Origin of the sequence: Bacillus sp. PK3_68 (genome assembly GCF_003600835.1) — a bacterium.
Taxonomy (GTDB): domain Bacteria; phylum Bacillota; class Bacilli; order Bacillales; family Domibacillaceae; genus Pseudobacillus.
Genome location: NZ_NQYC01000001.1, coordinates 2,887,924 through 3,003,266, shown reverse-complemented (window position 1 = coordinate 3,003,266; position 115,343 = coordinate 2,887,924). Strand labels below are relative to the sequence as shown.

Sequence of the window (115,343 nt, the reverse complement as noted above, 5' to 3'; positions counted from 1 at the left end):
AATGATCACTCCATACTTGGTGTCAACTTCTGCGGTGATTGTTAATGTATCAAACACACTCTTCGCTGCCATCCCTTGTGGCAGACGTGCGTGCCCTGCAATAAACATTACTTTTGAGTTAATCATAAAAAATTCCCCTTTCCGCTTACGAACTAATTGCGCTTGTTAAATGATGTTGTTCAGTAATCTGGCTGACAATCTCTTTGCCAATTTCAATCGAAGCTGTGGCAGCCGGTGATGGCGCATTGCAAACATGGATGCTATTTTCTCCGTTAATCATATGGAAATCGTCGACAAAGCCGCCGTCCGTTTTAACCGCTTGGGCTCGAACACCTGCTGGTCCTGGTACTAAGTCCTCTGCTTGAATTTCTGGAATGAGCTCTTGAAGGCTCGCTACAAATTTTGCCTTGCTGACAGAGCGCGCCATTTCTTCCAGCCCTTCACCCATGAACTTGCTTGCCAGCTTCCAGAAGCCCGGATAACCCATGACTTCAGCAAAGTCTTTTAAATTAAAGTCGGATAATTTATATCCTTCGCGTTTAAAACTAAGAACAGCATTCGGACCTGCATCTACCTCTCCGCCAATCATCCGTGTAAAGTGAACACCAAGGAAAGGGAATTTTGGATTGGGTACAGGGTAAATTAAATTTTTTACCAAGTGTCTTTTTTCAGGGATCAGCTTATAGTACTCTCCACGGAATGGAATAATTTTTACATCCGTTTTGTAACCAGCAAGCTTCGTCACCCGATCGCTGTGAAGACCAGCACAGTTAATTAAAAATCTCGCTCTGAATGTGCCTTTATTCGTTTCGATCGTAATGCCATCATTGGATTCACCAATGTTTTCAACCTTCGTATTTAAACGGATGTCGGCACCTTGTTCGCGAACAATCTCCGCAAATTTTTCTGTTACTTGCTTATAGTTCACAATACCAGCCGCCGCTACTTTAATGGCAGCCTTTCCGTTTACATGAGGCTCGATTTCTTTCAGCTCTTCTTTGCTAATCTTTTTTACATCCAGTTGATTTTGCAGGCCACGTTCATACAGATTATCCAAAAGAGGCAGCTCTTCGTCCTTCGTTGCCACGATTACTTTTCCGCAAATGTCATGTTCGATATCATACTTCTTACAAAATTCAGTCATGGATTTGCTTCCTTGACGAGCAAAGCGCGCCTTGTAGCTTCCCGGTTTATAATAAATGCCCGAGTGGATTACTCCGCTGTTATGGCCCGTTTGGTGGGCTGCCAGCTCGGCTTCTTTTTCAACTAAAAGCACCTTTGCATTTGGATACCGTTCATATAGCGCTTTTGCGGTAGACAATCCAACGATCCCACCGCCAACAATAGCGAAGTCGTACATGTTATCTTCTCCTTCATCGTTTCTCTATTTTATAGATTTTATTGTTTGGATAGATGTTCATCAGCCGACTCTAAGTCAGCCATATAAGAAATTAAATTATTTTTTGTTCGCAAAAGGTGATACTCTACTGCAGCTCGCAGCTCGGCAGGATCATTTCTGACAGCTGCTTCATAGATAAACCGGTGCTCTTTCTGCGTTTCCGAGTAATAATCTGCCAGCAGACTCGGAGCAATCGGAGAAATCCCCAAATTCTCTACAGCCTTTGTTAGCCTTGGCCAAGGGCAGCCCTTTTGCAGCAACTTATGGAAGCTTTCATTTAAAGCAATATAGGTATCATTTGTTTCATCTGACAATTGCAGCGCTTCCATTTTTTCTACTATTTCTTTTAACTCCTGTTTATCTTCCTCCGTTAAAAAAGGAAGAGATTTCTCAACAGCAAGCCCTTCTAAATAAGATCTTAAATGATAAATTTCTTCAATATCTTCTTTTGTAATCGGAGTGACGATTGCCCCTTTATGTGGAACAAGCTTTACCAGACCTTCGGTTTGAAGCTGGGCTAGCGCTTCTCGGATCGGCATCCGGCTAACATTCAAAGTATTTGCCCAGTCTTCCTGGATCAGCCTCTCTCCCTTCTCGAATGTTCCATTTAAAATCGCCTGTCTTAAGTTTTTAGTTACATAACTGACGACAGTCGTTTTGTCCTTCGAGGGCTGAAAACTCATAGATAGACCCCCTGATAAGAAAGATTAACCTCATCCGTATTGGATATTGGATACAAAAAATTTATCATAAAAAATATAGAATTGCAAGAATATTTTTATAAACGCTATTAAAACAACATTAAAAGGACACAAATAATAGTCACCCCTTAAACAGGAGTGACTACTTCAAATCATATTGGATACAATTATTTAGACTCACTTTTTAAAACAGCTAGTTTCTTTTGTGCATTTCTTTCTTGGACAGCAGCTAACATTGGACAGTTTTTACATTTTCCACAACCAGTTTTTTTACACATGTTTCTTTTCCTCCTCGTATTTTTATGATGGAAAGTGAAACGAAAAAAGCCAGCAATATCCCCATAGCAGAAGATATCACTGGCTTAATCTGCGCCCTTGTCTCCTTTTCTTGAGACTAGAACAGATTTGACAGTTTCTACGTATATTACAGCAGAATGGCCATTTCACTTGATCATAAAGAGGAAGTCTTTATAGAAGTGACTTTCCATGCCCGCTTACTATTCATTCAATACCCTTATCTTACAGGTGATTAACTTTTCTGTCAATTAATTTTTTATTCGCCGGAAGAAGCAGCAGCGGCCGCCCCAGCTGACATAACAGCAATCATCGCTGCTTGCTGGGCCTGCAGTACTGCTTCAATGGAAACTGCGAAACTTGTAAAGGCCGCTTGATCCTCGGAGATTTTTTCCCGCACGACGATTTGGCCGGCAATCAGAAGCCCCATGTCTCTGTACCATTTAAAGAGCTTTTCCTGATTAAGCGTCTCCGCTAATATCAATACTTCTTCTATCAATTCCTGAGGAGAAGCTGTCAAAGCCAGCAGGCCGATCAATGGGTAATGAAGACCTTTCACTTTTAATCCGCGGCTACGAAATTCTTCAAACCAGCGAAATGTTCTTTCAACAAGCGATTCCCAGTCATTGCTGTTGCTTTGTGCAAGAATGTGGGACAGCAGCTGCAAATCATTTCCCTTCCAGAACGGTCCTTCGCTTAATTTGGAATAGTAAAATTCAATCTTATCTATCAATTCACCCTGATCTTGCCGGGCCAGGAGAATAGAGAGCGGATAATCATCCTGAGAAGTTAAGAAATAATGGTTCTTTCTCATTTTTTTATGAATTTGTTTTGCCTGTACGGCAGTCCGTGTTCTTTCCTCTGTATCTTCTGTAATAGAAACTAACGTAATGGCTGCAATGTATGTAAATGCTGTTTTCCGAAAGCCATGATCCACGAGCAACTGATAGCTGTGCTGCATCTTTTCAAACCCACTATATGGGTCATCAAAACCGGTCGATAATAAAGCAGTCATTGAATAGTTAAAAGAACCTTTCAATCCGGACAACCATCCTGAGTTTGCTTTAATATGATCAGAAAGCTGCAAAAACTCCTTCGCTGAAAATGTCCGTCCGGCGGCTGCATATTGGGCAACAATGGACAGTAGCTGGCGTTTATCGACTCCCCAACTAACTGCCTTCACCAGCTGCTCATAATCCGCAGCAAACCGGCTCGCTATTTGTTTCGCTTTTTCTTTATCCATAATCCCCCTCCGTTCTGTTTATTTTCTTTACGAAAAAAAGAGCAAAAAGTTTCAATAAGCTTCCTGCTCAACCTGTTGCTCCCTCCTCTAATAAACTAATACTTTTTATCCATTTGAAGAGACGCAGAGGCCAAGATCTCTTCAAAAGCTTTAGCTAATTCCTCGCCAGGCATAGTGCGTTGACCGCCACCTTGAATAAAGTGAGGCTGGCCGCCGCCTTTCCCCTCAATAAGCGGGAAAATGAAAGAAGCCGCTTTTTTTAAATCAATATTCGTCGTTTCATTCCCACTAGCCGCGGTAAGCTGGAGCTTGTTTTCATTTTCTGCTACAAAGGCTGCGACAACTCCCGCATCCTTTTCAATTGCTAGCCGCGCCATTTTTTGAAGCTCCTGTATTGTGCGGTTCCGAAATACTTGAACGAGCAGCTTATATCCTTCCTTATGTATTGCTTTTTGCAGCAACACCTTTACTTCATGCTCAAGCAGTTGATCCTTCGCTTCGTCAAGTGCGGCTTGTAATGCCTTTTTCTCTTCAAGCAACTGACGGGCTGCCCCAGTCATCTTGTCCTGAGGGCTGTTCAACAGACGGGAAAGCTCTCGGATCACTGCTTGCTTTTCTCCAAGCTGCTTTAGCACCCGCCCGCCGCAAACAAATTCCAAACGAACGTGCTTGCGCTGCCTTTCCCATTTTAACAGCTTAATCGCCACCACCTCACCTGTGCTGTGTGGATGTGTTCCCCCGCAGCCATTATAATCAAAGTCCGGAATGATAACGAGTCGAATATTCCCCGTTACAGCTAATTCCTTTCTTAACGGATAGCGAGAAGCCTCCCCAAAGGTTATCCACTTCGTTTCAATTGCACGGTTTTCTAAAATAATTTCATTAGCTTTCTTTTCCGCCTTCTTAAGCACTTCCTCTGTCAAAGAGTCCGTATCTAAATCTATCGTTACTGTTTTTTCCCCCAGATGAAAACTTGTTGTTCGAATTCCAAATAATTCCTCAAACGCAGCCGATAAAATATGCTGGCCCGCATGCTGCTGCATATGATCGTAACGGCGTTCCCAATTGATTTCTCCATTTACCTTCTCGTGCGACATCCCAAGCTCCTCTTCAAGATAATGGCGAATGACTCCGTTAACAGATTGAACGTCCGTTACCCTTATGCCATTTATCTTTCCTGTATCGCACGGCTGGCCGCCACCCTCCGGATAAAAAGCTGTGCTGTCCAGAACAGCAAATCTTCGGCCTGCTTCATCTACGCCCTCCTCTAGAACATTTGCAGTAAAAGACTGAATATACGCATCTTCATAAAATAGTTTTTCTGTCATTTTCCCACCTCATTGTCACGCTTTTCTGCTTCTACTATAGCAAAAGAGAGACAAAAAAAGCCATTTGCTAGTCAAACTAGCAAATGGCTTTTCTATCAATTGAAGCAATGGTGTTAACGTTTTAGTTAACGCCTTTCATCATCGTATGAATTTTCTTGGATATGAGATAAAGAATCAATCCAAGAACGATAGAAGCAGCACCGATGGCACCAAAATAGATAATTTCTGTTTCTGGTTTATATAAACGAACGATTTGTGCATTGATTGCTTGGGCAGATGCACTTGTTAAGAACCATAAACTCATTGTTTGGGCTGAGAAAGCAGCTGGCGCCAGTTTAGTTGTTGCCGAAAGCCCAACAGGCGATAAGCAAAGCTCGCCAATAACAACAAGGAAGAAACTAAGTACAAGCCACATTGGATGAACTAGTGTTTCTGTTCCATTTACATAGGCCGGTATGATCATTACAAGGAATGATAACCCAGCAAACAGCAGACCAAGCGAGAATTTCTTTGGTGTAGACGGCTGGCGTTTGCCTAGCTTGACCCACAGCCAAGCAAAAACAGGTGCAAATGCAACGATAAATAATGGGTTTAATGTTTGGAACCAAGAAGATTGTAAATGCATTCCTGCAAAGTCCAACTGCGTCCGTTCATCGGCATATCTTGCCAGGATAATAGATCCTTGTTCCTGGATCGCCCAAAACATAGTAGCCGCTATGAATAAAGGAATGTAAGCAAGAAGACGAGAACGCTCTATTTCTGATGTTTTCGGACTGCGGTACATCATAATGAAATAAGCAGCCGGAATAATAATTCCTAAAATACTAACAAGCAAAATAAAACGGTCAATAGTTAATAAGCCAGTTGTCATTCCAATTGCACCTAAAATAACGATCACTAAGGTGCCAATACCGATTTGAATAAAGACTTTCTTTTTTTCTTCTCCCGTCAGCGGGTTAGGTACATAAGTACCGGCCAAACCAAGTCTGGTCTTTTTTGTTACAGCGAATACAACCAAGCCTAAGAACATTCCGATAGCTGCAAGGCTAAAGCCCAAATGAAAATTATACTCCTGACCAACTGTACCAACGATTAATGGAGCGATCAGCGCTCCAGCGTTAATTCCCATGTAGAAAATGCTAAAACCAGAATCACGGCGCGCACCTTCATCAGCATAAATATCTCCGACAATGCTTGATACATTAGGTTTCAAAAGGCCCGTACCAATAACAATCAATCCCATAGAAATGAATAAAGCGGTTACACCACCCGGGAAAGCAAGGGCAATGTGTCCAAGCATGATAAGCACACCGCCATAAAAGACGGTTTTCGATGTACCGAGCAGGCGGTCAGCAAGCCATCCTCCGATAATTCCAGACATATAAACGAGTGAGCCATAAACTGCCATAACAGCGGCCGCCGTGCCTTGATCAAGACCTAACCCGCCTTTAGAAACTTCGTAATACATATAATAAAGCAGAATCGCTTTCATTCCATAATATGAAAAACGCTCCCAAAACTCCGTAAAGAACAAAGTGGATAAACCTTTAGGATGACCAAAAAAGCCAGTCTGAGGTACACTTTCGGCAATCTTCTTCTTTTGATTGCTATCCAATTTAAGATCTCCTTCCTTCTCATGCCCAGTTTATATTTGCAGTATTATCAAAAAATTTAATAGGCATAAATTATTTCGAAAAAGTGAAACTACTTAATCATATTGCGTTTAACTTAAGTTGTCAATCCAATTTTATTATTTCTAAATAATTTTAATCTTCTATCTAATTTTTCTTTTCAAAAAAAGCATGACACAAGCCTCAGCTCGGTCATGCTTCTGTCTTTATTATTTTGTCATACCCTGAAAAATATCCGTTAAAACTGGAATAATTTGTTTTTTTCGTGATACCACACCTTCAAGGATGATCGTTCTGTCATCAGAAATCGGTGTGTTGTATGCTTTTTCCACAACTGCTGCCTCTTTACCCGCTACAATTGCGACGGAGTTGCTGTTTAAAATATCTGTGATCACGAATAAAAATAAATCGAGGCCTTTTTCTGCAATTGTGCGCTCTAAAGCCGCTTCGATGTCTTCTTTGCGTGCCAATACATCCAATACATCAATAGCATTTACCTGTGCAACTTCTACTTGATAGTCTCCCATCGCAAATACTTTGGAATCAAGTGAGACCAACTCTTCTGTTGACTTGCTTCTTAAATCAGCACCTGCCTTTAACATAGCAAGCCCATACTCCTCAGCATCAACACCTGCAATGCTTGCCAGTTCTTGAGCAGCTTTTACATCTTCCTCTGTGCATGTCGGAGATTTGAATAAAAGCGAGTCGGAAATAATCGCAGATAGCATCAAGCCCGCGATGTCTTTTTGAACAGCGACGCCGTTTTCTTTATACATTTTATTTAAAATAGTAGCTGTACAGCCTACTGGTTCAGCGCGATAGTACAACGGGTCACTCGTTTCGAAATTCGCGATTCGATGATGGTCGATTACTTCGAGTATACGCACATCATTAATATCGTCTACACTTTGCTGTCGCTCATTATGGTCTACTAAAATAACGTGCGCTGCTTCTGGAGCTGCTTTGTCAATTAGTCTTGGAAGCTCGGCATTAAATTGATTTAATGCATATTCTGTTTCGCCATTCAGTTCACCAAGACGAACAGGCTCTGCCTCTACTCCTAATTCTTTTTTCAAAGCCGCATACGCAATCGCAGAACAAATAGAATCTGTGTCCGGATTTTTGTGTCCGAAAATAAGCACTTTACTCATTATTTAACTCCTCACTTATATAAATAATAGGGAGCAGCACCTTTAGGTCCTGCTTTCACTTCACGCTCCTATTTTAACGCAAATCAACTGAAATTTCTCGTTAACTTTCTAAATTTAATTAAATTGATTGGCTTACTGAGTTTATTCTTTATTGTCTTCCTCTTCGTTGCAAGCAAAAAAGCTGTCCAAGACAGCTTTTTCTGTTTTACTTTCTCATGTTTTCTTGGTCTTTTAAACGATTTTGCTGATCGGGATAGCGTGCTTGATTTCTAAATTCATTTTCCTGCTGCTGTTCTTCCTGCTTCTTTCTTTCTTTTTCGTTGAGATGGTTATGGTCATTATTGGCCATCGATTTCCCTCCTCTCATGTATATAAAACTCTTTTCCCTCATTATTTTTAATAAAACTCTTTTTGTATTCGACAAAGTTCTTGCTATTTTTGGATAAGCTTCAACTACAATAAAGGAAACTGTAAAAAAGAGGGTGGGATGATGGCTCAAATAGAACGAAGTGAAACAGCAACAAAACGGCCATTATGGGGATTGTACTTTTCCCTGCCGATTTTATCATGGGCACTTTATGATTTTGCCAATACGATTTTTTCTTCCAATATCATTACGATCTTCTTTCCTTTTTACCTTCAGGAAACCATCGGCGGCAACGATCAGCTTAACCAGATAGCCAGCACTTTTATTTCTTATGCGAACGCAGCGGCCAGCTTGCTGCTCGTGTTATTTTCTCCGCTTTTTGGTGTCCTCATTGACCGGACAGGAAAGAAAAAACGTTATATTATCCCGTTCACACTCATTTGCGTAGCCTGCACGATAGGTATGGGGCTTGCGGCTTCCACTCATTCACAACAGGAATTATTCGGCCTGCCGGCGGCCCTCATTTTTGTTGTTCTTTTGTTTGTAGCAGCAAAGTTTTTTTATCACTCCAGCTTGATCTTTTATGACACAATGCTGGCCGACTTGGGAACGAAAGAAGAGATCCCACTGTTATCGGGCTTCGGAGTAGCTGTTGGCTATATCGGCACCCTGGCCGGACTTGCTATTTATCCATTCATTGGTGATGGCCATTTTCACCGAGCGTTTATTCCAACAGCGATTTTATTTCTTCTCTTTTCCCTGCCGCTTATGCTCGCCGGACGGGAAACAAGACTGCCGACTTCCACAGAAAAAAAGTCATTTATTAGCGGCTATCAGGAAGTAATGTCTACATTTAAAGAAATGAAAGCTCACCGAATCATCTTTCTATTTATGATTGTCTATTTTTTCTTGAATGATGCCATCGCTACAGCGATTGCCATGATGGCTGTTTATGCCAAAGCGATTGTTGGCTTTTCTTCAGGTCAATTCATTCTGCTCTATCTCGTTTCCACCATTGCGAGCATTATTGGTTCTTTTCTATTTGGCTATATTACGAAAGCCCTTGGAGCAAAAAAAGCCGTAAACGTCGTTGGGATAATTTTGCTCGCCGCTTTGTTCATTGGCACATTTGCTGTCAATGAAGCGATGTTCTGGGCTGCTGGCAGTCTGTTTGGCGTATCTCTCGGAGCCGTTTGGGTAACATCAAGAACATTCATTATTGAACACACCCCAGAAGAAAAAAGAGGACAATTTTTTGGCTTGTTTGCTTTTTCCGGCAAGATTTCCGCTATGGTCGGTCCATTTCTATACGGCACAATTACACTTGTCCTTGCCGACTACGGAAATATAGCCAGTCGTACAGCTCTAGGCTCTTTAATGGTTCTTGTTCTCATCGGCCTTGTCGTTCACCGTCGCATTCGTATATAAAAGGGAGTCATTGCCAAGGTTTTTCAGGTATCCTCCGAGCTTGTCCATATCTTCATGTATAAGCTCTAGCAGACGACGGTTGTAGAAGATGGAAGCTGGATGGAATGTTGGAAAAATAACATATTCCTTTTCTGTCCATTCATATTCATTGCTTTCCACGTTCTTCAGCCGTCTGACAGGCTGCTTAATGAACCGGCCGTGCGCTTCGGTTACTTTTACATCAGGTCCGCATAACCGTTTCAAACCGATGTTGCCGAGAGCCACAATGACAGGCGACTTGACATGTTCAATTTCATAATCAAGCAAAGGCGCATGAGCTAAAATCTCTGCGGAGGTTGGCGCACGATTATACTTTCTCCTAACTATTTCACCTGTTCGTGTTCGCTTCTCCCCCACTTGTATGGACGGCTTCTAACTGCACTAGTTATGTACACTTCTTCTCTGGAGACTCCCGCCCTCTCCAAGAACTTCATTAATTCCTTGCCGGCCCTGCCGCTGAAAGGAATGCCGTTATGGATTTCTGTCTCTCCCGGCGCCTCTCCGACAAGCATTAGCTTCGGTTTTTCAGGGCCCTTGCCGTAAACGAATCCTTCAACAGGATAAGGGTAAATTCTCTTTTTCCCGAGCTCCGCAAGCCACTCCGGTATTTGCATGATGCATTTCTCCTTTCCAGCTTATACTTATCATTAGACCCTCAACCAGCAGCGAGTGGCTGAGCACCTGCTAAGCGATCATGCATCCTCTTCCTTTTATGATTAATATATACCCATCCGCTGCCTGCCTACTCAAGAATTCTTTAAGACTTCCTTTGCTTGGTTACTTTAAATCAATCTGAAAGGTTTTTCCATGACTTATCAACTCATGAGTTTCCCCATCCAGCACATCATCTGTTGAAAATTGTATGGTTTCCATCTGCTTAGGCAGTTTTCTCAGCAGCAGACCAATTTTCCCCTCTCTTTTTTCCCCCTTGCGGTAGTCGACCCTTGAAAAGCTGCTTTCGCCTACAAATGTATCATCACTCGCGATAAAGTTTCTCCTTGGCACGAAAAATGTTTCTCCACCAAACCGCACATCCAGAAAGCTGAAAAATTGGACCTCCTTTCCATACTGATTAGTCACGTTATAAGAAATCTCCATGTAATACACCTTTTCTTTAACTTTCCACCCAGACTGCTTCACTGCTTCATTAAGCTCGTCCCAGTCTGCATACTTGTTTCCTTCTCTTAGCAAATCATTCCTTGTTTTATTATTAAAATAGCCTAAATACTCTTTTTCCTCGTCTTCCATATCCATCATTTTAATCAGCTTAACTTCCTTAACGTAAATGTGCATACGGTCAACAACATATTCTTTTTTTACATTGAAATAATCTCTTAATTCAAGGGTCGCCCAATCTTTCTCCCTCACTTTTTGACCGGGTTTTTTCAAAAGATCGCTCCCCCCGCTTTCCACCGTCTTCACCTTTTCAGCTTTCTGTGAAGTTACCTTTGCCGTCTCTTTTTTAGAACTTGGTAAATGAAATGACAGCAACATCGCACCTATGAATAGAGACACTCCTAAAATGAACATGATCCAATACTTTTTTTTCTTATTCAATAGCTGAACTCCTATCTAAAAAAATAAAAACTGCTTTTAGCATAGCTGAAAAGCTCAGACTTTTTAACCCTCAACTTGTATCCATAATAAAACCGCTGTAAGTATTCCTTACAGCGGTTTTATTATCGATACATTCTATTGTTTGGCGGGCGGAATATCTTTAAATAATTTTGGAAGTTGGTATATCGGAACGAATTTTGGAACGGGCGATGAACTGCTGAATCAGCACAAGGGCCAGTATGCCTAGTCCAACCACATCCGTCCAGATGCCTGGAATAATCAAAGTGATCGAGCCGATAAAGCATAAAGCAGCAAGTGGCAGCGGCAAGTCCGCGATTAAATATCTTTCCAATGCGGCACTCAACCCGAGAATACCGATGATTGCTGTCACAGTTACCCAAATAACTTCAAGCGGGCTGGTGACATCCTGCATAAGGATAACAGGTGAAAATACAAAGATATAAGGAATGATAAACCCTGACAAGGCAAGCCGCAGTGCTTCAAAACCTGTCTTATTCGGGCTGGCACCAGCGATACCTGCTCCCGCAAATGCCGCAAGAGCAACCGGTGGCGTTACGTTAGCTAAAATACCGAAATAAAAGACGAACATATGAGTAACGAATGGTGCAACACCCAGTTCAAGCAAGGCCGGTGCAGCCATTGTAGCTGTAATAATATATGTCGGAATAGATGGGAGCCCCATTCCCATAACAATACAGGCAATCATTGTGAAAATGAGTGTCAGGAACATTTCTCCTTGACCAAGAACAAGGATGGATTGGGTCAGCTTCGGTCCTAGTCCAGTCAGCGTGCTTACGCCAACGATTAAACCAACCATGGCACACGACATTGCCACACCAAGCGCCGACCGGACACCGTCCTCCATCGCTCCTAGAATTTCCTTTATCCCCATCCGTGTTTCTTTATTAAACCAGCTGACAACGATCGAAAGAACAATCGCATAAAAAGCAGCATATAGCGGGGTTTTTCCGGCAATCAACATCCCGATCAGCACAATAATCGGAATGAGCAGATGGCCGCCTTTTTTGAATACTTGCCATAGGTTCGGGAGTTCTTCTTTAGACATGCCGCGAAGGCCCAATTTTTTTGCCCGGAAATGAACGATGCAAATAATGCCAAGATAATAGAGAAAAGCCGGCAAAATGGCAGCAAGGGCAATCTGGTTGTACGGCATACCCAGCGTTTCTGCCATAATAAACGCGGTCGCTCCCATGACCGGTGGAATAATTTGCCCACCGACAGAAGCAGTGGCTTCCACCGCACCAGCAAATTCCGGCTTATAGCCAACGCGTTTCATGAGCGGAATTGTAAAAGCTCCTGTCGTTACTACATTTGCCAGTGCACTACCATTAATTGAGCCAAGTAGCCCGCTTGAAACAACGGCTACCTTTGCCGGGCCGCCGGATGTGTGCCCCGCTACACTAAGCGAAATATCAGTGAAAAACTGCCCCATTCCTGAACGGTTTAAAAAAGCCCCGAACAAAATAAAGAGAATAATATAAGACGCAGATACAGAAATAGCAATGCCATAAATTCCTTCTGTTGACAGATACATATAGGTCACGATATCTTCTAGATCTTTTCCCGAGTGCATGAGTAAGTCAGGAAAGTACTGGCCGAAAAAGGCATAAGCCAGAAATAATGCTGTTAAGATCGTTAAAGCATTTCCAGCTACACGGCGGCCCCCTTCAATCACCACAGCGATCGTGAGCAATCCAAAAGCAATATCCACCCCGCTCGGCATATAAATCGACATTCTTTCAGCAATTCCTTGATAATCGATAATCATATAACCGCCAGTCGCCAGCGCAGCAACCATCCAAATGACATCAACTGGAGTCACTTTGTTTGTTCCCTTTTTGTAAAAGGCAGGATATAAAATAAACACAAGTGCGGCGATTACGGCTGTGTGCAGCGAGCGATGGCGAAGTGCATCAAGCGGCCCAAAATAAGCAGTATACAAATGATAACCGGCAAGACCAACGCTCAGTGCAAAGACAGCCCAACGCCAAAAACCATGATCAATTTTCCGGAATCGTGATTCACTGTCATACTTTTGCAGAATCTCCTCCTGGCCTTCTACTGTCTCAGGAATCTCTTTTGTTGCGTTTGCCATTTATATGTCCCTCCCTTATTCCTTATTGCAAAACACCTTGCTCTTTAAAGTATCTCTCCGCTCCTGGATGCAGCGGCAACGGCAGTTTCTCAGCTGCTTTTTCCAATTCGATATGCTTAGCTGAGCTATGGGCATTTTGGAGTTGATCAAGACTTTCAAACAATGTTTTTGTTAACAAATAAACCTCTTCATCAGGCAAATCTTTGTGAGTGATTAGTAGGTTATTTACTTTTACTGTTTCCCTATCTTTTTTACGCCTTTATACGTATTGGCGGGTATACTGCCGATTTCAAAGGCTGGGTATTTTTTTGAAGGCTTTCCGTAATCTTTTTCGGCACTGGGATGATTTCTACTTCATCTGTGGCGGCCAGCTCCATAATGCCTGAGTTTGGGTAACCGGAAGATAGAAAAGCGACATCCGTCGTTCCGTTTTTGATGCCCTCAATTCCTTCAGAGAAGGATAAAAAGTCTGCATTTACATCATCGTAAGTGATGCCTGCTTCTTCTAAAATCCGCTTGGCCATAATTTCGGTACCGCTTCCAAGAGCACCAACAGCAAGATCTTTTCCTTTTAAATCTTTAAGAGTCTTAATGCCGAGCTTTTTAGGAGCTACAATTTGCATGTAGTTAGGGTAGAGTGAAGCGACAGCTCGAACATTCGAAAGCGCTCCTGCTTTAGCAAAGTTCCCTTCTCCCAGATAAGCATCTGTTACTGTATCAGCCATGGCAAAGCCTAGTTCTGCTTTCTTTCTCGAAAGCTTAGCTGTGTTTTCTGCTGAAGCTCCCGTAGTTTGGGCACTTGTCTGGGCGCCAAGTTCTTCTCCATAAATCTTGGCAAGCGCATTGCCGAGCTGAAAATAAATCCCTGATGTTCCACCAGTTAAAATCGTTACCGGCTGCCCTGCCAGCGGTCCGGCTGCCTTGCCTGTCCCTTCTGCCTTCTCATCTTTCGAAGAAGCAGAATTGCTACAGGCGGCCATCATTATAAGAACGGTAACTAAAAGTAAAATAAATCCTGTACGATATTTCATTTTCTCACCCCTTTGTCTGTTCTACTCTTCATAATGCAACATTCATACCATTTTTAAAATTCAGTTAAATTAGCTGTTTGTTTTAAGAAGCGGCAAAAAATGCCGGTTAGGAACGGCAAAATATTCCTAACCGGCATTTTTTTCTCTTATGTACTTTCTTCCCTGTAAATCTGAAGCTTGTTGCGCAGACTGCGCTCACTAATACCAAGCATTTTTGCCGTTTCTTTTCTACTTCCATGGCAATGCTTCAGCGAAGACTCAATAATCATTTTCTCGGCTTCTTTCATCGTAGCACCCAAAGGAACAGGGATGATAGAAGGAGAAAAATTAACCGTCGGCTTCACTGTCTCATTTTCAGAACGGATGGCAATCGGCAAATCAGTTTCCGAAATGACTCTTCCTTTTGTCATCGCTACAGCATACTCAAGGATATTGCTCAATTGCCTAATATTCCCCGGATAATCATAAGCCAACAACCTATTCCACGCTTCTTCTGACAGGGATGGAAGCGGCCGCTGCATTTCTTCCGCATACTTTCTGAGAAAATAGGGAATAAGCACTGGCAAATCTTCTTTTCTCTCGCTTAATAATGGCAGTTCGATCGGTATGACGTTCAGTCTGAAAAACAAGTCTTCTCGAAAAGAGCCTTCTGACACCATTTGTGAGAGGTTTTTATTTGTTGCGCTAATGATCCGCACATTTACTTTTTTCACTTCTGTAGAGCCAAGCGGCGTAAATTCCTTTTCTTGCAGTACGCGCAGCATTTTAGCCTGTAAGGAGGCGGGCATGTCGCCGATTTCATCAAGAAATAGTGTGCCGTTATCCGCAGCGGCTATTTTTCCCTCCTGGCTGTCCACCGCCCCAGTAAATGCCCCTTTCGCATAGCCAAACAGTTCACTCTCCAGCAAGGACTCCGGGATGGCTGCGCAATTTACCGAAACAAATGGGCCGTCCTTTCTTTTTCCCTGTCTATGTAAAGCCCTAGCCACAAGTTCTTTTCCTGTCCCACTTTCTCCAAAAATAAGAACGCTTGAGTCAATATCCTTCACTCGCTCAATCATTGAAAAAATATTCCTCATTGCTGGGCTCTCGCCAATCATCTGATCATAGCCTTTAATCTTCTCAATGGTTTCATTCAATTCCCGGATTTTGCTGTACAACGTCTGATGTTCAAGCGCTTTTTCAATCAATAAATGCAGCTCATCAATATCGAGCGGCTTTGTAATATAATGATAAGCTCCCTGCTTAATGGCTTCAACAGACGATTCAATTGTGCCATAAGCCGTCATCATAATAACGGATATATGCGGGTAAGTCTTTTTCACTTCAGCCAATACATGCAGACCGTCCGCTTCCCCAAGCCGCCAATCCAATAGCATTACCTGCACCTGATTTTTCTGCAACACGTCCATTGCATTCTCTACTCTTGTAGCTGCCATCACTTCATATTGATTTTCAAGTGCGAATCGCAGCGATGCCCCGATCGCCGGCTCATCATCCAGGATTAAGACAACAGGCTTCATTCTTTCTCCCCTTCTTTCTGTGCGGCAGGCAGTGTAACGGTAAAAGTCGTCCCCCTCTCCTTCTCCGTCTCCACTTGCATATCACCGTTATTTTCTTTGATCCATTGATAGCATAGGGCTAATCCGAGCCCGACTCCATGCGGCTTTGTCGTATAAAAAGGCTCAAAGATATGAGAAACGCTATGTTGATCCATGCCAATTCCAGTATCTGCTACTTGAATCACTCCCATGGCCTCCATTCTTTGAATCTTTACCGTTAGCTGCTTCTTCGGTACCTTATCCATAGCATCCAATGCATTTAACAATAAATTCAGCAGCACTTGTTTTAACTGATCAGGATCACAAATAATTTCCACTTCCGGTTCCATCATTAATTTCAAATGCACATGGCTTTTTTTCAATGTTGGTTCAATGATTGCCACCACAGATTGGATAAAAGCAGCAGCCGGCAACCTTTGTTTTTGCGGGTGCTTAGGCCGCGCATAATCAAGAAGTGATTCAACAATGGTATTCATCCGCTTTAACGCTTCCGGTACGTATTTAACAAGCTCTTGGCGAAATGACTGATCTTCATACTTCTTTGGCAAAAGATCAATAAAGGTTTTCATGGAAGTAAGCGGATTGCGAATTTCATGAGCCACCCCCGCAACAAGCTGTCCGAGCGCCCGCATTTTCTCCTGGGTTGCGAGCTTCTCCTCCAGCATCTTTGCCTCTGACCGATCAGCTAATGTCAACAGGCAGCCGTTTTTCTTTCCGCTTTCTTCATATAATGGAATGAGACGGAATAAAATAAACCGCTTGTTTCCATCGGCTTCAAATACTAGTTCTTCTGAAAATAACTGTTTGTCCTGATTATCCTCGAAATATTTGTAATGCTGAAGAATATCGGCAATTTGCGGCTGCCCAAGAATATCCTCTGTTTCGACATATTCTTTCTCTTGAAGACCGAGCATAGCTTTTGCCCGTTCATTCAAGCTTGTCAGCTGCAGGGAATCATCAAATGTTAAAATCCCATAATACATATGATGAATAATTTGGGTCTTGAAAGCATAAGCTTCGGAAATAGCGTGCTGCTGGACTTCTAATTGATCATTTGCTGCTGCCAAGGCCGCTGTTCGCCTGGCTACTTCTTTTTGCAGCCGCTTGTTCCATAAATAAGTAAAAATCAGAACGGCTACAGCACAACTGCTGAGAATCAGCAAGGCAATAATCCAATTGCGCATTTCTTTCAATTGACCGTCAGGATATAGACCAAACCACTGTGAATATAAAGTTTGATAATCCCCGTTCTCCTGCATGTTCATCAATGAGTGATTGATGAGCGAAAAAAGTTCTGTTTCTCCCGGACGGACGGCCGCCGCAAAATCAGAAGGCACGCCGATATGTTCAAGCACTCGATATTGATCCTGTTCACCTGATTGCTTTAAATAAAACTCTGCCGTCCATTTGTTTGTTAAAAAGGCATCTGCTCTTTTTAGCAGCAAGAAATTAAATGCATCTTTTGGATTAAATGCTAGTTGAAATTCCACTCTTCTTATATTCAGCAATAGATCAAATGACGCCGGCTCTTCCTGCATAACAATCGTTTTTTCCCGCAAATCTGTTAAGTTTTTGATCTCTGTGGTTGCTTCCTTTGGTACAACAAGAACATCTGTCATCGTAAAATAGGACTCCGAAAATTGAAAACGCTCGCTCTGCTCGGCGGAATATCTCATCCCCATAATGGCATCTACTTTACCCGCTTTCAGCGCCTGTTCCGCTTCATAAAAGTTCATTGGATAAAATCGAAACTCTACTCCTGCTTCTTCAGAAATAGAGCGAAAGAGCTCTACACTGAAACCAGTAAACTTTCCTTTTTTATTGATATAAGAGAAAGGAGGCAGATTTTTTTCTCCTGCAATCCGATACACTTTTTTGACGGGCCGCTGATCTACCTGGCTGGCAGGATGGTGAAGTAAACTAGCCGAAGCGAAATGGAGGGAATAACTCGAAAGCAAGAGGAAACCTATAATTAATATGGATAATCGAACCGAAAAGGGCATATCCTGCTATGTCTCCTTTAAAAAATCTTGTCCATATTGTACCATATAGGCAACACAATAAAATTGAAAATTAGAAATCTTGTCTTTGTTTCGTTACACAATAAATTAGCCGGCTGCAAAATACAGCCGGCGATCAATGTTTCTCTTATGCTTTTGCTCTTTTCGGCCAAATAAAGTGACTGATAGCAATCAAAAAGTCGATCCCTAATACAAGTGACCATATTTGCAATATGCCGCTTAACGCTTCTGTTCTAGAAGGGGCTCCAACCAGAAAAACCAATCCTACTAACAAGGCTGCACCAATTAAGTAGGCTGCTACATGCCGAAGCCATCCTGAGAAATAATGTTTGGCATATTCCATTCCATATCTTTTTGCTGGTTTTGATCCTTGTTTTACTACGTAATACAAAAACCTCTCATCTGCCCACTGAATCATGCTTTTTCCAAATCCAATGGAGACACCAATATACACAGCTGCAAGTGCGTGTGCCTGAGTAGCCGTTGCACCTCTCATTAAATCCACCCCAGTAGCCACCACTAAAATTAAGTCAATTAAAGGTGTTAAAGCCAATAATAGCAGCCCAAGTTTTTTCCGTTTGAACAAGTAACGAGCTGTCAGTCCCATTATAATGACTATCCAAAATGCGACTTCACAGGCAATAATCAGCCCAACAATCACACCATAACCCCTCTCTTTTTAATACAATTGTATTATTTAAAATAATTGTAACACCTCTTTTTTATAATACAACTGTATTATAAAATTGCTTGAATCTTTTTTTCCTGATAAGATATAGTTATGCCAAAACTAGTTGATCACGACAAACGAAAAAAACATATTGCTGAAGCCACATGGCGAGTCATTCTGGAGCAGGGAATGGAGGGGGCGACTGTGCGAAACATCGCTAAAGAAGCTGGACTCTCCCTCGGGGCCCTGCGCCATTATTTCTCTACGCAAAATGAGTTGCTCATTTATGCCATGGAACTCGTTAAAGAGCAGGCAGAGGCAAGAATTAATCAAATTGTAGTAGAGGATTTGCCGCCAAAAGAAATGATGTTGAAGATCCTGATAGAGCTTGTTCCAATCACTAAAGAAACGATGGCAGAAATGGAAGTCTGGTTTGCCTTTATTGCCTATAACCGTCATAAAGAAGCAGATTTTAACGTCTTGCACGATGGCATTTTTAATGGCATCAGCCGGATGATTCACTACTTGCGTGAATCAAAGCTATTGAAGGAAGGACTGGATGTCAGCATAGAAACAGAAAAACTCTATGCGCTCGTTGACGGGCTAGCTCTTCATGCTATGCTGGATCCGAATAGAACCAGTCGGGAACGGCTTATCAATGTACTAAAAAGCCATATTGATTCCATTTGTAAGGACATGGAAAGCAATGTATCGGGAGGCCATGCAGATGAAAAAGAAAAATAATGGATTATCTATTCAGCAGCTGAATATCGAAGATTCGGAGATAGCTGAAAAAGTATGGACTATCCAAATACCTGCCTATGAAGCAGAAGCAGAACTCATCAAATTCTGGGACCTTCCTCCTTTGAGGGAGACAGCAGCCTCGCTGCAGCAATGCGGAGAAACTTTTTATGGCGGGTTCATCAACGGTCAACTGGCCGGAGCTGTGTCTTTTAAAACTACAGTGGCAAAGCTTCATATTCATCGTCTGATGGTTCACCCTCATTTTTTCAGGCAAGGAGTGGCCCGTTCGCTTCTTCATCATGTGGAGCAGTTAGCGGCCGGTAAAAAAGATATCCTCGTCTCTACCGGAACCGATAATTCTCCTGCTGTCCAACTATACAAGCATTGTGGATTCAAAGAAATCGAGAAAATCACAACTACGGAGGGACTTTCACTTACTTTCTTTAAGAAAGAAAAAAGGCTGCCTTGAAAATTTTTTCAAGGCAGCCTCTTTTTCTATAAGACAATATCTGTTCCTGTTACGCCTTCACGCTTCCATTTCAGAAGTGGCGGATTACTTACCTTTACTTCTTGTTTGTTCTTCCAATACTCTTCTTCTTTCCCAACTGGCTCACGATTTTTCACGTCGTCAATCAACCATTTTTTCTGTGCTCGATCGTAGGACAATGAATACGTATTAACGGCCTTGAAAGAAGTATCCTCAAATTGCTGAATGTCACGGTACTTTACTTTGTTATGATAAGCGATGAGGGCCGTTACATCAGCCGACCAGCGCCCATCAAAATAATGAACAGAGAAGTCATCCATATTAACGACAGCACCATTATATTGCGCATGAATTTCATCAATATATCCTTGTACTGCTTTAAAACTCTCCTGAAGTGTAAAAGACCCTTCAAGGATAGTATCTGTCACGTTTGTCAGCTTACTTTTATTAAAGCCAGACGTTTGGTATACAGCGATATCATTATTAAAAACATCCATTGCCTTGATGACATCTTTTTGGATGCCTTTATCAGAGCTTGCCAACGCGTTGCTGTCAATAACCACACTGACTTCCGGGCTGCCCCATACGTCCTTCTTCTCTTTTTTCTCAAAGGTGCCAAGTTCATTCATCAATTTAACTTTTAAATTGTACGTCCCAGGGATAACAGGGCCGTAGTTATTGTCTTTTTGCTTCTTAATTGCTTGGTTCGACTTGCCGGCAGCCAGGCTGATTCGATCGTCTTCATTTTGACCGGTAACTTTAATAGCAGCCGTCTTCACCTTCAATTTGTATTGAGGGAACATTCCCCACTTCTTTCCGTCCTCTGTCAAGGTAACTTGTTGAGTGGTTGTTGTATAATCATCCTCTTGGATTTGTTCATCAAGTCCCTCTTTAATCACGTCGTAGCTGCTGCTATTTTCTTTTAAATAGGTAATAAGCGCCTGAACGGATGTTTTGTTTACAGAAGCCTGCTTATTATCTGGTACAATCATATCTTGCAGCAGAGCCGGATCATCGTTTGCAACAGCTTTCTTTAATGTTTCGACCGCTTTTTCTGGTGCAGTTGCCTGCTTCAAAGCAAAAAACAAGCCGCCGATGACAAGAAGTAGGATCACAGCCGGAATAATAATCAAGCTTTTTTTATTCATAGCTTTCTCTCCTGTCTAGTAAGCTCTTCCTTCAGCAAACGCCCGTACAAGGTAGTCAGAATAGTGGTCAGAAGTATTCACTGTCCATTTTCCGTCTTTTTTGATCATGCTAATTTCTGCTCCGTTTTGACTCTTAGCAACTTCCAGGGATTGAACAACTGTATCGAACTTGGAAAGTGCGTATTGCTTTTCTTTCTCTGTGTCATAGCCGCCTGTATTTTCCCGGTACTCTTTTTGATAGTTGTAGAGCTTGTCGTAAAGATCATCTGTTGAAACCGTAGAATAGTCGAGCTTTACAACGGCCTTATCACCTGCTTTTGCCGTTGTTTTAGTCTGCACTTCTGCTTTTTCTCCCAGAACAGTCTTATAACTGCTATAGTACTTATCAATATCCGCATCGGTTACCATATCTGGCAAAGAAAGATCCAACTGCTTTTTAAATTTGCTTTTAGCTGTTTCCTGAACATCTTCCTTATCAGCGGTTACTAGCTTTTCATAATCACTGTTGTCTTTTCCAAGGTAAATAACATCGATGTAAGCAGTTAATGCTTTAGCAGGATCTTGAATTTCATCAAAACTTTCTGCATATTTCTTTGTGTCAAGGCCAAGCATAATTTCATCCGCTTCTTCTCCTGGTTCGGATAGACGCGGTTTTACACCAATTTCATACTTTTTGTCTTTTTCAACATTAAAGTAAAAAGGAATGGTTTTTACTTTGCCTGCACCAATATCACTGCTTCCTCCGTCTTTAAGGTCTATTCCGCGCGCATATACACTTTTCTCTGGGCTTAACTGCTCATCCCCATCATACAGGTATACGCCATCGTATGAGGATACATTAATAGTAGACTTCGATTTATTCTTTACTTTTAAATCAACAGCGAGCAAACCGGTTTCCTCGCCTTCGGATTCTCCGTCATCTCCTGCTAATATATATTCAGCTTTTTCAATAGTAACTTCAGCTACCTTGCTTTCGCCAGCTCCTCCTCCGCTTGCTTCTTTGGCATCTGATCCGCCGCAGCCGGCCAAAGCAAGCATAATAGCAAACATGAGTGCCAATATACTAATCTTCTTTTTCATTATGTTCTCCCCTCTATACAAGTTGCTTTTTCTTAGATTTATCTTCCTCTATTCATGATAAAGAATCATTCTAAATAGAACAAGATGGAAACCATGGGGAGTTTTTACTGTTTTGGCTTGATTATTTCAAAGTTCTAAGGCCTATTTAACTAAAAAAAAGCTTTAAGAGAATCTTTCTTCTCTTAAAGCTAACAAATTTTCTCAATTAAATAATCTGTCTGCCTTGCTGCGATAAAGCGAATAAAATACCATGCTGCAAACTGCGGAAACAATTAAAGGAAGACAAATGGGAGTTAGACGAAGCGATAGCCATACTGATCTCAGGTGATATACCGACAAGAATGGTCTCTGTACCGATGAGTGAGGCCCCTGCGCTCAATTTCCCAATAAAATCTACCGTTATTCCGCTTACATCTTTTTCCAAACCTGTCAAATCAAGAACCAGGTACTGTGCCTTATGCTTTGGAAGATTTGTTAATGTTTTTTCGATTAATTCCTGCGAACGCGCTTCATCATATTTTCCAAGCAACGGCACAACAACAATGTCTTCTAGCACTGGAATAATCGGCGAAGAAATCTCCTTCACTAATTCATTTAGCTCTCTCGTTCTCTCTTCAACTACAGCCTCTAGCTTTTGAATCTCTTCCGCTTCTTTTCTTCTCGCTAACGTGTGAATATTTTGATCCATAGAGTGCTGTGCAGGGAAAAATTCAAATTCACATGTCTCATCGTCTTTGATTTCACTTTTTATCACACGATAAGTCATATTTGTATCAAATAAACCAGATAAGAGGCCAGAAAAATGACCAGGAATAAAGCACCCAGGTTCCGTTTTCCCTTGCTCTATATTGATTCTGTATTCCCAGCTATTTTTAATTTGCAGATTAGCCAACTTCTCCGCTTCACAAAGGCGATCGACAGTCAACTTTCCCCATCCAGCCGAAGCATATGTAATAGGAAGAACCTCTGCTACTTGCTCGATCGTTAATTGCATCTTTTTAAAGTATTCGCTGACAACAAGCCCTTGGCGAAAACCAGTCGCTTCAAGTACAACTTGTGCAGCTTCCTCTCCGGACACCTCTTCAATTGTATCAAAAAATACTTTCATGGCGCTCGTAATCCAGAAAAGAACAGCATCGCCACCGCTGTAATCGAAAACTCCATTTTCAACATCCCATTTAAAATCAATACCGTCCACATTGATTTGTGTCTTTGTTACACGATCCCGTGTCATTCACGAAGTCTCCTTCCAACCTTTTATTTATAAATAAAACTGCTGTCAGCTTTCTTTTTGCCAGTAATCATACTATCCATTATACCTGTAAAACTCTCTTGAAGGTGTACGGAAATTATTGTTACTTCCCTACCGTTATATCTTATAAATTAGGTCAAAACAAGGAATTTGATTTCCTTCAAGATACCGGGTCCTAGCTCCTTCCTCTCTGACTATTCTACACAAGAAAGCAGGCTTGATTTCATCCTCTCTACTGCTTTCTCGCCTTTCAGGTTTGTAAATATTTTGTAAAAATCTTGGCATGTCATAGATTTATTCGAAGGAAGACATTACAATCAATTATAACTTTCGATATCGCTTTTCGTAATTAGCAAGCGGCAAAAGGAGGTACCCTTAAGTGGAGGAAAAAATACTAAGAAAATTATTTTTAGGTTTTATTCACATTCACATTTTACATCATGCGAAGGAACACCCGGTTTTTGGTGCCTGGATGGTAGAGGAATTACGGGAACATGGCTACACAATCAGCCCGGGTACCCTCTATCCCATCCTTCACTCCATGGAACGTGACGGCCTTCTAACCCGGGAAGACCGGCTCGTTGAAGGGAAAATCCGTAAGTATTATACAACATCTGCAAAGGGATTAACCACTTTAAAGGAAGCGCGAAAAAAGGCATATGAACTGTTTAAAGAAATTGGAGACTAGCATAAAGGAGTTAGATTAATTGACTATAATTAACGAAAAATCCAATGAACCCGGACTGCTAAACATCTTGCTTGTCTCTCTGCGGCTGGGATTCACTTCATTTGGTGGGCCCATTGCCCATTTAGGCTATTTCCATGAGGAATATGTACGACGCAGAAAGTGGCTCAATGAAAAAGATTACGCCGATTTGGTAGCATTGTGCCAATTTCTTCCTGGCCCAGCAAGTAGCCAAGTTGGCATCGGCATTGGCGTCATACGTGCAGGTATACCAGGAGGCATCGTGGCTTTTATCGGCTTTACCCTCCCTTCTGTCCTTGCATTGATACTCTTCGCTCTTGTTCTTCAGAATTCGGAGATTAAAAATGCCGGCTGGGTTCATGGCTTAAAATTAGTTGCTGTAGCAGTAGTTGCCCATGCTGTTGCTGGAATGGCCGCAAAACTGACACCTGATTTGTATAGAAAGACTATCTCATTGTTCTCTTTAACCGTCACTCTGCTTTGGCAGACAGCTTTTGCACAAGTCCTCCTTATTTTAATCAGTGCGCTAGCAGGTTACCTACTGTATAAACAATCAAGCTCCTGTGATCAACTGACACCGTTGTCCTTTCCTCTATCCCGCAGGTTCGGAGCCATTTGCCTTAGCCTTTTTTTAGGTTTGTTAATCGCTTTGCCCCTGTTGCGGGAAGCTCTCCCATGGAATTGGCTCGCTATGATGGACAGCTTTTATCGGGCCGGCTCGTTAGTATTTGGTGGAGGGCACGTTGTTCTGCCTTTACTTGAGAGAGAATTCGTTCCCGGCGGGTGGCTAAGCGAGGCCCAATTTCTAACCGGATATGGAGCAACCCAAGCAGTTCCCGGTCCACTGTTTACTTTTTCTGCCTATATTGGGACTGTGATCAGCGGCTGGAAAGGCGGTCTGCTCGCGACATTTGCTATTTTCCTGCCGGCCTTTCTGCTTATTTTGGGGTCTTTGCCTTTTTGGGATTCCCTGCGCCGCAACCAACACGTCCAGGGCGCTCTTATGGGAGTGAATGCTGCTGTTGTCGGTATTCTAACTGCCGCTCTTTATGATCCTATTTGGACAAGCGCTATTTTAAAACCTAGTGATTTTGCTTTGGCAGCTATTCTCTTTAGCATGCTAGCTTATTGGAAGCTGCCCCCATGGATTGTGGTGCTGGCTGGTTCTATTGGAGGCTTGATCTTACCCTTTGTTCATGTTTAACATACATTGACAAAAAGAGGAGATGTCGCGAATGGATATTCAATTTGCAAAAGATTACAAAGAAAATGAAGGATGGAGAAACAGCTTCTTTAAGCTTGCGCACTCCGTGTTCGGCCTTGAATTAAAAAGCTGGTATGAAAAAGGCTACTGGGGCCATCGTTATATTCCATTTTCCTATGCTTTAGGCAATCAAATTATTGCTAATGTGTCTGTTAATGTACTGGATACAATCATTGAAGGAAAGAAAAAAAGTGCCATTCAAATCGGCACTGTCATGACTCATCCTGATCACCGAAATAACGGTCTTTCAGCTAAATTGATGAACCGGGTTTTGCAAGAATACGAGGAACAATGTGACTTTATCTATTTGTTTGCAAATAAAACGGTATTGGATTATTATCCGAAATTTGGATTTATCCGAACAACTGATTACCAGTTTTCCATGGAATGGTTCCCAACGGGACAGAATCCCGTTTCTATGAAGCAACTCGATGGGACAAACTCTGAAGACTTGAACTTCATTTATCAATTTGCAGCAGAACGCGTGCCGGTCTCGCAAGTTTTTGGAACGGTACAAGCAGAAGACCTGTTCATGTTTCATTGCATGAACATCTTTCCGGAACATATTTATTACTTGCCGGAGAAAGACATGATAGCCATTTTTGAAAAGCAAGGACAGCAATTAAAAATTTATGACTTGATCAGCAAAAAAGCATTTAATATAGAAGAAATTATAAGCAAGCTAGCAGGTGAAAATACAACCGAGATTTCTTTTTATTTCACTCCTGATCTAGAAGACAGCAAACTGCGCAAACAGGCCTACACGACAAAAGATCAGCTGTTTGTTCGTACCAAAGATAGCTTTTCACTCCCAGCAGTTTTTCAGCATCCAATCACTTCCCAGGCATAGTATCTTCTTAATAATTTCTTATTAGCAGCAAAGAATCTTTTCCGAACAACAAAAAAGCCCAATTGCGGGCTTTTTTGTTGTTTAGATCTTCTTTTTCCGATTCTTAATCTTCATCAAGCTTTCATATACAATCGGTACAATGAGCAGAGTTAACAGCGTAGAGCTTGTTAATCCGCCGATAACAGTAACACCAAGTCCTTTAGAAATCAGTCCGCTTCCTTCGAGTCCAACCGCAAGCGGAGCGAGAGCACCAATTGTTGCAATGGCTGTCATGAGAATTGGACGCAGCCGTGTGCCGCCAGCCTCCAATAACGCTTCTCGTGTAGATAAGCCTTCCTGCTCTTTGTGAATCACACGGTCAATAAGTACAATCGCATTTGTTACGACGATGCCAATCAACATTAAGGCACCAATCATAGCTGAGACACTCAATGTTTCGCCAGCGATCAACAGACCGACAAGACCGCCAATAATTGTGAATGGCAAGGAGAATAGGATGGCGAATGGAGCAAGCCCTCCACCAAATGTGATAACAAGAATTAAATAGACAATCGCTATAGCGGCAAGCATGGCTAGACCGAGCTGCTTAAATGAATCAGCGATATCTTCTGTTACTCCGCCCATTGAAATCTCAACATTGGAAGGCAATTTAATTTTATCCACTTCTTTTTGGACATCAGCTGACACTTTAGCTACATCCTTGGAAGTGATCTCCCCGCTTACCTGTGCATAAATGCGGCCATTGCGACGGGTAATCGTATCAGAAGTGCTGCCTTCTTTTACTTTTGCGATTTCCTTGATCGGCACTTCCATGCCAAGTGGTGACTGAACAGTCTTCTTGGTTAAATCATTAATTGTTTTATAATCTTCTTTTTCTGATTCAACATATACATTGACTTCTTTTCCATTTTCTTTAATGGTAGTCAATACTTGATTCTGTCCTGCACCTGAGAGCTCCATGCCAATTTGTGCGGCCGTTAGACCAAGCTGACTCAGCTTTTCCTGATCCATAGCGAGCGTGTATTCATCATACGTATCAGATAAGCTTGTTTTGACATTTGTTAACGATTTATTCTCCTGAAGAACCTTCTCTAGCTTTGTAACAACTGGCTCAATATCTTTTGCTTCCTCACCATAGACAAGGAGAGTCATAGCATTGCTTGAGCCCATTCCCGAGAAGTCTTGGCTCGCCCATTCCCCTTTAGATGTCAATTCTTGAAGATCATCGATAACCGCTTCTTTTTCTTTATCAAACCCTTTTGTATCGGGATCATATTCAATGAAGAACATCGCTGAATTAGAATCTCCCGGGTTCATCGGATTTTCCCCACCAACAGAAAATTGGTACGTTTTCACCCCATCGCGATCTTGCAGCATACCTTCTGCCTTTCCGGCGATCTTTTCTACATCTGCAAGCGTCTGTCCAGGTTCTGGTTTATACGTTGCTATCACCATTTTTTCTTCCTCGGACGGAAGAAAGCTAACACCGATGACCGGTACTAGCGCCAGACTGCCGATTAACAGCAGGACCGCTACAGCTGATGTAATAATCTTATGATTTAGAGACCAGTTAAGCACCTTTTTATAAAAGGCAGCCAATCTTCCCGGCTTTTCTTCTTTATGATTGGCGCCACCTTCTAATTCCTTCTTGAACAAAGAATGGGCCATCATTGGCACGATCGTAATGGCAATCAATAAAGAAGCAAGCAAAGCAAAAACAATGGTTAAAGCAAATGGCAGGAACATTTCTCCGACTGGCCCTTTCACAAGACCGAGTGGCAAGAAAACAGCAATCGTAACAATCGTCGAAGAAGCAATAGGAATGAACATTTGCTTCGTAGCAGCCACAATGAGTTCCTTGCCGCGCAATTTTTCGTCTTTCAGAGACATGCGGCGGAAAATGTTCTCAATGACAACAATAGAATCATCAATAACCCGGCCGATCGCTACGGTCATGGCACCAAGTGTCATCATATTCAGCGTGATATCCATTTGCTTCAACAGCAAAATGGCAATCAGCAAGGATAAAGGAATCGAAACGACTGAGATCACTGTCGTACGGAAATTACGCAGGAACAGCAAAATAATAATAACAGCAAAGAAGGCTCCAAATATGGCTTTGCTTAACATCGTTTCTACGGATTGTTCGATTGGTTTTCCTTGGTCGAAAATCGGCGTCGCCTGTAAGCCATCTATTTCTTTCTCCAGGTCATCCAACTTATCTTTTACTGCATTTACTACATCCACTGTATTCGCATCAGCAGCCTTAACAATTTGCATACCGATGGATGTTTCACCATTTGTCTTAGATATTGAATCTGCTTTGCCATTTAACTTCACATCGGCAATGTCCTGAAGTTCCACTGTTGGGATTGCTGCTCCCGGTGCCGGGTTGGCTGCAGCTGCACCTTGTGGCTGTCCGCCGCCAGCTCCAGCTGGCATTGCTGGTATTTTCATTGCTTTTAAATCTTTCAGACTGGCAATTTCTCCATCCACTACAACGGATTTCTCCGCATCTTTAAACGTATAAAGACCGAGCGGCATAGTCACGCTAGAGCCTTTAATCAGGTTTTTAACAGTTTCCTCATCAAGTCCGTATTTCTTCATCTTTTCATTATCAAACTTGATGTCTACTTCATACACTTGACTACCTGAAACTTGAACAGCTGATACTCCCTCGATCCCCTCAATTTCTGGCAAAATTGTATCTTCCATTGTTTTTGTCAGCTCGGCCAATGACTGCTTACTGTTGGAAAGGCTTAGCGACATAATTGGAAATGCATTAATACTCAGACGGGATACATCGGGATCATCCACACCCTCAGGAAGTTCTATCTTACTCAGTTCTTCCTGTACTTCAGCTTGTGCTTTTTCCATATCTTTATCGAAATCATACTCGATCTGTATAGAAGAAGCATTTTGGAAAGATGATGAGCTTACATTTGTAACCCCATCCATATTTTGTACTCTCTTTTCGATAGGTTCTGATATTTTTTCAGCTACCTGTTCTGGCGTAGCGCCAGGATAGATGGTGGTAACAGAAACGAGCGGTGTGTTAATATCCGGTATCGTCTCTAGCTTCATGTTCATTCCGGCATATAACCCTGCAACTGCCACAATAATGGTCATTAGCCAGACAGCAAACTTATTTTTCAAGGAAAACTGAATGATTTTTTGCATGCTTTTTCTCCTTATTTTTTCTTATTGACTTCGGACTTTTCTTTACTATATAATTTGACTGTTTAAATGTAACTGACCAGTCAGTCACAAGTCAATTGCTTTTACTTTTTTTTATAAAAGTTGAAAAAAGTTTTACAAAACCGTGAAAATAAGCATAATAACTATAACTACTATTGAGTGTAGATAAAGTCTGCTTTTCATAAGAACAGCCTGAAATAACAGTGAAAGAGGGAGCCCGTTGAAGGAGAAAGAAAAATTAGTTATCGAGACTGCTATTAAGCTCTTCGCTGCAAAAGGATTCGCCGCAACGTCCATTCAGGAAATTGCTGATGAAGCCGGCATATCAAAAGGAGCTTTTTATTTATATTTTAAATCCAAGGATGATTTGCTCTATTCCACCCTTCAATATTACTTTAATATTATTGAAAAAAGGCTCTCTCTATATGAAGATCAAGCCTTGTCGCCGCGAGAAAAATTTGTATATCAATTAAAAGAATTAATCGGAGCATTAAGCGAGCATAAAGAATTTATCATTATGCAGGCTCGTGAACAGGCGATCCCTTTAAATGATACCGTGAAAGAACTGCTTTTCCGCATGCATATGGAATCTCAAATGTTTTATCGGGAGGGCTTGCTTTCTATTTATGGCGAAAAGCTCGAACCGTTTGTTTGGGACTTATCTACGATGCTGGACGGGATTTTCCACTCTTATATAAAGGTCATATTAGTGGATGCAGACAGCTTTAACTTTCAGGAAATTGCTGAGTACATTATGAGAAGAATGGATAGCTTGGCAGAGGGGCTTTCTACTGATCTTCCTCTCCTTTCCGAACAAACAGTCACTGATTTGCTGAATAAAACAAAAGCGATCTTTTTGCCAAGCAACGGTACCCTTCACACGATCTTGCAAGCAATGAAGAAAGAATTAGAGAACATGGATGATAAAAACGGCTTGGATGTGTCATTGGAAGTACTGGCAGCAGAAGCAGCTAAAGTGAACCCGCGAATTCCCGTGATCCAGGGAATGCTTTCAAACTTTCAAGGCATCAAGACATTTGATAAGTACCGTCAGGAAATCGCAGCATTATATAACTTCAAATTGTAAACATTCGAAAAGGAGCTGCCAGACAACCGGTTACTGACCGGCCTCTGAAGCAGCTCCTTTCTACTATCTTCTATTAATTTGAAAACCAGCCTACTGGCTCAACAGCCAGGTTAATATTAATTTGCTTAATTTCCTGGAAATCCTCAAGTCCGTACTTTCCGAGACTGCGGCCAATCCCGCTTTGCTTGTAGCCTCCCCAAGGCGCTTCTACATAGGTTGGGTGATAAGCGTTAATCCAAGTAATACCAGAGCGAACCTTTTTAATCACCCGTAATGCTTTTGCCCCGTCTTGTGAAAATACGCCGCCTGCAAGACCAAAATCAGAGTCATTGGCCAATTGAATCGCTTCGGCCTCATCTTTGAACTTTTGGATCACGACGACTGGCCCGAAAATTTCCTCTTGGACAACGCGCATATTCGAAGTGACATTTGTGAAAACAGTAGGTTCAATAAAGTAACCTTTATCAAGGCCATTTTCAGTCAGGCGCTTTCCGCCTAAAGCTAGCGTCGCTCCTTCCTGTTTGCCAATCTCAATATACTTCAAAATGCTTTCCATTTGCTCCTCCGAAACGATAGCTCCCATTTCTGATCCTTCTTCAAGACCAGGCCCTACTTTAATTCTTTTTGCCCGCTTGATAAATCTCTCAACAAATTGATCGTGAACGCTCTCTTCCACGAGAATGCGGCTTCCGGCAGAACAAACTTGGCCGGCTCCAAAGAAAATTCCAAACAACGCATAATCGACCGCTGTTTCAAAATCAGCATCAGCGAAAATAATGTTAGGAGATTTTCCGCCGAGCTCAAGCGAGATTTTCTTTAAGTTGCCTGAAGCAGCCTGCATGATGCGGCGGCCTACCTCTGTACTTCCTGTAAAAGAAACGACATCTACATCCTTGCTTTCAGCGATCGTCTGGCCAACAATAGATCCTTTGCCCATCACCATATTAGCGACGCCTTTAGGAATACCCACTTCTTCAAGGATTTCAAACAGCTTCATGGCTGTGCATGGTGTTACTTCTGCCGGCTTGAAAACGATCGTATTCCCTGCCGCAAGTGCCGGGGCAATTTTCCAAACACTCATTAATAATGGGAAATTCCATGGAACAATCAGACCAGCCACTCCCACCGGCTCACGTACAACCATTGCCTGCACTGGCTCCGGTACATGATAAGTTTCACCGTCCGGCGTTGTAATAAGACCAGCATAATAGCGGAAACATGTAGCCGCATCGGCAACATCGAACTCAGCCTCTCCCTTTGTTTTACCGTTATCTCTTACTTCCAGCTCAACAAGCTCATCATACATTTCTTCAATTTTATCCGCGATCTTGAAAAGAAACTTTGCTCGTTCCTGTGCACTCAAATCAGACCATACTCCGCTTTCGAATGCTTGTTTTGCTACTTGAATCGCTTCTTCTGTTTCTTCTTTCGTTGCCCGTGGAGCTCTGGCAATCAGCTCTCCATTTGCTGGGTTAAACACTTCATTCGTATCCGGGTTACTTGCTGTTCTCCATTCCCCGTTAATATAATTTTTCAATTCTAACACTTGTGTTGTCACAGTCATTTTATTTTCCTCCCATGATCACTTCTATAGATTTAGAACGAGCTTTCCTTCTTTCGCTCTTGAACAGCAAGTTAAGATTGTGTTTCTCTCTTTTCTTTCTTCCTCTTTATAAAACAGGTCGCGATGATCCACTTCCCCATTTACCACTTCTACTTCACAGCTTCCACATCCGCCAACTTTACAAGAATACGGGGCATCCACTCCTGCGCTCAAAAGGGCCTCTAAAAGAGATTGATCCGCCTCAATCTCCAGAAGCTTGTTGCTGTTGGAAAGTTCAACAACGAATGGATGATTTGGTCCATCGGCTGCTGCTGCAAACAATTCAAAGTGAACGGATTTTTCTGGATAACCGTATGACTTTGCTGCCTTCCTGTATTCTGTTACCATTGAAACCGGTCCGCAGAAATACACATGTGAACCAATTCGGTGATCTTTCATCGTTTCTGGAGACATTTTTGCAGGCTGCTCTCCCCTGGAAAAATAAAAGGTGCATTTTCCCGGATACTTTTCATTTAAGTAATCATAAAAAGCACAAAGCTCTTTTGTTCTGGCGGCATAATGCAATTCAAAGCTTTTTCCTTCCGCTTCAAGATCGGCCATCATCGTTAAAAATGGAGTAATGCCGATACCAGCAGCATAAAAAACGTGGTGCTTCGCCTGAAAGCTGAGCGGAAAATGATTTTTTGGAAAGCTTACTTCCAGACAGTCTCCTTCTTTCACACGATCATGCCAGTAGACAGATCCTCCTCTCGAATTGTCATCGCGGCGAATAGAAATGGAATAATGCGAGCGGTCTGTCGGATGACTGACGAGTGAATAATTTCTTTCAATTACATTCTCCCCTGCTTTTATAAAGGTGGTAACATGCGCACCGCCTGTAAATGCAGGCAATGGCTTTTGATCCTCCGGGTGCAGGTAGAAACGTTTAACGGTCTCTGTTACCTTCTCGATTTTCCCGACGTACATCTTGATATTTCCTGCTACTCTCATATGAATCACTCCTATCGTTGTATAAAGTTTTCATCTATCTTGATTAGTTCGGGATAAATGGATAACCAATATAGCCTTTACGTACTTTCGAAAAGAACGGTCCCACTTCCATGTGGGCATCACAATGAGAACATTGGACTTCTGGAGCTTCATCAATTTCACTCAAGCTATAACATTTCATACAGTAGACATATCGCCTTTTCGGTCCGTAAACGACTACCTGAATTTCTTCCTCCGTAAATCCCGCTTCTATCGCTGCCGTGAAGACCGCTTCTGCGTTGTCCCAATCAGTCGCAATATAAAGCTGTGTCCCCATCTTTTGATTAAGCAGCACTTCCTGAATCTCTTCTCTGTCTCTTTCTTCTGCCATTTCAAACGTTTCATAGTCTACTTCCTGCTCAATATAGTTCAAAAAATGTTTGAGCTCGTGATCGGCTTTCTGATCAAAAACGATGAGATACTTTCTTCTTTCAGGCTGTATAGAAAACTTTTCAACAATTGCTTCTGAACGATCAAAAAACACAGGACTGTTATACATACTTTTTCACCATCCTCCAGATAAACTTTCTTAATTTACTTTGATGCTTTCCACTAAGTTCTTTAAATACTCGACTGAAGGAGCCAGGAAAGGCGCCATTCCTTTGTATTCAGCCATCGGCTCTGGAATATCTTGCAGAACGCTGTACGTTAAATCGAGCCATTCTGGTCTTTTCGCAAGATCCTCTAATGGAAGAAACTGTGTATTTAATACAAACAAAATGGCATTGCTGCGCGGCATGCGGTAAAACTTCTGCTCTTCTACACGAAGATGGACAAGTTTTCCTGCATTTTCCGCGTTTACCTTTAATCTTTCTGGTCCCCAAATGTCCATCGTTTCATAGTTTACGTCCCAGCGGTCAGCCATCAAATTCCAGTTGATTCTTGTCCATGGCGTACCCGGTTCAATGCGAAGTAAAAATTCTCTTACTCTTGCTACAAGATCGACTCCCGTCCTTGAAACGAAAGGAACAGGGCCATGAATTTCATCAAACGACATTCCCTTGTTCCAATGAGGGGAAAATAAAGCGGCGTACGATTCTTGAGCAACTTCTAAATAAAAGTTGTCATCCCTATGCACCATTAACACGAAGTCTGTATGAAAATGACGGCCGATAAAGTCAAGAGGCTCATATGGGATGCTCGTTTCATCTCCAAAAATGAAGGTTTCGGTTTCTCCAAAAATTAGATTTTGGAATGTCCACTTATCGCCATCTTTTTCAACTTTGAAGTATTCCGGGTATCTAGTAACGGCCATATCGATCAGCATTTCAGCTACTTCCCATTGCATTTCTAACGTATGAGGGAAGGATTGAAAGCGCACTTCCGGCTGTTCTTCTAGCAGTTCCCGTTTCTTCAAGACTTGTATTTTGTACTCCGGCGTAATTTCAACACAATTTATATTCTCCAGCTTCTTTAAGTCATTGGAATAACGGTAGTTTCCACTTGTAAACGGAAAAGGAAATTGATCGAGATTAGTAGATTTAAACATAGGGAAGTCCTCCTTCAATATAAAAAGATAATTAATAAAAAATTTCTATCAGCTGCCTGTTTCTTGGAATAGTTCTTTTAACGCTCCATCTCCGAAAGGATTCCTCGGTTCTTCTTCCGATTTCTCTGATGTGAATAATCGGGTAAATAACTGTAAGTATTCTTCCCTTTTGCTGCCGCTTGTCTCTGCTAGTATTTCTTTCATTTTGATAACAGGCTGATGAGTCATCTGGCTGGCAATCATTTTTGCATACTTGTAGATGACTCGCTTTTCCCTCTCTGAAAGACTCGGCAGTTTATTTTCAATCTGACGGAAGGCTTCTTCCTGAATCTGCACCGACTTCTTCTTAAGCTCGCTGATCACTGGATTCACTTCCAGCAAATGAATCCAGGAATAGAAGCTAGCTACGTCCTTTGCAATCATGTCAGTGATCTTCCGGGCTACGTCTCTCCGCTGCTGAACATTGAATTGAACAATGCCATTTAAATGGTCAACATCAAACAAGTAAACATTTGCAATAGATGATACAGAAAGGTCAACGTTTCTCGGCACCCCAAGATCGACAATATGCAGTGGGCGTTTCTTTCTTGTTCGGATGATGTTAGCCATTTCTTCATACTCTATTAGAAAATGGTCTGTCTCTGCTGCGCAAACAAGAATATCTATCTCCTTTATGACAGCTAACCGCTGATCAAATTGGCAAGCAGTTCCGGAGAACTGTTCCGCCACTGCGATAGCCTTCTTGAACGTACGGTTTACGAGAAATAAATCCGTGCAGCCGGCTGCTATTAAGTGCTTAATGGCAAGCTGACCCATTGCTCCTGCTCCAAGAACGGCCACCTTCTTTTCTGCCAGGCTGCCGCATTGCTGCTGCAATAACTGAACGGCAGCATAGCCGACTGATACAGGCTGCTCACTAATGGCTGTTTCTGTATGAGCCTTTTTTGCCATTGTTATAGCCTGTTTAAACAAGCGGTTAAATACTGGCCCTGTTCCGCCTGTTTCCATGCTTTCAAAAAACGCTTGCTTTACTTGCCCCAGTATTTGTGTTTCACCAATGATCATAGAATCAAGGCCACAAACCACGCGAAATAAATGACGAACAGCTTCATGCTCCCGTTTAACATAAAGAGCTCCGGCTACAAGGTATGAATCTGCGCCTGCTTTTTCGCACAGACTTTTTTTAAGAATGTTTTCTCCTACCTGTAGAAATTCTTTTTCTGTTAAAGCATAGATTTCCACTCGATTGCATGTCGTCAGAATCACACATTCGTGGATACCAAAAATATTTTTCAATTTAAGAATAAGCTGCTTTCTTTCCTCCCGTTCAAAAGCAAGCGATTCCCTAATAGACAGCGGCGCATTGTCATGATTTAACCCTACGACCAAAATAGACACTTCATCCCTCCCTTTCTCATAAGAAGCCGTTGAAAACTTTAGCTACGAAGGCGAGAAATATTCACAAAACTATTCTCATTATTCAGAAAGCAAAAATCATGCCAACTTACAAAAAGAGTTTAATAGCTACTTCCACGCCTTGCTTTCCTTTTTCACATTCATTTATAAAATAAATATTCATATATGAAATCAGCTTGTTACATACTGTCTTTATATGGAAGAGCCTCTTTTACAGTAGCTGGTGTAAATTTACTCGCCTTGCGATCTACTTCATAAGCAAAGATGTATTTAGCCGAAATATAATAACAGATACCTGCGGCAAAGTAAGCAGGAATGCCAGCTGTGATATAGTGAAACCATCCACTTGCTGCGTCAAGAAGCGGGTTATACAGCAGCCAGTAGGCAGCCGTGCCGGCAATAAAACTTGTAATAGCAGAGGGATTCACTCCGCGCCAATAAAAATAGTTGCCGTTTGTATCGTACAGGTCACGAATGGATACTTGCTGTTTTTTAACAAAGAAAAAGTCTGAAATCACGATTCCGCCAAATACAGCCATAATATAAGAAATAATTGTAATGAAAGAATTAAACGCGTCATAGAAGCTGGAACTGAGCAGCAACAAAACAGTCGGGATAGCCGTTGCCATAGCAAAGGACCACGATTTCTTGGGCAGAACGGTTTTGAAGCTGATCGCCTGGGAGTACATTAAAAAAATAACCGCCGTTAAATTACCGAGTGTAAGCAGGACAAGCCCAATTAATCCAATCCATGTGCCGCCGATTGCAAACATCCAATCTGTTGGATCAAGAGAAGCTACAACCAGCGCCGTAAGCGCTCCCAAAATGGCAGCTACGTTTACGAGAACACCGTAGCTTAAAAAGCCTGCTTTGTAGGCAGCCTTTTCAGTTTTTGCCAGCCGGCTGTATTGGCCGAGGTAAGGAAGCCAGGAAAAACCCAATCCAATATTTAATTCAAGAGCAGTTGCGAACGAACGAGAATGCTCTTCATATGGTTCAGCAGGATTTAATGCAAAAATTTTATCGAGACCCTGTCCTACTAGTAAAATAGAGATTAATCCGAACATCACTAATAAAATGGCTGGCACACCAATTAAATTAAATTTACGGATAACGAGCGGACCTTTAAATGTAACGAAAAACGCAACAGCAAACAATAGAATAGCAAAGAGCGGCGCCCCTGTTGTTCTTGTTGTAAAAAACTCAGGAAGATGAAACAGGCTAGCAATTTCTACAACTGCCTGGCCGGCCATGAAAAGAGCGACTGACATATAACCGATTGTTAATACCATAAAAACAAAATAAAAAATATTGGACCCCAAATAACCAAGCGAGCTACGGAAACCAATAAAAGTATCCACCCCGTAGCGGGCAAAAAGAATAGTGATGGGTACAATCAGCAAAACCGGCAAGGCATTTCCGAATAAAATGGTCGCCATGGCTTCTTTTGCGCTGACGATCATGCCTGTATAACCGCCAACAAGCAAACAAAAACACGAAACACCGATGCCAACCTGGATCAATACCAGATCCCAGAGACCGAACACCCGGTCATTTTTCTGAGCGGGAAGAAAGCCAAAAGCGACATCTTTGGAGATAGCTGATTTCTCGTTACTCATAATTTACCTCCTGACAGTTTTTCATTTTAGTTGTATAGTAAAAAATAAAACTTGCATTCAAACAATGACACTTATTAAAAAAGAACGATCGCGCCAACAATAACAAATGAACCGCCTGCATCCATCAGCTTCATTTTTTCAATTCGAGTGTTTGCTTCTTCAAAGTCATTAATCCGGCTGTGAAGATCTGTGTATAAATTTTTGATAAATGGATTCTGGGAATTCATATTTTCTTGGATAAAACTTTTCTTGTTCAAATAATTCACTCCTTCTTATGATCGATGTTTAACTAATTGCAAGTATTGTACCAAGCGAAAATTGCAGTAAAATAGCCATTTAAAAACAATAGTCAGATTCATTTTCGAAATATTAATTCAATTTTGAAATGTCATTTCTCTAGTCAATTATCATTTTTATAAGGATGTGCATGAAATGAAGAGTAACCAGTTTGTATCCTCCCCTTCAGCAGACACGCTTCACCAAACGATACATGCGTTAAAAACCATGCTTCTATCCATTTATAATGAAATTCTTATCACCGATATAAACGGTATTATTTTAGAAAGGGCCGGCAGCATTAATGGATTGTGGGAAGCCTCCCCTCATCAGATGGTCGGCTCCAGCCTGTTAGAGCTCGAAAAGAGAATATTTCTTGAAGAGCCCTCAATGAAAGACCTATTAAAGAAAGAAAAGACTTCTACCCTGCAGACATCCTGGAATGGCAAGAAAATACTGATGACTATTATTCCGGTATCGACTGCCGATAAAAGTGAATTACTCATATGGGCGCTCAGAGATCTTAATGAGGATCGACTAAAAGAAGCCAGTGAAACAGATTTAAATAACATGGCTGCAGCAAAACTTGCTTCTCCACTTGTCGCTCACAGCCCGAAGATGATCGATGTCCTTCATACAGCTGAAATGGTATCCGTGGTATCCTCCACTGTTCTATTGTTAGGTGAATCAGGGGTAGGCAAGGAAGTGATTGCGAAAGCGATTCATGAAATGGGGTCTCGGAAAAATGAACCATTCGTGGCAGTTAATTGTGGCGCAATCCCTGAAAACCTACTAGAAAGTGAATTATTTGGATACGAAGAAGGTGCTTTTAGCGGGGCAAAAAAGAGCGGCGCACGCGGAAAATTCGAAATCGCTGATAAAGGCGTTCTCTTTCTCGACGAAATTGCTGAAATGCCGCTTGGGCTGCAAGTGAAATTATTGCGGGCCCTTCAAGAAAGAGAGATCACTCCGCTCGGGGATCTCAACCGAAAAAAATTGATATTCAAGTGATTGCAGCTACAAACAAGTCGCTGGAGCAAATGGTAGAGGACGGCAAATTCCGAGAGGACCTTTATTACCGTTTGAATGTTGTTCCCATTCATATCCCTTCACTAAGAGAGAGAATCGAGGAAATTCCTCATTTTATTTATTATTTCACTCAAAAGTATAATCAGATGTACCGGAAGCAAATTAATATCCTTCCCGATGCCGTTGACCTGCTGTCTATCTACCCATGGCCTGGCAATGTACGGCAGCTTGAAAATATGATCGAACGTATTGTTGTCACAAGCAGAAAAACAGAAGTAGATGCCCCTGCCATTCATCATCTTATCCCTTGGAAAAAAGAAATCGTTAAGGCACCTCCTGTTTTTGAGCAGCTTATGCCTTTACAGGAAGCGATAGATTTTGTGGAAGAACAGCTTATTACAATGGCCATGGATCAATATAAATCAGTAAAGCTGGCTGCTAGGGTACTGGACATCAGCCAGCCGACAATGAGTAGAAAATACAAAAAAATACGAGAAAAAATTCACCATGCCAACCTTTCTCCCTCCAATAAAAGAAGGATTCTTGAAGAACAATTGGATAAGCGGCTGCGTTCCATTGCTATTGTCACAGCAGCTATTATTCAGCCGGAAGAAATTGTTCAATTAAAAACGAATGTATCCCCTCCAATCCGGCTTATCAAAAGCTGCAAAAAAAACTGACCATGATTCAAGAGCAAGAGGGAACCATTCAATGGGTATACATTTTCGAATTTTTAGATGATAAGAGGATGCTTACGCTTGTGGCTGATGAAGGGTTCGTTATCCAGCCGGGTGAAATTTATGAAGGTCCAAGTGAAATCATGGAAGTGGCAACTTCAGCAATGAATGGAGAAGCGACTGTCACATCAGTATATGAAGACCGCTATGGAAAATGGAAAACTAGCTTCGCCCCTATTACAGATGAGACTGGAAGAGTGGTGGCGCTTATCGGATATGACTATAGTAAAGCCTATATTGATTCAATGTTAAAAAAAATGGGCGATTTATTAAATATTTCAATATGATTGATGAATGCATTTCTCCGAGTTTAAAGAAAATGGCAGCTGGGAATGATATTGGCAAAGGAGGAGTGAAATGAGAAAATTCATTTACTTATTAGCCGTTATGACAATTATGCTATTAATAGCAGCTGGTTGTGGATCCAAAAAGGAAGAGGCAGCTGAGCCTGCTTCAACAAACACAGATGAGCCTAAAGAGCAGGTAACGACGAAAGAAGAAGAAGAAGAGGCAAAGGAAAAGGAAGAAGAAAAACCTGCTGATCTGCCGAGCGGTCTTGAAGAAGTATCCATTTCTCTAAAAGAGCTGCAGGGCAACGTCGATACCGTGCCACAAAATGCTGAACAGCTACAAACTACTGGCAAAAAGGTAGAAGAAAAATGGGATGATATTGAAGAACAAGTGGAAGAGAACTATCCAGACGATTACAAAAACATTGAGGACAGCTTATATCCGCTGATTGATGAAACGAAAAAGGACAAACCCGATGCTGAAAAAATGAAACCTTTAATTAAGGAAACTGTAGAAAAAATCAACACTTTTAAAGAAAAGGTATCATCCTCTTCTTAAGACACTTTCCTATAAAAACAAAGCCTGTCCAATCACATAACGAGTATTGGACTAGGCTTTATTTTTATTTGGAAGCTTGTTCTGCTGCTTGAATAACCGTTTCTACATAATACAATGCGCCTTATATAGTCAGGCTTTGGCTTTCATAGATTGGCCTTGTGACCGGCAATATGAGCATCGCTCTTTTCTCACTGCTTCCAATCGTCTTCAGACTGCCAACAAATCATTACTATGACTTCCTCTTCGCCACGTCTCACTTTCTTTACCATGACTGTGCGATCTACAAATCCAGGCTGCTTTTCGACGATGCCTTCACAGCTGAATCGTTCTACCACTTGCTTGGAATGGCCCTCAATTGTTTTAATCGTTCTCATTTGAACAAACACATGAATCGTTTCCAATTAAAATATTTCTCCCTGTTTTAATTGATAATGATTTTCATTCCTGATATTTCATCTCTATTTTTCTCAAAAAGAAAATTAAAACGTTGAAGCTGTCAGCTCTTTTCCTTTTCCAGCAAAACAGTGAACAGCCGGCCAAATCTTCTTAGAGAAAAGTTGCTATATTTTTGCTTTTCATATTGCCCCTTCACAAATTCTAAAAACTTAGGGGATATTTGTCTGGAAGCAATGATAGGATAATAAAGCCTATAGGCTTCTTTTAAATGCTCCCATCGTTGATCATTTCCCGGTTTGACGTATTCTGAGACATCGATCAGCTTTACTCTATTTTCCTGCAAGATAATATTTTTCAAGTGAATATCTCGTGGGTTTAACCCTGCTTTCCTCGCCTCACTTATTGCCTGGTCAACTTGTCCAATCACTTCGGGAGAAATATATGTTCCTGTTACGAGACAATCATATAGGTGAATTCCTGGTTCAAAACTAATCACAATAAATCGGCTTCCTGAACCATAAAAAACAGGGAAATATGGCAGTCCGGCAAGCTTCTCATAGGCACGTACTTCATTCTCCTTCTTGTGCTCTTTTCCCTTAGCATACACTTTAAAAGCATATTTCGGATTAAGGGAGTGAACAAACACGGCGGCGTCAGTTCCTTCCCCGATACATCGCAATTTATCGGGGACACTCCTGACCTTTACGGGTACATTCCCTTCACCTGCTTGTACCTCAATTTCTTCAATTAATGGAATGGCATCTTTCCAATGAAATTCTTTCACAGGATATTCTCTTCACCCTTTCACGCTATTGCTATCTAACAACGATTATTTTCTTCCCTATTCTTGTAAGTATATGCAGCAACTCTTTTCTGTTATCATACAATCATGTTATTTTTAATCATCTTTGCCTTTTTTTCGGCTACTTACTCATACGTACAACAAAAGAAAAAGTTCTCTAAAAATTACTCTAATGAACTATAACAGCCAAATTTCTTTGTCAGATAAAAATCCCCTGCAACTAATGAACGATTACAGGGGACTCTCATCTTTTATTCTACTAATTTAGCTTTCTTTTGTTGTTCCTCTGTTAATTTCACACCGAGAATATCAGCTGTTTTCTTGTTAACAACTAGCTCCAGGTTCTCAGGAACACCTACTGGAATTTCACTTGGCTTTTTGCCTTCAAGGATTTCAACAGCCATTTTTCCTGTTGAGTAGCCAAGATCATGGTATTCAAATCCGTAAGAAGCAAATCCGCCCCGTTTGACTGAATCACTTTCTCCGACAAATGCTGGGATCTTCTTGGCATTTGCTACTGTAATGACTGATTCTAAGGCAGAAACGACCGTATTGTCTTTTGGGATATAAAGGACATCCGCTCGTCCAACAAGCGTTTCAGCTGCTTGTTTTACTTCTGAACTGGCGGAAACTGTTACTTCTACCGGCTCCAATCCGTTTTCTTTCATCGCTTCTTTTGCTTTATCCACATTAACAACGGAATTCGGTTCCCCCGAATTATAAATCACGCCTACTTTTTTCGCATCAGGGAAAAAGTCTTTAATAGAAGCAATTGTATTTTTAATGGCCTCCGGGTGTGTATCAGATGTGCCTGTTACATTGCCTCCGGGTTCTTCCATACTTTTAACAAGCTTGGCACTTACAGGATCTGTAATTGCTGTAAAAAGAATAGGAATATCTTTCGTTGATTGTAAAGCTGCCTGCGCGCTCGGTGTAGAAATAGCTAAGATGAGGTCATTTCCATCATTAACAAGCTTTTGCGCAATGGTCATGTTATTGTTTACATCTGCTTGGGCGTTCTGATAATCAAGCGTTAAATTTTTCCCTTCTTCATAACCAGCATCTTTTAAAGCTTCGATAAATCCTTCCCTTGCCCCATCTAAAGACGGATGCTCAACGAGCTGTGTAATTCCTACTTTTGCTTCTTTCTTCTTTGGCTCGTCCCCATTTTCAGAGCTGCCGCCGCTTTCCTTGTCACCCGAATTACAGGCCGTCAATACGAGCAGCAAGCCGAGCAGTACTACCATTAGCCACTTTTTCATTTGTTCTCCTCCTAGGCTGTCCAAACAATTTTATTTTTTAAATATTTTGTCTATTTCGATAGTACCATGCCTTTAAGGGTGGAGACAATAATTAATTTAAAGTAACTATTGGAATTCATCCGATAAGCCCCTGTGAAACGAACAGGATGATGGTAATCATTCCAATAAAAAATCCTCATCTGAATAGATGAGGAGAATACCTATCTTTCTCATACTGACTTATGAAGGAATCTTGCTATAGAAAGGCTTTTCTGCCATCTTGATAGATTCTGTAGGACAGCCTTCAAACGCCTCTTCTGCGTCATCAACCAGCTCTTCAGGAATTTCCGCTACGCCTTCGTTATCATCTAAAACTACATAGGCAACTCCTTCCTCGTTATAATCAAACACATCCGGCGCAGACGCTCCGCATGCCCCACAGGCAATGCAAGTATCTTGGTCAACCATTGTATACTTTGCCATTTAATCGCCCTCCTCTTGTCATAACCTAAAGGCTTTAGGTTCTTATCTCACAGTTGAAAGCAGGGAAAGAAACAGATGGCAGCAGAATGTTGTCCGTTTTCACCTCATACAGCCCATGAGGAACTAACCGGAGACCCGGAAGAAAATCGCATGTTAAAAACAGCAAAGTGTATAAAATATCGTGGAAAGGAAATCCGCGCTCCTGCATGGCCGCCAATAACTGATTATGATAGCCTACTGCCGTATCAAATGAAAAGTCCGTTGTCATCATCCCTGTAAATGTCAGCGGAATTTCCAACACCACCTCGTCGCTATCAACGATGACTATTCCACCTCCTATTTCATGCACCCTGGCTGCTGCCTTTGCCATTGATTCATGATTTCTTCCAATGACAAGCAGCTCAGTTGTTGTATTGTAAGTGGACGCCAAACCATCCAAATCGACCGCAAATCGCTCAAGAACTGCTTTGGATACCCACTCGCCGTCTCTATCCATTAACACAGCTTGCACAAGTCCATCATGATTAGATAAGTCTGCACAGCCGCTGACAGAAGGCAATTCTGTATCTTTTCTCTGTGTAATCACGTTGCTGCGGAAATACACAACGGGCACAGGCTCACTCGGAAACATATGCGGGTACCTGTATAAATTTGTGTTCTCCAGTCTTTCTTTGGAGAAGGCGAATGGTTCTCTGACTGCATACTCATTCCAATCGATTTCTGGCATCTCCACTTGTAATTCTCCGTGTTCAGCTACTACTTCCCCACGGGCAATGACTACATCCGGACGGAAATCAACCAGATCCGGGAGAAGAAGAATATCCGCTTTTCTTCCGGGAGCGATCCCGCCAATGCACTCATCAAGGCGTAAATAGGTGGCCGCATTGATGGTAACCATCTGAATAGCCTTCATAGGTGGAATAAAAAGAAGGCAAAACTGCACTGGCAGCTTTGCCCTCGTAATAAAATACATAGAATTTATATAAGTTTTAGCGCTTCCGAAATAGGCACACCTCCTGAAACAAGATCGAAAGAACGATTAAACGTATGGCCTTCGCTAAGTGAAGCGACTACTGTTCTAGCTACATCCTCGCGTGGGATCGAGGCGCGTTCCAAGTTCTCCGCGGCTGCTACTTTCCCCGTCCCCTTTTCATTCAGCAACCCGCCCGGACGAATAATTGTGTACGTCAGGCCGCTTGATTGCAGTACTTTATCTGCGTAATGTTTTGCTACATAGTATGGTTTGATCGCTTCGTTCCAATTCTCTCGGCGGTGAGCTTGAAGGGCGCTTACCATAATAAAACGGCTAATGCCGGCCGCCTGGGCAGCCTCAATCGTCTTCACCGCTCCATCGAGGTCAATCAAAAGCGTCTTATCCCAGCCGGTTTGTCCACCTGAACCAGCAGTGAAAATAACTGCTTCACAACCTTTTGCTGCCTCTGTGATTTCTTCCACACTTCCCTCAAGATTCGCCACCGCCGCTTCTACCCCAGTCTTTTCAAAAGACTCAGCCTGCTCCTCACTTCTTACCAATGCTCGTGCAGTATGTTCTTCTCTTTCTTGAAGAAGCTCGACAACCTGCCTGCCAATTTGGCCATTCGCTCCTATAACTAGTACTTTCATTCACGCATCTCCCTTCCCTTTGGGTTTATTGTTCCAAAACACAGAAAATCAATCAATTTTAACGCTCGGGTCTACCGCTTTTTCTGTTACTGATTATAAAGAGAAAAATACAGGCCACTCAATAAAAGAGTGGCCTTAAGGTCAGGATACTAACTTTAAACCGACAGCAGCTCCAAGTACCATCACGATGAAAACAATTCTTCTCCAATCTTTCGATTCGCCATACAGCAGCATCCCTAAAATTGCACCGCCGGAAGCGCCAATACCTGTCCAAACAGCATAGGCTGTCCCCATTGGCAATGTTTTCATAGCTAAAGCGAGAAAGAGGAAGCTTGCGGAGAAGCCGACTAGCATAAGAACGAACGATTGCCAGTTTTTATGTTTGTGGAGGCTATTGATCATCGCTACACCCGTCATCTCAAAGATACCCGCAAGTACGAGATACAACCAGCTCATGAGGCTCGCTCTCCTTCCGCTTCATCTGTAACAAGCTTCAAGCCGATTACCCCGACAAGCAGCACAACAACCAATACCAGTTTTGCCACTTTGACCGGCTCCCCGAAAAAGATGATTTCTGATAGAACAGTTCCTGCCGTTCCCATACCAACAAACACAGCATACACCGTGCCAACCGGCAATTTATTTCCCGCCGCGATTAATAAATAAAAGCTGACGAGAATAGCCACCGCCGTTCCTGCCCATTCCCACATATTGTCGGCGTGCTTTAAACCAACCACCCAGAATACCTCAAAAAAAGCAGCAATGAATACTTTTATCCATTCCTTATTCATTCGTTCTCCTCCCTTTCAAAAACAGAAAAACCCGAAAGATTCCACAATTATATCGTGGCAATCTCCCGGGCTTTTATCCCTCCGTGTCACAGAAAGACTCTGTGTGCCTTCTCTCGGACCAGACCGGACGCATCCGCGGAACCCTAGAAAACATGGATTATTTAAGTAATTATGCTTTTAACTCTAGCAACAAACGGTCGAATGGTCAATCATTTTTTGGAAGAGATCATGTCGGCTCAGGCATTCCCTTCCAACCTTTTTTATCATCATCTTCAATAATGCCAAGTGTAACGTCTGCAACTTCTGGTTCCCGGAGCAGCCGGTCCATGACTCGGAACTTAATATCGTCTGCTTGTGCAAGCGAGAGACCTTTTCTCAGTTCGACAATGCCATCAATGTGATAAACTCGGCCTTCCTGAATAATGCGCATTTTGTAAATATCGACTACGTCAGGATCAGCCAGCAGCATATCCGCCATTTTATTTTCGACTTCCTTCGGGGCAGCGACACCGATTAGGCCGACCATGTTATCATAGCCAACACGAAAAGCAACGAAGACCATCAATAAACCAATCAATATCGTAATGGCACCATCTGCGGCGAGCAAGCCAAAAAATTGTGCCGCTACAATACCGATTAAGGCAAGAAACGCTCCAGAGGTTGCTACTAAATCCTCATAAAACACTAGCCGTGTAGCAGGAGACGCTTTGCCGACGTTTTTAAAAGCGGTGACAAGAATATTTCCTTTTTTCTCTACACGTGCTTCTTCAGCAATTTCTTTCATCGCTTTGAATAAAATAAATCCATCGACAGCAATCGCTGCAACGAGCACAAAAAAATTCAACAGAAAATCAGATGATTCCGCTGGATGCTTTAACAGCTTCCAGCCCTTCATGATCGTTTCATAAGCCATAATCGTTACGACAATGACGGCGACCATACAAAAGATATTAATAAGCCTACCAAAGCCAACTGGAAATCTTTTGGATGGCTTCATTTCTGCTAAGGCGCTGCCAAAGTAAACAAACCCCTGATTAACGGCATCCGCCAGCGAATGCATGGCAGATGCAAACATCGTGCCGCTTCCACTAAAGGCAGCGGCCACTCCTTTTAAAATAGCAAGTACTGTATTTCCGATAGCCGCAATGCCCGACGACGTATTTCCCTTTTTCAGCAATTGAACAAACCCCATATTTCGCCTCCTTATTTTTTATTGATTTACCCCGAATCCCCCGTTATTTATCCATTAAATTATAAAATGGCCTTTGTTACGGCATAACAGTTATTCCCCATTAGATTCTCAGCAGAGGCAGAGTGAACAAAATAAAAAACCCTGGAGATTATACATTATTATGTTAATCTCCAGGGGTTTTATTCTTCGGACTATCTAACAATGATTACACTTTGAAACGACTGACAACTTCCTTCAATTCTCCAGCAATATTGTTCATCCGCTCGGTTGATAAGGCGACTTTGGTCATTTCTCTCTGCTGTTCAGTAGCTGAAGCGCTGACCTGTTCAGCAGAGGCGGCTGTTTCCTCTGAAATGGCCGATACACTCTGAATCGATTCAATGGCCTGCTCTTTAAATTCCATCATTTCCCTTAACTTCGCAGATAGTTGAACAATTGATTCACCAAGTTGGTTGGCTAGCTCAGCATTTTCCTTAAATGAAGATTCTGTATTGGAGACAGATTGATTCTTCACTTCCATCAATTCAATGTTTTTGGCAATAACAGCAACCGTTTGCTTGGATTCTTCTAATATTTCATGGACAGTTTTTTGAATAACGTCGGTCTCTTCGCGTGATTGCTCCGCTAACTTCCTTACTTCCTCCGCGACAACGGCAAAGCCTTTTCCATGTTCACCGGCACGGGCCGCTTCAATGCTGGCATTTAAAGCAAGCAAATTCGTCTGGGCTGTAATGCCGTGGATCGAAGCAATGACAATATCAATGTTCGCAATCTTTTTGGATAATGCCTGAATTTGCTCTTGCACTTTTTCATTCATTCTATCTGTATCTTCGTTGTGCTCCCGCAGCAATTTGACTTGTTTCATTCCTTGTTCAGTTGACTGTCCCGACTGTGCTGACAGCTGATTGATTTTATCGGAAAGAGTTGCCAATGCATCGATTTGTGCAGACAAGTCAGCCATCCGTTGGTTAGCATCCTCTGTGTCTATTGACTGCTGTGAGGCACCCTGGGCAATTTCATCTATGGCAACCGCCACTTCTTCACTTGCAGCCGAAACCTCTTCAAATGCCTGATGTACTTGGGAAGTAGAATCATTCAATTCTACAGAGGAGCCCTTAACAACATAAATCGCTTCATTTGTTTTATCGAGCATATCATTAAAGGCAGAGGCCACCAGCCCAATCTCATCCTGACGAATGTGTGATGGGTCTACTTTTTGTGTTAAATCACCGGATGCGGCTGTTTCAATCGACTTCCTCAAGTAAGTTAAAGGCTTCAACTGTCTGTGAATAAACAGAGAGGAAGCAGCGGCCATTAAAATAATCATTAATACTGCCGCTATAATTGTTAACAGTAAAATGGCATTAAACGTTCGTAAAATACTAGACTTGGGCACAACCGTCTGAACAGACCAAATCTCATCTATTCCTTCAACTGATACAGGAGCAAACGTATTAAATGCTTTTTCCTTCAGTTGCTTTGAATCGACATATAAAGTCGAGACCTTTCTCTCTCCCAAATCAGACCGAACCTTCTTCCAATCTAATGCTTCTTCCATGTTTGTTCCAATTAATTTTTCGTTGATACTGTTCGCTACTACAAAACCTTGATCAGTGACGATACTTGCATAACCGCCGTCCGGTTTCATGCTTTTCACTGCGTCATTCAAGAACTCAATAGAAAAGTCAGCTGTCATGACTCCAATAAATTTATTTTCTTTTGAAAATAAAGGCACAGAAATGGTTGCCATTGGAATGGTCTGGCTTCCAGCCTGGTAATCATATGGTTCCGTTAAAACTGGCCGTCCCTCTTTCTTAGGGATTTGATACCAGTCTCCATCCCCTTCTGTTTCGTAACCATTAATCGCCTCGGTATGAATAGTATCTCCTTCTTTATATAAATAAGGGATGAAACGATGCTGCTGATCAATAAACGTTTTATTCACCGTATTTTCAATAGGAACTGCATTGCTCTCGAGTATGAGTCCCATCCCAAAAATACTAGGATTTTCAGTAAGATTCTTCTTGACCATTTGCAAAGCAGATTGAGCTGTCATCTTTTTTTCATCATTTAAAGCTTCAAACATATGCTTTGCAGTCATTAAGGTTTTGCTCGTGTGTTCAAAGCGCTGGCTCAGACCAGCTGCGTACAGTTTCGCATGTTCATTCGCATACTCTTCGGAATCTTTTACGCTTTTGTTGTGTAACATGGTATTCGTTACAATAGAATACACTACAAAAAGTAGTAAAAATAGCCCGATAATTAATCCGGATAATTTCCAAGCAATGCTTTTTGTTTTTTCATCCGCTTCTCTCCCTTTCTCATAAGATGTCCCCTTGATTTAATCGGCTTAGTCCAATAATAGTTAAGATATTTAATTAATTTTTTACAAAAATGCGCGAAAAAAGTACTATTTGGATATTCCAACCATTTTTTGTTGAAATTCTTTTTCTTCCATAAGTCTCATTCGAGATATAATGTAACAAAAGATCATAAAAATACATTTTTTTCCTGAAAGGAGAATGAGATGAAACAGTTATTAAAATGGGGAATGTATATCAGCTTTCTCTTATTGATTGCTGGGTGTACAGAAGCGGAGAAAAAACAAACGCCCTCAAGCACGAGACTTACCATTGAGCCTTATAACCTAATCGAAAGAGAAAAAGAGCTAATCAGCAAAACAGGAGCGGATCACATTGAATTTTTTAACTTAAATGGCACATTGAAAAAAGGAGACGACATCCAATATACAGTTGTTTTGTATAAGGACGGAAAATTTGAACAAAATATGCTCGTCTCGTCCGGCGAAATAAAACACGCATTCCGGGATAAAATCATCTCTTTTGGCACAAGTGACTTAGACAGTGAAAAGGGTTTCGTCAAACTGCTTGAAGGATTACCAGATGGCTTGGCTGCAACAGTATTTGAACACAAGATGACGGCCTGGTCATTCAACAGTTTGATTCATGAAAAAATCACTTTAAAGAAAGACAAGCCCGTTTATCTAGCCGGCTGGTCTGGTACAACTAAAAACAGCATGGGCTCTCTCCACAGTGACCACGGGGAGCTGCCTCGAGGGCTGAAAGAAACAGAAATCGCTTTACTCTATAAAGTAGAATGGACGAATGCACAGAAAAAAGACCTCACCGATTAAGAAAAATCTCTCATCATTTCACCTTTTTTTGCAAAATAGTTGAAAAATAACGAAACCTTCTTTTATAAATATTCGTACTACCTTTTGTGAGAAGGAGGAATTTTTAATGAATAACCACGAAATTGATTATAAGATTTATGGCGATGATATGCAGTTTGTCGAAGTCGAGCTTGACCCGCGCGAGACAGTTATCGCAGAAGCAGGCAGCTTAATGATGATGGAAGATGGAATCGAAATGGAAACGGTCTTTGGTGACGGTTCATCTAATCAAGGCAGTGGATTAATGGGCAAGCTGCTTGGCGCCGGTAAACGGGTGTTAACCGGAGAGAGCTTGTTCATGACGATGTTTACAAATGAGGGACAAGGAAAAAAACATGTTTCCTTTGCTTCTCCCTATCCGGGCAAAATTATTCCAATGGACCTGAGTGCGCTAAATGGGAAAGTTATTTGCCAAAAAGACGCTTTTCTGGCAGCGGCAAAGGGCGTATCTGTCGGTATTGAATTGCAGCGCAAATTGGGCGTGGGCTTCTTCGGTGGCGAAGGTTTCATTATGCAAAAACTTGAGGGTGACGGCATGGCGTTTGTTCATGCTGGCGGGACAATTCATCAAAAAACATTAGCCCCAGGTGAAGTATTGAAGATTGATACTGGCTGTCTAGTAGCCATGACAAGTGACGTTACTTACAATATTGAAACAGTACGCGGTGTGAAAACCGCTCTATTCGGTGGCGAAGGGCTATTCTTTGCTACACTCCGCGGCCCAGGAACAGTCTGGATTCAGTCGCTTCCATTCAGCCGTCTAGCCAGCCGTGTCTTCGCTGCGATGCCGGCAGGTACTGGCGGCAAAGATGAAAGTGGAATCGGTGGATTATTTAAAATGTTTAGCAACGATTAATCGGCGAAAATGGCTGCTCGATCATTTGATTAGCCTCTAAGCTGGTTTATCTAAAAGGAAAAAGGTTTCCGAAAGAATATTTTCCGGAAACCTTTTTCCTATTTTTATCTGTGATTACAGGCCATTTTTTATTGCCTTGGCTACCATAACAGTCCGCTTTGCTTGATGCTTTACAGCTTCCTCAACATCTTCTTTCATTTTCCCTTCCTGATCCACGGAGACTGATGTACCATAAGGATTTCCACCTGCAGCAAATACTGCTTCTCCAGTGTAGCCAGGCGCTGCGATGATCGCTCCCCAATGATACATAGAGGTGTATAATTGCAGGATTGTTTGTTCTTGTCCGCCATGCGGATTTTGAGCAGATGTCATTGCACTGACTACTTTGTTCGCTAATTTTCCTTTAGCCCATGCTCCACCGGTTGTGTCCAAAAATTGCTTCATTTGACCGGGTACATTTCCGAACCGGGTCGGAACGCTAAAGATAATGGCATCTGCCCATATAAGATCGTCCACTGTCACTTTAGGAACGTCCTTTGTTTTTTCATGGTGAGCTTTCCAGGCTGCATTTGATTCAATCGCCTCTGGTGGAGCGATTTCCGGCACTTTCAATACTTTTACGTCAGCACCTGACGCTTTGGCTCCTTCTTCCGCCCATTTAGCTAACTGATAATTTGTACCTGTTGAACTGTAATAAACAATCGCTGTTTTTACATTTTCCATTCTTTTGGTCCCCTTCCTAGCTTGATTCTGGATCATACCAGACACTTTACCGTGTGGGCCTATTTCCAGATAGCTATTCTCAAAATTACCCTTCTCATAAACGTCTAAAACGGCCCTATTCAAAAGATTTGATAATAAATATCTCTCCTAAAGGCCATTCAAAATAACCTTTACCCTCTTTTATTTTACAGACAAAGCAGTTCCTTCGTTGCATTTTCTATTTTGTCAGTTATGCTATTATTTGGAATTAGAAACATAGATTCCTATAGAAAGAGAGGTGAAAACTTGAAAACACTTCGACTTCCCGTGCTGACCATTTTGATTTTTCTAGCCTGCAGTCCCTCGGCTTTTGCTAAATCCTATACCATTGATAAAGTCGACATTCGCGCATGGATTCAACCAAATGGCGATTTGCTTCTCAACGAGGTATTTAAGTATACGTTCAAGGGGAATATAGCCGAGTAAGACGTTCAATACAGACAAATCATCACCAAGGAGTCACCAATTTTCATGCATACGAACTGGTAGATCCAAATGCTAAACCAGGGTTTGTAAACGAACAAGACTTGCGGACGCTTAACGTATCACAGGAAGATAATAGTTACTACGCTTCCCTTTCTGCTAAAAACGAAAAAAAGACCATCTTTTACGTTTATCGCTTGAAAGGAGCAGTAAAATCGTATGAAACGTATAGCGATCTCGTTGTTCCTTTTTTCGGGACTGGCAGCAATCATGATCAAGACCTTCATCATATAACGATTGATTTTGTGTTCCCACAAGAAATAGAACCAAGCCGCTACTATGCTTTTTTGCATGATCGCGAAGAAGGGGATATTCATAAGGAACCACTCGTTGTGCGCTTTACTACACCGACTTCCGCCATGTATTCTCTTACAGAAACAAGGCTGCTGTTTCCTTCTGCAGTCATGTCTGAACAGAGAAAAGCAGCTGCTCCAGCCACCTTGGAAAAAGTACTCGAACAAGAAGAAAGACAGGCAAAGCGAATAGCTGAGAACGAACAGAAACGGGAACAACTACAACAACTTCTGCCTTATTTAACAGCACTAGCCGGGTCTAGTTGCCTTGCGATGGCTATCTTGCGCATGTGTCACCTGAGAGGAAGCGGGAATGTAAATAAGCTTATCCACACAGATCCACTCGTTTTGTATTTCATCCATCGCCTTGGAAAAAAAGACCGGTATGGTTATTTTGCCGCTTTATATTCACTTGTTGAGAAAGGGGCTGCCAAAGTAAAACTGGATCAAGCGGCCAAGCGGTTTCAAAATGATCCCGACGCTCCCGATCATCAGCTTTTGTTCACACTAAAACGTACGCCTGACCTGCTCGCGCCGCATGAAAATCAACTCATTTTATGGCTTTTTAAAAAGCTAGGAAAGAAAAGCAGGACCTCCTTTGCCATGATGAATATAGCCGGAGCAACGAAAAAAGAAAAAGACAACCATCGCCAACTGCTCAGTTACCGAACGAAACACTCTTTGTTCAAAGAAGGAGAAAAGGAATGGTTTCATGCCGCCCTTCAATACATGAAAGAAGAACGATTGATGGGAGACAAAGTGATCCGCCTTCTTGTCCCTATACTGCTTGCAGTTATCTACTTAATCGTTCTTTATAGTTACATGCTGGATTCGCTCTCCACGGCAGCGATGCTTATTTATTCCATCATTAGCCTTGGATTATTTTTGCTGGCTTGCCGGAATCCTGCGCAAAGGTGGCGTTCTCTGCTTTCTTTGCTTGTATCGTTTCTTGCAGCTCTCATGCTATACGATCCAGCCTTGGTGAAACAAATAGCTCTTTTCATCGCCGCAAGTACTTTACTCTATCTCTTTACGCCGCGCATGACATTATCAAGTGAAGCAGCGGCTCTCTATGCGGATATCCGGATATTCCGCAAGCAAATTAGGAAACATGGAATCCCCGTTTCCCTGCCAGAAACTGAGCTTGATAAATGGGCTATCCGATCATTAATCCTGAAAGCCAGACGACATCATCCTTTGCTTAAAGAAGCAGCAGAAGTCAAAACAGCGTTATTCTCAGCTGCACCACTCACTTTTCTTTTGTTAGCAGATCACAACCCTGTTTCTTACTTAGAAGACACATGGAAATGGAGCAAAATAGCAAGTTCAGATAGTTCATCCGGAAACAGCTCTTTTGATGGAGGCGGATTTTTCAGCAGTGATGGAGGGGGCGGTGGAGACAGCGGTGGTGGTGGCGGAGCGGATTGAACAAAAAAAGAGATCCAAAAGCAGCTGCTTTTGGATCTCTTTTTTTGTAAGCAAAGTCTGTTTGCCAGCAGCCTTATTTTCGGCATAGGAAAAAATAAGAAAACACTGCTGCTAAATGACAGCCAACCATAATGATCCCCATCGGCAGCGTAGTGTGACCAGCGCCAATGCCGGCAAGCGGAGCAGCGACAGCACCAAAAATATAAGGCATCAGTCCGAGAAACGCTGATGCACTTCCTGCTGTTTTCTCCTTATTATTCATGGCCAACGAGAAACATGTGGTCGATACTACCCCTACACTTGATACCGCAAAGATCAACGGAATAAGAACAGCGATGAGATGAGCTTCTATCGCAAGCATAGCAAGCATCAAAACGCTTCCCGATAACGCCATCAAAAGCCCTGCCTTCAATAAAGCCGATTCGCTGACCCTCCCGGCAAGCCGGCCGGTAACCTGAGTAGCGATGACGATTCCCAGGCCATTAATGGCGAAGCATAGACTAAAGGCTTGCGGTGATAATCCAAAAAAATCCTGCAACACAAATGGTGACCCCGCTATGTAAGCAAACATGGCTGCCATCACAAACCCTTGTACGAGGCAATAGCCCATAAACACTTTATCAATCATTAATACTTTAAACGTAAGAAGTGTCTGTTTTAACCCTCCTGCGGATTTGCGCTCAACGGAGAGCGTTTCAGGCATGCCGCTAAAAACAGCAAAAAAAGTCACTGCTCCCACTATAGCAAGCACTCCAAACACACCCGGCCAGGATACAAAAGAAAGGAGCTGTCCTCCGATAACTGGAGCAGCAATCGGGGCTACACCGTTAACAAGCATAGTTAAGGCAAAAAACTTCGTTAGTTCCGAACCTGAATAAAGATCCCGAATCACCGCGCGCGAAATAACAATTCCTGCTGCTGCGGCAGCTCCTTGAATAAACCTCATTACGATAAGGCCCCAAATAGAGGGCATGATTATACATAGAATAGAAGCAGCAGTAAAGATAATAAGGCCGGCCATCAAGGGTTTTCGTCTTCCATTTGTATCACTCAAAGGACCAGCAATTACTTGACCAAAAGCTAGACCAATTAAAAAAGCAGTTAAGCTAAGCTGGGCAACAGACGCCGATGCATGTAAGTCCTTCGCTAGAGTTGGCAAGGCTGGCAAATACATATCTACCGATAAAGGCCCGAATGCAGACAGCAAACCAAGCAAAAGAACCATCCATAATCGATTAGGCTGCCTTATCGCTTCCTGATCTGGCAATTGTTGTAGCGCAGATTGTTTCACCCTTTCTCCTCCTTATTTCTATGACAGCAAATGTGCCACTTATTTTTTTCCATCATACACCATCTCATTTTTATACTCTAGCGTTCTTCCATAGTTTTAAAATAAATGGGCCGATCTGACCCACAACCAGAAAGCCTCTTTTACAATGTCGCGTTCTTATGCTCGGATAGCACAATATTTGTGGATGGTGTCCCGTACGGCATCGATTGATCAATAAATCTTTCGAGGGTTTCTACCGATTGTGTCGCAACTTTTGCGATATAGCTGATTTCACCTGCCACTCGGTAGCATTCAAGCACATCCGGATGGCTGTAACAAAATTCCGCTAATTTTTTGCAGTCATTTGATTTAAATAACACGAGCGCCACAATTGAACGATCGAGTGTTTTTAAATCAAACAAGGCTTGATAACCTGTGATAACTTGCTGCTCCTCGAGCTTTTTAATTCGCTCAGCTACTGCGGGTGCCGATAAGTGTACATGTGCAGCGATTTCTTTTGTCGTCACTTTGGCATTTTGTTCTAGCTGTTTTAAAATTTCATAATCAATATGATCCATAGTCTCTCCTTATTAAATGAAGTATTTGTATGAATTATCCATAAAAACAAAAGCAATTTCAAAGAAATACATTTGTCATAATATTCAGCAGGCGATCAAAATCCATTAAACTGAAGTGAGAAAGTGAGGCGATAGTCAATGAAGAAAGTATTATTGTTATTAGCAAATGGCTTTGAAGCATACGAGGCCAGTGTGTTTACAGACGTACTTGGATGGAATCAATTAGAAGGTGACGGCTCTACAATGGTTATTTCAGCAGGACTTCACCCAGAGCTACAGGCGACATGGAACTTTAGAGTCACCCCGGAAAAACGATTAGCAGACATTGATTTACATGAATTTGATGCATTAGCGATTCCTGGCGGGTTTGAAGAGGCGAATTTTTACGAGGATGCATTTAGCGAAACGTTTCAAGAGGTCATTCAACATTTTAATACACATAAAAAGCCGATTGCTTCTATTTGTGTAGCTTCTTTAGCGCTTGCGCATAGCGGCATACTACGACATCGCAAAGCTACGACCTATAATCATCCCTCCAGTAAACGTTTAGCACAATTAGCCACGTATGAAGTGCAAATCTCAACTAATCGCATTGTGGTAGATGAAAATGTGATTACTTCATCAAATCCCGGTACAGCCATGGAAGTTGCCTTTATACTTCTAGAAATGCTGACTTCTAAAGCCAATGCTGAGAAAGTTAAAGAATTAATGGGTTATTAACGAAATGACTATTAGCTGAAATGTTTGCCAACTTTTTATCACGCCTGCTGCTACTCAGATGGCACGAAAAGAAACCGTTCTGTATTCAAAATGGTTTCTTTTCGCTTATCATACAATATAACTGATAGGCTAGTATAGACAACGTCTCTACCTAGCTATGATTCATTCTTTCTGCCTAATTTCGGAATAGTGTATAATGAGAGCGAATATACCGGGAAACAGGAGTGGCAAAATGAAGACGATTGCAGATATTGCCAAACTTGCTGGCGTAGCAAAAAGCACCGTATCCAGATATTTAAACGGCGGGTCAGTGAGCGAGAAAACAAAACAAAGAATCGAAACAATCATCAAAGAAACCGGATACACACCAAATACCTTTGCGCAAAGCTTGAAAGCAAAGAAAACAAACATGATCGGTACAATCGTCCCCCATCTCGATTCGTACGAAACATCCCAAATCCTGACTGGCATCGATAATGAATTACGAAAATGGAATTGCCACATGCTCGTTTCTAATACCAACCAAAACATAGAGCGTGAAATTGAAAGCATCTATATGCTGGCAAAACAAAAAGTCGCTGGTATTATTTTATTGGCAACACAAATCACCGATGCGCACTTACAGGCATTTAGTGAAATTAATGTTCCCATACTATTAGTTGGCCAGCAGCATGAGGAAGTATACAGCCTTATCCACAACGATGAAGAAGCTGGTTATGCTATTGGAAAATATATTATTGAACAAGGGCATCGGCGTCTCGCCTTTTTAGGCGTCAGCGAGGATAACACCGCCATTGGCGTGAATAGAAAAGAAGGCTTTAAGCGGGCAGTTAGAGAAGCGAACGGGTGCGAGGTCCACTTTTTTGAAACCGGCTTTACTATGGAAGAAGCAGCAAAAGGAGCGCTGGCAGTTTTTGAAAGCTACTTCCCTTCCGCTCTGATTTGTGCGACGGACGATATTGCTATCGGTGCAGTGAAAGCGGCCTATAAGAAAGGCATGCACGTGCCCGCCAACATATCTGTCACCGGGTTTGGCGGGTATAGCATTACAGAGATGATGAACCCTGCTTTAACAACAGTTAAACTTCACTTTGTCGAAGCCGGAGAAACAGCGGCCCGAAACATTATTAAATTAGCTAACGGAGAAGAAATTCCCAAGCTCACGTATTCAGGTTTTGAGATTATCCCAAGAGAAAGCGTCGACAAACGATTTGTCCCTGGCTGATCACTGCATTCATGTATGTTTAATAAACATGCGCTAAAAGAGAAAACAACTATTCTATTGAAAAAGAATAGATGCCTTTTTAAAGCCGGCCAGGGCTTATTTTTACCTCCTCTTCCGGAACCGGTTCCTCATTTTTGGAACAAAAATCGATTTTTTCACTATTTTTAGGGAACCGGTTCCAAATACAGTTAAAATAAGGCTTTTAAAAACAACGGATCGCTGTAGCTTTTCTCTTCCTTCCTGTTTATGAAGGTGGGCTGTTTAACCAGGTGGGTGAGTACCATTTTTTATATAACGCAATTCGACAAGGTAGTTTTGGGCATTTTTATTCTAAAATATTAATCATGCATTAACATATTAATCTTTATGCATCTTCTTATGTATTTATATACAAGCAGAATGCATAAATTCACTCATATCAATCTGTCTATTATTCTTGATTTTGTGTTTTTTCTTCTCTCCCTTGCTAAAAAATGCTGGGAAATAATCCTTTTTTCCTTCAACTTCTCAGCAAGTTTTCGTTGCTTTCTTTTCTTATTTGCTGCAAAATTTTTTTGCTATTTTCATATTTCGACTTTTTATTTTTTACATTTTTCGTCATTTGTAGAGAGAGCCGCTACCTCAATTCCACCTAAAAAGCCGTTGGCAGTCATGTATATAATGACTGCCAACGGCTTTTCTTTCTATTATGATTCTTTTCTTTTAAAAGGCCACCAGACTCCCCGATCAAAGGAAACCGTAATAGCCGGGATAAGCAGTGGCAAAATAATTAAACCATAGAGCAGCAGCCCGGTGATCACGATCGTAGCAATTTGCACAAGACTGAGCACTCCTGATGGCATCATTGCCCCAAACGTACCGGCAAGAATAACAGCCGCTGTAATGATAACTGTACCCATTTTAGCCATTGACTTGACCATTGCCTGCGGGATAGTCACGCCATCTGCTGCTTCTTCACGGAAGCGGTCAAGCAGGAAGATGGAATAATCAACACCAAGTGCTACAAGCATGACAAAGCCGAAGAATGGCACAGCCCAGCTAATACCATCATAGCCAAGCCAATTAACGAAAATTAGCTCTGATACGGCTACAGACGTAAAATAAGTAAGCAATAGTGAGCCTATCATATACAGTGGCATGATAAGAGACCGAAACAGGGCGGTTAAAACAACAAATAAGCTAATAAGCATAATGGTTACGGTGCGGGTAAAATCTTCAGAAGCAATCTCTTTTAAATCACTGTTCATGCTTGATACTCCGCTATACGCAGTCTCCACCTTTTCAAAAGGTGTGCCTGTCACCGCGCGCTGTACGGCTGCCTTCACTTTTTCAACCGTTTTAATCGCTTCAGTTGAATACGGATCGTCGGAAAGAATTGCCTCAAGCATCACACCTGTTTGCTGATCGATTGTATACCGGTCCAGCACTTGCTCAAAGTCTTTATTTTCAAGTGTCCCCTCCGGGATAAACATTCCCGTATCCCGCAGCCCTTTCGATTCGCTCATATTAGTCATCATTGAGGAAACGGTATTCAGGCCCTTTTTTACTTCTGATAAACCATTGTTAGCAGATCCAACACCTTCCGAAAGCTTTGTTAACCCGCCTTTTAACTGGCTGATTTGACCTGCGGAGTTTTCTAGCTGGCCGGCAGCATTCCCAATCCCCTGCTGTACTTGGCCAAGCTGCTGTTGGAGCATGCCCAACTGTTGAACGGTTTGCGGAATATTTTGTGATTGCTGAAGCCCTTTCGAAACGAGGCCAATTTGTTCATTAATTTTTCCAAGCCCTTTGGCGGCTTCACCAAGACCTCCCGCTCCCGCAGATGCTTGATCTCCAGCCGGCAGCTGCTTCGTCACTTCATTAAGTCCATTTTGTACTTTTGTTAATCCGCCCTGGACTTCACCAAGCCCCTCTTGTGCTTTCGTTACACCTTCAGCTAGCTGACCAAGCTGCTGATCAACGTATAAATCTTTAATAACCTTGCCGGTCGGGCGAGTGATGGTACGCACTTCTTTAACGCCCTTCACTTTTTCTATCTCCCTGCTAATGGATTCTATATAAGGAACCGTTTCTTCTGTTACTATATCTTTCTTGTGCTTCAGAATCACTTGTACGGGCAAGGAATCTCCTTTTCCAAAGCCTTTTTCAATCGCATTCAGCCCTTTAACAGATTCATAGTCACTGCCAATTTCCTCCACGGTGTTATAAGACTGGTCATTATCGTACGTAAACAGTAGCGGAACGGCTATCACAGCTACGACAAGCATAGATAAAAGCGGCCGTTTAACAGATAACGAACTGAATAAGATCCAAATCTTGCTATCGTGATGAGCAGCTGATTTCTTTGAAGGCCAGAACAATTTATCCTTCAGCACCGCCATAAAGAACGGCATGATTGTAAATAACACAAACAGCAACACGATGATGCCAACAGCGACGCCAACAGCTGATTTAAAGATAGGAAATTGTGCAAAACCGATGGCAGAAAACCCGATAAATACAGCTAATCCGCTGATTAACAATGTTCTTCCCGCTGTTTTATATGTGTTTACTATCGCTTCCTCGACTGTATGTCCGGCAAATAGCTCTTCTTTATACCGGCTCAGCAATAAAATACAGTAATCTGTTCCGATACCGAAAAGAACAGCCACTAAGAAAATTTGGGTATAGTTTGATACCGGGAAGCCAAACCAGTCAATAAAAAAGGCGACGAATGATTGGCTGAGCAAGTACGTAATGCCGACAGCAAGCAGTGGGATAAATGGCGTAACAAATGAGCGGAATACCGCCAGCAGCAAACCAAAAATCAGAACAACTGTAATGACTTCTGTTCGCTTCAAACCTTCCTGAGCACTCACGTTCACATCATGATTAATGATCGCCTCTCCCGTCAAATAAACCGTTCGATCTTTTGGTACCACTTTTGAACGTATGTTTTCCGCAAGGTCATTCACTTCTTCATCTGTGCCATCTACTGTGATTGGAACGAGCACTGTTTTTTTGTCCTCAGACACTAGCTGCTCTTCCAAATCTTTATTCTCGAAAGGATTAAGTACCTCCTTTACAGGAGTACCCAGCTTGTTTAGATCATCTACTGTTTGGGCTATCTCCTTCCTAGATGCTTCATTAAGCTTTTCCTTTAACGGGAAAACAAGCGATATTGTTTCTTCCCCCGCTCCTGCTTTCTCTAATATCTCGGTCGCCCGCTGAGAAGCAGCATCATCTGGCAACTGAAATGTGCCTGCTTTCTCCGCCTGTTTTGTTAGGTTAGGTGCCAGGACAAAGAGAACGGCTGTCAATACAATGATCCCCACCGTAATAGGCCATTTCCATTTAATCACTTTTCTCATTCACTACACTCCCTTCACTTTCAACACTTCCTTCAGCTTGCGGAACGTTTTAACAAACTGTTCAACCTCCTGTTCTTCCACCTCATCAGACAGCAGCTGTTCAATGTACTCATATAACACTTGATCCGACTGCTGCACAATGGCTTTTCCTTTCTCCGTCAGCTCCACAAGCTTTGTTCGCTGATCCCCTTCTGCTTTCCCTGTTCGAATCAATCCATTTTCATCTAGTTGCTTTAGACGGTGGGAAATGGCACTCTTGTGAACTCCCTGCATGGCTGCCAACTGTCCTACAGCAATGAGACCATGCTTGTTGATAATTTTCAGCGACTGCATCTGCTCCGGTGAGTACTCACGCCATAACGGATTATCCACTGATTTAATTACCCTTTCTGTCCCATAAATGATCACTTCCTCGAACAATTCCACCGCTTCTCTTAATTGTTTTTTCACATTAGTTGCCCCCCTAAACATTATATAAGTTTAGGGACTCAACTAATGAATGTCAATGTAAAAGCCTGAAGATAAGCATTAACAGCCGGTTAAATACAAACGGTTCCTCTATACATAAAAAAGAGAACTTTAAAAAGTTCTCTTTAAAATGCGGACAAATCCTAACATACTCGTTCTGAAGCCGCTTATTTTTAAATGTATGAAGCCTGTCAATGCCGCCTGTATCATAAAGCAAAAATAGTGTTAGCTTGGATGATTCTCCTGCTTTTTGGAATAATGTTTTATCTGTCTTCTTCTGCTCTTATTATTTTGGCCGTTCCAAAGAAAAAATTTCACCTACTTTAGCATAATCAGCCCCTGCTAGCCGGCTAACAGCTTTTAACTCACTATAATTGATTTTTCCTTTGTTATAAATCTGCTCCTCAAAGTGAAAGAGAACAACCCTTCCAATTAACAGATCAGTTGAAGGAGCATCTTCCCCTCCCAATTCAAAGGCCTGTTCCAGCACACATTCCATTCGAACACCCGCTTCTTTCACACCCTGTACAGAAACTTTCGTGCTCTCGATTGGTATTAAACCGGCCAAATCAATTTCACTTTCATCAGCCGGAAGCATAGCTGCCGTCTCATTAATTTTTCCTACATTCCTTTCATCCACGATATGGACAACAAACTCCTTTAACTGTATCGCATTGCGGGCTGTGTCTTTTTGCTTCTCTCCGGCTCTCTGGATCGCCAGAGATATCAACGGCGGATTGGCAGAAACAATATTAAAATAACTGAAGGGCGCACCGTTTAATGTTCCATCCTCTGCTATTGTCGTCACAAAAGCAATGGGCCTTGGGACAATGCTACCAATCAAAAGCTTATAATTATCCTTTATGCTGTTAGCTGCTGGATCAACTGAGATCAACGTAATCACTTCCTATAAAATTTTATTTAGTCTATCATTTTCGTAGCGCTAAAATAATATGTAAATTGCTGTTGACTCTCTCGTTACGTCATACTTTATATTACAAATATAAGGGAGGCAACAATCATGGTAATGAAAATTAAAGAAGTCGCTGATATGGCAGGAATTAGTGTGCGCACACTGCATCATTATGATCAAATTGGACTGTTGCGTCCAACCCATACAACAAAAGCGGGCTATCGCTTGTATACAAATGAAGACCTTGAGATGCTCCAGCAAATCTTATTTTTCAAAGAACTCGGCTTCCCTTTAAAAAAGATAAAAGAAATCATTGACAGTCCTTCATTTGACCGCAGGGAAGCGTTGGAGCTGCATCAGAAAATGCTAATTGAAAAACGCCGCCGGCTTAATCAGATGATTGCGACTGTCGAAAAAACCATTCAACATATGAAAGGAGACATTCAGATGTCAAACAAAGAAAAATTTGAGGGCTTTGATTTTAGTCAAAACCCTTACGAACAAGAGGCCCGAGAACGTTGGGGCAACAAAGCAGTAGACGAATCAAACGCTAAGCTAGCCAGCATGTCTAAAGAAGAACAAGACGACTTATCTAAAGGGATGAATGCCATCTATACAAAGCTTGCGGCTCTCCGCAATGATCCGCCTGAGTCCAAAGAAGTACAGACAGCTATTAAGGAATGGTACTTGTTTTTGAATAAGATAGGCAGCTATTCTCTTGATGCATTTAAAGGGTTGGGCCAGATGTATGTTGCTGATGAGCGATTCACGAAAAACATTGATCAGTTTGGGCCGGGGCTTGCGAAATTTATGTGTGAAGCAATGGCCATTTATGCTGACAACAATAAAAATTAGCCTTTGCAGATAAGACTATGTGGGATCAGGTGCACCTTCGCCTGATCCCTTTTATTTGCCGAACAACCTGCTAAAAAACCCTTTTTGCTCTTTAGAGGATGATTCTGGTTCTGATTCCGGCTCTGCTGTTGCTGCCGTTTCTTTTTGTGCCATATTATTTGTTAATATCCCCTTTTGTGCCGCTTCCTTTAGCCAACTTGGAAATTCATTTAACAAAGCATCATAGAGCTCATTGTCAGAAATTTTCTCAATCTCTTCGATGTGAAGGAAATTAGCATTATCCGTCTCTCGTCCTTCTAGTGTGTCTAGCTTTTTTAAGAAGTCGAAATTGCCATTGCCAATCCCAACAAACTGCCAGAACAATGGCTTGTCCGCTGATCCTTCGATAAGGGACTTAATATTTTTCCGGCAGCCGCCATCATTGATGAAAACGATAAAGGCCGGATCTTTTGCAGGTTCTTCCTGCAAATACTTCGTCAAAACATCTTTCATAACAGGCAATTCCTCATTCCTGCCAAATTTATGCACGCTATCATCTTGCAAAATTTCTCTATCCACATACCCTTCAAAATCTTTCTCTGTCACCGGCTCAAGGCGTGAGAATTCATTATCATATACCCAAACATCCAGCTTTCCATCATCGTCAAATTCCGCAGCCACAGCTAAAATCCGTTCCACTACCTTTTGAACTGTACCTTTTTTGTAGAGTGTTCTCATCGAACCTGTAATATCCAGCACTAAACCGACACGTGCTGTCACCGCTGTTAATTGTTTTTTCTCCAGAACTACTTTTAAGCTCTTTTTCTGCAGATCAATAGCACCCATTTTATTCCTCCTTCTCACTTTTATTTATTAATTGATATTCCTATCAAAATTGTACAGAATGTTCCATCACATTTAAACTGCTAGCTTCTTTTCAATTGAAAAAACTAACATTTGCTATCTCGCTGAAAAATTGTTTAAATAGTAATGTATGCTTAAAAATAAAACAAAAGGCTCTTTTCTTTTGTTTTATGACTCGAAATCATTTTAAATAGAAGGCGGTAAGAACATTGATTACCACAAAACCATATAGAGTTTTATTATATTACCATTATGTTTCTATAGATAATCCGGAAGAGTATGCAGCAGAGCACTTGGAATTTTGCAAAGAACTCGGGTTGAAAGGGCGCATCCTAGTCTCTCATGAAGGGATCAATGGAACCGTATCAGGAACCGTTGAACAAGCAGAGGCATACATGAGCGAAATGAAGAAGGATCCTCGTTTTGCTGACATGGTATATAAGATTGATGAAGCAGACGAGCATGCATTTAAAAAGATGAAAGTTCGTCCGAAAAAAGAACTTGTGACCCTGCGCCTGGAAGAAGACATTAATCCTTTAGAGCTGACGGGTAAATACTTGGAGCCTAAAGAATTCTTTGAACAAATGCAGCAGGAAGACACCGTCGTTCTCGATGCCCGCAACGATTATGAATATGACCTTGGACATTTTAGAGGAGCCATCAAGCCTGACATCCGGAATTTCCGTGAGCTTCCAGACTGGGTTCGTCAAAATAAAGAAAAATTAGAAGGCAAGAAAATTTTAACGTATTGCACAGGCGGTGTCCGCTGTGAAAAGTTCTCTGGCTGGCTATTAAAAGAAGGCTTCGAAGACGTCGGACAACTGCACGGCGGAATTGTCACCTACGGAAAAGATCCTGAGGTGCAAGGGGAATTATGGGACGGCCAATGTTACGTATTTGATGAGCGCATCAGCGTTCCTGTTAACCAAAAAGAACATATAATTGTCGGCCGTGACTATTTTTCTGGTGAGCCTTGCGAGCGCTATGTGAACTGTGCTAATCCGGAGTGTAATGAAAAGATTCTAGCTTCAGAAGAAAATGAGCATAAGTATTTACGCAGCTGCTCTCATGAATGCCGTGTCCATCCACGCAACAGATATGTAGCTGAACATGGAATTTCTGAAGAAGAGTGGCAAGAAAGAGTCAAACAGCTAGAAGAACAGCAATAAACACTAAAAAGCGTCCCTGCTAAAAAGCAGCGGCGCTTTTTTATTGGAGATTTCATTCTTCATTGCAGTTGTGCTTGATCACTTCATTGTTTTAAGTCTTAATTAATTGGCACGTGCTTTTTAAAAAGAAAAACTTCTTTCTGCGATCAAAATGGCAAAACCGCTGATCATGGCAACTAAAGCAGCCATGATCTACAAATAATGACGGCTTTAATTTATTCTTCACATTAGTATAAGGAAACTGGAATTTCTTTGACCCCCCGAACAATCATCCCCGGCCTCCACTCCAGTTTATCTGGGTGAACGCTGAGCTTCATCTCAGGAAAGCGCTGAAGCAGGCTGTTAATGGCAATCTCACCTTCTAGACGAGCAAGCGGTGCACCAAGGCAAAGATGAATGCCTTTTCCAAATGCCAGATGCGGACTCTTTTCTCTTGTAATATCAAGAATTTCCGGGTCCTTAAATTGAGCAGGATCATGATTAGCAGAATTGAGGGCGATAATCACCACTTCACCTTTTCTCATTAATTTTCCTTTGAACTCAAAATCCTCCCCTGCCCAGCGGGAAGTACTAAATTCAACTGGTCCATTAAAGCGAAGCAATTCCTCGATCGCCGTTTGAATTAAATCGGGATTGTTTTTTAGCTTTTTTAGCTGGTCGGGATGCTCCAACAGGGCAAGAACCCCATTTCCAATTAAATTGACAGTCGTTTCATGGCCAGCAATAATGAGCAACGAGACAACTCCATATAGCTCTTTTTCCGTCAGTTGATCGCCTTCATTCTCCGCGTGAATGAGTTGGCTAATCAAATCATCGCCCGGATGCTCTCGAGTCTTGGCAAACCACTCACCAAGGTAGGTAACAAACTCTGTCATATGCTGATACATGTTCTCTGCGTGTTCTCCATTTGACCCTTCAATTAACGAGTTAGACCAAACACGAAACTTATCGCGGTCTGCTGAAGGGACGCCAAGCATTTCGCAAATAACGATAATCGGCAGCGGAAAAGCAAAGTCATCAATTAAATTCATTGTTCCCTGGTCGGACACCTGATCTAAGAGCTCATCTGTAATTTCTTGAATTCGTTCCCTCATGCCTGCAATCATTTTCGGCGTAAAGGCTTTTTGAACTAAACCGCGCAACCGTTTGTGGTCAGGCGGATCAGAAAATAACATATTTTCAGTAAACACACTGCCATGATCCATATTGCCGCCGAATAGTTTTGCAAAATCCTTAATAAATCGTTTATCTTTTAAAGCCTCAACTGCTGCTTCATATGTTGTAATCATCCATCCGTGCTGCCCATCAGGCAAAGCGATGCGGTAGACAGGATCTTCTTCTCTTAATCTTGCATAAGCAGGGTATGGGTTCTTGGTAAATTCTTTTGTAAATGGGACTAAGTTGTCATTGCCTTGAGAGTTATTCATTTGTGATAAAACCTCCGCAATAGTAGTTTTTACAAAAAATTACTGATTTACTAAACCATATCATAGGATGAAGAAGGGCTCAAAATTTAAGAACTAAAAAAACTTTGCCCTCATAGACAAAGTTTTTTAAACACAGTTATTCTCATTGGAATTGGAAAAAACTATCATTCTAGAATCCATTACTACAGTTCAGGTGCTTAGTATGCGGGCCGGCGTATCTCTTTTACAAGCAGGACAGCCGCAACAAGAAGAATAACCATCACAAAAATAACAGCTACAGTTGAAATAGTAGAAATAAACAGGACAAGTCCTGCTACCTGAAGGACAGCCATATTCACTCCGATAAGAAAGCCTCTTTTATTGTCTTTGCGGCCAGCAATAAACATTTGCAATGTAATTAGATTAACAAGCAGAAAAAGACCGACTATTCTTATAAAAGGAGCGGAAAATATTCCTTCATTTTCCCCTGCACCATATAATATAAATGCCGCAATGGGAACAACAGACAGATTAATAATGAGAAAAGCCAGCCCCCACGTCAACCAAAACAAAACTTTATTCATGTTAAAAACTCCTCTTTTTATGCTCCAAGAGATGAAAATCCTCTTGTTTATTTTGAATCATTTATGATCGAGACTCAACCATTAAGCATGGAAATTTCTAAAAAATACAGGCTGCCTTGACAAAACTTTCTTCAAAAAGAAGAATAATAGGAAGAACATCGGGATAGGAGCGGCTAAAAATATGCGTGTGTTTGTCTATATTATTATCTTCTTTTCGTTTTTTGACTTGTTTACACAACTGCCGATTATGAGCCCCTTTGCAGAAAGCCTCGGTGCCACACCGTTTTTAACAGGGCTTGCTGTTGGCATGTATTCTTTCTCTAATACAATCGGAAATATCCTCTCCGGCTTCCTTACCGATAAAAAAGGGGCCTTTCGAGTATTACTGGCTGGCCTGTTATTTACAGGAGCGGCTTTATTACTCTATCATTTTGCTGTCGATGCCTGGTCACTGCTCGCTATTCGCTTTATACATGGGATGCTCGCTGGCTTGATCGTTCCTGCTGCGTTCACTTATTTAGCGAACGCAGCAAAAGAAGGAAAAAAAGGAAAAGGGGCAGCTATTTCTGGAGCATTTGTTGGTTTAGCAGCCATTGTCGGACCAGCATTCAGCGGCATCGTTGCCAGCCGGACGAGTGAAACGACTGTTTTAACCGTTACCGCCTTGGCTTTGCTCCTGTTAGGTGTACTTGCATTCTTCCTGTTGCGTACCAACAGGAGAGCTAGTGAAGAGAGTAAGCAAAATGAACAAATGAACGTGAGGGATTTCTTTAAAAATGCAGAAGTAGTGAAAGCATTTATCGGGGCATTCCTACTTATGTTTTCTCAGGGAGTGCTCGCCTATATGCTGCCGTTGAAAGTCATTCTTCTCGGCTACGATGCCCAGACGAGCGGAATGCTTTTAAGTGTCTTCGGGATCACAGCTGTTATGATCTTTCTTTTACCTGTTAATACAGTATTTGACCGTATCCAACCCTCATTCACGCTAGCATTTGGAATGGCAATGATGGGAATAAGCCTCGCCTTGGCAAGTCAAATTGAAGCCATTCAATTGCTTTATTTATGTATGGTACTATACGGTATTGGCTTCGCCTTTCTATTTCCTTCTCTTAATTCACTGCTCATTGGAGCCGTCACTCCTGATCACCGCGGAAAAGCCTATGGATACTTTTACGCCTTCTTTTCATTCGGTGTCGTTGCTGGCTCAGGAGTAATCGGCTGGCTAGCTTTTACAATAGCCCAAGGCTTTCTTTTTACTGGTATTTTATTAGTGGTTGCCGCTGTTGGCAGCTTGTTGAAAGAACCGCCCGTCATGAAAGAAAGTCAGTAAAGAATAAAGCGGACACCAGCATTCGCTGCCGCTACAGCAAATTGAGCGAGACCTGCTCCAGCTGCCAATCCCGTTAGGCTTCGTAAAAAGTTGTTGCTTGAACGCAATTTCCACTTTTGTGTGAAGCCGTCGACGAGCAACGGGAGGCAGGCGGCAACAGCTGCGACGAGAGAGGGCAGGAGTGGCCATAACGGCCCATAAATGGCTAGAGGCCCTGACAAAAGTAAGCCGATTAGCAAAAACATGCACCGGAAACAGACAGGGAATTGCCTTCCTTTTACAATTAGCGACCGCTCCGGCTTACGATGGCAAGGCATAAAACTTAATGTAAGAAGATCCATAAAAAAACTTTTCATGGTGAGCAATCCGGACTGCAATCGCAGTCTCCATCCTTGTCACAATCAAATCCTTTGAAGCTAAATACATTCGGCGGACAATCACAGCAATATGATAAGTCATCCCTCTTCCCCTTTTTTCTTCTGTACCAGAGCACCGTAAATACAAATAACGCAATGCCGATTATAAGCCAGCCAATCAAGATCATTCTTTCACTATCAGTTGGATTGGATACGAGTCCAGTAATGCTGCCAACCAGACAAATAATTGTTATTAAAAAGCTTAGAAAAATCATGTTCTCTCCCCGCTGTCCCTTGATCTATTTATCTATCTGAACAACTCCAATTTGACTTTATCTCTTCCTTGGAAAAACTGCAATTAGTTTTAGAGGAATTAAGATACACTTAACTAAAAAACAGTCCTGGGACGGGACTGTTTTTTTAGTGCAGATAAAGTCTGTTTTATATGTTTGCAGGCGGATTAAAAACGTTTGTCTTTCCTGGCGAGAAGCGAAGTGATCATGGAGTCATGAGCATCACAGACAAGCCAGCAACGAAGAAATCGAGCGTTTGCCAACAGCTTGAAACAGCCCTATCGTGGGACTATTTCATAAAACTATTTTATTTCCTCACCGACGATTTTTGCTTCTAGTTCAAGTTCTACTCCGAACGTTTCCTTTACTTTCTGGCGGACCATTTCAATGGTTGCAATATAATCAGCTGCTGTTGCATTGTTTTTGTTAATGATAAACCCAGCATGCTTGGTTGAAACTTCCGCTCCACCGACTCCTTTTCCTTGCAGACCGCTATCCTGAATTAATTTCCCGGCAAAGTAGCCTGGCGGCCGTTTGAATACGCTGCCGACAGATGGGTACTCCAGTGGCTGTTTTGATTCCCTTTGGAATGTAAAATCATCCATTTTTTCTTTAATTTCCGCCTGGTCACCAGCTTCAAGCGTAAAAACAGCTTCAAGCACGATATCTTTATTTTGGCTGATAATACTTGTACGGTAACCGAGTGCTAATTCATCTTTCTTCAACGTGCGAAGCTGGCCTTGCTGGGTCACTATTTTGACATGATCAATGACGTCCTTCACCTCACCGCCATAAGCGCCAGCATTCATCACCATCGCTCCGCCGATGGAACCTGGAATTCCGCAGGCAAATTCCAGTCCAGCTAAACTATGCTCATACGCTAAACGGGAAGCATCCTTAATATTTGCTCCCCCTTGAGCAATTAGCTGATTTCCTTCTACGCGAAGGGCTGCCAAATGCTTAAATTGCAATACAATTCCCCGAACTCCACCATCCCGGACAATTACATTCGATCCGTTTCCAAGCAAAGTAAACGGCAGTTGATGCTTTTCCTTTAAACGAATGACCTCAGCCACCGCTTCATATGTTTCAGGCATCACTAAAAAATCTGCTTTGCCGCCGATCTTTACTAATGTATGATCCTTCAACGGCTCATCACGCAGTACGTTTCTTTCACCACAAATGGTGACCAATTCTTTATAAATGTCTTCATTCAGCATATGTTCATACCTCATTACGTTTATCGTATTATTAAAAAATCCACCAGGAAGATACTATCCTTCCTCTCCTCCATTCTAATCAAAAAAACTATTTTGGAAAGGGAGACCGCCTTCCTACTTCGATCAACTCCTTTCTAATTATGGATGAACATCTCTTTTACTGCCTTTTTAACTTTTCCAACAACTGAAGCAATGATTAGATTCCGCTTATACTATATATTGATTAATTGATTCTTTCATGCCTTCTTTATCAGATGTTTTCTTTGTTTCATTATCTTCCTTTATGAGAACTTTCAAATTGCTTCAAATCCACCCGCCCATCTTTCGTAAACGGAACACCTTCGTCTTCCAGCAATAACCGCTGCAATTTCCGGGAATTATCATCTGGTACAACTATCTCCCCTTTAGCATTAACTACGCGATGCCAAGGCAGTTTGTACTTCTTGCTCATGGAATGTAAAATCCGAACCACCTGCCGGGCTGCACGCGGACTGCCAGCCATGCGGGCAACTTGTCCATATGTAACAACATATCCAGAAGGAATCTCTTTTAATATGCGGATCACCTCGATAGTAAAGGGTCGTAATGGCCCGTCACTATTCATTCAATCACCCCCACTTTAATGTCTTGCTCAACGGTTCGCCTGTAAAAAATTGTACAGCAAAGAGGCACGGTCTCAAAATGAATGCTGATGATTCGTTATTATTTTATCAGTTTTATTTCCCAAGAAATCTGCTTGTGAACTTTTATTTGTAATCCTCGACTGGTTATAGAGCTATTTTGTTCATTTCATCTATAATCGGGTACAGTAAGAGAAAAAGGAAAGGAGGCGTTGCTGGAATGAGACAGTTATTGCGATTCCTATATGGGATTGGACTTTTTGCTGCGGGTATTCTTCATTTTACACGAACGGCAGGGTTTCAATCGATCATCCCCCGTCAAATCCCTTTTAAAAAGGAGATTGTTTGGATTAGCGGTGTAATTGAAATGTTGTTCGGCGGACTATTGCTTTTAAACAAAGCGGTGACCGCTGTTTCAAGACTGCTGCCAACTTTTTTCGTTGCTGTATTTCCCGCTAATATTTATATGGCCGTTAAAAATTTACCGTTAAACGGAAAACAATTGCCCAAGCCGTTGTTATGGGGCCGTCTGCCGCTTCAATGGTTGCTTATAAGAGGAGCTAGAAAACTCGACCAATAAAAAAACTCTGTTCACTCCTTGCAAGTGAACAGAGTTTTTCTACTTTGAAGCACGATTGGTCTTTTTACTATTTGACAAACAAAAACAAATGTTCTATATTTTAACAAAGGAACATTTGTTCTCTATTGATAAGGGCTGATAAATAAAAATTGTGTTTCCCTTCCTACCTACTAATCAAATAAGCTAATTTATTCGAAAGGGCTGATTAATGATGCAATTGTATTTAGTTAACAGCATTAGAACCAATAATTTTAACGATGATCAAGTAATGGAGAAAATTAAAACGCTGTGGGAAGAGGCTTCCCGAAGTCTGGTAGACAATCAAAATTGTACTTATGGGGTTTATTATGATTATGAAAATAACTACAAAGGAGATTATTCATTAGGTGTCGGTATGGAAAGCAACGCAGAAACCGTATTAAAGATTCCTGCGAATGAGCTTTATCAAGTATTCAAAGTGGATGCAGCCGATGAACAAGGACTATTTAAGACCTGGAGCAAGATATGGGATTTAGAAGAATCAGGCGCCCTGCACCGAGCTTATACGTTTGATTACGAGAAATACTATCCCAGCGGAGAGATTGAAATACATATTGCAATAAAACAAGCACATCCCTAATCCAATAGCTAATTCTGTTTCTAGATTGATCTACAAACCAAATAGAGCTTCAGACAATACGAAGCTCTTTCTGTTTACCTATAGATGTAGTCGCCACACACTTACGTCAGTTTATTTTTAAAAAGCTCATTCGTCTTGGATAAATATACAAGCTCCTCATGTTGCTCTATTTGCTTTTCATATTCAGCATATTCACTTTTCTCAAGAGGCAGGCAGTCTATATGCTTATCATGAAATGGAAGAGATTGCTCGACCTGCAGAAAAAACGCTTCTTTTTTACAATGAGGGCAAGCCTGATCCGTATTCGCTAGCCTATCCTCTTGAAAAAGCAGCTCGTAGCGAACCAACTCCCTTTGGTATGTACGACTTAACCGTCCACAGTGGCTACACTCCCCTAGTTGGTTCAGTTCATTCAGCTTTGTCTTTATATTTGCTCTGGCGTCCAAGTGGCCAATGAAACGCTCCAGCGAACGATAGATCGTCCATCCGGCCATAGGCATTCCAATCAAGTAAATTAAAAGTGTTATGAACTGGTTCAACTTTATCTTCTCCTTCATTCAATAGATAGCGGAAGATCCAAAAGGGCTGTCCTCATTCATAATGGTTGTCTTTATTTAACAAAGATTCTGCCTTCATCATATCATATTCCCCTTCCTAAAAAGTAGGGAACATAAAACAAAAATTGCCAGCCTCCTAGAGAACTGGCAACCTTTGTCACTTAAGCAAGATCCGATACGCTTCTTTTAAGCCGGTCACTTGTAATGGGGTGTAAAGCTTGATTCATTCTTTCCATATCTTCTGAAAATACTCGATCTTTTTCTATACTTGGAACTATGCTGCGCAGTTGCTCCCACTTGTTACGAAGTTTTGGTGCTACTTTTTCTATGCCTTTATATTCTACCGCTTGCATAGCACAAATGCATTCAATAGCGAGCACACGGCGGACATTTTGAATAATCATGCTCGCATGACGGGCAGCGGTTGTTCCCATGCTAACATGGTCTTCCTGATTTGCAGAGGAGGGAATCGAGTCCACGCTCGCCGGGTGAGCCAGTGTTTTGTTCTCCGAGACAAGAGAGGCGGCTACATATTGCATAATCATAGCACCAGACTGGAGGCCAGGTTCCGGACTTAAGAATGGCGGCAAATCATTTAACTGTGGATTAACGAGCCGCTCAATTCGGCGTTCAGAAATATTGGCCAGTTCCGCAACAGCGATTTTCATAAAATCCATTGCTAGTGCAATGGGCTGTCCATGAAAATTGCCACCCGAGATTACGAGATCTCCTTCTTCAAAAATAAGCGGGTTGTCGGTGGCTGCATTCATTTCAATTTCCAGCTTTTCTTTCACATAATCAAGCGCCTGCCATGAAGCTCCATGTACTTGAGGAATACAGCGGATAGAGTAAGCATCTTGAACGCGCTTTTCACCCTGGCGTGTAATTAGCTGGCTGCCTTTTACCCATTCACTCATACGCTGAGCTACAGCAAGCTGTTGCGGGTAACCCCTTGCTTCGTGAATAGCTGGATGGAAAGCATCAATAATCCCTTCCAATCCCTCCATCGTCATAGCGGCAATCCATTCGCTATCATAAGCGAGCTGCTCGGCTTCCAGATAATTAATAACGCCCATCGCTGTCATAGCTTGCGTACCATTAATAAGTGCCAGCCCTTCTTTCGCTTGTAAAACAATCGGTTCAATACCTTTTTGCTTTAAAACGGACGCACAATCAACAGGTTCACCATTTTCCCCGTGCACTTTCCCCTCGCCAATTAGCACAAGAGCAAGATGAGAGAGCGGTGCCAGATCACCGGATGCTCCTAAAGACCCCTGTTGAGGGATGTACGGATGAATCGATTGATTAATAAGCTCTCCCAATGTTTCTACTAGTACCGGACGCACCCCAGAAAATCCTTTTAACAAGGCATTCAAGCGAAGTACCATCATTGCCCGGGAAACAACTTCCGGAAAAGGATGGCCGACCCCGCAGGCGTGGGAACGGATTAAGTTCAGCTGCAAGTCCTGTACGTCTTCTTCATTAATGATGACGTCACTGAATTTACCAAATCCTGTCGTAATCCCATAGATTGTTTTTTTCTCCGATACAATCCGATCGACTGCCAACCGGCTCTTTAGTACTCGTTCCATACTTTCAGCCGAAATGGCTACTTTCTCTTGATCAAAACAAATTCTTCTTAGCTGTTCAATTGTTAAAGAGCCTCCTGTTAATTCCACCATTTTCTTTTCCTCCTTTTAATTTTAAAACATAAAAAGAGGCGACGATGGCATATAAAGAATGAGCCATCATCACCTCCTAACGACTAGTTACTATAGGTCATGATTCATTGTATTCAATTAAACTTTTTACTGACACAGCCCGCACAGAAGGTTGATGCAACTAATTGCCCGCATCAGCTGCCTTCATTGCTGCTTGTGCTATTAATGTGTGGATGTACAATCGCTGGCCTCAGATCTTGTTGAACGGAGTAAGAATGCTTACCTTTTAAGGCGTACAGCCTAGTGAGGAGCAGCAAAGAACTTGTATGTGCAACCACCTAATTAAATGTGATTAATTCCAAGACCGATCGCCTCATGCTCTAACCCTTTTACAGGTGCGCCAATCGTGCCGTAAAAAGCGACGGCAATCCACTCTCCTTCGTTCGCTTGTTTATACGGCCTTCCCCGTACAACAGCAAAGCGAAGTCCGACCGTTCTCAACATTTCACCAATGGCCAGCCTGCCTCTTGTTACCCCTTCCAATGCTTCGAGAATAGCGTGATATAAAGCGTGGGTTTCCCTGTACACATCTTCCTCAATTAACTGATTTCTTTTTACTGCTGTCTCAACAGCCGAAATCACTTTCTGCGTGTTCATAGATCCTACTTTTCCCTGGCAGAAAGATACTTGATCAAATGCCGAATCAAACATGCGGCACTCTGTCTCATCGAGCATCGCGAGCAAGGTGGCAATTTTACCGATCTGTATCGTTTGTGACATTCAACCACCACCCAAATCTGAAAATAAAAAATATTCATTACTCACTTCCTATTATAATCTTAGTTGAAAATATCCGTCAATCATTAATTGGAAAATTTTAGCATACTACCATGTTATCATATTATCACGATAAAGCATGGCTAAAACAAAAAAACAAGCGAAGATAGCTGCTTTGAGCGTCTATCTTCGCTTGGTCTCTTCATCATTTCAAGTAATCTACCATAGATTCGGCTTCATTGTCATAAACCAGAGCATGAGCATTAATAAAAAGATATAAATCCATACAGACCGATGCAGCTTATTTACAAGCATCTGCTTATCGGCCCCCGGCTCATCAAATTTTCTCAATGTCGGAGAAAAAGCACGGGCGAGAAAGAATATAGAGCTGAACATGATAATAATTGTCATAACAACCCATGACGTACTCCATGGCCACGGCCCATTTATGATCAGCAAGGCTCCAGAGGCCACCAATACGTGTCCAGCGTGTTTAACCAGCCTGACAGAAGAAGTAAATACGTATATGTAGGCCTGTTGCGCATCCATCCCAGCTGTCTGCATTTTCTTAATTAAGACGAGCAGAACAAAAAATGGACCGATGGATGCGACGGCACTAAGAATGTGTGTATACAGAAGAAGCTGATAAACGATATTCATTTCTTAAAATTATTTCTGCACAGGCTGAAATTCATGAACCCATACCTTCATGCTTGGCACCCAAGGCATGCCGGGATGCATAGATAAAATCGATTCCTTGTATTCTTCGAGGCTTTCATATCCTTCTTGCCTTGCCTGCTCATCTGTTAATTCTCCAAGTGACTGCGAATACACACGCTCAATAACAAACTCCTTGCCTTCAAGCGTCATAATTTCACCAATATCCGCATATCTGCCATTACGGCGTGTAGCTGTTTTCTGTCCTTTTAACACTTTCTCAACATCCGCCGGAACTGTTACCAAGCGCTCAATCGTGCACGTTTTTGGGGGTAAATTTGTATTTTCATTTTGATTAGTCATTGGTACACACCACCTTTATTGATAGAATATCCCTTTATTATACTTTATGTCTAGAGAACTGCAAAAACAGCCACCTCTCTCCATGCCCCGCATGTTTGTTTTCGATACACGAATGGGTAAATTAACCAATAAGGAAGTATTCATTACAAATGCACGGTAAAACCAGGTGCTTCCTTGTCTTAAACATATGAAAACATGAGGGTAACTCCCTCTTTACTAACTTATCCGTTAAAGTGTATGGTTGCATAAAGAATCCGATTTCTGTTGATTTTTAAAATTACGATAAAAAACACAAAGGAAGAAGGAGATCGCATGCCGAGAGCAACTTTGAAAGAAATATTGGACTCCCTATCATCCATGAGCATCCGCATCACTTCTATAAGAGACCGGTTGCAATCTGTTGAAAAGAAAATAGAGGAACTTTCCTTAATAAACCTGGCCGACCGAAAACATAAAAAGTCTTAATGGAATACAGTGAAAAGAAAACTATTTAAAGGCAACCAGCAATGGGGGCAACCGCATAAACGGCCTTAAAAACGTTGCCGAAGATTCCCTTGGCTAGACGCCCGTAAACTTCTTTCAGTGATGTAACCACATATATGCTGGTTAATTAAAAGAGCGAAGCATGATATACTGAAGGAAATATTTACTAGGAGGGTGAATAATGAGATTAACTATTTATCTCGCTGGGGAAATCCATAGTGCTTGGCGTGAGGAAATCAAACAGAAAGCTGCAGCGCTCAAACTCCCTATTGACTTTGTCGGCCCAATGGAAGACCATGACCGTTCTGATTCTATTGGTGAAGAAATTTTAGGCAAGCAGCCGAACGCCATTTTTCGCGACGCAGCGGCATCCAGCTTTAACAACTTGCGCACAGAGGTGCTGATGCAAAAAGCTGATCTTGTCATCGCTCTATTTGGAGAAAAATATAAACAGTGGAATACAGCGATGGATGCAAGTGCCGCCATTACTTTTGGAAAGCCCCTTATTTTAATCCGTCCAGAATCTTTGCATCATCCATTAAAAGAATTGTCGAGGAAAGCCAGTGCGACCGTCGAAAGTGTAGATCAGGCAATGAAGGCACTTGCTTACATATTTGATTAAAAAATAAAATGCCTGCTCAGCAAATGTCTGGACAGGCATCATTTTTCCTCTTTAAATAACTGATTTCATTTCTTTTTTCAAATAGGCTAAAGTTGCTGCACCCAGCACTTTCGCTGCCACCAGCATGCCCCGCTCATCGATATTGAACTTTGGATGGTGATGAGGGTAGCTTGCTCCCAGTTCCGGATTTTGAGCCCCAGTAAAGAAGAACGCTCCCTTTACATGCTGGAGATAGTAAGCAAAGTCTTCCCCGCCCATTTGCGGCTCGCATTCATTAACTGCTGTCACACCGGGAACAGTTCTAGCAATGTCCATGACGAATTCGATTTCTTCCTTCGGGTTATCTGCTGCCGGATAACCCTTTTCGTATGCATACGTATATTCCACATCTCCGGCGACACAAGTGCCCACTATGATACGCTCTATTTCCTGCGCAATAGACTCACGTGTACTTTCTCTAAACGTTCTTACCGTGCCTGATAGCACAGCCGTATCAGCAATAACATTAGGTGCATTTTTCGCCACAAAAGAGCCAATGGAGAGAACAGCCGTATCAAGCGGGTCCACTCTTCGTGAAACAATTTGCTGGAGGTTACCGACAAGCTGAGAACCTATTACCACACTGTCTTTCGTCTGGTGTGGCTGTGCGCCGTGTCCGCCTTTTCCTTGAATTTTTATTTTAAAGAAATCAGCCGCTGCCATGATTGGGCCTGGACGGTATTCCACTGTTCCTACCGGTGCATTCGACCAGATGTGCTGACCAAAAATCACATCTACCCTCTCAAGGCAACCGTCTTCAATCATGGCAATCGCTCCCCCTGGAAGCACTTCCTCAGCATGCTGGTGGATAAATACAACATTCCCCGCTATTCCATCTTTCATTTCACTTAATGCTTTTGCAAGTCCAAGCAGTGTCGCTGTATGGCTGTCGTGACCGCACGCATGCATAACGCCGTCTACCTTTGACTTATAAGGCACATCGGTTTCTTCCTGGATCGGCAATGCATCAAAATCCGCCCGCAATGCGACCGTTTTTCCAGGCTTGCTGCCGCGCAAAGTTGCTACGACGCCGCGTCCACCCACTCCTGTTCGTACTTCGTTCCCTAATTTTTTATGATATTCAGCGATGTATTTCGGTGTTTCTACTTCCTGAAATGATAATTCCGGATACTCATGCAGATAACGACGGATAGCTATCATCTCATCAAATACCTCGTCTAATAATTGATATAATTTTTCCACCTACCCCACTCCTTTTAAAAAATAAAATCGTTTTATCCTGTTAAAATCAGGATGCTTGCCATAATAACGGATGCGACAATAACCGTTGTGAAGCCTCTGATAAGCATGGGTATTGGGATTCATATTTCATCTAAAATCGCCGGTCTTTTACTCTCGCTTCTCCCTGCTCTCCGGCTAATTTCAGCACGAAGAATAAAATCATCGGGAAAGCTAAATATAGATGTGAATACAACTGGGATTTCCTGTTAAAATTTCCCACTTAAACAGCTTGGAAACACCATAGCCACCGACTATAATGCCAAATGAATAGGCCCGCTCCATCATTTTATGTTCATAAAAGCCGCTATAAGCATCCATCAGTTCAGGAAGAAGAGTCCAGTTGCTATCATTCATTTTTGTCCATTGGTCTAACCCGGCGTGCAGGCACTGCCAATAAAGAATGGCAGAAATAAAATTACTTTACTCTGCTATCCTTTCGTCAGCCTGCTCTTCTTGTCCTCCTTTTCGGCAATCAGCCTCCCCACTACACTTTGCAATCAATTGGACATGCCCTCGTTCCTGCAATTTTTGCCAAGCAAGTAAAAAAGAACGCCAATCGCCTTCATCGCTGCCCAGCTTTGTAACATAGCGCAGGAAAAGAAAAAAGCTGATTGTCTATAGTAAGACATCAGCTTCTTCGTCGGCCTAATGGGCATCCATTGGACTTTATCTATAAATGTAGTCAATGATTTTGTTGAATAGAGACTGCTACCTTTAAAGCTTCCATGTAGCCTTTCGGCGTTTCAATTTCATAAACGGCATTGTTTTCCTGCCAGGCAACACGCTGTACGTGTTCTCCGCCCGTTTTGCTGATGTCCAGCATAACCATCCCTGCTTCATGCGGAACAGGCAGTGTATGTTTTTCCAAATATTGAACGACTTTTTTTGCTTCTGCTTCAAGATCGTCTCCTTGTTCCGTTAACGCTCGCATAGCCAAGGACCACCGGCCCTCATTCCAGCCGATGAACTGGGAACCAGCCCCCGCATCTTTATATCCTTTTATTCCGAAGCCAAGATCAACAGCTTCTCCTTCACTGTCTGAGTGATCTTGATAATTAATCTGCTTAGCCGCTGTGCTCATGCTATTATATTTCATTCCTCTCAACACAGCTACGTTCGCTTCTTCATTTTTCAAAGCACCATTATTGATCGGCACAGGCTCATTCATTTCAATAAATTGAATCGTATACTCATTGCTTCTTGAACTTGTTTTAGCTGTTAAATGGTGATCTACTGAAATATCCATGCTCTTTGGCAGTTGAACGGGTACGGTTGTGTGTAACTGCTTTTTTGTTGCTTGAATGACTTCTTCAGGAGTTAAGAGCTTTTGATCTTCCAAAGCACTTTTTTGTCCGCTGCTTATTGCAGGTGGTTGATCATTACCTGGATGGCTTTCTGAAGGTGACGGATCCTCTTGTCCTGCAACCGGAACCGGCCTTTCTTCAGTTGAACTGATCGAATTGCAGCCGGCTAATGTAACGATGAGTGACCCGCACAGTATGATACTTGTTCTTATTGGAATCCCCTCCTCGCTATAGTACTCTTTTCCCCGCAACTATTGGATAAAACGGTAAAAGCACATAGTTAAATTCTTGCTGCTTCTTGAAAAGGAACGTTTTCTTTTTTATAAACATACATAATTATTGCTTTACATGCACTGACAATGTCCGGTCCCTAATAAAGGTCCCTAGTTTTCTTTTCTATGTTTTGTTGTTAAACTAATTTATTGTATACATATTATTTTTAATAAAATTACGATGAGCAGGATGCTTAGTTGTCCAATAAAATTGGAGGAATGGTCATGCCAGAAACAAAAAAAGCATTGCCTATTTTATTTGTCGTTATGTTTCTCGTTATGGTTGGCTTTGGAATCATTATTCCTGTGCTGCCATTTTACGCAGAAAATATCGGCGCTTCACCTACACAATTAGGTCTACTTATGGCTGTGTACTCATTGATGCAGCTTCTTTTTGCGCCGGTGTGGGGCCGAATTTCAGATCGTATTGGCCGCAAACCTGTTATTATGATCGGAATTCTAGGATTGTCCCTTTCTTTTTTCCTCATGGGGTGGTCTTCTTCCCTTTGGATGCTGTTTGTTGCGAGGATCATCGGCGGCATATTATCAGCCGCCAATATGCCGACAGTAATGGCTTATGCTGCTGATATTACCACGCTGGAAGAACGCGGAAAGGGTATGGGCATTATCGGGGCTGCCACCGGTCTTGGTTTTATTTTTGGACCAGCGATTGGCGGTATTTTTTCAAAGACAAGCCTGAACATGCCATTTTATATTGCCGGTATTTCCTCACTGGTAACCTTCTTTCTCGTCCTGCTTTTGCTGAAAGAATCACTCCCAGCAGAAAAGAGAAAGGCAGGACATCGAGAAAAAAAGCCGTTCCGCCAAACTGTGCGTGGACCTGTATCTATTTTATTGGTCCTGCAATTCTTCATTTCGTTGTCCCTATCCGGCTTAGAAGCTACATTTGCCTATTACGGCGCTAAAAAAGCAGGGCTCGAAAGTGTAAATCTAGGCTATGTTTTTATGATTATGGGATTTGCCAGTGCCATTGTCCAAGGTGGATTAGTCGGGAGGCTAACGAAAAAATTTGGTGAAGGCATAGTTATTCAAATCGGCATTCTTGTTTCAGCCATTGGCTTCGGCTTAATCTTATTGGTCAACAACTTTGCGACAGCGGCTATTTTCTTAACGATTTTTGGAATAGGAAATGGAGTGATCCGCCCAAGCGTTTCTGCCTTGCTTACCAAAACATCAACAAGCGGCTACGGGAATGCCACAGGATTGCTATCATCGTTCGATTCACTCGGAAGAATTATTGGTCCTCCATTAGGCGGCTGGCTGTTTTCGATCATGATTGGCCTGCCATATATTTCAGGAATTATCTTGTCTTTCATCGCTTTTGCTGTCTATCGTTTCTATACGTCGCAGGCTAAAGTGCTTCATAATTAAAAAGAGCAGCCCTTCACCCATGAAGATGGGTGAGGGGCTGCTCTTTTTAATTCCCCTATATTTACTCTATCCCTGAGGGTCCACAGAATCCGGCTTTGTTTCCCCTCTCATATTATATAAAGGTAGAACACAGATCATACCGATAATAAACAAAACAGCTGCCGCTTCAAAAATAGCGGTGAGAGAGAACAAACCTTTTAGGAGGCCTGCTGCACTCATCGTTAATACCATCGAACCAGTAAACAATGGACTTAAAATCCCATTGACCCTGCCAATGAAAGCACCTTCTGTTCTTTGCAAAATCATCGTGTTAATGCCGATCTGGATACAAGGCATCATTAGCCCGTTAAAAAATTCAGCTATGAGTGTCAGCCAAAGGTTCGTAGATAACCCCATTACCGCCAAACCAATGGCGTTCGCAAGCATTCCGCAGATAAGAAGCTTTTGCGGAGCGACTGTTTTAGCAAAAACCATCACGCCTGCTCCACCTATAATCATGCCGATGCCATTCACCATAAATAGCCATTGAAGGTTTTCTTTGTGCAAGCCTAATTGCTCTGTTACGAGAAAGATCGAAAGCGGCTGAATAAACCCCATGCCGAGCCCTGCTGCCATAAAGCATAACCCCAACAAACTTAACTCTTTCTTTTTCAACACATATTGAATGCCGCTTTTCATTTCCTGCCATAAAGTTGTTTCTCTATTTTCTTCCTCCATGCTCCGGTCTTTAGGCAGAAAGCCGAGTGCGAAAGCCGAAAGCAAAAAAGCAGCGCCTGTAATAGCAATTGAAATGTTGATGCCAAAAGATTCAAAGACAAACGTGCCAACAATAGGGCCTAAGACCATAAACACGGCAAATAATGTTTGGTAGACTGACATCCCCGCCTGCATCTGCTCTCCGGCTAAGTGCATTTTAAATAACTTCATGCCCGACGGCTGAGAGAACTGTGAAAGAATCGCTGATATCAACGTGGCAAAAAATACCACCTTCCAAGTTCCCATAACAAGCGTTACCAGCACCGCAAATACAGATAAAGCACTTAAAATGTCACACCATACCATTGTTTTCTTTGGACTCCAACGGTCAGCAAACGCGCCTCCAATAAATGAAAAAATAAAAATCGGCGCAAACTCTGCTACTGAAATCATTGAAACTGCAAACGGGTCACCATTTGTCTGCTCCATAACGAACAGTAGAACAGCAAAATTCCGTATCCATATACCGATCTGTAAAAAAAGACCTGAAATAATAATCGCCTGAAAAACACGGTTCCGAAATAAATTAGGCGATGGCTTTATTTCAGCTTGATCACTTGCCTTGTTTGAAATGTTTTTTTCCAAAATAAAAACCCCCTCAGAGAGTTTCTGAACAGGAGGAAATCAGTACAATACAATGTCAAACAGGACATGATATCCCTAATGGAAGAGACACAATGATCTTGTTGGTTGTATAAAAATGTACAAACTAATCCTATTCAGAAAAAATTTCGTATACTCATTAACGATTTTTTCTTAAAGAATAGGATTAATAGATCATAGTTTCAGGTCCACCCTTCCATTTTTGTTAATAATATCTTAATCGATACGCTTTATTAAGGCAAGGATTTTCCTGAATAATCAAAACAAAAAATCAGTTCTATAAAAAAGAAGCTATCCACAGCCAACAAGCATGGGCTAGGACAGCTTCTTTTATTCAGCTAGCAAGTCAAGTGTATCTTTCGGTCGTTCGTTCACATCTGCTTTTCTTGTAGTGGCAGGATACGCTTCATTAATCATGGCACCGAAGCCCTGCTCGCGAAGCAGCTGAACGACCGCTGGAATAATCGGTTTTTCATTATCAACAAGGTACTTTGTTTTTGTTTAATCATGGCATCAAACGCTTTGCTGCGCGGAATATCTACTTCCGCAAAGATATTTTGGCTCAACAATAAATCCATCAGAGTTAAGTTTTCATAATCATTGCCACCAAATTTGCCATTGCCGTTATATTGATACCAAAGGTCGCCGTTCGGACGAGCCCAGTTTAAGTTCTCAACCCCTGCTTTTAATTGCCGGGCTGTTGTTAAATAAGCATTATTTTTCGTCTGTTTATACGTTTCAAGTAAAAATCTCATTTCACCAAGTGTGTGATTAAGTGAGGCATGAGTTCTCACTTTCGGCCCATCAGCCTTATAATAATCAGCAATTAAATAACTTGATGCCGTCACTGGAATAATATTTCCAAGCCCCTTTTGCGAGACAAGAAAATCGGCATAACGCAGATTCGCTCCTTTTAGCTGTGAAATATTTAAAGATTCGGCTGTGTTCTTAAGAAATAAAGCGGCATTTTCATTATGGCGGGTATCAATGTAAGGAGCTGTAAGACCATACTGCTCTTTGAGCCCTGAGCTTGTATACTCGGTTTCAAAGATAGGGTTTTCACCAGCAGTCAATGCTCCCCCGGAAAGAGTATCAAGATCGGCCAGTGAATTAACAACGAGATCACGAAGGTAACGCTCCTTATTCTCATTATAAACGGTTAGGTAAACGCCTCCTTGTAGACGCCCTACATTGCGTCCATATCCCATTTGATGAGCTGGATCAATAGACCAAGGCAATTTTGTGTAGGCTCCATCCGCTGTGAGCCAGTTATTAATAGAACTATACTCTGCGATTGTACGTTTGAACCAGTCGTCCCGGTTACTTGCATTTTCAAACAGCGGTTTGCCTGAGAGCAGCAGCCATGATTCAGAAATGGCTTTTCCTCTTACTTCCATGTTCATTTGGGCAGTAATCGTTTGCTTCGCTGTATCCTCGACTACTTCATAGCTCTCTTTTTCATCAAGCAGCTCTCGAATAACAGATCTTTGTCCGTTTGAGTAGTTCGTCTGTCGTTGGAGAGAAATATAATTTTTACCGATCATCATTTCATTTTTTAATGTTGTCCCGTTTTTCACCGATAGGATACCAACAGGATGGGAGGTTTTATCAACACCAAATACAGAGTGATGTGATTGATTAACCGTTCCGAATGAAGAGTATTTTGCTATCGAATGTTCATTGGCTTGCTCAAATGGCAGGCTAACAGAAGCGGAATACGTATCGGAACCATTGTGAATAAATTTCGTAAATACAAATGTATCGCCATTATCAAGCTTGCGCAATGTGACTTGAAGGGAGCCAAGTGGTTTAGATACCTGCCCTAAATAATAATAGTAGTGGCTATCTGTAGATAAAACATGATCATCCATCACCTTTTTGTCGTATATAAGCGGGACACCTTTCGTATTCATCCTCACCTTCACAGACTGCTGATCATTAACAGGAATGACGACCTCCTGGTTATCTGAAGGCTGCGGTTTCTGTTCACCACCTAGCAGATCGAGCTTGTCCATCATTCTATATATGAATACAACAGCTTCTCCACGTGTAGCTACCTTTTGTGGTTCAAATCTATTATCGGCAGTTCCTTTAATTAAGCCATAGTAACTCATTCGCTCAACAGCGCCATATGCGTATTTTCCGATTTTCGAGGCGTCTGTGAATGTGAGTGGCTGTCTTTTTGTATAATCGCCTTTCAGCTGCATCGCCCGATCCAGCATAGCAGCAACATCTGACCGTGTCACCGGTGCATCAGCAAGAGCTAACCCCTTGGCATTTCCACTAATCAAGCCTGCTTTCTTACCAGCAGCTATTTCCTTATAAAGACGGCTGCTGGCCGGCACATCCGGAAATGCTGATTCACCCGCTGGCAAATCTAATGCACGGACTAAATAAGCAACAAATTGTCCTCGTGTCACCTGAGTATACGGACGAAATTTTCCATCTTCATAACCGCTAACGATTCCCATGCTATTAAGTGTCTCAATCTCCTTCTTCGCCCAATGACTGTCTATATCGGTGAGGGATTGGGCAGAGGCATGGATGACGAAGGTAAATATAATGAATAAAGCAGCCAGACTACCTACAACTCTTCGCATAATAACTCCCCTTTATGTCTCTAGTTAACTAGTACAGAAAGATTATATCATAAGAGAAAATTTTACAGTCGGTGATTTCAAAGGCTAGAAAAGGCAAAATAGTAGCTATTCCCTCAAGTATCTATAGATAATAAAGTTATTGAATTTTGATTAAAAAGGATAAGAGCCTTACTACATTCTATGCGCAGTAAAGCTCTTTAAAGTTGTTGCAAATTATATCCACCTGCTTATGTAATACTTAAAAAATGAATAATGAAGTTGTTTACTTCTTATTGAGCTAACGCTCCAGATGATTTAACCCAAGACATAAAAAGAATAATCTCAGGAGCTACCTGTAACGTAACATAGTTAGACTACTAAATTATTTTGAGTAGTTTTTATATACTTAGTAAATATATAGCGAACTATTGGCCCTATAATAATGATTTGCAAAGGTAATGCTACTACAAAATTCCTGAAAAACACGGAGAAAAATTCCTTAATAACCGAGTTGGAAGAAAAACCATTATGGAAATAACTTGTCACCAAACCGTAAATGGACATGAAAAAAGCCATTCCAATAACCATACATGTGGATATTGTTAGAACCTTATATAGCACATTTGTTGTATTTGCTGTTAATCTATAAGCTACTTTTTTAGCTAGAGGTCCTACTAGGTACAGGTCAAGAATTAATGCAACAATAAACCCTATAAGAAAATCCGTTATTCCTCCCAAGAAAGAAATTTGTCCAAATGCATCATTAAGGTAAAGGTTATAAAGAGTCATAAAAAGCACCATTCCAAAACACATGATTAAACCAAAATAGAGGCTTTCTTTTCTAGTAATTGGCATATGTTAACACTCCTTTCTGTTAATAGAGTCAGTATATAGATTTCACAAATTCTTCGTAAGTGACAACTTTGTGACGGCTGTATAGAGAATAAAAATATTTAATTAATGAACATGATGAAAAAGGTTCTAAACTGGAAAGAAGTAAGATTGTGAATCAACTATTATTTATGTTAGTAATTGCAGTTGTTTTTATATAATTGATCGGTTGAGTACAAAAGAACCGATCAATGATTTTAAAAATATGGAAGAAGGATGTTTAAACAACTTTATTACCTCTGCACATCAAGGGGCTTTCTTGCCATCCCTCCAACCACTATCTCAGCATGAATACTCTCTTTCTCTCCATATCTATTCAACAAAAAAGAACCTCTCATAAAAGCTAGGCTTTTTGAAAGGTTCTTCTTGATTAGTTCTTATCGTGTCAACAATGTTTCACGTGAAACATTCCTTCTATTCGGAAAACACATGTGCATTTACATTAGCCTTTGTCTGTTTGCCACTTACTACTCGCACGCCTTTTTTCCAGACAGAATGAACATGATTCACACCGAACAAATATTGCAGCTCCTGATAATTCTTTACGTTCCATAAGACCACGTCCGCCTGCTTGCCAGCTTCCAATGAACCAATTTGTTTTTCTCGGTTAATCGCGCAAGCGGCATTATACGTAGCAGCTGTCAGGGCTTCTGCCGGCGTCATTCTCATTGAAATACAGGCTAAATTCATCACGAGCGGCATGGAAGTGGTCGGTGAGGACCCTGGGTTGCAGTCTGTAGATATAGCAACAGGAACGCCCGCATCAATCATTTTTCTTCCTTGCGCAGCTTCTTCACGTAAATACAAGGCCGTTGCCGGAAGAAGACAAGCAATCGTCCCAGCTTTCGCCATCGCTTCTATGCCTTCATCCGAGGCTTTCAACAAGTGCTCTGCAGAAATGGCCCCTACTTTGGCTGCCAGTTCAGCTCCACCATAAGGCTCAATCTCATCTGCATGTATTTTGGGAATGAGTCCGTACTCTTTTCCCGCCTCCAATATTCTTTCAGATTGTTCTGGGGTAAACACACCCTTTTCGCAAAATACATCGTTAAACTCTGCCAGCTTTTCTGCCGCTACAACAGGAAGCATATCATTAATGAGATGCTCGACAAACTCATCTTCCCGCCCCTTGAATTCTGGCGGGACAGCATGGGCACCCATGAATGTCGGCACGAGATCAATCGCATGCTGCTCCTGTAATTTCTTCATTACTCTTAATTGCTTTAATTCTGTTTTTATATTCATGCCATACCCGCTTTTGCCTTCTACTGTAGTTACCCCATGTTCTAAAAATGAGTTCAGCCGGCAAATGGTTTGTTCCATTAACTCGGCCTCCGTTGCTTCCCGAGTCATCCGGGCAGTCGCATGAATTCCTCCGCCTGCATTCATAATTTCCATATAAGTAGCGCCTTCCAGACGCATTTCAAACTCGCGTTCACGGCTTCCCCGTAAACAACATGTGTATGGGGATCTACAAGCCCTGGGGTAACCAAATGGTTCGAGGCATCCAAGATGTCCGCTTGAGCTAATTTATCTTTATAGCGCTCTTCCAACTCCTCCGTTGTTCCCACAGCTTGAATTATTCCATCTTCAATCCATAAGCTGCCGTTTTCGATTAACCCAAGATTGGAAGCATCCTCCTTGGAACGGGGCCCTTTCACGTCTGTAGCCAGAGTCGCGAGCTGTGCCGCATGTTTGATCCAGATTGGTTTTGTCATCACTGATCCCCTCTCTCAAGCATTGGCATGTGAATGCCTTTCTCACGTGCTGTTTTCTTTGCAAGCTCATAGCCGGCATCGGCATGACGTACAACCCCCATGCCCGGGTCAGTCGTTAATACCCGCTGAAGACGCGCTTCTGCTTCTTTCGTACCGTCCGCGACAATAACAACGCCGGAATGCTGGGAGTACCCCATGCCAACCCCGCCGCCATGGTGAAGCGAAACCCATGTCGCCCCTCCAACCGCGTTAACCATGGCATTTAATAGCGGCCAATCCGAGACAGCATCTGATCCGTCTTTCATCGCTTCTGTCTCACGGTTAGGAGACGCCACCGATCCGGAATCTAGATGGTCGCGGCCGATGACGATCGGTGCTTTTAATTCTCCGCTTGCCACCATATCGTTCAAGATTTTGCCGAAGCGGGCACGTTCTCCGTAACCGAGCCAGCAAATCCGGGAAGGAAGCCCCTGGAATTCGATTTTCTCCCGTGCCATGCGAATCCAATTGCACAAATGCTCATTGTCCGCAAATTCACGTAAAATCGCCTCGTCTGTTTTATAAATGTCCTCCGGATCTCCTGATAACGCTGCCCAGCGGAAAGGCCCTTTTCCTTCACAGAACTGCGGACGGATATAGGCAGGGACAAAGCCCGGGAAGGCAAACGCATTTTCCACACCCTCGTCTTTAGCAACCTGGCGGATGTTGTTGCCGTAATCAAAAGTGATCGCGCCTTGTTCCATCATGTCAAGCATCGCTTTCACGTGAGTCGCCATCGATGCTTTCGAAAGCTTCACGTATTCTTCTGGATTCGATTCCCGAAGCTTAGCCGCTTCTTCTAAGGACATATTCACTGGAACATAGCCGTTTAATGGATCATGAGCTGATGTTTGGTCCGTCAAGGCGTCTGGAATAAAGCTGCGGGCAATCATCTTCGGCAGAATCTCTGCTGCATTGCCAAGCAGGCCGATTGATAAAGCTTTACCTTCTCTTTTTGCTTCTTCCGCCAAACGGATGGCTTCGTCCAATGAGTTCGTTTTCACGTCTGTATATCTTGTTTCAATTCGGCGGTCAATTCTCGTTTCATCTACATCGATAGCAATACAAACACCGCCATTCATGGTCACAGCTAGAGGCTGAGCACCACCCATGCCACCAAGTCCTGCCGTCACCGTGATTGTATGCTTTAACGTACCGTTGAAATGCTGCTTCGCCAGCTCCGCGAAGGTTTCATATGTGCCTTGTACAATTCCCTGGGAGCCAATATAAATCCAGCTTCCCGCCGTCATTTGGCCGTACATCATTAACCCTTTTTGGTCAAGCTCATGGAACGTGTCCCAGTTGGCATAAGCTGGCACAATATTGGAATTGGCGATCAATACACGAGGAGCATCGTTGTGTGTTTTAAACACCACAACGGGTTTTCCTGATTGGATGAGAAGTGTTTCATCGGCTTCAAGCTTTTTCAGCGTTTCAACAATCGCATCAAATGCTTCCCAGTTACGGGCAGCTTTCCCGATGCCTCCATAAACGACCAGCTTATCGGGATGCTCCGCTACATCAGGGTCTAGGTTGTTCATCAGCATGCGTAAAGCGGCTTCTTGTTGCCACCCTTTTGTGTGTAATTCCGTGCCTCGGTAACGGATTACTTTTTCCTTTGAAATCGTATTCATTTCTTCAACCTCCTTGATTTGTTATCTTTATTCTATAGTGAAAATTCTGATACTTTTTTATGAATTATTTTTTATTTTATATTTTATTTACAAAAAGTTTATGTTAATGAATTTTTTTATGTTTTGTTTTATTTATCTTTCATTTTTGCAAAACAAAAACGATTCAGCACCAACTGAATCGCTAGGAATAGAGCAATTTTTATTAATGAATAGAATGAAGACCCTTTAATAGCCCGAACGATAGACGGATGGCGTAACGGATTCATATAATTTAAACTTCGCATTAAAATACGACTGGTGGGTATACCCCGCTAACCGGGCTATTTCCTCCAATGATAAATCCGTCTCTTTTAAGAGCCGCTTCGCCTCTCGTAGACGCACTCGATGCAGGGCGTCACGAAAAGTTTGCCCCGACTCAGCAGCAAAACGACGGCTAAGTGTGCTTTTATTCATGCGCAATGTTTCCGCACATGCTGCCAAGTTCCAGCTGGCATCCCAGTAATTCGCTTCAATCAATTCTCTCGTCTTCTCTACGAGAGAATGCGCCCCTTCTTTTAACTGCCCATGATTTTGGAAAAGTAAATCTTCAATAAAAACCAGTAATTCTTCAATAATTTTGTAAATGACAGGCTGGTGAATAATGTCTTGAAACACCTTATGATAGTTGGCTTCCAGATAAGGGCTTTGAAGTTCGTGTGACTTCATATGCCTTCTTACTTGCGCTAAAATGCTGGTTAGACGAATTCGGACAATTTCCGGATCAGGATAAGGCGGCTGGAATGTCAAGAATGCTGCTTCCATCCAGCTGCGGATTGCCTTTGTCTCTCCTTTTTCAAGCATTTCAATCCACTGTCGCTGTTCTAACGGTGTTAAAAACGGATCCATTTCTGGAGGGTTGGTTTGTCCGCTTTCTGCCAAAATAATATCATACCCTTGAAAAAAAACCTGACGGGTCAGCTGACGTATTTTTTGATAAGCGCTTTTAAATGTTTCTTTGAAAGAAGCTGTTTGAATAACAATGGCCAACGGTTCAGTCATCCGTTCCTTCCATTCAGCGAGAAATGCTTGATACTCCTCTTTACAAACAGTAGCTTCTTTCGTTGACTGCACACATAAAACGAAATCTGATAAAGCAAAAATCCGATACTTTCCACTAAAGGAATGCCGCTGAAGCTGCTCATACACTAGTGGAAGCATCATTGGCTGAGGGGCTAAAAAGGCCGCCATGGTTACCGATTCCCCAGTCGGGCGCTCTGTAAGAAAGAGATCAGGATAGTCGACTAAGCCGGCATATTCATCTTGCAGACTAAAGTCGGAAACGGATGATCCATTTCGTAATTCATAACGCAACTGCTGGATGAGTTTAATCAATTCTAGTGGAGAAAAAGGGCGGAATAATACGTCTTCTGCGCGATAACGCAAGGCCCGATAAGCTGTTTGGAAAATCCTTTCAGAAGAAATACCTAGCCAACGAATTCCTTTTTGTTTTAAGATTTCTCCGAGCTGCATGTTCTCTTCTGTCCACCCGTCCATGTTCAAGATAGCAAGAGCCACATGTTGCCTCTCAATAGCAACCTCAAAGTCTTTGGTTGTGTCCCATACTATGAGCCGGACTCCAGTCAGGTGAGATTCAATCATCCATCGGATGCCCTGTTCTTCTAGTTCGTCCTTTGCTACTAAATGAATGTCCATCTCCTATCCCGTCTCCATTTCTCTTCTATAAACAGCAGAAATTAAATGATCAATCTATGCACTGCTCTCTGCTTTTTTCCTTAAAGTTCCTCGTTGTTTTCTCCCGAATACATTTACTACCACAACACTTAAGACAGCTACAATGCCTCCAACAACAGACAAAGTACTCGGCAGCTCATGAAGCCAGATCCAAGCAACTAGAATAGCGAACACCGGTTCAATATACATCATACTCGTCACAGTACTCGCTTCACCCATGGACAAAGCAATAGCCCATGTAACATAGGCTAGAGCAGCTGGAAAAATACCAACATATATGGCCGAAATGGTCGCTTCCACTGTCGCTCCCTCGATTTGTTGGAAGAGACCGGGAAAGAAAGTGAAAAGAGGTAAAGTGCCTATCCAAGTGAAATAAGCGGTCAGCTCAATGGGTTGATAGCGATACAACAGCGGTTTTTGAAAAACGAAAAAAACGGATGTTGCAATCGACGCAATTAATAGTAAAAAGGCTCCTTTGGAAATGCCAAATGTAGACCCTGCTGTTCCTAATGTAATTAGAAAGATGCCTATAAACCCAACAAATAGCCCAATCCAGCCAAATAAGCCTAGCTGCTCTTTCAATACAAAAACGGCTATAACCGCTGTAAAAACGGGTGCCGCAGCAATTAACATACTAGCTGTGCCCGCTGTAACGGTTTCTTCTCCAAATGTCACACAGATCTGATAGACACTAATCCCAACCCAGCCGAGAATACAGATTCTCATCATGTCCTCTTTTTTTGGCAACCGAAATTTTGTTCCCGGCCAAACAGCATATAAAATAAAAATCCCTGAAGCGATCATAAAGCGGAAAAGAACCAAATGACCTGCAGAGTAACCACCATGCAAACTTGCGCGAATAGCTGCAAATGAAGAACCCCATATGATGATAGTGAAAGCCGCCATCAAAAAAGCCTTCTTATTCATAGCTTTCACCTCCCATTATTTCATCGATCAAAATATCGTGTAAACAAAAGATACACAATCTTATAGAAAAAGCATAAATATAGCAATCTTTAATAGCTGGAAAACGTGCTGACTAAACTGGATGTTTCACCGCTACAGATCAGCGTTATACAAGCTTCTTCTCTAAAGTGTGCTCATTACAACACCGGCAATAAAAACGGAAGCAATCGTAACGGTTGTAAACCCTCCCACCAGCATAGGAGATAAAATTTCATTGAAAATATATTCTTCTTCCTCTTTTGTCCTTGCGATACTGCGGCTCACTTCCTCACAAACTAAGTAATCACCTGGAAAGCCAAACATCGCTGTTAAGGCGACAGGAACCCCTTTGTCTGTATCCCACTTGACGATTTTTGAACCGACGAACCCACCAAGGATAATGCCGACGGCTCCGATAGCAAGAATGGCCATAACGGCTGGAAAATAATCCAGCAGCATTTGGAAAGTGATCCCATTCATAGACTGAATAATAGCAAATACGATGGCAAGCATGACAATCCCAAAGGAGTTGGATTTTTCCAGCATGCTTTGACGGTAAAAACCAACATATGTGCCGACTAAACCAATAACCAATGACCAAAGAGCATAGTTGATGCCTGTTACTTTATCTAGCATAACAGCTAAAGATCCGCCGATAAACAACTGAAAAATTAAAATTGGAGCTGTCGCATACCTATCAGAAAGCCAATGCTTTCTTTCTGCTTTTGTTGCTTCTGGACCCACTTCCTCGTTTGGAAGAACGACCTCGCTCGTTGCGGCAAGATATTTTTCTTGATCAAAATTCGCTGAAAGCTTCTTGGCATAGCGGCGAAGAAAAAACGAGGCCAATGGTAGCCCGACCAGTGTTTGCAAGCCAAGAATAACAGCTGGCACGGTCACTAAGGCAGCCAAGCCCAATTCGTGTAATGTATCTGATGTAATGATAAAGGCGACCACACCCCCACTTATCGGACCGACGCCGGATGCGGCAGTCTCATAACCAAAGAGCGGTGTCACCACTAAAAGGATCGTTCCTGTTGAAAGAATGATGCCAATCAGTGCAATGATAACAGACTTATATTGCTGCTTAATCATCTTCATAGGAATCAACGTTCCCATATGGACAACGAGTGGTGCAAACATTAAGGCTCCCAGTGTGGCAAGTGTCGAATGATCCAGGAGATCCTTCGGAAACACGCCGATCCAAATAAGCACTAAATATCCGAATAACGCAATGGCCAACATAGGCACCCTGGCCCTTGTTTTAATTGACACAATTTCTCCGACAACGATTAATGACAAAATAATCATAGTAGCAATAACCGGGTCTTTCAACATTCGTATCACTTCCCCTTTTTCGTTTATGAGATTTTCAACTCTTCTAAGTAAAACGCTTTCAATCATTAGAGTGTTGAATGTTGAGAGCCTTGTCGTCTTTTCTTCTCATTGACTGCGTCTCTCTGATCACCTATACAATAACTTTTATTTACAACATAACTTTTTAGCGATTCCTACGAAATAATTTACGCCGAACTGCAATGCTTCTTCGTCCACTTTAAATTTAGGATGATGCAGTGGATATGCTTCGCCAAAGTCCGGGTCATGAACACCGATAAATTGCATAGAAGCGGGGATTTCTTGAGAGAATGCAGAGAAATCTTCTCCCCCAAATAAAGGCTCTTCTACATGAATCACATTTTCCTTGCCAACCACATCTTCTGCCACTTCTCTCGTAATCTTGACTGCTTCTTTATCATTCACTACACTTTTATAACCCTCGTGCCAAATGATTTCATAGCTGGCACCGTGTGCCTCTGTGAGTCCTTTTACAATTTGATTGACATAATCCTTGGCCTGTAAGCGGATATCATCATCAAGTGAACGAATTGTCCCGCCGAGTTCTACTGTATCCGGAATAACATTCAGGGCACTTCCGCCATTGAATTTTGTGACAGAAATAACCGGTGATTTTAAAGCCGGCAGTTTTCTAGAAACGATCTGCTGAATATTCACTGCTATCTCTGCTCCAACCATGATTGGGTCGATGGTCAGTTCTGGAGTAGAAGCATGACCGCCGTAACCGATGATTCTGATGTCAAAATCTGCGTTACCCGCGCAAAGCACTCCTTCTCTCATGCAAATTGTGCCCGTCCGTTCATACGGTGTTACGTGAAGGGCAAAGGCATAATCGACTCCATCCACCACTCCCTTTTCAACAAGCTCCCCTGCTCCTCCTGGAGGCATTTCCTCCGCGTGCTGAAAGATAAATCGAATTTCCCCACTAATTTCATCCTTTATCTCAGAAAGCGCTTTCGCTGCACCTAACAGCATAGCTGTGTGAGCGTCATGACCACACGCATGCATAATTCCCGGATGTTTTGAAGGGAAAGCAGTATCTGCCTCTTCCAGAATGGGGAGCGCATCCATATCTGCACGAAAAGCAATGACAGGCTGATTCCCAACAGACGTCTTGGCCCCTCTTAGCACGGCCAGTACACTTGTTTTTGTAGGTTTCGTTACTTCCAATCCTGAAAAGCTTGTGAGATGGTTGTAGACATACTCAGAAGTTTGGATCTCTTGAAAAGAGAGCTCCGGGTTCTCGTGAAGATGCCTTCTCCATGAAATGACTTCCTCTTTTAGTGAGGCTTGTTGCACCGTCATAGGAAATTCCCCCTTACTTGTTTTGAACGGTTCAAATTCTTTTGATTTTTCCGTATAATCAGTTTATTGAGTGGTGTTAACCGGATGTCAATAACCGTTTTAATTAAATTTTCAGAAAAAAATGGAGCCTACTCTACTTTTTATAAAACAGAACGAAATGGGGGAATGGCAGGGTGAAAATTGGAAGTTTCGCCAAGAAATTTGGTGTGTCCATCGATACAGTAAGATACTATATCGACCTTGGACTCTTAATCCCAGACAAGGAAAAAACACAATATCAAATGAACCAAATGTGTCTGGAAGATATGGCTTTCATCCATCAGCTAAAACAGGTCCGTTTTTCCCTGAAAGAAATCCATAAAATATTGTCCCTTAAGCGACTCACCAACAGTAATGATAACGAGGATGCCAGCTACTTTACTAATCTGCTTCTCGAAAAAAAAGCTGACCTGATGATCGAAAAAGATGAAATTTCAAAAGCGATTCATTTGATTGAGACAAAGATTCATTCAAACAAAGATGATTTTTCAAATCCTGCTAAAGTGGGGATTCCTTTATTCTTTGTTCCTTTATTTTGCTGTCCGCATTGTCACCAGTTACTAAACTTAAAAGATGCTTCCATACAGGGACTTTATATATATAAAGGCGTGCTCTCTTGTCCATGTGGCTACCAGGCAATCATCAAAGAAGGAATTCTCTTAACTGATCAACTGAAGTCTTCACCGAATAAATATTCGATCTATGAAATTGATGTGAAGAAGTGGAACCCTGGCTTTGTTAGCCTGCTTGAAAAAGGAAAGCTATGGATGATCAAGGAATTAATGAAAAATGACTTAGCTGGTAAAATCATTGTGGAGACAAATATCGAAGTTTCTATGCTTTTACCTAAATATCTATCATCCCTTTCCGATAAAGCTTATTACATTTTCACCTGTCATTCCCTTAAGACAATTGTGGAATTAAAGAAAAAAATTGAGAAAGCCAATCCGAATCTAACCGTTTTGTATATCGTCAACAGTGATCTTCATTTGCCATTAGTTCATCAATCGATTGATTTCTTTATTGATAGCACATCGTTTACTCAATTTTCTTTAATTTACGAGGAATCACCGGTCGCCATTTTAAAGCCTTATTTAAAAAAGACGGCGCGCATGATAGGCAGCTACGTCTTCTATAGTACCCATGCTAAATCACTAAAAAAGATTCAAACGATTTATCCGGCAGCAAACTCTCGCGCCCTTCACTTGGACTACTTAGAAAAAGGCCTGCGGCACAACAGACTATTCACGACAAAAAAAGAAGAAATTGGCTATACAGAAGATCCAGGCAGCTATTTCAGCTATCATGAAGCAGGAGAGAAAATGAAGCTGCTCGCCTATGCAGCATATTGCCATGAATAATAGGCCAAACAGAAATGCCCACATTGACCCCTTTGAAGCACGAGTTGTTAAAAATAACCTTTAACAACAGCTGAACAAAAGGGGATCTACTTAAATGCCTACCGAAAAAGGAGTTTTCATTATGAAGCTTGATTTTATTAAAGCGAGTCCTTCACAAAATATAACTGCTTTAATTACAAACTACGTAGCACCGGCTCATTATGCTGCGATTGCCAATACGATCATGGGCTATGAATACCTGAATGCAGAACAAGTTGGTTTTATCGTTTCACCGAAGAGAGATGATTCTGTTCTCCGCTTAGAGATGTCGGGCGGAGAGTTTTGCGGTAACGCGATTTTATCTGCAGCCGCTTATTGTCTCTACAAAGGATTAAGCACAGAAACACGATTTCTTCTGGAGTCTTCTGGCTCCGACACACAGCTGGCCTGTGAAGTAAACGTTAAGTCGCCTTCTTTTTTTGAAGCAAAAGCCGAAATGCCCAATCCTCTTTCGATTAAAGAACTGGCTGTTAATGCCAATGACCACCCTGTTATCGGAAGTCTTGTACGGCTGGAGGGAATTACTCACTTCTTGACCGATCGCTGGCTATGTGAAGAAGAGTTTGAACTCATTCTCAAGAAGCTTCTGGAAAAAGTCGATGATAAAGCTATTGGAATTATTCCCTATAAAAAATTAACGAAAAATGAATATGAAATCCGTCCCTTTGTCTACGTTAAAGAAACTGGCAGCAAATTTTTCGAGCGTGCCTGTGGCTCCGGCACATTAGCTCTTGGTGTTCATTTAACTCAAGACAATCAAGATCACACATTCATTGTCCACCAGCCAGGAGGCATCATACATGTAGAAGCCGGCAAAAAAAATTCCATATCAACCAATGTTCGTTTTACCTCTGAAGGAACGGTTAACCTCGAATCAGAGCGGTAAAAAGCGAAAATATTATTTTACGTTTCCCACAAATTTTATCGGGACAGCCCTTATACTTTTTTATCTTCTACTCATACTAATAGTGCGTGAGAGCTTACACTTTTTACTTTGCGCTTGGAGGAGAACAATGAGAAACAAAGCGAAGAACTTTCCCGATGATAATATGACTGGCGAGGGTGAAAAAGCTCGTGCTAAAGCGCGATATGCGTCTAAACGGGCGGACGGCACAACGAATACCCATCCGCAGGAGCGAATGAAGGCATCAAGCGAAAGAACAACGGAATCTTAAAAAGCAGGAGGGGCTTCCCTCCTGCTTTTTTTAACCGTATAACGCTTATTTGTTTTCTGCATGATCCAAAACAGATTCCTGGCTTTTCTTCTGGCCATTCGCCTTGTCGATAAGCGCTCCGGCTATTAACCCAACGATGGCAGGTGCAAGCCATGAAAACCCATTTGCACTGAGCGGAAGCATGGAAACCACACTGCTTAAAAATCCAATGTTTAAAACAGACCCTAATGTTTCGAATAGACTGACAATGAATGTTAAAAGAATGGCTCCTCTGTAGACTCCTGCATTGGGAATATATTTGCGGAACACTCCCAAGAAGACCAACACAATGGCTACTGGATACAACGCCAAGAAGATTGGCATCGCATAGTTAACGATTTTCCCAACGCCCATTGTGCCAATGACAGTGCCTGTCATACAAATAACGAGCAACCAAGAACGATAGCCTATCTTCTCATTAGTCAGCTTCATTAAGAACTCGGCAATAACGGCAATAACGCCGATAGTCGAAGTGAGACACGCCAGAGCAATAGCAATCGATAAAGCAACTGTTCCCGCTCTTCCTAACAATGTATGGACTAGTTGCGATACGAGTGCTGTATCTCCAATATCTTTAGGAAAGGCTCCACTGCCTGATGCGCCAATATAGAGAAGGCCTCCATACACGATGAGCAGGCCCACTCCGGCTATAAGTGTTCCAGTAAGAGCTAATTTCCTCGCCTGTACTCCTTTATACCCGTAGCTTGTAATAGCAGCAATAAATATGGGGGCACAAAAAATGCCGGTCACAATATCACCTGTCTGGTAAGCGCTAATAAAAGCATTTGAAAAAGGTCCTTTTAAATCTGTTGCAACTGGGGTTCCAATCGGATAGAATATCCCTTTGCCTACGACTGCTAAAAGAATGATAACGAGAAGAGGCGTTAAGATTTTCCCGATCTTATCAATAACATTTGATTCGTCCATCGCAAAATAAAAACTAATGGCAAAAAAAACGACGATGGTTAAAACAGAAGGAACTTGAGGAAATAAGGTTTGAACTCCCAATTCATGTGTAGTAGCGGCCATTCGCGGGATTGTAACGAGCATACCAATTCCGACCATAAGCAAAAGATTAAAGACCTTATAAAACCAAGGGCTAATCGGTCTTGTCAGCTCTTCAAACCTTCCACCGGCATTCAAGATGGCAATAACCGCGAGCAAAGGAAGTATAATACCTGTAACTGTAAAGCCAGCCAATGCCGGAATCCAGTTGGTCCCTGACACATTGCCGATAGACGGCGGGAAAATTAAGTTGCCCGCTCCAAAGTAAAGAGCAAATAAGGCAAAGCCCAATATCAGGCTATGTTGTATCGTCTTGTTCATCTTGTTGCATCCTTTCTCCCAATTTCACTCTCTGGGAAACCGCGTTCATTTTTATAGCGCGCGCCAGTTATCTTGTTAGTTAAAATCAGCGATCTCCCATTTGTTTTAAACAAATTGCAACTTCCATGCCAACTAATTGTTACGAAGCAAATGCTGTCTTGCTATATTAGTTATATCCTGTAATAACGTGATCTTTCCGCTATTTACAAATGACATAAAAGGAGAGTATTTTGGAGAAATAACCGCAAACATTCGAAAATAAAGGGAAAATTTTCTCTCTTTGAGTAAAGATATTTTTACTAAGAACCCCCCTGGGTAGGCCTTACTCATAGAGACCTAAAAAAATAACTACTGTCCTTCTAAAACTTTCTTAATTTTGATAATAGCTACTTCCATGCGCTCAACTTCCTCATAGGAATAAGATAACCGTATAGTCGAATGGCTATCATTGTATATAAAGCCAGGATTGATTAATACGCCGCTATTTAAGCACGCTTTAAAAAATGCATGCATATTCACCTTTTTATTTAAAGTAACCCATATAAAAAATCCCCCTGAGGCAGCACGCCATGTAGCATACTCACTTAAATGCAAACGCAATAGCTTAAGCAGATGCGCCCTTCTTTCCTTTAAATAGATTCTTACTTTTCTCAAATGCTTCTCATACAGTCTGGAACGAAGCAACTCTCTGACCAGTACTTGTGATAAATAACTAGAACCATAATCGGTCTGCATTCTGACATCACTAAGACGCTTAACGACGTCTTCTGGCCCGGCAAGCCAGCCGATTCGAAGACCGGGAGCGACCGTTTTCGAGAAGCTGCCTACATACAAAACTTGCCCGCTCTTATCCAGCGTCTTCAAAGGTGCCGGTGCAGGCTCATCAATCCATAGGTCTCTAAATATATCATCTTCGATTACCGGCAACTGAAAATACCGGCACTTGTCCATCAATAACTGTCTGTGCTCCTTTGACATCGTAGTACCCGTAGGATTCTGATAAGTTGGATTAATATAAAGGGCAGATGAGCCTTTTGGGATGTTTTGTTGAAAAAGCTCCTCTATATTCAAACCATTCTCATGAACAGAAATCGGCCTGATGGAAATCTCTGCCGTACGGAATAAATTGACTGAATGCAAATACGAAGGGTTCTCCAAAAAAACGGTAGAGCCTTTTTTTAATATGCCAATAGCAATGAGCGTAAGAGCTTGCAAAGCACCTGATACGATCAATATACTCTCCGGCGCAATAGATAGTCCATATTCCTCCATATGCCTGCTGATTTCCCTTCTTAATCCTGCATCCCCTAATCCATTTCCGTAACCAAATTCCTGCAACTCGCCTGAAACCTTCGTAAGGGCTGCAGCTATGTCGGCTTGCGGAAACAAGTCGGGACCAAGCTCGCCTTTACTTAACTGAATGACATCCTTTCTATTTTCCAGTTCATTGATTGACTGTACCGTTTGATTACTTGAAGGCTGTAAAGACCACTGGGTCAAATTCTCCCAATCCGGGGGAGAGATAGCAGCTGAGAGCGACCAGCGATTGTTCACCACATATACGCCACTACCTGCTCTGCCTTCGAGCAGGCCCTCCGCCTTCAAAATTTCAATGGCAGTAATCACTGTGCTTCTATTTACAGCGAACTGTTCGGCGATGGCTCTTTGGGGAGGAATTCTGCTTCCGACCACCCATTCCCCCTTGTCTATTTTCTCACGAATTGAATGGACAATCTGAAGATAACGGGGCATCTTACTCAACGAAAGGCCTCCTCTCTATCCGCATTCCTGCTTCTGTTGGTTTTTTTTCTAGTCGATTGGTTGGCGATTTCCAATACCAGTTACCTTATTATAAATTCACCAGAAACTTTAATAAATAAGAGAAACGGGGATTGTTATGAATTGGAGAATAGCCATAGCCTACAGTATGACTGTTATTGCCTGGGGCTCTGCTTTCCCGGGTATTAAAATCGCTCTTGCATCCTATAGCCCGGAACACCTTGCTTTACTGCGGCTTCTTATCGGCTCGATTGGATTAGTTATTTTTGCTGTTGCCAAGAGAATAAAACTGCCTGACCTGAAAGATGTACCAGCTATTTTACTGCTAGGTTTTTTAGGGTTTACTGTTTATCATACCGCGTTAAGCGTAGGTGAAAAAACAGTGAGCGCCGGTGTTGCCAGCTTATTAATATCCATCACACCGATCTTTTCTGCTGTATTAGCTGCTGTTTTTCTTAAAGAAAGATTTTCTAAAATGGGATGGATCGGCTCGCTGATCGCTTTTTCAGGAGTGGCTGTCATTTCACTTGGAAACGGCGGCTCATTATCAGCTGTGGCTGCAGGTGTTCTGCTGATTTTGATTGCAGCAATAAGTGAAAGTTGTTATTTTGTCTTTCAAACAAACTACTTAAACAAATATGGATTCATACCGTTTACGGTTTACACCATCTTATCCGGGACTTTCTTTATGTTATTTTTTCTACCGGGTGCTGCAGCAGAAATAGTAGCAGCCTCTTCCTCTGCCACCTTTGCTGTTATTTATTTAGGCCTATTTCCGACGATTGTTCCATATTTCGCTGTAGCCTATATGATCTCAAAAGCAGGGGCTTCGGAAGCAACCAGTTCTCTTTATTTAACTCCGATAGCCGCTCTAATTATCTCATGGATGTGTCTAGGGGAAGTACCTTCTCTCCTTTCACTGTCCGGTGGGATTCTGACTTTAGCTGGTGTTAGCTTCCCGCTTTGGAAAGAGAAAAGAGAAAGGGCCCGGCCGATAAAGGAGATGGCTGTTAGAGGTGAGACTTAAAGAGCCTACAATCATGAGGCAAGCGTAGCCAGTCCGTCCGAATAGGTTGGTAACACCGGTAGGCCTGATTCTCCTTATGATTAAATCCAGAGAGTGTTCTCGGTTAATACCGAGTGACTGGGTGGCTCGTTATTCTATACGGAATAAAGTATGTTTTTTTGAATATTTCATTTGAAAAATCTTATATACAGACGGTCTCTACTAGATTCATTTCATTCATCCGATCCCCAATCTGTCGTTGCTTGGCACGCTTCTCTGTGCCGCTTTTTTGTTTTTGGTGCAATTCTTGCATAGAGTATGGCACAGCCCCGAATAGGGCTGCTCTTAGGAGGGATAGATTGTCGTTAAAAAAGAAAGTCATCATTGCAGACTTTTCCCTGGTTGGAATCTCACTTGGCTGGGGATACAGCTTTGTCTTGACCAAAGATTTGTTAAATGAAATTACTCCTTTGTACTTTATTGGAACAAGATTTTTCCTTGCTGCGCTTATTCTTTTATTATTTAAATGGAAAGATATTAAGAATATGTCAAAGCAGATGTGGAAATACGGTATTTTTGCCGGAACCGCTTTATGGGCAGGATTTGCCTTGCAAACAATAGGCATTGAGCTGACTACTCCCGGCAAGGCTGGAGTCTTAACCGGAACAATGGTGGTCATCGTTCCTTTCTTATACTTTTTTTGGTCAAAAGTAGCCATCCAGAGAGGAGCATTGTTAGGAAGTCTGCTTACGTTCCTGGGACTCGTCATTCTTTCATGGCATGGAGGCTGGACAGGGGTCAATGCCGGGGATATTTTAGTATTCCTTTGCGCCTTCTTTTTTGCTATTCACGTTATATTAGTAGACCGCGCTTATCAAAATAACGAATCTGTTGATTCACTCAGCTTTATCGCTATTCAATTATTAATCGTCGGAGTATTTAGTTTGCCATTTGCTGTTTGGCTGGAGCCGTTCCCAACGCCTTTATCTTCTTACGGGTGGTATGCGTATACCTTTGACTTGTTGATCGGAACATTGTTAGCTTATATCGTGCAAATTAAAGCTCAGCAATTTTCTCCACCTACACATGTAAGCCTGCTTTTATCGTTGGAATCTGTCTTTGCTTTCTTACTATCATGGTGGCTATGGGGAGAATCCTTAACTTTCAACACTGGCATGGGGATTTTGTTTATTTTAGGCGGCATTTTTATTACGGAAGCTTTCGATCTTTTTCGTAAGCCAAAGCCGTTAAGTGATTTGAAACATCCTTCTTCCTTCTAATTTCTAAATAGATGAAATATAAGGAGGCGGTCTGCATATAGACCGCCTCCTTCATTCTCTCGTATCAATCATGAACGTAGTGATAATAAAAATTCCAAAGCTGACTAACAGGATCGTTCCGCCAACGATATAGAAAACTAAAGCGAATGTGTCATTAACATTAAATGGCTTTAGAGCATTTAGCCACATGCCGGCTGTTAAACCGATGGATCCGATCACTGCCGTCCAGCCATGAACAGATACTAGCTTTGAAGACTTGATTGTGTACACACGATAGAAAATGCCCCACGCAAAAACCGACAACCAGCCGACAACTAAAATATGCGCATGAATGGGACGAAACTGGTAGCTGCCCGAGCCCGCCATATGCGACCCGAGTATCGCTCCTAATAAGCCAAAAATCGCAGCCAGCCGAATTAATCTGAGACTCCATTTTTTCTCCATTCTATTAACCTCCATAAATATTTATCTCTATGGAGGTTATACTACGCTGTCAATATAAACTTTATATGAACTTTGTATTACAAATTTGGCAGTTTAATCGTAAATGACGTTCCTTGACCTGGTGCACTCGCCACATGAATTTCTCCTTTATGCAGCTCAATGATTTGTTTCACGATGGACAAGCCAAGTCCTGTTCCTTCTTTTGTACGCGATGCATCTGCCCGATAAAAACGATGAAACAGCTGAGCTTGTTCTGTCTCTGAAACTCCGATTCCTGTATCTTGTATGGTTACCTCGGTATAATCCTCTTGCCTCTCCAGCGCAATATGAATTTCTCCTTCGGGAAGGTTATATTTAATCGCATTCGTCAGCAGATTATCCCACACATTTTCAAATAAAGCCTCATCCCCCGGTACATCGTCGGCTCCATTCTTAAATGTAAATGAATGTTCTCGTCTTCGAGCCACCAGCGGTACTTATTAATACAGGCTTTTAGCTGTTCATCTAACCGGTAATCTTTAAATTTCACCATGCAAGAGGACTGATCAAGAGAGGTTAACAATAAAAGCTGGCGTGTCAGCTTCGACAAACGATTGGTTTCTGATTGAATAATACCCGCATAATTTTTTCGCTCTTCATCGGCTAGATTGTCCGCTTCCAGCAATCCGGCATATCCTTGAATATTAAGCAGCGGTGATTGAAAGTCATGCGAAACATTGCTAATAAATTCTTTGCGTATGTTATCATTTTCCTGGAGCTGTTCCGTCATGGTATTGAAGCTTGCCGCTAATTGGCCAATTTCGTCTTTCCGATCAATATTTAACTGCATGTCATATCTCTCATTGGCAATACGCTTCGTCGCGGCAGTTAACTGAGTAATTGGCACGATAAGCATCTTTGCTACAAGCAGCATCGCAAGCAAACTTAAAAGAGCAGTAGCAATCACAAGGCCGCCCATAAGGGTATGAACTTCACTAAATAACAGCTTAATATCCGGCCGGATAAAGAGCGCGTATCGCCTGCTCTCATACTTGAATGGGACTCCAATTGTATTTGATAGTTCATTGGCAAAGAAGCCTGTCACAAATGTTTCACGTGGAAAGTCCCTCATTCCATGATAAATACGCCCCGCCAGTACCTGCTTCACAGCTGACTTATCTAAGTTTTTCACACGGTATTTGCCGTCGTAAAAAGATTCGCTGCCGGGGGCGTCAACCACATAAAGCTGATAGCCGATATCGCTAATCGTCTGTAAGTACTCATTTAAGTTGAGTTGCGGCGTCTCCTCAATATGCTTAACAATTGTCTTGGCAATCTCCACATTCTTTTTATCATTACGCTCTTTCACCACTCGATGGTAGTACGTATTGGTTATAAGAAAGCCGCTTACTGTACTAAATATCATAATTAATGCAGTCATTAACAGGAACTTCCCATACAACGATTTCATGAGCTGTGTACCTCTAACTTGTAACCAATGCCACGAACCGTCACAATCTCAACATCTTTTGAAATTTTCGCGAGGCGCTCACGGATTCGCTTAATGTGCGTATTCAGTGTTTGTTCATCTCCCTCATAATCAAAGCCCCAAACGCTCTCCATAATGGCAGCACGCTGAAATACTTGATTCGGTTTAGAAGCAAGCAAGGCTAGCACCTCAAATTCTTTCAACGGCATAATTAACGTATTAGCTCCTGCAGTTACTTCAAAGTTTTTGCGATTAATTATTACAGAGCCCACCTGGAGGATCGTATCTGTCGGCTTATCGTAGCGCCTTAGAATGGCAGCAATACGAAAGAGCAGCTCCTTCGGTTCAAACGGCTTGACCATATAATCATCCGAACCTGCAAGAAAGCCCTGTTCCTTATCCTCCAACTCCCCCTTTGCAGTGAGCAGCAATACCGGGACGTCCTGGTCTTCTCTTAATTTTCTTGTTAACTCAAAACCGTCCATCCCAGGCATCATCACATCTGCAACAACTAAATCAGGGAATTCATTTTTCAAAATGCCGAGCGCCTGCACTCCATTTTCCGCCTTCATCACCTGGTATCCCGCGTATGTTAAATGAATGCTTACTAGTTCAAGTATGTTTTTATCATCATCAACGACTAAAATTTTTCTCACCTGCAGCGGCCCCATTTCGTTCATATTTCTTTTATTGTAGCGAAAAAACAACCGAATACACAAAATCTTAAAATAATAAAAAACCCCGGACAGCTGTCCGGGATTGATCATTAATTCTCCGCTTTTTCAACTTTCTGATTGATTCGCACCCGCTCATTTCCCATAAATAGGATGGCTAGTGCAGACAGAACAATCGGGATAAGGGCAAACAAAAAGATAGCCGTAATTGAATCGGACATGGCAAGAACCACTTTATCTAGAATAAAGTCCGGAATTTTGGCACGCTGTCCGGCCTCAAACAACCGCTGAGGATCATTCATCTCCATGCCTGGGCCATTTCCACTCATTCCCTTAAAGGCGGACTGCAATTTGTCTGTAAAGATGTTTTGCTGCATAATCCCAAAGATTGTCACTCCGAGTGTCATGCCGAGCGAGCGCAAGAAAGAATTCGTTGAATTGGCTGAACCCCGGTAACGCGCATCGAGATTATGAATAGAGGCGGATGGAAGCAAAGAAAAAGAAAAGCCCATTCCAAAGCCGGCAATAATCATATAAATCGTCAACATCCAGCGCGCTGTTTCAGGCGTCATATTCCCAAGTAAGAACATGCCGATAAAATAAGAAATCACTGAAATAACCATTAAATTTCTATAGCTGGTTTTTGTTTGAAAAATCCCACCCATAGCACTGCCAGCGACAGATCCGAGCATCATCGGCGTTAAAATTAAGCCCGCATTTTTAGCTGAACCGCCATACACTGCTTGCACGAAGATAGGGATAAAGACGGCTAATATAATAAAGGTCGAACCGTACAAGAAAGCGAGAATTTGCGAAGTGGCAAACAGGCGCCGCTTGAACATCCAGAAAGAAATAATCGGCTCTTCTGCCTTTGTTTCCGCCCACAAAAAAGCGCCAAAAAAGATAACAAAGCCGGCAAACAAACTAAGAATTTGCGCTGAGTCCCATGGATATTCTTTGCCACCAAGCTCCAAAGCGAACATCAGACAGACAACAGCAGCCACAAGTGTAATGGCACCTGCCCAGTCAATGCGCTGCTTCTGATGCTGTGTCGATTCGTGATAATACTTAATAATTAAAAATACAGAAACCATACCGATAGGAACATTAATATAAAATACCCAATGCCAGCTAAGCCAGTCTGTAATGTAGGCACCTAAAAGCGGCCCTAACACACTGGATGTACCAAATACAGCACCAAGCAGCCCCGTCATCTTTCCGCGTTTCTCTGGCGGAAAAATATCAAATACAATCGTAAAAGCAATCGGCATTAAAGCGCCGCCGCCAACCCCTTGAATTGCTCGGTAAATAATTAGTTGATTCATAGTCTGTGCAATTCCGCACAACGCTGAACCAATCAAAAATATGGCCAGGCCAAAAATAAAAAAGCGTTTGCGGCCATACATATCAGACAGCTTCCCGAAAATGGGCATCCCCGCCATAACGGTCACCATATAGGCGGAAGTGACCCAGACAAACTTCTCAAAGCCGCCTAGATCAGCCACGATCGTTCCCATGGCGGTCGCCACAATCGTATTATCCATGGCAGCCATCAAAATGCCAAGAAGAAGCCCCGTCACAACAAACTTCAAATTGCTGTTTTCATTAACCATACTACTCCCCCAACCATTGTTTTGAATGATATTGTACCATTAAAATGACATATAGAAAGAGAAATCCTCATCTATTTTTCCTTTATAACAGGGCGCTATGACCCTTCCCCGCTGCCCCTATGCCTTTTAGCTTGTTCTTGAATCATCCAGCCATTTACATAATGAATTCTTCTCTTCTAATGATTGAACAACTCATTATATTATTGTGCAGAAAGAAAAAGTCTTGCTTCCCGAAGCAGGACTTCCCAATCGCTCATTTAGATCATTTAATTTTAATCACTTCAGAATTATACTTTTTAGGATTTGTGTCCGGATGATAGTTTTTTTCTATGTTTCCGGAAGCATCCATAGAGAACCAGTTGATAACGGTCGACTTTGTGATAGAGAGCTTTTCCCCATCTGCTTCACGAATCCCTCTTAAATTGATCGTCGGGGACTGGAAGGTTGGCCTGCTGCCGTCTAACGTATAGTACACAGTCGCTGGTTCGCTCGTTGTAAACTCCACTTCAAATCCGTTAGTTGCTTTTTTCTTTACCAACTTAGAAGCAGGGGCTTTCTTGTCTTTTTGATAGTCATTGGCTACTTTCAGCATGCCAATTAATCCGTTAGAAAATTCCATTGCTTCTTCATGCCCTTCCTTAAACTCCGGTTGGAACCCGACTGGCTGCCATTTTCCTGTCGCTGCATCATACAAATCAGCTCCCACTTCAAAATCCCATGCATAGATCCCTTTTTTATACCATAAAGCATCGGCAGAGTTTCCAGCTGCAGAATAGAGCACATCCGGCACCGGGCCCGTTCTGCTCGGAAGAATGACTGTTCCGCGGTGATTTTTGATTTCATCAAGGATGGTATTGGAGGCAGCCCAGAAATAAGCTTCCTGGCCGGCTGTTGGTCTTGGAAGTGTTTCACGCCCTTCCGCCTTATAGGCACCCGGAGGCCACATGAAATAGCCGCCGTAACTATGAATATTCATCGCAAATTTAATGTTGGCATTTTGATCGGCTAACCATATTAAGTTTTTAGCTTCCGGCTCAGATACTTCCTCCGGTCCAGCAAATGATCCACTGGTACATGAAGTCGAGGCTCCACTATATCCATCGTAGACGGACCCTATTTCATGGTTGCGGTTCAGATCCACGCCCCATGAATTTCTGATCGACGGATCACCATATTCCGTGCCTTCACAATAATTAGTCATATTTTTGCGTTGCATATTGTAATCATAAAATGAATAGTGGCCGCCATCCGGATTTACGGTTGGAACAATAAAAATGTCGAGGTTGTCTACCAGGTTTCGCGTTTCTTTGTCTGTGGCATAGTTGCGAAGCAAACGCTCAGCCGTTTCCACTGAGACAAGCGGTGTCACCCATTCACGGGCATGCTCCTGTGAGTAGGCTAGAACTCCCAGTTTCGAACCATCACGCTGTTTTCCGATACGGAGGGCCTTCATTGCGAATGGATCTCTTGAAACAGTAGCTGGCGCATTTAAACTGTCTGTTAATCTTATAGTCTGTGGAGCAATCACACCATTTCCAGTAGATTGATAGGCTTTGCTTGCTGTCACAAGGGACCCAGCAGTTTGATTAATCGCTTCTTTTACTTGATTGCCCGTGCTGATTGCTTGTCCACTCTCGTCGGTCGCCAACGAAACATTTACTTTCGAGCCATCGACCGTTACTTTTAAAGGAGCCCCTTTCTCACTCGGCTTAGCCAGTTCTATCATTACATCATTTCCACCCTCATGGCCCCATACCTTTGAAGAAATGACGATAGACGAATGATTTTCTTTTTTGCCGGCAATATTTTGCGCTTTTCTGCGATACCCGTTCGTCTTATTCGGCATTTCTACAACTTCTGCAAGCTTCGGAAATTCTTTCGCTAGCGCTTCAATTCTATCGGTCACTTCCGTCGGATTCATATAATGGTCTACAAAGTCCGAAACATAATGCTTGTTCCGCTTATCTGGCTTACCGCCGCCGACCCATTCTGTCACTTTTTTAGCTGTTTTTCCGCCCTGATTGCTTGTTACCGTTACTTCATTCGGGACTTTCTCAACAGGAATAAGCAAAGAATGGTACAGGTAAGCTCCTGCATCCTCAACTTTCTGCAAAGTAGCCGTTTGGCTCGTTCCTTTCTCTTTCCAGGAAGCGTTCAATATGACACTTGCTACCGTTCCTGCGTTAGATTTGGCTTCTATGTACAGAAACGTTTCTTTTTGGCTTTCAAAATAGTTGGCTCTCAAAATCTTAATCTCATCTGCCGCTGCAGTTAGTTTTGCTTCCTCTTCCACCTTTTGCTGGCGCTGGATTAAAATATTCTGTACTTGTTCCTGAGTCGTTACTGTTTCAACCTGATAGCCTTTCTCCTTTAACTGTTGCAGTTCTCTGTCAGTCACAACAGCGTCTATTTCGAGCTTTCCGTTCTGTTCATGTACATGCTCGACCAGATCAAACCCTTCATTAACAAGCTTGTCTAGCGACTTTTTGTCCTTCAAATAAATAGTGACCAATGTAGCCTTCTCTTCTGCGATTGGTGGATTGACTACAGTCGACGCTGCTGCCGGACTGCCGTTAAAGCCGGTGAGAAGCAATGCACTGACACAGATCGGCGCAAAGATTTTCGAAAATGCTCTCAGCTTTCTCATACAAAAACCTCCCAAATAAAATAGAACCCGGTAACAGATTCCTCTTTTTTTAGTATAGGAAGGGAAAAACAGATAGTTTGGCAGTTCTTGTCAGTGCTATCAGAAAAGTTATAGACAAAACCCTTTGTAATCCCTTCCCTTCCGACAGAGAAATACTTCTTTATCCAACAAGAGCCTGGCTGTTTTTTCAGTTATTTTCACAATAAAAACCGCCCTTATAGCAAGGGCGGTTTCACATAAAAGAAGAGGTATGTCAGCGCTAAAGAATAAAAGCTGGACGAGCGGGAGGCGCCTTTTCAGCAAGTGTTTCTAGACAGGTCGAACTGTGATTTCATTGACATTTACATAATCAGGTTGAGTGACTGCATATACGACGGCTCGTGCGATATCAGCCGCCTCTAATTTTTTTCGGTCATTTCCACTGCGGCTTAGAGGTGTATCTACCATACCAGGGGAAATGTTAGTCACACGAACGCCCGTCCTGGCAAGTTCTTTTTCCAGCCCCGTAGAAATGGCACGGACAGCAAATTTTGTTGCACTGTAAACGGTGCTCATTTTAGTTACTTCCAGACCAGAAACTGAGGCAATATTTATAATATGACCGCTCATCTGTTCAAGCATGGACGGCAATGCCGCATTGATTCCATAAAGTACGCCTTTAATGTTGACATCAATCATTCGGTCCCATTCTTCTACTTCCCCTGACCGTATAGTTGACGCAAGCATTTGGCCGGCATTGTTCACCAAAATATCTACCTGTCCAAATGTTTCTTGAGCTTTCTGAATTAGCTGCTGGACATCCTCTGTATTAGTTACATCTGTTTGAATAGCTAGGGCTTTTGCACTCTCGCTTTGATTAATTTCGTTTTCCAGATCTTGCAACTTTTCTATCCGGCGAGCGGCCAAGACGACATTGGCCCCTTCACCCGCTAGTTCTTTCGCAATCGCCAAACCAATTCCACTGCTTGCCCCTGTTACAATAGCTGTTTTTCCTTGTAATTGACCCATTTGTCATTCCTCCTTTGTTTCCCTTTATAAAAAGTGTATCACGTCATAATAGAAGAAGAAATGAATAGACATCCGCAGGGAGAGCAGAAAAAGTGAAACCCGTCATGACAAAGACAAAAATAAACGGCAGCTCAATAGTTAGTAAAAACTATTTTCGAACTGCACCGTTTCTTTTGCTCAATTAATAATATTTTTGACGATATACGATTAGCTTTTCTCTATTTCTCAGCTTTAATTGATCGGGACCAGTCAACTCATCGATCGTTATTTCCCGTTCTTTTTCTAAGCTTTGTTCTTCTTCTCCCGCCCATGCCGTATAAAATTCCAGTACAAAACTTTGATTAATGGCGGTTTTCAAGTAATTTAATAAAGTTTGTAGACATTTTCTGTCCCATTCATTTATATGATCCTTATTCACACCAAAGTCGCCTAAATGTGTCAGTACCTCATATTGATAAGGATAAGATAAATTCGAGACAGCACCGTCTTCCAGCTTTTTAATTGTGATGGATGCTTCATCCACCGTAGTTTCGAATACATAGTTTCCTTTTTTAGAAAGCTTCTTCACTTCGCCAAATGTCCCTGTATCTAAAGGCCGCTTAGCAGAAAGATAGTAGAATTGTGTCATTTCATTCACCTGGCTCCTAGCTATTATTCCAAAAAGTACGACGGCATGATCATCTATCCATTAGAGTTGAAGCTCTTCTTCCTCTGCCCCTCTAAGTATATATAAGAGTCTATAAATATATTCTGACTCTCCCTGTACTGTATAATTTGTCAGGCAATCTTTTTTTCCTTCCAGAATAATGTTCATTCGTTCACCTTTTTGTATTTTGTAATACATGACTGCCCGTGCAAATTCCTTTTCGTTTCTATATAAATCTCTTTCTGGTTCTTCTAGATCATCATCTTGCTCAATGCGAAGCCTTTTTAACATCTCTTTATCTTCTGTGTACAAACAGCATTGAATTTGCTTGAAGTTGACGAATTCATCCTTTTTCAAATCTGACACTTCTTTCTTATCAAATTCCATCATGCCAAATTCATTTTTTAAAATGTGGACGATCTCCGACAAGGTATAATTTTTAACGGTTCCTGATTTTTTGTACTTGTTCAATACATCCTGGTAAACACCATAATCATCCCTCATAAAAAAGCCCCTTTCCCATAAAATTGAAAGTTTTCGATTAATAAGAAAAGTCATCACATCATATTTATCATACAATGTGATGACGGCATTTTAACGTTCATACAATAATATTTTAATAAAAGGAGTGTCCGCCAGCTCTATTGTAGGTGTGGTAGTGATAATAATATTTCCCGCTTTTCACCTTTCCATTTTTATCTTTATTATGGATTTCCGGGCCAATAGGAACTCGGTTTCCTCCCGCACCTTGGGCTACCTTTCTTGCTAAACTTTTAGAGATGGACCACACATCTCCCTTTTTTAATTTGGACTTTGCCTGATTGTAAGTTAAAGAAGGTCCGATATACATTGCTGTCTTTGCTTTGTTCAGACTGGCAGCATAATGATCATAGCGCTTATTTTTTCTTAATTTAGAAGCAACTTCAGTAGCGGCTACATACGTTACCCCTGCTACAACAATGGCTAGTGACGCTGCTAAGAGATGGGCAACAAGAGCTTCTCCTATCACAATACCTATAGGAATGACAAAAGCAAAATTCGATTTCGCTTTTGTATTATCCACTTCATATTTCTTTCCGGTAGCTTTGTCTGTAAAGGTAGCTACTAATAAGTCACCATCTGCTTCATGAATATCTACCTGGTACACTTCCGGCTTGCTCTTCCCCTCATTTTCCACTTCAAGGACCACATTTTTTGTGCTATCTTCCATAGTGGCAATGATGTCGTACTCTTTATTATTGTGTTTCTTTTGTGCTTTAAATTGAGTTTTCTTAGCATCTTTATAAAACTTAGGGTTTTTAAAGCCTTTCTTCTTTAATTTTTGAACTTGTAATTCATCATTTGTTGCTGCATGAGGGGCATTTACTGAAGAGCAGAATACACTGAAGAACGTGAATACAATAATCAATAATAAACTGCCGGCTTTTTTCACTGTTTATTCCTCCAATCAGTATTTTACGAAGCCCATTCCGTAAGATTTCTCCTCTCCGAGCGGGATCGCTTTGCGTTTTAACAAAGACAAGGTTTCATCCACCCTTGACTCGCCTTCCATTGACCTTAATTTAGCTTCATTCTCCGACATGATTAAAGACACCATCCCTGTTATGTATGCTGTAGCAATAGAGGTGCCTGAGAAAACTTTATAGCCGCCTCCAGGAACGGTTGTTAAAATTGCTTCCCCTGGAGCCGCGACATCTATTTTCCCATACCCGGCATAAGTTTCATCCACAGCATAATCATGTTTTACTGCATTTACAGAGATCACTTTAGGATACTGGGCGGGATAGTCCGTCCAAGTCATATAATTGTTCCCCGCGGCCGCCACTACTACTATGCCTGCTTTGATCGCTTTATTTATAGCTCTCTTTAACTCTTCACTATTACGGGACAGGCCCAGGCTAATATTCATGATGTGAACCTTTTCTTTAATGCACCATTCAATCCCTCTTACTAGTGAAGCAACCTCACTCACCCCCTTACCATTTGATACTTTTACTGAATAAATAGCCGCTAACGGATTGATTCCTTTAATCCCTTTATCATTGTGGTTAGCTGCTATAATTCCAGCGACAGCTGTTCCATGACCAAACTCATCTTTTACGCTGTTATGATTGTCAATGGCGTTATATTCCTTCTTGATCCGGCCAGCTAAATCCGGATGGTTGCCATCGATACCGCTATCTAAAATTGCGATTTTCAATTGGTAATTTATGTCCTTCCTAAACGTAAAATCGTCCAGTAATGCCCTATAAGCCCAGCTTGAGTACTCTCGTTTGGATACATCAAGATCCTCCCTGTCTGCCTTAGAAATCGCAACTAATTCCTCTGAGCCGGTACTTTTCATACTACATTTTGAGATGAAATAATAGGCTGCTACTACAGTAAGAATTAACGCTGTTAAAATGAATAACCTCTTTATATCAATCTCTCCATTCAGTACTCTGAATTTAGTTATCCTCAAATAGGTCTATACACCATAAATATCAACCTCTTAAAATCCACACAAAGATAGCATATACATTTATTTACTTTCAAGATAAAATAAGGAAAATAATGATAAATCATACGATCTTCTCACAGATCATTCTTAAATTTATTGATTTGCTAGACGTTTCACCTACCTTGCAAAAGCTACTTCTTTCCTAGAAAATCAATTGCTTTCTAGCGTTGATAATTAGAAAATCATGATCGATCTTTATGATTCTTTTATTGATTTTTAGCAAGAATGATTTTTCGTTATTGAAGAAAAAATGATTCTCAACCCTTAAAACCAACTTGACTTATCGGAATAATAAAATTATTATTAAATAATTAAGAAAAAACTATCTTTTTATAAAAAGAAAGGAGTTTTTCTGTTATGTTAGCTTTTTTTGACACATACTCTTTATGTTGTTGTAGCCATGCGAACGCCTACATACAGTAGTAAAAGAAATCTTCTTATTGGGAAACAAGCACTCCTAGTGGATTAAAAGTGCAAGGGGATAAATGTATGGAAAACATTGAAGAGGAAAAAATCAATTATATCTTAAAAATGTTAACAAATATTAAATATGGCTCTTTAGTTATTACTATACATGATGGTCAGATTACTCAAATTGATAGCATAGAGAAAAATCGCTTCACCACTAACAAGAAATCAACCAGTAAAAAATAATTTTTCGTAAATACATGAAAACTAAAAGGGGTTCGGAATCGTCTCATTCCGAACCCCTCTTGGTTGTTCGTTAGCTTTAAAGCCATTCGAGAGAAAGATAGCCTCTCCAAGTTCATATAGTCGTACACCTACCCTCACTTTGCAAACCCTGTTGATTCGAATGGAGAACGCGAAGACTCCTGCGGGCTCACCGCCCGCCCCGCGGAAAGCGAAACGTCTGGAATAGAAAGCAACAGTCCCCGTTCAATTCGAATGTCATTGAGTTTATCTACAGCCTGAGCTGCGCAATGATTCGCGCAGCTTGTGTAGTGTTCCTTCTCACTGTTTCATTAAGCTTTAAAGCTATCCTGCCATTTCAGCAAACGATTCTCCAGCAGCCTGACAAGTGAATCGG

Annotated in this window: 105 protein-coding genes, 7 pseudogenes and 1 riboswitch (2 of these 113 only partly in view); of the genes and pseudogenes, 31 read left to right on the top strand and 81 right to left on the bottom strand. The window is 41.9% G+C overall.

The genetic code is table 11. The features are described from left to right. The 8 genes from CJ483_RS15260 to CJ483_RS24570 form a co-directional block, all read right to left on the bottom strand. Positions 1–126 carry the 5' portion of a DUF3870 domain-containing protein gene (locus tag CJ483_RS15260; RefSeq protein ID WP_182917071.1) on the bottom strand. 201 nt of this gene lie to the left of the window's left edge, so only the first 126 of its 327 coding nucleotides appear in the window; the start codon lies at positions 124–126; the stop codon falls past the left edge of the window. 19 nt (positions 127–145) lie between these two features. Next, the gene (lhgO, locus tag CJ483_RS15255; RefSeq protein ID WP_120036019.1) at positions 146–1,360 is read right to left on the bottom strand and encodes an L-2-hydroxyglutarate oxidase; all 1,215 of its coding nucleotides are present in this window, start codon (positions 1,358–1,360) and stop codon (positions 146–148) included. Between the two features lie 38 nt (positions 1,361–1,398). After that, positions 1,399–2,082: a GntR family transcriptional regulator gene (locus tag CJ483_RS15250; RefSeq protein ID WP_120036018.1), complete on the bottom strand. Its 684-nt coding sequence runs from the start codon at positions 2,080–2,082 to the stop codon at positions 1,399–1,401. 571 nt (positions 2,083–2,653) lie between these two features. Next, entirely contained in the window at positions 2,654–3,637 is a 984-nt protein-coding gene (locus tag CJ483_RS15245; RefSeq protein ID WP_120036017.1) for a DUF4003 family protein, read from the bottom strand. A 95-nt stretch (positions 3,638–3,732) separates the two neighbouring features. Then, positions 3,733–4,965, bottom strand: coding sequence for an alanyl-tRNA editing protein (locus CJ483_RS15240; RefSeq protein WP_120036016.1), 1,233 nt, complete (start codon positions 4,963–4,965; stop codon positions 3,733–3,735). Positions 4,966–5,086: 121 nt separating this feature from the next. Further along, positions 5,087–6,580, bottom strand: a complete 1,494-nt coding sequence (locus tag CJ483_RS15235; RefSeq protein ID WP_120036015.1) for a peptide MFS transporter — start codon at positions 6,578–6,580, stop codon at positions 5,087–5,089. A gap of 225 nt (positions 6,581–6,805) precedes the next feature. Beyond that, positions 6,806–7,747 (bottom strand): manganese-dependent inorganic pyrophosphatase, encoded by a 942-nt coding sequence (locus CJ483_RS15230; protein WP_120036014.1) that lies wholly within the window; start codon positions 7,745–7,747, stop codon positions 6,806–6,808. A 205-nt stretch (positions 7,748–7,952) separates the two neighbouring features. Further along, positions 7,953–8,096 carry a hypothetical protein gene (locus CJ483_RS24570; RefSeq protein WP_182917070.1) on the bottom strand — a complete coding sequence of 48 codons (144 nt, stop codon included), beginning with the start codon at positions 8,094–8,096 and terminating at the stop codon, positions 7,953–7,955. Between the two features lie 138 nt (positions 8,097–8,234). On the opposite strand from CJ483_RS24570, the gene CJ483_RS15225 reads away from it, so the two are divergent. Further along, the gene (locus CJ483_RS15225; protein WP_406909143.1) at positions 8,235–9,542 is read left to right on the top strand and encodes an MFS transporter; all 1,308 of its coding nucleotides are present in this window, start codon (positions 8,235–8,237) and stop codon (positions 9,540–9,542) included. Here the strand turns inward: CJ483_RS15225 and CJ483_RS15220 are convergent. The 8 genes and pseudogenes from CJ483_RS15220 to CJ483_RS15185 all read right to left on the bottom strand — a co-directional run bounded on the left by CJ483_RS15220 (position 9,489) and on the right by CJ483_RS15185 (position 18,496). Further along, positions 9,489–10,195: pseudogene (locus CJ483_RS15220) on the bottom strand (uracil-DNA glycosylase). The gene CJ483_RS15225 and the pseudogene CJ483_RS15220 sit on opposite strands and share 54 nt — an antisense overlap. 163 nt (positions 10,196–10,358) lie before the next feature. Then, a complete protein-coding gene (locus CJ483_RS15215) occupies positions 10,359–11,138 on the bottom strand; it encodes a hypothetical protein (RefSeq protein WP_120036012.1) in 780 nt (259 codons plus the stop codon). Positions 11,139–11,298: 160 nt separating this feature from the next. Further along, entirely contained in the window at positions 11,299–13,275 is a 1,977-nt protein-coding gene (locus CJ483_RS15210) for a TRAP transporter permease (protein ID WP_120036011.1), read from the bottom strand. A gap of 22 nt (positions 13,276–13,297) precedes the next feature. Next, positions 13,298–13,516 (bottom strand): annotated as a pseudogene (locus CJ483_RS15205) (TAXI family TRAP transporter solute-binding subunit); the annotation flags it as partial. A 10-nt stretch (positions 13,517–13,526) separates the two neighbouring features. Next, positions 13,527–14,306, bottom strand: coding sequence for a TAXI family TRAP transporter solute-binding subunit (locus tag CJ483_RS15200; protein ID WP_120036009.1), 780 nt, complete (start codon positions 14,304–14,306; stop codon positions 13,527–13,529). A 146-nt stretch (positions 14,307–14,452) separates the two neighbouring features. Continuing rightward, positions 14,453–15,829: a sigma-54-dependent transcriptional regulator gene (locus CJ483_RS15195; RefSeq protein WP_120036008.1), complete on the bottom strand. Its 1,377-nt coding sequence runs from the start codon at positions 15,827–15,829 to the stop codon at positions 14,453–14,455. Continuing rightward, positions 15,826–17,871 carry a transporter substrate-binding domain-containing protein gene (locus CJ483_RS15190; protein WP_120036007.1) on the bottom strand — a complete coding sequence of 682 codons (2,046 nt, stop codon included), beginning with the start codon at positions 17,869–17,871 and terminating at the stop codon, positions 15,826–15,828. Before CJ483_RS15190 ends, CJ483_RS15195 begins: the two co-directional genes overlap by 4 nt. 145 nt (positions 17,872–18,016) lie before the next feature. Next, positions 18,017–18,496 (bottom strand): hypothetical protein, encoded by a 480-nt coding sequence (locus CJ483_RS15185; protein WP_120038071.1) that lies wholly within the window; start codon positions 18,494–18,496, stop codon positions 18,017–18,019. Between the two features lie 174 nt (positions 18,497–18,670). On the opposite strand from CJ483_RS15185, the gene CJ483_RS15180 reads away from it, so the two are divergent. Together CJ483_RS15180 and CJ483_RS15175 are read left to right on the top strand one after the other, a co-directional pair. After that, positions 18,671–19,303, top strand: coding sequence for a TetR/AcrR family transcriptional regulator (locus tag CJ483_RS15180; RefSeq protein WP_120036006.1), 633 nt, complete (start codon positions 18,671–18,673; stop codon positions 19,301–19,303). Next, positions 19,287–19,772, top strand: coding sequence for a GNAT family N-acetyltransferase (locus tag CJ483_RS15175; RefSeq protein WP_182917069.1), 486 nt, complete (start codon positions 19,287–19,289; stop codon positions 19,770–19,772). The genes CJ483_RS15180 and CJ483_RS15175 overlap by 17 nt, the downstream gene beginning before the upstream one ends. Positions 19,773–19,798: 26 nt before the next feature. Here CJ483_RS15175 and CJ483_RS15170 read toward each other — a convergent pair whose 3' ends face one another. From CJ483_RS15170 to CJ483_RS15160, 3 genes are all read right to left on the bottom strand, one after another. Further along, positions 19,799–20,938, bottom strand: a complete 1,140-nt coding sequence (locus tag CJ483_RS15170) for a TcaA second domain-containing protein (RefSeq protein WP_120036004.1) — start codon at positions 20,936–20,938, stop codon at positions 19,799–19,801. 15 nt (positions 20,939–20,953) lie between these two features. Then, entirely contained in the window at positions 20,954–22,018 is a 1,065-nt protein-coding gene (locus CJ483_RS15165) for a DUF5105 domain-containing protein (protein ID WP_120036003.1), read from the bottom strand. A 205-nt stretch (positions 22,019–22,223) separates the two neighbouring features. Continuing rightward, complete coding sequence (locus tag CJ483_RS15160; RefSeq protein ID WP_120036002.1) at positions 22,224–23,252, bottom strand: STAS domain-containing protein; 1,029 nt, start codon at positions 23,250–23,252, stop codon at positions 22,224–22,226. A gap of 397 nt (positions 23,253–23,649) precedes the next feature. Between CJ483_RS15160 and CJ483_RS15155 the strand changes: the two genes are divergently transcribed. Genes CJ483_RS15155 through CJ483_RS15145 form a run of 3 tightly spaced genes read left to right on the top strand, consistent with a single transcriptional unit; the run spans position 23,650 to position 26,090 of the window. Beyond that, positions 23,650–23,958: a PadR family transcriptional regulator gene (locus CJ483_RS15155; RefSeq protein WP_120036001.1), complete on the top strand. Its 309-nt coding sequence runs from the start codon at positions 23,650–23,652 to the stop codon at positions 23,956–23,958. 28 nt (positions 23,959–23,986) lie between these two features. Next, a complete protein-coding gene (locus CJ483_RS15150; RefSeq protein WP_481747746.1) occupies positions 23,987–25,180 on the top strand; it encodes a chromate transporter in 1,194 nt (397 codons plus the stop codon). Between the two features lie 31 nt (positions 25,181–25,211). Continuing rightward, a complete protein-coding gene (locus CJ483_RS15145) occupies positions 25,212–26,090 on the top strand; it encodes a GNAT family N-acetyltransferase (protein ID WP_182917068.1) in 879 nt (292 codons plus the stop codon). Between the two features lie 81 nt (positions 26,091–26,171). Here the strand turns inward: CJ483_RS15145 and CJ483_RS15140 are convergent, their stop codons facing one another. Beyond that, the gene (locus CJ483_RS15140) at positions 26,172–29,270 is read right to left on the bottom strand and encodes an efflux RND transporter permease subunit (RefSeq protein WP_120035998.1); all 3,099 of its coding nucleotides are present in this window, start codon (positions 29,268–29,270) and stop codon (positions 26,172–26,174) included. 238 nt (positions 29,271–29,508) lie between these two features. On the opposite strand from CJ483_RS15140, the gene CJ483_RS15135 reads away from it, so the two are divergent. Further along, positions 29,509–30,375 (top strand): TetR/AcrR family transcriptional regulator, encoded by an 867-nt coding sequence (locus CJ483_RS15135; RefSeq protein ID WP_120035997.1) that lies wholly within the window; start codon positions 29,509–29,511, stop codon positions 30,373–30,375. Between the two features lie 73 nt (positions 30,376–30,448). Here CJ483_RS15135 and CJ483_RS15130 read toward each other — a convergent pair whose 3' ends face one another. From CJ483_RS15130 to CJ483_RS15100, 7 genes are all read right to left on the bottom strand, one after another. Continuing rightward, positions 30,449–31,921 (bottom strand): aldehyde dehydrogenase family protein, encoded by a 1,473-nt coding sequence (locus tag CJ483_RS15130; RefSeq protein ID WP_120038070.1) that lies wholly within the window; start codon positions 31,919–31,921, stop codon positions 30,449–30,451. A gap of 42 nt (positions 31,922–31,963) precedes the next feature. Continuing rightward, positions 31,964–32,929, bottom strand: coding sequence for a PDR/VanB family oxidoreductase (locus CJ483_RS15125; protein ID WP_259455673.1), 966 nt, complete (start codon positions 32,927–32,929; stop codon positions 31,964–31,966). A 43-nt stretch (positions 32,930–32,972) separates the two neighbouring features. Beyond that, positions 32,973–33,467: a hypothetical protein gene (locus CJ483_RS15120; RefSeq protein WP_120035996.1), complete on the bottom strand. Its 495-nt coding sequence runs from the start codon at positions 33,465–33,467 to the stop codon at positions 32,973–32,975. A gap of 30 nt (positions 33,468–33,497) precedes the next feature. Then, positions 33,498–34,457: a heme-dependent oxidative N-demethylase family protein gene (locus tag CJ483_RS15115; RefSeq protein WP_120035995.1), complete on the bottom strand. Its 960-nt coding sequence runs from the start codon at positions 34,455–34,457 to the stop codon at positions 33,498–33,500. A gap of 48 nt (positions 34,458–34,505) precedes the next feature. Next, a complete protein-coding gene (gene hemA / locus CJ483_RS15110; protein WP_120035994.1) occupies positions 34,506–35,855 on the bottom strand; it encodes a glutamyl-tRNA reductase in 1,350 nt (449 codons plus the stop codon). A 197-nt stretch (positions 35,856–36,052) separates the two neighbouring features. Beyond that, on the bottom strand, positions 36,053–37,492 hold the full coding sequence (locus CJ483_RS15105; protein ID WP_120035993.1) for a purine-cytosine permease family protein: 1,440 nt from the start codon (positions 37,490–37,492) through the stop codon (positions 36,053–36,055). 74 nt (positions 37,493–37,566) lie between these two features. After that, positions 37,567–37,749 carry a hypothetical protein gene (locus tag CJ483_RS15100; RefSeq protein WP_120035992.1) on the bottom strand — a complete coding sequence of 61 codons (183 nt, stop codon included), beginning with the start codon at positions 37,747–37,749 and terminating at the stop codon, positions 37,567–37,569. A gap of 175 nt (positions 37,750–37,924) precedes the next feature. On the opposite strand from CJ483_RS15100, the pseudogene CJ483_RS15095 reads away from it, so the two are divergent. The 4 genes and pseudogenes from CJ483_RS15095 to CJ483_RS15080 form a co-directional block, all read left to right on the top strand. After that, positions 37,925–38,811 (top strand): annotated as a pseudogene (locus tag CJ483_RS15095) (sigma 54-interacting transcriptional regulator); the annotation flags it as partial. Continuing rightward, the gene (locus CJ483_RS15090; RefSeq protein ID WP_481747745.1) at positions 38,809–39,477 is read left to right on the top strand and encodes an AAA-type ATPase lid domain-containing protein; all 669 of its coding nucleotides are present in this window, start codon (positions 38,809–38,811) and stop codon (positions 39,475–39,477) included. The pseudogene CJ483_RS15095 and the gene CJ483_RS15090, both read left to right, overlap by 3 nt. A gap of 2 nt (positions 39,478–39,479) precedes the next feature. Continuing rightward, a complete protein-coding gene (locus CJ483_RS15085; protein ID WP_120035989.1) occupies positions 39,480–39,821 on the top strand; it encodes a hypothetical protein in 342 nt (113 codons plus the stop codon). 70 nt (positions 39,822–39,891) lie between these two features. Next, positions 39,892–40,383, top strand: a complete 492-nt coding sequence (locus CJ483_RS15080) for a hypothetical protein (protein ID WP_120035988.1) — start codon at positions 39,892–39,894, stop codon at positions 40,381–40,383. Positions 40,384–40,529: 146 nt separating this feature from the next. Here the strand turns inward: CJ483_RS15080 and CJ483_RS15075 are convergent. The 11 genes and pseudogenes from CJ483_RS15075 to CJ483_RS25815 all read right to left on the bottom strand — a co-directional run. Further along, positions 40,530–40,769: pseudogene (locus CJ483_RS15075) on the bottom strand (antibiotic biosynthesis monooxygenase family protein); the annotation flags it as partial. 110 nt (positions 40,770–40,879) lie between these two features. Continuing rightward, complete coding sequence (locus CJ483_RS15070) at positions 40,880–41,563, bottom strand: serine/threonine-protein kinase (protein ID WP_120035987.1); 684 nt, start codon at positions 41,561–41,563, stop codon at positions 40,880–40,882. A gap of 269 nt (positions 41,564–41,832) precedes the next feature. Beyond that, entirely contained in the window at positions 41,833–42,843 is a 1,011-nt protein-coding gene (locus CJ483_RS15065) for an ABC transporter substrate-binding protein (protein WP_120035986.1), read from the bottom strand. Positions 42,844–43,062: 219 nt separating this feature from the next. Then, positions 43,063–43,305, bottom strand: a complete 243-nt coding sequence (locus CJ483_RS15060) for a ferredoxin (protein WP_120035985.1) — start codon at positions 43,303–43,305, stop codon at positions 43,063–43,065. Between the two features lie 34 nt (positions 43,306–43,339). After that, positions 43,340–44,233: pseudogene (locus CJ483_RS15055) on the bottom strand (adenine deaminase C-terminal domain-containing protein); the annotation flags it as partial. 50 nt (positions 44,234–44,283) lie between these two features. After that, positions 44,284–44,928, bottom strand: coding sequence for an SDR family oxidoreductase (locus CJ483_RS15050; protein WP_120035983.1), 645 nt, complete (start codon positions 44,926–44,928; stop codon positions 44,284–44,286). A gap of 141 nt (positions 44,929–45,069) precedes the next feature. Beyond that, on the bottom strand, positions 45,070–45,384 hold the full coding sequence (locus tag CJ483_RS15045; RefSeq protein ID WP_120035982.1) for a DMT family transporter: 315 nt from the start codon (positions 45,382–45,384) through the stop codon (positions 45,070–45,072). Next, positions 45,381–45,719 (bottom strand): DMT family transporter, encoded by a 339-nt coding sequence (locus CJ483_RS15040; RefSeq protein ID WP_120035981.1) that lies wholly within the window; start codon positions 45,717–45,719, stop codon positions 45,381–45,383. The genes CJ483_RS15045 and CJ483_RS15040 overlap by 4 nt, the downstream gene beginning before the upstream one ends. A 60-nt stretch (positions 45,720–45,779) precedes the next feature. Then, positions 45,780–45,877, bottom strand: a riboswitch (guanidine-I (ykkC/yxkD leader). Positions 45,878–45,945: 68 nt separating this feature from the next. Continuing rightward, a complete protein-coding gene (locus CJ483_RS15035; protein ID WP_120035980.1) occupies positions 45,946–46,911 on the bottom strand; it encodes a cation diffusion facilitator family transporter in 966 nt (321 codons plus the stop codon). Between the two features lie 205 nt (positions 46,912–47,116). Then, on the bottom strand, positions 47,117–48,064 hold the full coding sequence (locus CJ483_RS25820) for a methyl-accepting chemotaxis protein (protein WP_481747744.1): 948 nt from the start codon (positions 48,062–48,064) through the stop codon (positions 47,117–47,119). Continuing rightward, positions 48,062–49,120, bottom strand: a pseudogene (locus CJ483_RS25815) (PDC sensor domain-containing protein); the annotation flags it as partial. The gene CJ483_RS25820 and the pseudogene CJ483_RS25815, both read right to left, overlap by 3 nt. Before the next feature lie 318 nt (positions 49,121–49,438). On the opposite strand from CJ483_RS25815, the gene CJ483_RS15025 reads away from it, so the two are divergent. Both CJ483_RS15025 and CJ483_RS15020 read left to right on the top strand, forming a co-directional pair. After that, positions 49,439–50,065 carry a hypothetical protein gene (locus tag CJ483_RS15025; protein WP_120035978.1) on the top strand — a complete coding sequence of 209 codons (627 nt, stop codon included), beginning with the start codon at positions 49,439–49,441 and terminating at the stop codon, positions 50,063–50,065. A 106-nt stretch (positions 50,066–50,171) separates the two neighbouring features. Continuing rightward, positions 50,172–50,960, top strand: a complete 789-nt coding sequence (locus tag CJ483_RS15020) for a TIGR00266 family protein (RefSeq protein WP_120035977.1) — start codon at positions 50,172–50,174, stop codon at positions 50,958–50,960. Positions 50,961–51,074: 114 nt separating this feature from the next. Here CJ483_RS15020 and wrbA read toward each other — a convergent pair whose 3' ends face one another. Further along, complete coding sequence (wrbA, locus tag CJ483_RS15015; protein ID WP_120035976.1) at positions 51,075–51,683, bottom strand: NAD(P)H:quinone oxidoreductase; 609 nt, start codon at positions 51,681–51,683, stop codon at positions 51,075–51,077. 285 nt (positions 51,684–51,968) lie between these two features. On the opposite strand from wrbA, the gene CJ483_RS15010 reads away from it, so the two are divergent. Both CJ483_RS15010 and CJ483_RS15005 read left to right on the top strand, forming a co-directional pair. Further along, positions 51,969–52,148 carry a hypothetical protein gene (locus tag CJ483_RS15010; RefSeq protein ID WP_120035975.1) on the top strand — a complete coding sequence of 60 codons (180 nt, stop codon included), beginning with the start codon at positions 51,969–51,971 and terminating at the stop codon, positions 52,146–52,148. An 8-nt stretch (positions 52,149–52,156) separates the two neighbouring features. Next, a complete protein-coding gene (locus CJ483_RS15005; RefSeq protein WP_120035974.1) occupies positions 52,157–53,926 on the top strand; it encodes a DUF2207 domain-containing protein in 1,770 nt (589 codons plus the stop codon). A 73-nt stretch (positions 53,927–53,999) separates the two neighbouring features. Here the strand turns inward: CJ483_RS15005 and CJ483_RS15000 are convergent, their stop codons facing one another. Together CJ483_RS15000 and CJ483_RS14995 are read right to left on the bottom strand one after the other, a co-directional pair. After that, the gene (locus CJ483_RS15000; RefSeq protein WP_120038066.1) at positions 54,000–55,151 is read right to left on the bottom strand and encodes a multidrug effflux MFS transporter; all 1,152 of its coding nucleotides are present in this window, start codon (positions 55,149–55,151) and stop codon (positions 54,000–54,002) included. A 206-nt stretch (positions 55,152–55,357) separates the two neighbouring features. Next, the gene (locus CJ483_RS14995) at positions 55,358–55,774 is read right to left on the bottom strand and encodes an Lrp/AsnC family transcriptional regulator (RefSeq protein WP_120035973.1); all 417 of its coding nucleotides are present in this window, start codon (positions 55,772–55,774) and stop codon (positions 55,358–55,360) included. 138 nt (positions 55,775–55,912) lie between these two features. Here CJ483_RS14995 and CJ483_RS14990 point away from each other — a divergent pair, with 138 nt between their 5' ends. Together CJ483_RS14990 and CJ483_RS14985 are read left to right on the top strand one after the other, a co-directional pair. Further along, on the top strand, positions 55,913–56,494 hold the full coding sequence (locus CJ483_RS14990) for a DJ-1/PfpI family protein (RefSeq protein WP_120035972.1): 582 nt from the start codon (positions 55,913–55,915) through the stop codon (positions 56,492–56,494). 232 nt (positions 56,495–56,726) lie between these two features. Next, on the top strand, positions 56,727–57,719 hold the full coding sequence (locus tag CJ483_RS14985; protein WP_120035971.1) for a LacI family DNA-binding transcriptional regulator: 993 nt from the start codon (positions 56,727–56,729) through the stop codon (positions 57,717–57,719). 686 nt (positions 57,720–58,405) lie between these two features. On the opposite strand, the gene CJ483_RS14980 is transcribed toward CJ483_RS14985, so the two are convergent. The 3 genes from CJ483_RS14980 to CJ483_RS14965 all read right to left on the bottom strand — a co-directional run bounded on the left by CJ483_RS14980 (position 58,406) and on the right by CJ483_RS14965 (position 62,432). Beyond that, positions 58,406–61,069, bottom strand: coding sequence for an MMPL family transporter (locus CJ483_RS14980; RefSeq protein WP_120035970.1), 2,664 nt, complete (start codon positions 61,067–61,069; stop codon positions 58,406–58,408). A gap of 3 nt (positions 61,070–61,072) precedes the next feature. Continuing rightward, positions 61,073–61,519, bottom strand: coding sequence for a MarR family transcriptional regulator (locus tag CJ483_RS14975; protein ID WP_120035969.1), 447 nt, complete (start codon positions 61,517–61,519; stop codon positions 61,073–61,075). A gap of 304 nt (positions 61,520–61,823) precedes the next feature. After that, entirely contained in the window at positions 61,824–62,432 is a 609-nt protein-coding gene (locus CJ483_RS14965; protein ID WP_120035967.1) for a flavin reductase family protein, read from the bottom strand. Positions 62,433–62,558: 126 nt separating this feature from the next. Between CJ483_RS14965 and CJ483_RS14960 the strand changes: the two genes are divergently transcribed. Continuing rightward, positions 62,559–63,305, top strand: a complete 747-nt coding sequence (locus CJ483_RS14960; protein WP_120035966.1) for a MerR family transcriptional regulator — start codon at positions 62,559–62,561, stop codon at positions 63,303–63,305. A 51-nt stretch (positions 63,306–63,356) separates the two neighbouring features. On the opposite strand, the gene CJ483_RS14955 is transcribed toward CJ483_RS14960, so the two are convergent. Then, positions 63,357–64,130, bottom strand: a complete 774-nt coding sequence (locus CJ483_RS14955; RefSeq protein ID WP_120035965.1) for a vWA domain-containing protein — start codon at positions 64,128–64,130, stop codon at positions 63,357–63,359. Between the two features lie 227 nt (positions 64,131–64,357). On the opposite strand from CJ483_RS14955, the gene trhO reads away from it, so the two are divergent. Continuing rightward, entirely contained in the window at positions 64,358–65,317 is a 960-nt protein-coding gene (gene trhO, locus CJ483_RS14950; RefSeq protein WP_120035964.1) for an oxygen-dependent tRNA uridine(34) hydroxylase TrhO, read from the top strand. 227 nt (positions 65,318–65,544) lie between these two features. Here trhO and CJ483_RS14945 read toward each other — a convergent pair whose 3' ends face one another. Continuing rightward, the gene (locus CJ483_RS14945) at positions 65,545–66,744 is read right to left on the bottom strand and encodes a cytochrome P450 family protein (RefSeq protein ID WP_120035963.1); all 1,200 of its coding nucleotides are present in this window, start codon (positions 66,742–66,744) and stop codon (positions 65,545–65,547) included. Positions 66,745–66,941: 197 nt separating this feature from the next. Continuing rightward, the gene (locus CJ483_RS14940; protein ID WP_120035962.1) at positions 66,942–67,307 is read right to left on the bottom strand and encodes a hypothetical protein; all 366 of its coding nucleotides are present in this window, start codon (positions 67,305–67,307) and stop codon (positions 66,942–66,944) included. Between the two features lie 181 nt (positions 67,308–67,488). Here CJ483_RS14940 and CJ483_RS14935 point away from each other — a divergent pair, with 181 nt between their 5' ends. Then, a complete protein-coding gene (locus tag CJ483_RS14935) occupies positions 67,489–68,637 on the top strand; it encodes an MFS transporter (protein WP_120035961.1) in 1,149 nt (382 codons plus the stop codon). On the opposite strand, the gene CJ483_RS14930 is transcribed toward CJ483_RS14935, so the two are convergent. From CJ483_RS14930 to CJ483_RS14920, 4 genes are all read right to left on the bottom strand, one after another. After that, positions 68,631–68,954 carry a DUF2085 domain-containing protein gene (locus tag CJ483_RS14930; protein WP_259455809.1) on the bottom strand — a complete coding sequence of 108 codons (324 nt, stop codon included), beginning with the start codon at positions 68,952–68,954 and terminating at the stop codon, positions 68,631–68,633. The genes CJ483_RS14935 and CJ483_RS14930 overlap by 7 nt on opposite strands. Beyond that, complete coding sequence (locus tag CJ483_RS24565; protein WP_182917065.1) at positions 68,938–69,096, bottom strand: hypothetical protein; 159 nt, start codon at positions 69,094–69,096, stop codon at positions 68,938–68,940. Before CJ483_RS24565 ends, CJ483_RS14930 begins: the two co-directional genes overlap by 17 nt. Positions 69,097–69,588: 492 nt before the next feature. Next, positions 69,589–70,506 carry a UDP-N-acetylmuramate dehydrogenase gene (murB, locus tag CJ483_RS14925; RefSeq protein WP_120035959.1) on the bottom strand — a complete coding sequence of 306 codons (918 nt, stop codon included), beginning with the start codon at positions 70,504–70,506 and terminating at the stop codon, positions 69,589–69,591. Positions 70,507–70,777: 271 nt separating this feature from the next. Further along, a complete protein-coding gene (locus CJ483_RS14920) occupies positions 70,778–71,110 on the bottom strand; it encodes an MGMT family protein (protein WP_120035958.1) in 333 nt (110 codons plus the stop codon). A gap of 236 nt (positions 71,111–71,346) precedes the next feature. Here CJ483_RS14920 and CJ483_RS14915 point away from each other — a divergent pair, with 236 nt between their 5' ends. Beyond that, on the top strand, positions 71,347–71,706 hold the full coding sequence (locus tag CJ483_RS14915) for a DoxX family protein (RefSeq protein ID WP_120035957.1): 360 nt from the start codon (positions 71,347–71,349) through the stop codon (positions 71,704–71,706). Between the two features lie 208 nt (positions 71,707–71,914). Then, entirely contained in the window at positions 71,915–72,325 is a 411-nt protein-coding gene (locus tag CJ483_RS14910) for a GyrI-like domain-containing protein (protein WP_340851470.1), read from the top strand. A gap of 101 nt (positions 72,326–72,426) precedes the next feature. On the opposite strand, the gene CJ483_RS14905 is transcribed toward CJ483_RS14910, so the two are convergent. The 5 genes from CJ483_RS14905 to CJ483_RS14885 form a co-directional block, all read right to left on the bottom strand. Continuing rightward, positions 72,427–72,864, bottom strand: a complete 438-nt coding sequence (locus CJ483_RS14905; protein WP_120035956.1) for a hypothetical protein — start codon at positions 72,862–72,864, stop codon at positions 72,427–72,429. A gap of 179 nt (positions 72,865–73,043) precedes the next feature. After that, positions 73,044–74,564 (bottom strand): histidine ammonia-lyase, encoded by a 1,521-nt coding sequence (gene hutH, locus CJ483_RS14900; protein ID WP_120035955.1) that lies wholly within the window; start codon positions 74,562–74,564, stop codon positions 73,044–73,046. A 321-nt stretch (positions 74,565–74,885) separates the two neighbouring features. Continuing rightward, on the bottom strand, positions 74,886–75,323 hold the full coding sequence (hutP, locus tag CJ483_RS14895) for a hut operon transcriptional regulator HutP (RefSeq protein ID WP_120035954.1): 438 nt from the start codon (positions 75,321–75,323) through the stop codon (positions 74,886–74,888). 216 nt (positions 75,324–75,539) lie between these two features. After that, entirely contained in the window at positions 75,540–75,974 is a 435-nt protein-coding gene (locus tag CJ483_RS14890) for a hypothetical protein (RefSeq protein WP_182917165.1), read from the bottom strand. 15 nt (positions 75,975–75,989) lie between these two features. Beyond that, positions 75,990–76,340, bottom strand: a complete 351-nt coding sequence (locus CJ483_RS14885; RefSeq protein WP_120035952.1) for an ASCH domain-containing protein — start codon at positions 76,338–76,340, stop codon at positions 75,990–75,992. Between the two features lie 312 nt (positions 76,341–76,652). Between CJ483_RS14885 and CJ483_RS24560 the strand changes: the two genes are divergently transcribed. Beyond that, entirely contained in the window at positions 76,653–76,805 is a 153-nt protein-coding gene (locus tag CJ483_RS24560; protein WP_182917064.1) for a hypothetical protein, read from the top strand. A gap of 199 nt (positions 76,806–77,004) precedes the next feature. Then, the gene (locus CJ483_RS14880) at positions 77,005–77,445 is read left to right on the top strand and encodes a YtoQ family protein (RefSeq protein ID WP_120035951.1); all 441 of its coding nucleotides are present in this window, start codon (positions 77,005–77,007) and stop codon (positions 77,443–77,445) included. Between the two features lie 51 nt (positions 77,446–77,496). Here CJ483_RS14880 and CJ483_RS14875 read toward each other — a convergent pair whose 3' ends face one another. Further along, positions 77,497–78,687, bottom strand: coding sequence for a M20 family metallopeptidase (locus tag CJ483_RS14875; protein ID WP_120035950.1), 1,191 nt, complete (start codon positions 78,685–78,687; stop codon positions 77,497–77,499). 721 nt (positions 78,688–79,408) lie between these two features. After that, positions 79,409–80,065: a hypothetical protein gene (locus tag CJ483_RS14865; protein ID WP_142927233.1), complete on the bottom strand. Its 657-nt coding sequence runs from the start codon at positions 80,063–80,065 to the stop codon at positions 79,409–79,411. Positions 80,066–80,527: 462 nt separating this feature from the next. Between CJ483_RS14865 and CJ483_RS14860 the strand changes: the two genes are divergently transcribed. Then, positions 80,528–81,694: an MFS transporter gene (locus CJ483_RS14860; RefSeq protein WP_120035947.1), complete on the top strand. Its 1,167-nt coding sequence runs from the start codon at positions 80,528–80,530 to the stop codon at positions 81,692–81,694. A 66-nt stretch (positions 81,695–81,760) separates the two neighbouring features. On the opposite strand, the gene CJ483_RS14855 is transcribed toward CJ483_RS14860, so the two are convergent. The 9 genes and pseudogenes from CJ483_RS14855 to CJ483_RS14815 all read right to left on the bottom strand — a co-directional run bounded on the left by CJ483_RS14855 (position 81,761) and on the right by CJ483_RS14815 (position 95,251). Then, the gene (locus CJ483_RS14855) at positions 81,761–82,993 is read right to left on the bottom strand and encodes an MFS transporter (RefSeq protein WP_120038061.1); all 1,233 of its coding nucleotides are present in this window, start codon (positions 82,991–82,993) and stop codon (positions 81,761–81,763) included. A 473-nt stretch (positions 82,994–83,466) separates the two neighbouring features. Next, entirely contained in the window at positions 83,467–85,653 is a 2,187-nt protein-coding gene (locus CJ483_RS14850) for an S-layer homology domain-containing protein (RefSeq protein WP_259455671.1), read from the bottom strand. Between the two features lie 348 nt (positions 85,654–86,001). Continuing rightward, complete coding sequence (locus tag CJ483_RS14845; protein ID WP_120035946.1) at positions 86,002–86,487, bottom strand: DUF2798 domain-containing protein; 486 nt, start codon at positions 86,485–86,487, stop codon at positions 86,002–86,004. Positions 86,488–86,937: 450 nt separating this feature from the next. After that, positions 86,938–88,241 (bottom strand): annotated as a pseudogene (gene hutI, locus CJ483_RS14840) (imidazolonepropionase). Beyond that, positions 88,241–89,914, bottom strand: coding sequence for a urocanate hydratase (gene hutU, locus CJ483_RS14835; protein ID WP_120035945.1), 1,674 nt, complete (start codon positions 89,912–89,914; stop codon positions 88,241–88,243). Before hutU ends, hutI begins: the two are co-directional and overlap by 1 nt. Before the next feature lie 225 nt (positions 89,915–90,139). Next, positions 90,140–91,606: a response regulator transcription factor gene (locus CJ483_RS14830; RefSeq protein ID WP_120035944.1), complete on the bottom strand. Its 1,467-nt coding sequence runs from the start codon at positions 91,604–91,606 to the stop codon at positions 90,140–90,142. A gap of 54 nt (positions 91,607–91,660) precedes the next feature. After that, positions 91,661–92,572 carry a DMT family transporter gene (locus tag CJ483_RS14825; protein WP_120035943.1) on the bottom strand — a complete coding sequence of 304 codons (912 nt, stop codon included), beginning with the start codon at positions 92,570–92,572 and terminating at the stop codon, positions 91,661–91,663. Between the two features lie 162 nt (positions 92,573–92,734). Beyond that, a complete protein-coding gene (locus CJ483_RS14820) occupies positions 92,735–93,928 on the bottom strand; it encodes a hypothetical protein (protein ID WP_259455670.1) in 1,194 nt (397 codons plus the stop codon). A 144-nt stretch (positions 93,929–94,072) separates the two neighbouring features. After that, positions 94,073–95,251 carry a M20 metallopeptidase family protein gene (locus CJ483_RS14815; protein ID WP_120035942.1) on the bottom strand — a complete coding sequence of 393 codons (1,179 nt, stop codon included), beginning with the start codon at positions 95,249–95,251 and terminating at the stop codon, positions 94,073–94,075. Between the two features lie 173 nt (positions 95,252–95,424). On the opposite strand from CJ483_RS14815, the gene CJ483_RS14810 reads away from it, so the two are divergent. The 3 genes from CJ483_RS14810 to sspK all read left to right on the top strand — a co-directional run bounded on the left by CJ483_RS14810 (position 95,425) and on the right by sspK (position 97,865). Next, positions 95,425–96,651, top strand: coding sequence for a MerR family transcriptional regulator (locus tag CJ483_RS14810; protein ID WP_120035941.1), 1,227 nt, complete (start codon positions 95,425–95,427; stop codon positions 96,649–96,651). A 121-nt stretch (positions 96,652–96,772) separates the two neighbouring features. Then, positions 96,773–97,576 (top strand): histidine racemase CntK family protein, encoded by an 804-nt coding sequence (locus CJ483_RS14805; RefSeq protein ID WP_142927232.1) that lies wholly within the window; start codon positions 96,773–96,775, stop codon positions 97,574–97,576. 127 nt (positions 97,577–97,703) lie between these two features. Then, positions 97,704–97,865 carry a small, acid-soluble spore protein K gene (gene sspK, locus CJ483_RS14800; protein ID WP_120035939.1) on the top strand — a complete coding sequence of 54 codons (162 nt, stop codon included), beginning with the start codon at positions 97,704–97,706 and terminating at the stop codon, positions 97,863–97,865. A 45-nt stretch (positions 97,866–97,910) separates the two neighbouring features. Here sspK and brnQ read toward each other — a convergent pair whose 3' ends face one another. Continuing rightward, positions 97,911–99,230 carry a branched-chain amino acid transport system II carrier protein gene (gene brnQ, locus CJ483_RS14795; protein ID WP_120035938.1) on the bottom strand — a complete coding sequence of 440 codons (1,320 nt, stop codon included), beginning with the start codon at positions 99,228–99,230 and terminating at the stop codon, positions 97,911–97,913. A gap of 348 nt (positions 99,231–99,578) precedes the next feature. Next, positions 99,579–100,982 carry an aminotransferase-like domain-containing protein gene (locus tag CJ483_RS14790; protein ID WP_259455808.1) on the bottom strand — a complete coding sequence of 468 codons (1,404 nt, stop codon included), beginning with the start codon at positions 100,980–100,982 and terminating at the stop codon, positions 99,579–99,581. Between the two features lie 145 nt (positions 100,983–101,127). Between CJ483_RS14790 and CJ483_RS14785 the strand changes: the two genes are divergently transcribed. Continuing rightward, positions 101,128–102,036, top strand: a complete 909-nt coding sequence (locus tag CJ483_RS14785) for a DMT family transporter (protein WP_120035936.1) — start codon at positions 101,128–101,130, stop codon at positions 102,034–102,036. Between the two features lie 338 nt (positions 102,037–102,374). Continuing rightward, positions 102,375–103,295, top strand: coding sequence for a DMT family transporter (locus CJ483_RS14780; protein ID WP_182917063.1), 921 nt, complete (start codon positions 102,375–102,377; stop codon positions 103,293–103,295). 51 nt (positions 103,296–103,346) lie between these two features. Here the strand turns inward: CJ483_RS14780 and CJ483_RS14775 are convergent, their stop codons facing one another. From CJ483_RS14775 to CJ483_RS14730, 11 genes are all read right to left on the bottom strand, one after another. Then, positions 103,347–103,739 (bottom strand): hypothetical protein, encoded by a 393-nt coding sequence (locus CJ483_RS14775; protein WP_120035934.1) that lies wholly within the window; start codon positions 103,737–103,739, stop codon positions 103,347–103,349. A gap of 77 nt (positions 103,740–103,816) precedes the next feature. Next, on the bottom strand, positions 103,817–104,125 hold the full coding sequence (locus CJ483_RS25510) for a sensor histidine kinase (RefSeq protein ID WP_342754183.1): 309 nt from the start codon (positions 104,123–104,125) through the stop codon (positions 103,817–103,819). Beyond that, positions 104,107–105,159: a histidine kinase dimerization/phospho-acceptor domain-containing protein gene (locus CJ483_RS14770; protein WP_342754181.1), complete on the bottom strand. Its 1,053-nt coding sequence runs from the start codon at positions 105,157–105,159 to the stop codon at positions 104,107–104,109. Before CJ483_RS14770 ends, CJ483_RS25510 begins: the two co-directional genes overlap by 19 nt. 26 nt (positions 105,160–105,185) lie before the next feature. After that, positions 105,186–105,863 (bottom strand): response regulator transcription factor, encoded by a 678-nt coding sequence (locus CJ483_RS14765; protein ID WP_481747718.1) that lies wholly within the window; start codon positions 105,861–105,863, stop codon positions 105,186–105,188. A 110-nt stretch (positions 105,864–105,973) separates the two neighbouring features. Further along, positions 105,974–107,494 carry an MDR family MFS transporter gene (locus CJ483_RS14760; RefSeq protein ID WP_120035933.1) on the bottom strand — a complete coding sequence of 507 codons (1,521 nt, stop codon included), beginning with the start codon at positions 107,492–107,494 and terminating at the stop codon, positions 105,974–105,976. Between the two features lie 262 nt (positions 107,495–107,756). Beyond that, positions 107,757–110,141: a M14 family metallopeptidase gene (locus CJ483_RS14755; RefSeq protein ID WP_120035932.1), complete on the bottom strand. Its 2,385-nt coding sequence runs from the start codon at positions 110,139–110,141 to the stop codon at positions 107,757–107,759. Positions 110,142–110,450: 309 nt separating this feature from the next. After that, positions 110,451–111,149, bottom strand: a complete 699-nt coding sequence (locus CJ483_RS14750; protein WP_120035931.1) for an SDR family oxidoreductase — start codon at positions 111,147–111,149, stop codon at positions 110,451–110,453. Positions 111,150–111,330: 181 nt separating this feature from the next. Next, positions 111,331–111,777, bottom strand: coding sequence for a hypothetical protein (locus tag CJ483_RS14745; RefSeq protein ID WP_120035930.1), 447 nt, complete (start codon positions 111,775–111,777; stop codon positions 111,331–111,333). A gap of 60 nt (positions 111,778–111,837) precedes the next feature. Next, complete coding sequence (locus CJ483_RS14740; protein ID WP_120035929.1) at positions 111,838–112,299, bottom strand: hypothetical protein; 462 nt, start codon at positions 112,297–112,299, stop codon at positions 111,838–111,840. A gap of 112 nt (positions 112,300–112,411) precedes the next feature. Further along, complete coding sequence (locus CJ483_RS14735; RefSeq protein ID WP_120035928.1) at positions 112,412–113,227, bottom strand: hypothetical protein; 816 nt, start codon at positions 113,225–113,227, stop codon at positions 112,412–112,414. Between the two features lie 15 nt (positions 113,228–113,242). Next, positions 113,243–114,256 carry a S8 family peptidase gene (locus CJ483_RS14730; RefSeq protein ID WP_120035927.1) on the bottom strand — a complete coding sequence of 338 codons (1,014 nt, stop codon included), beginning with the start codon at positions 114,254–114,256 and terminating at the stop codon, positions 113,243–113,245. Positions 114,257–114,784: 528 nt separating this feature from the next. Between CJ483_RS14730 and CJ483_RS14725 the strand changes: the two genes are divergently transcribed. Then, positions 114,785–114,949 (top strand): YezD family protein, encoded by a 165-nt coding sequence (locus tag CJ483_RS14725; protein ID WP_120035926.1) that lies wholly within the window; start codon positions 114,785–114,787, stop codon positions 114,947–114,949. Between the two features lie 329 nt (positions 114,950–115,278). Here CJ483_RS14725 and CJ483_RS14720 read toward each other — a convergent pair whose 3' ends face one another. Next, positions 115,279–115,343, bottom strand: the final stretch of a protein-coding gene (locus CJ483_RS14720) for an ABC transporter permease (RefSeq protein WP_120035925.1). It continues 754 nt past the right edge of the window; only the last 65 of its 819 coding nucleotides appear in the window; its start codon lies beyond the right edge, outside the window; it ends in the stop codon at positions 115,279–115,281.

What these genes read in the sequence shown, in the direction of transcription:
- CJ483_RS14850 (WP_259455671.1), bottom strand. Translation starts at nt 85,653, where the DNA reads ATGCGAAGAGTTGTAGGTAGTCTGGCTGCTTTATTCATTATATTTACC.
- CJ483_RS14860 (WP_120035947.1), top strand. Translation starts at nt 80,528, where the DNA reads ATGCCAGAAACAAAAAAAGCATTGCCTATTTTATTTGTCGTTATGTTT.
- CJ483_RS15225 (WP_406909143.1), top strand. Translation starts at nt 8,235, where the DNA reads ATGATGGCTCAAATAGAACGAAGTGAAACAGCAACAAAACGGCCATTA.
- CJ483_RS14745 (WP_120035930.1), bottom strand. Translation starts at nt 111,777, where the DNA reads ATGACACAATTCTACTATCTTTCTGCTAAGCGGCCTTTAGATACAGGG.
- murB (WP_120035959.1), bottom strand. Translation starts at nt 70,506, where the DNA reads ATGCTGAATGAAGACATTTATAAAGAATTGGTCACCATTTGTGGTGAA.
- CJ483_RS24565 (WP_182917065.1), bottom strand. Translation starts at nt 69,096, where the DNA reads ATGACTTATCATATTGCTGTGATTGTCCGCCGAATGTATTTAGCTTCA.
- CJ483_RS14740 (WP_120035929.1), bottom strand. Translation starts at nt 112,299, where the DNA reads ATGAGGGATGATTATGGTGTTTACCAGGATGTATTGAACAAGTACAAA.
- CJ483_RS14805 (WP_142927232.1), top strand. Translation starts at nt 96,773, where the DNA reads ATGAAGCTTGATTTTATTAAAGCGAGTCCTTCACAAAATATAACTGCT.
- CJ483_RS14880 (WP_120035951.1), top strand. Translation starts at nt 77,005, where the DNA reads ATGAGATTAACTATTTATCTCGCTGGGGAAATCCATAGTGCTTGGCGT.
- CJ483_RS14815 (WP_120035942.1), bottom strand. Translation starts at nt 95,251, where the DNA reads ATGACGGTGCAACAAGCCTCACTAAAAGAGGAAGTCATTTCATGGAGA.
- CJ483_RS14985 (WP_120035971.1), top strand. Translation starts at nt 56,727, where the DNA reads ATGAAGACGATTGCAGATATTGCCAAACTTGCTGGCGTAGCAAAAAGC.
- CJ483_RS15190 (WP_120036007.1), bottom strand. Translation starts at nt 17,871, where the DNA reads ATGCCCTTTTCGGTTCGATTATCCATATTAATTATAGGTTTCCTCTTG.
- CJ483_RS14825 (WP_120035943.1), bottom strand. Translation starts at nt 92,572, where the DNA reads ATGAATAAGAAGGCTTTTTTGATGGCGGCTTTCACTATCATCATATGG.
- CJ483_RS14725 (WP_120035926.1), top strand. Translation starts at nt 114,785, where the DNA reads ATGGAAAACATTGAAGAGGAAAAAATCAATTATATCTTAAAAATGTTA.
- CJ483_RS14755 (WP_120035932.1), bottom strand. Translation starts at nt 110,141, where the DNA reads ATGAGAAAGCTGAGAGCATTTTCGAAAATCTTTGCGCCGATCTGTGTC.
- CJ483_RS15165 (WP_120036003.1), bottom strand. Translation starts at nt 22,018, where the DNA reads ATGAAAAAGAAGATTAGTATATTGGCACTCATGTTTGCTATTATGCTT.
- CJ483_RS15120 (WP_120035996.1), bottom strand. Translation starts at nt 33,467, where the DNA reads ATGTATAACAGTCCTGTGTTTTTTGATCGTTCAGAAGCAATTGTTGAA.
- CJ483_RS14915 (WP_120035957.1), top strand. Translation starts at nt 71,347, where the DNA reads ATGAGACAGTTATTGCGATTCCTATATGGGATTGGACTTTTTGCTGCG.
- CJ483_RS14750 (WP_120035931.1), bottom strand. Translation starts at nt 111,149, where the DNA reads ATGGGTCAATTACAAGGAAAAACAGCTATTGTAACAGGGGCAAGCAGT.
- CJ483_RS15195 (WP_120036008.1), bottom strand. Translation starts at nt 15,829, where the DNA reads ATGAAGCCTGTTGTCTTAATCCTGGATGATGAGCCGGCGATCGGGGCA.
- CJ483_RS15065 (WP_120035986.1), bottom strand. Translation starts at nt 42,843, where the DNA reads ATGAAAAAGTGGCTAATGGTAGTACTGCTCGGCTTGCTGCTCGTATTG.
- CJ483_RS15210 (WP_120036011.1), bottom strand. Translation starts at nt 13,275, where the DNA reads ATGGCAAACGCAACAAAAGAGATTCCTGAGACAGTAGAAGGCCAGGAG.
- CJ483_RS15170 (WP_120036004.1), bottom strand. Translation starts at nt 20,938, where the DNA reads ATGAATAAAAAAAGCTTGATTATTATTCCGGCTGTGATCCTACTTCTT.
- CJ483_RS15085 (WP_120035989.1), top strand. Translation starts at nt 39,480, where the DNA reads ATGATTCAAGAGCAAGAGGGAACCATTCAATGGGTATACATTTTCGAA.
- CJ483_RS15245 (WP_120036017.1), bottom strand. Translation starts at nt 3,637, where the DNA reads ATGGATAAAGAAAAAGCGAAACAAATAGCGAGCCGGTTTGCTGCGGAT.
- CJ483_RS24570 (WP_182917070.1), bottom strand. Translation starts at nt 8,096, where the DNA reads ATGGCCAATAATGACCATAACCATCTCAACGAAAAAGAAAGAAAGAAG.
- CJ483_RS15250 (WP_120036018.1), bottom strand. Translation starts at nt 2,082, where the DNA reads ATGAGTTTTCAGCCCTCGAAGGACAAAACGACTGTCGTCAGTTATGTA.
- CJ483_RS14955 (WP_120035965.1), bottom strand. Translation starts at nt 64,130, where the DNA reads ATGGGTGCTATTGATCTGCAGAAAAAGAGCTTAAAAGTAGTTCTGGAG.
- CJ483_RS14910 (WP_340851470.1), top strand. Translation starts at nt 71,915, where the DNA reads ATGATGCAATTGTATTTAGTTAACAGCATTAGAACCAATAATTTTAAC.
- CJ483_RS15040 (WP_120035981.1), bottom strand. Translation starts at nt 45,719, where the DNA reads ATGAATAAGGAATGGATAAAAGTATTCATTGCTGCTTTTTTTGAGGTA.
- CJ483_RS15175 (WP_182917069.1), top strand. Translation starts at nt 19,287, where the DNA reads ATGAAAAAGAAAAATAATGGATTATCTATTCAGCAGCTGAATATCGAA.
- CJ483_RS15115 (WP_120035995.1), bottom strand. Translation starts at nt 34,457, where the DNA reads ATGTTTAAATCTACTAATCTCGATCAATTTCCTTTTCCGTTTACAAGT.
- hutU (WP_120035945.1), bottom strand. Translation starts at nt 89,914, where the DNA reads ATGAATACGATTTCAAAGGAAAAAGTAATCCGTTACCGAGGCACGGAA.
- CJ483_RS14980 (WP_120035970.1), bottom strand. Translation starts at nt 61,069, where the DNA reads ATGAGAAAAGTGATTAAATGGAAATGGCCTATTACGGTGGGGATCATT.
- CJ483_RS24560 (WP_182917064.1), top strand. Translation starts at nt 76,653, where the DNA reads ATGCCGAGAGCAACTTTGAAAGAAATATTGGACTCCCTATCATCCATG.
- CJ483_RS14920 (WP_120035958.1), bottom strand. Translation starts at nt 71,110, where the DNA reads ATGAATAGTGACGGGCCATTACGACCCTTTACTATCGAGGTGATCCGC.
- hutP (WP_120035954.1), bottom strand. Translation starts at nt 75,323, where the DNA reads ATGTCACAAACGATACAGATCGGTAAAATTGCCACCTTGCTCGCGATG.
- CJ483_RS14940 (WP_120035962.1), bottom strand. Translation starts at nt 67,307, where the DNA reads ATGAATAAAGTTTTGTTTTGGTTGACGTGGGGGCTGGCTTTTCTCATT.
- CJ483_RS14945 (WP_120035963.1), bottom strand. Translation starts at nt 66,744, where the DNA reads ATGAATAACTCTCAAGGCAATGACAACTTAGTCCCATTTACAAAAGAA.
- brnQ (WP_120035938.1), bottom strand. Translation starts at nt 99,230, where the DNA reads ATGAACAAGACGATACAACATAGCCTGATATTGGGCTTTGCCTTATTT.
- wrbA (WP_120035976.1), bottom strand. Translation starts at nt 51,683, where the DNA reads ATGGAAAATGTAAAAACAGCGATTGTTTATTACAGTTCAACAGGTACA.
- CJ483_RS14990 (WP_120035972.1), top strand. Translation starts at nt 55,913, where the DNA reads ATGAAGAAAGTATTATTGTTATTAGCAAATGGCTTTGAAGCATACGAG.
- CJ483_RS14995 (WP_120035973.1), bottom strand. Translation starts at nt 55,774, where the DNA reads ATGGATCATATTGATTATGAAATTTTAAAACAGCTAGAACAAAATGCC.
- CJ483_RS14770 (WP_342754181.1), bottom strand. Translation starts at nt 105,159, where the DNA reads ATGACTGCATTAATTATGATATTTAGTACAGTAAGCGGCTTTCTTATA.
- CJ483_RS14775 (WP_120035934.1), bottom strand. Translation starts at nt 103,739, where the DNA reads ATGGAGAAAAAATGGAGTCTCAGATTAATTCGGCTGGCTGCGATTTTT.
- CJ483_RS15200 (WP_120036009.1), bottom strand. Translation starts at nt 14,306, where the DNA reads ATGAAATATCGTACAGGATTTATTTTACTTTTAGTTACCGTTCTTATA.
- CJ483_RS15090 (WP_481747745.1), top strand. Translation starts at nt 38,809, where the DNA reads ATGGTAGAGGACGGCAAATTCCGAGAGGACCTTTATTACCGTTTGAAT.
- lhgO (WP_120036019.1), bottom strand. Translation starts at nt 1,360, where the DNA reads ATGTACGACTTCGCTATTGTTGGCGGTGGGATCGTTGGATTGTCTACC.
- CJ483_RS14960 (WP_120035966.1), top strand. Translation starts at nt 62,559, where the DNA reads ATGGTAATGAAAATTAAAGAAGTCGCTGATATGGCAGGAATTAGTGTG.
- CJ483_RS15000 (WP_120038066.1), bottom strand. Translation starts at nt 55,151, where the DNA reads ATGGTTCTTTTGCTTGGTTTGCTGTCTGCATTCGGGCCTTTATCGGTA.
- sspK (WP_120035939.1), top strand. Translation starts at nt 97,704, where the DNA reads ATGAGAAACAAAGCGAAGAACTTTCCCGATGATAATATGACTGGCGAG.
- CJ483_RS25820 (WP_481747744.1), bottom strand. Translation starts at nt 48,064, where the DNA reads ATGCTCGATAAAACAAATGAAGCGATTTATGTTGTTAAGGGCTCCTCT.
- CJ483_RS15240 (WP_120036016.1), bottom strand. Translation starts at nt 4,965, where the DNA reads ATGACAGAAAAACTATTTTATGAAGATGCGTATATTCAGTCTTTTACT.
- CJ483_RS15180 (WP_120036006.1), top strand. Translation starts at nt 18,671, where the DNA reads ATGCCAAAACTAGTTGATCACGACAAACGAAAAAAACATATTGCTGAA.
- CJ483_RS15140 (WP_120035998.1), bottom strand. Translation starts at nt 29,270, where the DNA reads ATGCAAAAAATCATTCAGTTTTCCTTGAAAAATAAGTTTGCTGTCTGG.
- CJ483_RS15060 (WP_120035985.1), bottom strand. Translation starts at nt 43,305, where the DNA reads ATGGCAAAGTATACAATGGTTGACCAAGATACTTGCATTGCCTGTGGG.
- CJ483_RS14790 (WP_259455808.1), bottom strand. Translation starts at nt 100,982, where the DNA reads ATGCCCCGTTATCTTCAGATTGTCCATTCAATTCGTGAGAAAATAGAC.
- CJ483_RS14885 (WP_120035952.1), bottom strand. Translation starts at nt 76,340, where the DNA reads ATGACTAATCAAAATGAAAATACAAATTTACCCCCAAAAACGTGCACG.
- CJ483_RS15080 (WP_120035988.1), top strand. Translation starts at nt 39,892, where the DNA reads ATGAGAAAATTCATTTACTTATTAGCCGTTATGACAATTATGCTATTA.
- CJ483_RS14930 (WP_259455809.1), bottom strand. Translation starts at nt 68,954, where the DNA reads ATGCCTTGCCATCGTAAGCCGGAGCGGTCGCTAATTGTAAAAGGAAGG.
- CJ483_RS14760 (WP_120035933.1), bottom strand. Translation starts at nt 107,494, where the DNA reads ATGGTTAATGAAAACAGCAATTTGAAGTTTGTTGTGACGGGGCTTCTT.
- CJ483_RS15160 (WP_120036002.1), bottom strand. Translation starts at nt 23,252, where the DNA reads ATGACACGGGATCGTGTAACAAAGACACAAATCAATGTGGACGGTATT.
- CJ483_RS14935 (WP_120035961.1), top strand. Translation starts at nt 67,489, where the DNA reads ATGCGTGTGTTTGTCTATATTATTATCTTCTTTTCGTTTTTTGACTTG.
- CJ483_RS15105 (WP_120035993.1), bottom strand. Translation starts at nt 37,492, where the DNA reads ATGAGTAACGAGAAATCAGCTATCTCCAAAGATGTCGCTTTTGGCTTT.
- CJ483_RS15145 (WP_182917068.1), top strand. Translation starts at nt 25,212, where the DNA reads ATGGATATTCAATTTGCAAAAGATTACAAAGAAAATGAAGGATGGAGA.
- CJ483_RS15230 (WP_120036014.1), bottom strand. Translation starts at nt 7,747, where the DNA reads ATGAGTAAAGTGCTTATTTTCGGACACAAAAATCCGGACACAGATTCT.
- CJ483_RS14820 (WP_259455670.1), bottom strand. Translation starts at nt 93,928, where the DNA reads ATGTTGAAAGACCCGGTTATTGCTACTATGATTATTTTGTCATTAATC.
- CJ483_RS14845 (WP_120035946.1), bottom strand. Translation starts at nt 86,487, where the DNA reads ATGCCAATTACTAGAAAAGAAAGCCTCTATTTTGGTTTAATCATGTGT.
- CJ483_RS14785 (WP_120035936.1), top strand. Translation starts at nt 101,128, where the DNA reads ATGAATTGGAGAATAGCCATAGCCTACAGTATGACTGTTATTGCCTGG.
- CJ483_RS15050 (WP_120035983.1), bottom strand. Translation starts at nt 44,928, where the DNA reads ATGAAAGTACTAGTTATAGGAGCGAATGGCCAAATTGGCAGGCAGGTT.
- CJ483_RS15185 (WP_120038071.1), bottom strand. Translation starts at nt 18,496, where the DNA reads ATGGGACTGACAGCTCGTTACTTGTTCAAACGGAAAAAACTTGGGCTG.
- CJ483_RS15045 (WP_120035982.1), bottom strand. Translation starts at nt 45,384, where the DNA reads ATGAGCTGGTTGTATCTCGTACTTGCGGGTATCTTTGAGATGACGGGT.
- hutH (WP_120035955.1), bottom strand. Translation starts at nt 74,564, where the DNA reads ATGGTGGAATTAACAGGAGGCTCTTTAACAATTGAACAGCTAAGAAGA.
- CJ483_RS14830 (WP_120035944.1), bottom strand. Translation starts at nt 91,606, where the DNA reads ATGGACATTCATTTAGTAGCAAAGGACGAACTAGAAGAACAGGGCATC.
- CJ483_RS15020 (WP_120035977.1), top strand. Translation starts at nt 50,172, where the DNA reads ATGAATAACCACGAAATTGATTATAAGATTTATGGCGATGATATGCAG.
- CJ483_RS15025 (WP_120035978.1), top strand. Translation starts at nt 49,439, where the DNA reads ATGAAACAGTTATTAAAATGGGGAATGTATATCAGCTTTCTCTTATTG.
- CJ483_RS15125 (WP_259455673.1), bottom strand. Translation starts at nt 32,929, where the DNA reads ATGAGAGTAGCAGGAAATATCAAGATGTACGTCGGGAAAATCGAGAAG.
- CJ483_RS15035 (WP_120035980.1), bottom strand. Translation starts at nt 46,911, where the DNA reads ATGGGGTTTGTTCAATTGCTGAAAAAGGGAAATACGTCGTCGGGCATT.